Genomic DNA, 93,926 nt, shown 5'->3' on the forward strand with positions numbered 1-93,926 from the left:
TGGGGCGCTGTCGTCGTTGGTGCTGGCATGTTTTGTGCGATTCCAGTTCCAACTGGTGTATATCCCGCAATGATTGCTGGGCTTGTTGCTGCGTACCCCTCTTGTGGCGTGTAGACTGAATCATTTGTCACAGCGTCAGTGGAGACGTTCCACGTAATGGTTTGCGTGGTTGGTTCATGCAATACTTGATTGGTCGTTTGTTGTACGTAGTTCACTGTCTGCGTCGTTGTTACAGTGGAATACGTCACATTATGAACTAAATGAACTGTAATATTATCCGAATCATCAAGGGACAAGACATAAGGAATTTCACTATCCTGCCCACTAGCCAAAAGATAATTAGTCGGTGCTGTCGCAGTATAAGTCCCATGTGTATCAACGGTATTAGTAATCTTTGAAGGCGCACCAACGATTGCACCATCATTTGAATCATCCACGTAGGTAACTGTCAACGAAGCTTTCCCGTTAGTCAACTCATAAGTCACTGTATCATCATTGAAATAATACTGAACAACTTGCCCAAACGCAGCAAGTTCATTTGGATGACCATCATAATCACTAACGTCCGAATTTTTGATCGACATTATCAAACTGCCATCAGAATTGGTAGCAAGAACATACTTCGAAGGAATTAGCGCTGTATCATCGGCATTAAAATCAGTCGCAGTTGACGGGAAATCGGTAGTATTCATTGTGTCAACATTGTCGTTATAGGTTTTAGACAAATCTGCTAGCGGAATATAGACGTCTTGTCCGCTATCATCTACGTAATGGAATTGCGCCTTAACGGTTGAAACACCTGTAACGGCAATCGAAGCTGCTTTTTGTGAAACAGAAGGATTCGCATTGTTTGCATAATAAAGACTACCCAAATAGCCAATTTTTCCAGCATCTTCAATTAAATTGTCGACAGTTCCTTCAATCTGAATACGCCCGGTAGAGGTATTAACCGGGATACTACCCACTGAAATATAGACTGAACGAACATCTGACCATGAGTGACCCGAGGCTAATAATTCATCCTCAGTCATAAATGAAGTCGTATCCGGTGTAGTTGAAGTACTGGAACTGTCATAAGTCGATAGTCCGTACAACACTTGTGCGTCCGTTATTGCGGCACCGTTTCCTGCAGCATTTGTGAAATTAGTTGGCAAAGTAATTGGACCAGTAAGATTAAATGTATATGTTGATCCGGCCTCGTCACCAATAGTAGGCAAGTTCAAAATTTCTGAAGTGTTTGAAGTAGCTGTACTTAAAGAGTTCACCATGTTGGCGTAAAAATCCATTGTTGAGCTTCCAGAAACGTCAGAAGTCCCGGCCGAAACAGCATCAGTATCTTGATTACCTTGTGCAAAATTGAATGCGTTTGTAGAACTAACCGTTTTGATGGTCCAATCCCGTTCTCCATTAGTTGCTAATACGGCTCGACTGTCACCGTCCGCAAGGGACAAATCGGTATTAGGGCTTGTTCCTTGAAGCGTTGTCACCGGCGAATAGATTAAGAAATATGATGGATACGTGCCAGCCACTGTGTCAATTGGTGAATCATTCAGAGCCACACCATAAGTGCCGGTTCCTGCCCCTTCATTCATGTATAAGCCAGTGCCTGTATAATCAATTTTTACACCTGTAGCGCCTGAATCCGTCGTATAATAGCTGACTTGAACTCCGGCAGCAAGATCAGTCGCTGGTATTTTAATCTTCTTAACAGAACCATAGGTTGGCAGCACAAAGTAAAGAATTGGCTCATATATATAATTTGTGGTCTGCCCAAAATTCCCAGAATAGTTAGCAATGTACGAATCATGCCCCTGTCCTGGCGTTGTCTGAGAATTGTACGTTTGCAAATAAGCTCTGGCATCAGCAACCGGGTCTGCAACCGTTTCAGTATTTTTCCCAGTAAAAGGTGCTTTATCAGTTTCATTACTTGGAAAATCAACCGACTCATTAAAAACAATATTATCTCCGACAGCAACCGCGGTGCCGTCATCATAATTATTAGACAACGTACCAATTAAGTTAAATTCAAACTTTCCAGAACCGGGTGCTAAATAATTTGGCGTCAAAACAATCGTACGGATAGGACTAGAACTTGTGGAATTGAATGTCCCACCCGCTTTCACAGTACCAGTTTCTACAGTGCCATCAGCGTGTGTCACAGTATAACCATATTCGGTTGTACCAGTAGTGTATGCACCCTTATTGAGATTGGAATTGGTTGCTGGCACCGTAAAGCCAGTGCCATCTACGCCATCTGGGACGTTAATCGTGATTTTGGCATCTGTAATAACATATGCAGAATTGGTATCAACTGAAAAAGAGTTAATATACTTTGGCGAATCTGGTCCAGCGTTTAACATGAGTTTGGTTGGATTAGCAGTATTCGAGTTGCCACCACCGGAAATCGCTCCGGTGGTTGTTGTATCAGGTTCATCGACCGCTGCAATGGTTTCTGTCCACTTCGACCCATCAGCAGTGGTTGCTGTCAAAGTGCCGTTTGGCGCTATTTGGCTTATGGTCGCGCCACCGGCAGCTGTAAGTGTCTGTTGTGCACTCGTTTGCTCAATGTCATACGAGCCAGCCAGATAATAAGGATTCAAGTTATTACCACTCACACCGGTATTCGCAGGTACAGTGATAATAATGTCAGCACCTTCGCCTGTTTGAGTTATTGTTGTGGTGCTTGAAGTAAATCCATTGAGTTGGTTAGTTAAGTCCGAGTTCAACACAAATGAACTTGGCACTGGAATCGTAATAGTAGTACCGCCAGTGTTCATTGTTCTACGTACTTGTTGACTGGGCGCTGCCCAACCTTCAGAAGTAACGTTAATATAGTCAGGCGATTCAGAAAGCGCAAAGCTATATACATAATCGGTGTTTGGTAACACTGACTTGACCGCGTTCGTCCCGGTAGAAGTTGGATTACTTCTCGTTGGAGACGTTGGAATCGCAACAGTAGGATCATAGTACTGCGTGATGGTATAAGAATCATCAGCAACACCGTTGTAAGTACTGGTAATCTGTCCGGTCACACTTTGGCCAACCTGATCTGCCGACATGTTAAGATCCGCGTTATTGTTATAACTAGACAGTTTGGAAGTTTGGATATTAATGCCACTTGCATCAGCTGTAAACGTATCAGTGATTGTTGTAGTACCGTCCGCATTTGGCGTTACAGTGGTAGTTCCGACTCCGTTAACTAAAGTGCTATTCTCGACGTATTTGAGAAGATCCAAATTAGTTGGCAAGGTGTAAGTAATCACGTCCCCAGCCTTAACATTCGAGTACTTGACGGTAATGGTATAGTCTGTTGCACCACCACTGCCGTTCAGTGGCGTCGTACCATGTCCCAGCGAAGAGACTTCTGAAGTAATCACCAACTTATCAGCTGTCGTTGGCTCCCCCGCTACAAATTCAAGTTTTTGTGCTTGTCCGGTTGTAGCATACACAGCCGCGGCAGCAGTTTTAGCGGCCGAAATTTTATCCGCCGTTGGTGCTACCAATTTGGTAACTTTAACATTATCAACATCTGAGGCTACGGTATCGCTGTCACTGTCTGTGATTTGGGCGGCCTTGGTTTCAGTAGAGTTTGTGTCTGTTTGAGCACTTGTGCCAGCGTCTTCAACGGTTGTGGCAGTTTCATTGGTAGTCGAAGCATTCGACTCTTTAGTATTGACCACGGCTTTGGTCGCATTAGCCTGATTACTCTCAGTCGCTTTGCTCTGAGTGGCTGATTGTGCCACTGTCGATTCAGTGTCAGATTCCGTTTCAGCAGTATTTGACTGACTGTCAGAAGTATCCTGGCCAGACTGGTCGTCAACACTCCCGCTATTCGCCGTCGAACTTGACAAAACGACACTCGAACTGGCCGTCGACGTCCCACTTGTCGAGTCTGTACTCGTACTTGTGGTGTCCACGGCTGATGAATCAGTTTTTGCAAAAGTTGTCAGTCCAGCACTAAAGAATAGTACTGCCCCCATCGATAAGCTGGCGATACTGGCAAACACCCAGTGCCGACCAGCCTTATATGTTTTATAATGTTTCTTCAAATTTGCCTGCAATGTCTTTTGATGATTATTTCTTCCTACCATGTCGGTCCCCCCCGAAATAGATGCGCATCAATCTTCAGTGCAAGTTGACTATTAACTTTTTCAACTCCCGTTAACTACAGCTCCCCCCAGATTAAGTACACCTAACCTATCGTTGCAAAATATGATCTACTAGTCGGCCAAGATTTTTCAAATTACTCTTTATGAATACCAACTAATAAATGTCGTCAACTACCTAAATAATGACATATTTCCTTGAATTTGTATAGCGCTTTCATTAACTTTCCAAGGGTATCTTTTGCACGATATTGTGAAGCCTGTTTACGATTAACACGCGACTACATTATATTGGCATAACATGATATAACGATGTTTCATGTTACTAAAAACACTTATAGCCAACTACAATTGTGTGATAATAAACTTGTATCTTATTAATGAAAGGACTGTATTTTTCATGAAAATCAAGGCAGCTGTGGTTGAAAAGGTCAGGCCAGAAGTACCAAACTAAACCTGGCTACCACGTTGTCTTACCATTTTACGACTGTGCAATTGCGATAGTTACTTAAAGAATATTCCAAAACAATATGAGAATTATGCTGCAAATACTAACTAGCTAAAAAAGCTCTATAACAAAGAGTCAAAAAAACGATTGAAATGCCCCCCTGCATTTCAATCGTTTTTATTTATCATTTAACGTTCATCACGTCTCCCGATTATTTCCAGTAGGCGTAACGATAATTACCGTTCGTAATAAGTGTGTAGTTCAATCCGCCAACTTCCTTGCTAACAAGGTATGCTTTTGATTGTTGGTAAAGCGGTACTAAACCGGCATTTTCAGTCACATACTTATCAGCTTTTAACATCAAATTGTAACGTTCTTGCGTCGTGTACTTGGCGGTATCATTGATTTCTTTGATCATGTTTTGATACGTCTTGTCGTTCCACTTGGTGAAGTTAACTGGGTTACTCCCATCAGCCACTTGTAAGAAGTCCAATGGATCATGCCAGTTGGTTGTCCAACCATCTAGGTCAATGTCGTAATCGAGCTTTGCACCCAGTGAAATTTGTTGGGCCAGTGGTACTGACTTAAGGTCAATGGTTAAACCTGGCATATACTTTTGAGCTTGTTGCTGCAAGTATTGAGCCACGTGCTTTTCAACATCCGTATCGGCCGTAATCATCGTCAAAGTTGCCTTCTTGATACCTAATTCTTTCTTGGCCTTGTTCCATAAGCTAGTTGCTTGTTTAGGGTTATAACTGGTTAACTGACCTGCTTCTTTCGTAAAGTCTTCACCGGTCTTAGGGTTTGACAAGTCACCCTTTGGAATCAGACTTTCAGCGGGTTGAGAACCATCTTGTAAGACAGAAGTGGTCAATTGTTTACGGTTAACAACGTTGTTGAAGGCTAAACGAACGTTCTTGTTATGCGTAATTTTATGTTTATCGTTAAATTCAAGGAAACGCATGGACCCGTTTGGTGTCTTAACTAATTGCTTGTTGTTCTCGTTAGCCTTAACGTAAGTCCCAGTAATTTGAGTTTCTTGCAACTTACCTGACTTGAATAGGCTCTGTGCAGTACCTGGATCCTTCACAACTGATACTTTGATTTTATTGATCTTAACGTCATTTTTACCCCAGTAATGCGTGTTTTTCTTGTAATACCAAGTATCTGACGTACTGTTCCAATCACTCAAAGCGTATGGACCGTTGGTGACAGTTGTTTTAGAAGAAGTCCCAAACTTGTTGCCGTACTTCTTAAACGCTGCGGTGTTGATTGGATAGGCTTTGGCGGCCAAAATGTCACCAAACCATGGTTGTGGCTTAGAAAGCGTAATTTGAACCTTGGTTTTACTTAAAGCCTTGATACCAAAGGCACTTGGCTTCACCTTACCCGCCTGAACGGCAGCGAAGTTCTTCACGTATTTCAAATCACTGGCAACTTGTGATTTTGAAGTTGGGTCAACTTGATGATCAAATGAGGTCACAAAATCTTGCGCAGTAACTTGTTGACCGTTGGCCCACTTTGCATTCTTCTTCAGGTTGATGGTGTAAACCGTCCCGTTATTCGTTGGTTTAACGACCTTTTCAGCCACCCCGGCAACAACCTTCCCATTGTTGTCGTAACGGTATAACCCTTCCATCGTTTGTGCAATCATAGCGGAACTGTTCACGTCACCAGAGATGGCTGGGTCAGCCGTTGCTGGATTAGATTGTAACGTCACGTTTAAGACCTTGTTTTTGTTTGCTGAAGATGATGAACTTGACTGGCCACAGCCAGCTAATAGTAGGGCTAACACAACCCCTGCGATCCCAATTGATTTTTTCATACACGTTTCCTCCCAAATGAATAATATACAATATTTATACAATTTCGATAATTATTTTGAATACAAAAAGGCACCCTCGATTCGACTGAATCAAGGGCGCCATCCGCGCGTTACCACCTAGTTATCAAAGACTATTCACATAGCCTTCCTCATTGAGTTATTTAACTCAAGCAAGTTAACGGTTGCCAGCCGGTGCTTTAACGTCTCCAAGACCCGCTTCCCCATGATCACCGATCCGGCTTGCACTATCCCGGACTTGCTAGGCGTGTGATCAATAAGTACTCATCTTTTCGTTGACTTTTAATATTCAAGATTACGATTATTAATGTAATCCTTATTCATTTGGTTGTCAAGCAGAATTCAAACATAATTTAGTTTTCAATTATTTCAAAACAGATGCCTTTACCAATCCTTTACTTTTCCTTTACCAACTCACACGAAAAAGTTCACATTTTTATCACAATTTCTGGCTATTATGTAAACATAGTCAATTAAGCAATTGATTGACTATCCCCTTAAATAGATAACGATATTCCAATGTTTTTCCTCCCCCTAAACATTAGAGAACAACCTAAACTTAAACGTTATCCAACTCCCCCTCGCTCAACCGTACCCCCTAATACGGTTGAGCTTTTTTGTATTATCATTAAAAAGACGGTCAAATCAACATACTGATGATTTGACCGCTCTTTGGCTTGTTCAATTAAGCTTTAAAAATTTCTTTTGCCAGGCCAAACGCTGACCAGGCTTTTGGCCACCCGGTATAAAAGGCCAATTGGGTAATTAATTCGACCATCTCATCCTTTGTCACACCGTTTTGCTTCGCCATTTTCATATGGGCCTCAAGTTGTGGAAACAACCCCTGTGCCATCAACGCGGAACAGGTGATCAAGCTACGATCACGTGCTGACATCTGCGCTTCTCGCGACCAAACTTCACCAAACAATACGTCATCATTTAATTCAGCAAACTTTGGCGCAAATTCACCAAGGGCGTCACGCCCGGCCGTTTGTTTTTTAACCATTTTATTTAGCCTTCGTTTCGACTGCTGCGTATTCAGCGTCACTCACCGGTTCCAACCACTCTGGCGTGCCTGCAGTGATGGCGATGTGTGAAAACCAGCTATCCTTTGTAGCCCCATGCCAGTGTTTAACCCCATCATGAGTCACAACCACATCACCCGGTACCAGGTGCCGAGCAGGTTGGCCAGCCTCTTGATACCAACCCTCACCACCGGTAACCAACAGTAACTGGAAGCCATCGTGATGAATATGCCAGTTATTACGACAACCTGGTTCAAACGTCACGTTACCAACGCCAACGCTAATTTCAGGATCATTTACCAGTCCTTGTAGATAACTTTGACCCACGAAGTACTTGGCATAGGCATCATTTTTAGGTCCCATTTCAAAAATACCGTGCTTAACTTGTTCATTTTTAACCATAATCACTGCCTCCTAGGCTTGTTTTGTTGGATAAATTGTAAACTCATTCAAATTAACATCTTCAGGTTGATCGATTGCAAAATTCACAACGCGCGCAATCGCATCTGGTGTGATACCGACCGCTTCGTACAGTTGATTCATACCCGCTAAGGCTTCTTGATCGGTAATTGTGTGCAATAATTCGGTGTTGATTGCGGCTGGATAAAGCGTCGCAGTTCGAATATTAGTGCCTTCCTGCGCACTTTCCGTCCGAATGACTTCCATTAAATTGCGAACGGCAAACTTAGTGGCACCATATACGCCGGCTCCTGGGAACGACTTAATGCCCGCTACTGAGGAGGTCGTGATGATTTGGCCGTGTTTTTGAGAAGTGAAATCTGGCATTACTGCTGCTACGCCATTTAAAACACCCTTTAAATTAATATCAATCATGTCATTCCACTCAGCCGTCTTCAGTGCACTGATTGGCGACGTTGGCATGATTCCTGCATTGTTAAAAATCACGTCAATACCGCCAAATTCTGATTTAGCCAAAGCGACTAGCTGCATTAAATCATCCGGGTTCCTCACATCGGTCACCCGATAGGCGGCCTGCCCACCAGCTGCTTGAATCCGCGCAACAATTGTCTGTAATTTTTCGGCTCGTCGTGCGCCTAAAACGACCTTAGCGCCATTTTGCGCCAGTAAGGTGGCAGTTGCTTCGCCAATACCTGATGATGCCCCTGTGATTACGATTACTTTATCTTTAACTGTCATATATAAACACTCCTTTAATATTTTGACAAACCATTATCCGTACCCAGTTGATTGGGTTTCAACCTACGCTCTGTATTCCAAAGCCAACCCGCAATGGCGCGTTGCGCTTGCTTAACACGTGAACTTCGAATTGGCAGTCCGGGCAATACGATTGCACCAGGGCTGACTCGCTGCAGATCGGCAACACTGCGACCAAGGCCGCCACCTTCATGGGTACAAAATGGGTAAATCGACACGCCCTCAAGTGACTGCTGACTTAACCAGCTAAGCACCGGTGCAGGCGCCGTACCAAACCAATTTGGATAGCCCAGATAGATGACCCGATGAGTCGCCTCAAGTCGATGCGGTACCAAGTTAACCTCTGGCCGAGCACCCAAGTGACGTTCTGAATCGGCCCGCAAGAGCGTGGCGTTAAACTTGATATCATATGGCTCAACAGGTTGGATTTGATAGCAATCCGCTTGAAGTTGTGCGCTTAACTGCAAGGCAACCTGTTGCGTTAAGCCCACCTCAACTTGTTGCAACTGTCCGCCAACCAAGTTTTCACCTGAATGCGAGAAAGTGACAATTGCCACCAAATCATTCACCTGCTTTCTTGATAAGTTCATCTTACAAGCAATCTGGTCATTGGTAAAATGCCTAAAAAAATAAGGTTCATGCCTAACGGGCATGAACCTTATTTTTGGAAACTATTTTGAAAGTAATGGATAAATTCGTTAACAACAGGTGAAACAATCCGTTCACGCCGCCACACCAGTACACAATTCGTCTGAATGGTTGGCGATAACGGTAAAAATTTAACATCATCCGGCTGTCGGCCACTAATCGAACCCTCAATCATTAAAGCCGCCGCAACTTGATGTGCCACTAACGGGATAACGTTAAACGTTAAGTTGAAGTTACCCACCACGTTCAACTCATTGACGGGTACGCCCGCCCAGTCAGCCATTAAGTGTTGCACATCGGGTCGACCTGACATCATCAGTGGCACACCAATCATTTCTTGTGGTGTAATCTCTGATTGCCGCGCTAGAAACGAATCACTTGAAACGAGCAGCCCCCACTTTTCCGTTCGTGGTAACGTCACAGTCTTATACTTAGTTGTATTGACCGGCTCTAGCAAAATCGCCACATCAAGCAACCCCTTATCTAGACGTTCCATAATAATATCACTGGTCCCACTAAAGATTTCAAACGTCACTTGCGGATAATCGGCCACAAAATCTTCCAACATCATCGCTAACGTATCTGAATTATCGGCTTCTACACAGCCAATTGTGATATGGCCACTAAACAGTTGTTTTTTCCGATTTTCAAACTCAAGTGACGTTTGTTGTGAGAGGGCCAAAATTTCAGCCGCTCGATCCTTCAAAAATGTTCCGGCCTCCGTTAACACTAACCGTTGACGTTCTCGCCGAAACAATTCCGTACCTAGTTCATCTTCTAGATGCTTTAACTGACGACTCAACGTTGGTTGTGTGATATGGAGTACGTCTGCAGCCTTGGTAATATTTTCCTCTTCAGCAATCGTGTAAAAATAACGTAGTGTGCGCAGCTCCACAATTAGGACTCCTCTCAGTCATCTTGGTTTTTAGTTTAGCATGAAACGAAGTAGGACGATTGCCACAATCGACAATCGTCCTACTTTTATATTATGTAAGCGGCGAGGCCGCCGACCTTCTGAACGCACGAATGCGCCGATCATTGGTAACTCGCCATGGTTTGGCACCGTCAGCTAGTATCGCATGAACGTTCCCATCTTGTCAAGCTAAGCGCTATTGTTCGGGTGTATAGGCCACCGATGAAAATTTATTGTACGATTTCACAAACAACAGCTTAACCGTCCCACGAGGACCCGAACGGTTTTTTTCAATGATGACTTCAACTTCACCAACGTCTTGTACGCCATCGTCTCCGCCACCACCGTTATTGTCGTCACTGTCATCGCCATCTTCACGTTCGTAATAATCATCCCGATATAGGAAGGATACGATATCAGCATCTTGTTCAATCGAACCAGACTCACGAATATCAGATAGCACCGGTCGCTTATCTTGACGTTGTTCAACACCACGAGACAGTTGTGATAATGCAATTACTGGTACGTGCAATTCTTTAGCCAGCTTTTTGAGTTGACGAGAAATGGCTGAAACTTCTTGTTGCCGGTTTTCGGCGCCAGAACTTTCGATCAATTGTAGGTAGTCCACTAAAACTAGACCGAGGTTGCCGTTTTGTTCCTTATCCAACCGGCGGCATTTAGCGCGGATCTCAGACATCTTAATGCCAGCTGTATCATCGATGAAAATCTTGGCTTTTGAGAGACTCCCCATGGCTACGATCAGGTTCTGCCACTCGCCCTCTTCAAGCTGACCAGTTCGTAGATGGTTGGCGTTAATGCTACCTTCCGCACACAGCATCCGGTTAACCAACGATTCTGCACTCATTTCCAAACTGAAGATGGCAACTGCCTTGTCCGTCTTAGTGCCGACGTTTTGAGCAATATTTAACGCAAAGGCCGTTTTACCAACGGCTGGCCGAGCAGCTAGGATCATGAGTTCGTCATCGTGCAGGCCAGTAGTCATTTTATCCAGATCCGGATAACCCGTTGATAATCCGGTGATCGTGTCGCCTTGTTGTGACAGTCGATCAATTTCTTCAAAGGTATTATTCAAGACATCTTTGATGACCTTAAAGCCAGACTGATTACGTGATTCATTCACGTTCATGATGGCTTGTTCGGCTTGGTCCAACATCTCATCGACCGGCACGTCTTCCGTATAGCCGTCCGTCACGATCTTAGTCGCTGTTTGAATCAGACGGCGAATGACAGCTTTTTGTGAGACGATTTTAGCATAGTAAGACACGTTAGCCGCCGTTGGTACCGACGATGCTAATTCGGCAATGTAAGGCATACCACCGACGTCTTCCAGCTGGTTTAACCGTGTCAGTTCATCCGATACGGTCACCACATCAATGGCTTCATCTTGATCATTCAGGTTCACCATCGTCTGGAAAATCAACCCATGCGCACGACGATAGAAATCATCCGCAGTGATCTGTTCCATTGCATCAACTAAGGCATCGCCGTTTAAAAAGATTGCCCCTAACACCGCTTTTTCAGCCTCAATATTTTGAGGTGGCGTTTGATCTCTTAACCCTTCACTCATTTTGTACTCCTCATTAATCACTCCGCTGTAAACACGAAGGGGTCGTGGCAATTCACCTGCCTGCGACCCCTTGCCAAATAACTTACTTTTCTGAAACGTGAACCCGAATTCTGGCCGTCACGTCCTGGTGTAACTTAACGGGAACGTTGATGAAACCCATCATCTTAATTGGTTCGCGAAGTTCAATTTTACGTTTATCTAATTTAATACCATACTGCTTTTCAAGTGCTTGCGCAATTTGTTTGCTTGGAATTGACCCAAACAAGCGACCATCCGTGCCGGCCTTAGCAGTGAGTTGAACGATCGTCTCATCAGCTTCCAAAACTTGCTTCACTTTGACAGCTTCTTGACGTTCCTCTTCTTCACGCTTAGCCTCGGCTTTTTGTTGTCCCTTGAGCTGGCTCATTGCACCTGCTGTTGCTGCCTTAGCCTTGCCCTGTTTGATCAAAAAGTTTTGGGCGTAACCGTCAGGCACGTTTTTAACTTCGCCGCGCTTACCTTTACCGCGAACATCTTGTAGAAAGATAACCTTCACAATAAGTCCTCCTCTTAGATACCGTGGTGTTGACTGCACATCACGGTACAACTTATTCGACTCCCACACAGGGAGGTTCATTAACTAACTTTACCATACTTTTGTAACAGTGAAAACTACGCCGATGGTACTGATTCAGCCTCATCTTCACCGTTCAAAATTGCGACCAGTTGCGCTTTAACTTCAGACACTGTACTGTCAGCAATTTGAGTGGCACCACTTGATAAATGACCGCCGCCACCCATTTTTTCCATAATGACTTGTACGTTGATCTCGCCCATACTTCGAGCAGAAACCCCGATTCGGCCATCATCACGCTTAGTAATAACAAATGAAGCGTCGACACCAGACATATTCAGCAGATCGTCAGCTGCCTGTGCCGCAGTCACTGAATCGTACACCTCGTCTTCTTCACCAGCGATGACGGCAAGGTCTTCTTTAACGAAGCTAACCAATTCAATTAAGTGATTGCGTTGCAGATAACTATCAACATTTTCTTTCATAAACTGCTGCATTTGAACCGAATCGGCACCTGCTGAACGCAGGTAACTCGCCGCATCAAAGGTTCGTGAACCCGTCCGTAACGAGAAGGACTTGGTATCAATAAAGATCCCCGTCAACATTGCAGTTGCTTCAATCTTATTAATTGGTTCGCTTTCTTGAGACTGATACTCAAACATTTCGGTAATCAATTCACAAGTTGAACTAGCATACGGTTCAATGTACACCAGCATTGGATTTTCAGGGAATTCTTCGCCGCGTCGATGATGGTCAATGATCATGACGCGGTTTTCTAGACGTTCATACAGGGCTGGCGAAATTGAAAGCGACGGCTTTGAGTGGTCGACCATGACAAGCAGACTCTGTTTGGTCATCTTACTCAAGGCCTCTTCCGGCGTAATAATCGACTCGTAAATTTCCGGGTAATCTCGCAATGAATTCAATAATCGTTGCACGTCGCTGTGCACGTTTTCTTGATCTAAGACAATGTAACAGGTCTTTTGGTTCATCTGGGCGATCCGCCGAATCCCTAAGCAAGCGCCAATCGCATCCATATCAGGTTGCTGATGTCCTTGAACAAAGATTGGATCCGCCTGGTTCATCAATTCTTGGAGGGCTTGGGAAATCATTCTGGCACGAACTCGTGTCCGCTTTTCCATTGGGTTAGTCTTGCCACCGTAGAACCGGGCCTCTTCGTCTTGAGCCCGAACAACAACCTGGTCGCCGCCTCGACCAAGTGCTAAATCAAGGTTACTTTGCGCTTGGTCAGCTAACCGTGTCAGGTCAGCACCACCATAAGCAATCCCGATACTTAAGGTCAACGGGAAGTTTTGCTTTGAAGTACTTTCACGAATCGTATCTAAAATGCTGAATTTATCACTTTCAACTGCCCGCATGGCCTTCGCATACATAAACACCAGAAAATGATCATCATCAAGTCGCTTAAGGTACATCCCGAATCGCTGTGCCCAGGCTGACAGCTCGTTAGTCACGTAATTTCTCAAGTTGGAGATATCTTGGTCCGTCATAGACTGCGTGATTTCATCGTAGTTATCCAAGAACACTTGGCCAATCGCAATTCGTTCGTTTTCATACCGTTGTTCGATTTGAGTAAAGTGGGTCACTTCCATCAGGTAAACAGCCCGAAAATCCTTTTGGACTAAAAATGAGAACTGGCGGTCACGCCAGGTCACAGTTTGGGCACCCTCATCGTTAGCGTGCGATTCAATCAACTGCTCTAAGTCAGGATCGATATCACCCAATCGTTTACTCAAAACCGCTTCATCGCCAAAATAGCGTTGGAGGTAGGGGTTAACCCATTCAATTGCGTCGTTGTCGCCAAAAATCATAACCCCAACGGGCATATCAATGAGCGCCTCTTGTTCACCCCGGTTGATTCGGAATGACAGATCCGCAATGTAACGGTTCATGTCGGCACTAATTTCATTCATGGTATTAAAAGCAAACACTAAGCTAGTGACCACAGCAGCTAATGCCAAGACGCCGAGAATCCATGAGAATAAAAAGGCCAGCACAATTCCAGCGATAGACAGCACCATGATAAACAGTGCAATGCCGCGCAGTCGCTTATTTCTTAGAAATTCAGGTAAATTATCTCGTGAAAAAAAACCGTCCATCTGCAGACTCCCCTATTTTGTCGATGATAGTAGTTATATTTTAGCACAAAACGCCACGGGGTGTGGGGGCCTTCACCAACGATCATTTCAGGGATCTTTTTAGCAACCTTGTTGCCAAAAAATTTTCATATAACGCTACTATTTTATTGTTTCCAAGAAAAAACACTTACGAGAATCTGTTTTTTCTGGTAGTGTAACCAATTGTGAAAAAATATTTTTCAGAAAGTAGGGAAACAAAATAATGGAACAACAAGCAACGTTAAATGCCAGCAAGCCACGGGTGGTTGTCAAACACCCCGCACTCGCTATGGCTAGCATGTTAATTGGTGCTTTCGTGGGGATGTTTTCAGAAACGTCCCTCAACATCGCGTTACCAAAATTAATGGCCAGTTTAGGTGTCACAACCGCGACCGTCCAATGGTTGGTAACAGGCTATATGCTGGTGATTGGTGTCATTTTGCCACTCAACAGCTTAATTACAAAGTGGTTTACAACCCGACAAGTGGTGATTTTTGGCCTAATCGATTTTCTAGTGGGTGCGGTGATTGCCGCCCTTGCACCAAGTTTTGCAATTTTACTGATTGGTCGAATGATTCAAGGTATCGCTACCGGATTGATTTTACCGCTGATGTTCTCAGTGGCCATGCAGGTCTTTCCTCCGGCAAAATTAGGGACCGCTATGGGCGTTTGTGCCCTTGTGATTATGTTCGCCCCCGCTATTGGCCCAACGTTAACAGGGCTCATTTTAGCTAAGTTATCATGGCACTGGATTTTCTGGGCATTCGTCCCATTTTTGGTGATTGCCTTACTCTTCGCCTTAACATCACTTGAAAATGTCGGTGATCTTTCACGGCCAAAAGTAGACGTTTTATCAATTTTAACCAGTGTCATTGGCTTTGCCAGCCTAGTTACTGCGGTTAGTTTTGCCAGTTCTCGTGGCTGGGGCTCACCACTTGTCCTCGGCTTACTTGCATTAGGGATTATCGTGCTCGCAATTTACGCTTACCGTCAAGTTCACATTGCCGAACCAATCTTAAACCTGAAGATTTTTGCTAACCCCGCCTTTCGGGCAGGTGCTTTGATGGTCATGCTTGATTTCGGAATCATCTTATCCGCAATGTATATCTTACCAATGTACATGCAAAAGGGCTTATTACTGCCCGTTGCCATGACCGGGATCATCATGTTACCCGGTGGTATCGTCAACGCCTTAGTTTCAGCCGTTTCTGGTCGTTTATTCGATAGTGTTGGTGCCAAATGGCTTACCCGCCTCGGCTTCATCATTGCCTTAGTTGGCGCCATCATGTTGCTCACAACTGGCACCCATACTGCTGTTGCCTTTGTAATTGCCGCTCACGTTGTCTTAATGATCGGTTGTCCACTGGCCATGTCACCAGCTCAAACGCATGCTCTAAGTGCCTTAAATGGGCCAACTTCTGGTGATGGTAGTACGATTATGAACACCCTACAACAAATCATCGGTGCGATTTCGACTGCGTTAGCGACCAGCCTATTAGGTATTGGTGAAGTAGCTAGTCATGGAACAGCACCACAAGCCTTTACGGCAGGTGTTCACGTGGCTGTTTACTTACCAGTTGTCTTGGCCGTTGTGGCACTCATTATTGCCCTGACGACCCGTTCATTTAAACAACGCGACTAACATAGCGTTGTATCCAGGTATCACATTCAAATTAACTTAATTGAATTCGACAACAAAAAAGCTGTTATTTTTCATCCCGCGGGATGAAAAATAACAGCTTTTTTATGAATCACAATTAGTCTTCAACGACGAAAGGCATTAAGCCCATGATCCGTGAACGCTTGATTGCGATCGTTAACTTACGTTGGTTCTTGGCACTAGTACCAGTCACCCGACGAGGTAAGATCTTACCCCGTTCTGAAACGAAACGCTTCAATAAGTCAGTATCTTTGTAATCGATGTATTCGATGTGGTTTGCGGCGATGAAGTCGACTTTACGACGACGACGGCCACCTCTTCTTTGTTGAGCCATGGTTTTCCCTCCAATTCAGTCCGCTTAGAACGGTAAATCATCATCGGAAATATCAATTGAATCGCCATTATTTGCAAAGGGATCCGCTTGATTTTGTCCGTTGTTTTGATTATTGTTAGCCGCTCCATTGGTGTTTGGATCACCAAACGGATTAGTGTTTTGAGGAGCATTACCAGCAGGTGCATTAAAGTTGTTACCACCGCCGTTGTTGGCGTTCCCGGCATTATTATTCGCTGAACGCGGTTCTAATAATGCAAAGTTCTCAACAACCACTTCAGTAACGTAGACCCGCTGACCCTGTTGATTATCGTAGTTTCTGGTTTGGATTCGACCTTCAAGCCCAACTAACGACCCTTTATGAGTAAAGTTAGCAAAGTTTTCAGCCGACTTACGCCAAATAACGCAGTTAATAAAGTCAGCTTCACGTTCATTGTTTTGATTGGTAAATTGCCGATCAACAGCCAACGTAAAGTTTCCAACTGCCGCCCCGCTTGGGGTATACCGCAAATCAACATCTCTTGTCAAGCGTCCGGTAAGCACTGCCCGGTTGATCATACGACCCGCTCCTCTCAGTAGTTAAATGTCAAAAATTAGTCTTCGCGTTTTACGATCATGTGACGAAGAATATCGTCGCTGATCTTTGAAAGACGGTCGAATTCGTTTAATGCAGCGTCATCGCTAGCGTTAACATTGACGATGTGATAAACACCTTCAGTGTAGCCACCGATTTCATATGCGAAACGAAGCTTCTTCCAGTCTTTTGAATCAATTAGTTCTGCACCATTGTCAGTCAAGATCTTGTCGAAACGTTCAACCAATGCGGTCTTAGCGGCATCGTCAAGGTCTGGACGAATGATGTAGGTAATTTCATACTTCATGAAATTTGCACCTCCTTATGGACTTCAGGCCCTCTTCATTGAGTTTTAAGAGAGCAAGGAGAGTCTTCCGAATGGATTACTCACAGATTATTATTCTACCAAAGTTCATTCAAAAGTGCAAGGTAACTTCTAGCAATAATGCTAATCATTCACCTCCAACACCGTTTGGAACAGTCAGTGAAGTCACGCTGACTGCCCCCATGTATCCTTTCAACTAACCTGACAAGAGATATTGGTTATAGGCCTAACTACGCAAAAAAGAATGGCTAAGTTCGCCATTCTTTTTGCGTATCACTTATTTTTATAAGTCATCATCCGAGTCAGTATCCGATGCTGAGCCATCGTCGGCATCTTCATCGGTTGCCCGTTCAACTAACCGATCTAACGATGTATCGGTCACATCTGCATCAGTCGTTGTTGTCGTTGCTTCAGAAGCCGTCTCACCCTCAGGCGTTTCTTCTTCTGGCGCTTCCTTTTCAACGATTGCCATCGTTGCAACCTTCGCATCATCATCTAGACGAATCAGATGAACCCCTAACGTTGCACGACCCGTTTGAGAAACGTTTTCAACACCAAAGCGAATCATGACACCCTTGTCAGTGATCAACATGATGTCTTCTTCACCAGTAACCGTCGTCAAACCAGCAAGTGGCCCGTTTTTGGCGGTGACGTTTAAGGTCTTGATCCCTTTACCACCACGACCCTTAATCGCGTACTCGCTAGCCGGTGTTTGTTTACCGTACCCTTTTTCAGAGATTACAAACACGTTATCAGTTGGTGCCAACATTGCGGAACCAACAACGTAATCATCATCACGAAGCCGGACACCCCGAACACCAGTTGCTGAACGACCCATTGAACGGACGTCACTAGCTTTAAAACTGACCGCGTAGCCAGAGTGCGTCCCGATAATCATGGCTTGATCACTATCAACGATCGAAACGTTGATAAGCTGATCCTCATCCTTAAGGCTCAAGGCTTTTAACCCGTTACTGCGGATGTTAGCGAATTCACTGACTGGCGTCCGCTTAACGGTCCCATGCAACGTAGTGAAGAACAGGTACTTCTCTTGATCACCGGCCGCATCTGACACGTTGATAACAGCCTGAATCTTTTCACCAGCTTCAATGTTCAATAAGTTAATGACTGGAATACCCTTAGCTGAACGACCGTATTCAGGAATCTCGTAACCCTTCATGCGATAAACCTTACCAGCATTGGTAAAGAATAACAGCACGTCATGGGTCGACGTTGAGATCAAATGCTCAATGAAGTCATCATCATGAATCCCCATGCCCTGAATGCCACGACCACCACGGTTTTGCGCCTTAAATTCAGACGTTGGCAACCGCTTAATGTAGCCGTTATGGGTGAGTGAGACCATGACATTTTCTTCTTCAATCAGGTCTTCATCTTCAAGGCTCAAGACTTCGCCGACCATCAATTCAGTCCGACGTTCGTCACCAAACCGGTTTTGAATCTCAAGTAATTCCTCGTAGATAATCTGATTTTGTTTATCTTCACTGGCCAAAATCGCTTCGTATTCCGCAATTGATTTTTGGAGTTCAGCATATTCATTTTCGACCTTGTCGCGTTCCAAACCGGTCAGTCGAACAAGTCGCATATCCAAAATGGCTTGTGCTTGTTTTTCTGAGAGTGGGTAACGGCTGATCAACTCAGTTTTCGCAATTTCAGCAGTTTGTGAACTACGAATGATTGAGATGATTTCATCGATATGGTCAAGGGCAATCTGTAACCCTTCAAGAATATGTGCCCGAGCCTTAGCTTTTTTTAGCTCAAATTCAGTCCGACGACGGATCACTTCGAGTTGGTGAGCCAGGTAGTACTGCAAAATTTCTTTAAGGCTAAGCACGCGTGGCGACCCATTTACGATGGCTAACATGTTAAAGCCAAATGTCGTTTGCATCATGGTCATCTTATACAGGTTGTTTAAGATAACTTCGGCACTTGCATCGCGCCGAACATCAACCACGATCCGCATCCCTTCGCGGTCAGACTCATCGTTAACATCCGTGATGCCTTCGATTCGCTTATCACGAGCTAAATCAGCAATTCGCTCAATTAACTTGGCCTTATTGACCATGTAGGGAATTTCGGTGGCAACGATTCGTTGCTTGCCATTTTTGTCTTCTTCAATTTCGACTTTAGCGCGTAAAGTAATGGTCCCTTTACCGGTTTCGTAAGCCTTGCGGATGCCTGACTTACCCATCACAACCCCACCAGTTGGAAAATCAGGACCAGGTAAAGCTTCCATCAAATCTGCAGTCGTTGCATCAGGGTTTTTCATCAAAATATGAATTGCACTAATGACTTCAGCCAGATTATGCGTTGGAATGTTCGTTGCCATCCCAACGGCGATCCCAGAAGCACCGTTCACTAACAGGTTAGGAAAACGGGCCGGGAGCACAACGGGTTCTTTTTCAGAACCATCGTAGTTTGGTTGATAATCGATCGTGTCTTTATTAATGTCACGCAGCATCTCCATGCCGACCTTACTCATCCGAGCTTCGGTATAACGCATGGCGGCCGCGCCATCACCATCCACAGAACCAAAGTTCCCGTGGCCGTCAACTAACATGTAACGATAACTGAAATCTTGTGCCATCCGAACCATGGCTTCATAAATCGCAGAGTCACCATGAGGGTGGAACTTCCCCATAACGTCCCCAACGATTCTGGCAGACTTCTTGTATGGTTTATCCGGTGTCACACCCAGTTCACTCATCCCGTATAAAATACGACGGTGAACGGGCTTCAACCCATCACGAACGTCGGGCAGCGCACGAGCAACGATAACACTCATGGCGTAGTCCAAGAACGATGTCCGCATTGTTTTCGCTAAATCCACATCGGTGATGCGACTTGGCAATTCTTCATTCGCCAAAATAGTACCTCCCAGCTGATATGACAAAGACGCAATCATCAAGTGCAACTTATACGATTAAGCACGACGCATTCACTCACCGAAGTAGGTCTGCATCCCTTAGTCACCTTCAGTTAATTTGATATTACACAATGATTACTTTGTCTTATTCTTAACTAAACATCCAAGTTTTCAACGTACTTCGCATTTTGTTCGATAAAGTCACGTCTTGGTTCAACTTTGTCACCCATCAAGGTTGTGAAGACTTCGTTGGCTTCGGCTGCATCGCTTGGATCAACCCGAAGTAAACGACGCTTTTCAGGATCCATCGTTGTTTCCCACAATTGGCTGGCATCCATTTCACCAAGCCCTTTGTAACGTTGAATAACTGGTTTTGGCGAAGGTGGCAGTTGCCCCATAATGTTGTCCAATTCTTCGTCAGAATCGATGTAGCGACGCATCTTGCCTTGACGTACTTGGTACAGCGGTGGCTGTGCGATATACACAAAGCCGGCGTTAAGTAACGGCCGCATGTAACGGTAGATCAAGGTTAACAACAGCGTCCGAATGTGAGCGCCGTCAACATCGGCATCGGTCATGATGATCAACTTGTGATAGTTCACTTTCGAAACGTCAAAATCATCACCGAAGCCAGTCCCCATCGCTGTAAACAATGAGCGGATTTCTTCGTTAGCCAAGATTTTATCCATGGTGGCCTTTTCAACGTTCAAAATTTTCCCACGAATTGGCAATATAGCTTGTGTCAACCGAGAACGCCCCTGCTTAGCAGAACCACCGGCTGAATCACCCTCGACGATAAATAATTCAGAAATTGCGGGGTCTTTACTGGTGTTATCCGCCAATTTACCAGGCAAATTACTAATTTCAAGACCGCTCTTTTTCCGAGTCACTTCACGGGCGCGTTTAGCAGCGACCCGTGCTTTAGAAGCCAAGAGGCCCTTATCGACTACCTTGCGGGCAATCGTTGGGTTTTCCATCATGAACTTCATGAAGTGTTCACTAAACAAGTGATCCGTTGCAGTTCTCGCGTCTGAGTTGCCTAATTTGGTTTTTGTTTGACCTTCAAATTGTGGGTCCGGGTGCTTAACGGAAACAACGGCCGTTAAACCTTCACGAACATCTTCACCACTTAGATTGGGTTCGTTGTCCTTCATCAGGTTATTCTTACGCGCGTAGTCGTTCACGATTCGGGTTAAGGCCCGCTTAAAGCCTTCTTCGTGAGTCCCACCTTCATAGGTGTGAATGTTGTTCGTAAAGGTCAGCAGATTAGAATGAAAGTCATCCGTATACTGCATCGCCACTTCAACTGTGATGCCCTTTTCTTCACCTTCAACGTAGATGGGTTCCTCAAACAAAACATCCTTGTTTTTGTTCAAATACTCAACGTAGTGTTTGATTCCACCTTCGTACATGAAGGATTCTTTAGTCGGCTCTTCTGGGCGTTGGTCCGTAATCGTGATTCGTAGCCCCTTATTCAAAAAGGCTAGCTCACGAACTCGAGTCGTTAACGTTTTAATGTCAAAAACCGTCGTCTCACGGAAAATATCTGGATCTGGCAAGAAGTGTACGGTTGTCCCATGAACGTTGTCAGGCAAATCGGTATCAATCACCTTCATGCCCGTTTTAACGCGACCATAGGCGAAGTCCATGTAATAGCGCTTACCGTCACGAACCACTTTGACATCAAGTTCTGACGACAAGGCGTTAACGACGGATGCACCCACACCATGTAGACCACCGGAAACTTTATAGCCGCCACCGCCGAACTTACCACCGGCATGCAAAATGGTGAAGACTGTTTCGAGGGCGGACTTGCCCGTCTTCTTTTGAGTATCGACTGGAATCCCACGACCGTTATCCATAACAGTAATACTGTTATCTTTTTCAACGGTCACGTTAATGTGATCAGCAAAACCAGCTAAGGCTTCGTCAATCCCGTTATCCACGATTTCCCAAACCAAGTGATGCAGACCTTGTGAGCTCGTTGACCCGATATACATCCCTGGTCGCTTACGAACTGCTTCTAGCCCCTCAAGCACTTGAATCTGGCTCGCGTCATATTCTCTTGCCCGTTCTTTTTTGCTTTCTTGTTCTTCAGCCAAGTGTGTTCCTCCTCACTATTAACCCGTGAAACAACTACGCATCAGTCTGAATCTGACCGTTACTGATATTAAAAACGGTGGGTTGATGAATCAATTTTTGGGCGACACCACTTAAACTGGGTGTCGTTAAAAACGTCTGTACTTTATCTTGAATCGCCGTTAATAGGTGTGTCTGACGACTATCATCCAGTTCGGACAAGACGTCATCAAGCAATAGCACGGGATACTCACCCGTCTGCTCATACATCAGATTGATCTCAGCTAACTTGACGCTTAACGCCGTGGTTCGCTGCTGACCTTGAGAGCCAAAACTAGCAACGTCCTTACCGTTGACGATGAACTTCAAATCATCTCGGTGAGGACCGATCAAGGTTGTCCGCTGAAAAAGTTCCTTTTCGCGACGATCTTGATAGCCTTGTTTTAAAGCCTCGTAGATGTGTTGGGTATCACTTAAATCAGCCGCTTTAACGGCCGTCTCATAACGAAATACCAAGGTTTCTTTTTCTTGTGAGATCTCGTTATGAACCTGAGCGGCCCAGACTTCCAGGCGCTTGAGTAAATTCAAACGCGCGTTGATAATCGACGCGCCGTAATTAGCCAGCTGATCAGATAGCACATCTAACAACACCATATCGGACTGCTGTTTGTTGCCAAGTTCCTTCAGGTAACGGTTACGTTGTTTAAGAATCGTGCGGTACTGGGCAATATCATATAAGTACTTATGACTCATTTGCCCGAATTCCATGTCCATAAACCGTCGTCGTCCTTGCGGTGATCCCTTGACTAAGCTTAGATCCTCTGGCGCAAACAAAATGACGTTCAGCTGCCCAACGTAATCAGACAGCTTAGCCTGTTCCAAATGGTTCACTTTTGCTTTTTTGCCGTGTTTAGATAGCGTCAGCTCTAACGGGGTGTTGCCGCTATGCTTTAACACCCGGCCATAGACCTGCGCCGTATCAGCCTCCCAGCTAATCAACTCACGATCATTACTGGTTCGATGACTACGCGCTAAGGCCAAAAAATAAATGGCCTCTAGCAAATTAGTCTTCCCCTGTGCATTCTCACCGAGTAAGACATTTACGCCTGAGCCAAATGTAACGTCCAAGTCCTGGTAGTTGCGAAAGTGCTGCAACTTCAATTCTTCTAATTTCATAAGCCTATTCAGCCTGATTTAAGCGAATAAAAAACAGTCCGACTTCTTTAACGTCGACCGTATCTCCTGGATATAGTTTTCGTCCGCGCCGATCATCCGGTTCACCATTAACGTCAACCGCATGTTCTTTTAAATACCACTTAGCTTGACCACCAGAACCAACGATTGCTTCTTCTTTCAGCAACTGGCCCAAAGTGATAAACGGTGGTTCAATGAAAACTTCCTTTTTCACGGCTTCACCCACCTTCATTTTCTCTTATAATTATACGCTTTTAAGGGGTAAAAGTATAGTTTCACTTTCCATTTTTGGCCTATGAGCGGTTTTTTATATCAAAAGGGTCATCATACCATTTTGGTTCAAAATCGCTTAGAGGCCAAAAATGACGTTTTTGGGGTTTGAAATCGCTTTTTTAGACATAATGCAGCTTGACACCCACTTTTTTCCGGTTTTAATTCGGCTTAACCCACCTCATTGTTACGTTGACCACCCAAATAGTCGATCGGGTAACGCAACTGCTGATTAATGGCCGAATGATCCTGGGCAAATCTGATATTATTACCAAAGAATGCCAGTTTTGGATACCCCCTTCAGGTATCTAAAGACGTTATCTGACCGTGTAAACACCTGCGTATTTAAGAAAAAAACTCGCAACGTTATCTGTTTTGATAGATAACGTTGCGAGTTGATAGCCCTAAAATTCTAATTAAATTTTGTTTGAATCACACTGTTAGAACGTTCGAACTGGTGTGATCAGTTGAATAAAGTTTTCCTGGTCTTCAGTTGGAACCAAAGTAAATGGTCGCAATGGTGACGTAAAGGCAATTTTAATCACTGCGGCACCAAATGACCGGAGTGCATCCTTCATGTAATCAGGGTTAAATGAAATTTCGAGTGCTTCACCAACCATTTCACTTGGAGCCAATGCTTCTTCAACGTTACCAACGTCAGGTGAGTTTCCAAAAATGGTGGCCGATTCATTAGCTGGATCGAGCGTTAACTTAACGACGTTATTCCGCGATTCGTGAGATAACAGAGAGGCACGTTCAATGGCGGCTAACAGCACTTTGGCGTCAAATTCGGCACTGGTGGTTGATTCGTTGGGAATCAAACGTGATGTATCCGGATAATTGCCTTCCAGCAGCCGTGAATAAAATGACGTGTCGCCAATCGTAAACAAGACTTGGTTTTCTGATAGACGCATTTCGACATCTGGGTTGTCATCGCCAATCATCCGAGATAGTTCCGTTAAACTCTTACCAGGAATAATCACATCATACATGGCAGAAGCGGCCGTTGGTAAGTTAATTTTACGTTGACTTAACCGGTGACTGTCCGTTGCAACGGCTAAAAGTTGGTTATCGACCAACGTGAAATGAACCCCAGTTAAGATTGGGCGACTTTCTTGTGTCGAAACGGCAATAACGGTTTGGTTGATCAATTCACGGAATACGTTACCAGTTAATGAAATCGCGTCAGTTGCGTCGATTTCTGGCAGGCGAGGGTAATTATTGGCATCTAATCCATTGATGGTAAAAGATGCCGAGCCAGAAGTAATCTCGGTTTGGAAGCCTTCAGTAACATCTAACGTCATGTTGTCTTCAGGCAACCGCTTCACAATATCACTAAAGAAGCGAGCGGGGAGCACGATGGCACCTTCGCTTTGAATTGCCAGCTGGTTATCTGGGTTATCCGCGTGAATTAAGGTTTCAATCGAAATATCAGCATCTGAACCAGTTAGGGTTAAACCACTTTCATCAGCCACTAACTTGAGACCCGTTAAAATTGGAATGGTTGTTTTAGATGAAATTGCACGTTGAACATTGTTAAGTTCTTTAATGAACGCTGAACGGTTAATTGTAAACTTCATAGGTGGGCACTCCTTATTGTCTTTAGTATATATAAAAGAATAGTAGTAGTAGGGCGGTGGATACTGTGGATAAGTTTGAGAAACACGCACGGTATTTGAGTTATGCACATGTGGATAACTTGTGTATAACTTTTAAAGTTGTCCACAACGCCTATTTCCAAATCTTCTCCATCATAGCTTAATTAAGTGAGTAAAAAAAGTAGTCAATCTGAATTCTAAGTTCAAATCGATTACTTTTTTCGTGATCAACTTACCGCTCGATTTCAGTCTTCAGATTGTTGATTTCAGCTTGCAGGTCACTGTCCGTTTTAAGCGCATCGGCAATCTTGTCGTACGCATGAATAACAGTGGTATGATCCTTGCCGCCGAATTCATTACCAATCTTAGGTAGTGAACTATCAGTAAGCTCCCGTGACAGGTACATCGCGATTTGTCGTGGCATCACAATGGTCTTCAGACGTTTTTTACCCTTTAAGTCGGTTAGAGAGACGTGGTAGTACTTCGCAACTTTTTCTTGAATCAGTGGAATGGTGAGCTCACTTGAGCGCCGGTCTAACTTGAGGCTCTTAAGTGAGCTAGCGACTAATTCCGTTGTGATCGGTTGATTCACGAGCTTCGAATAGGCATGAACTCGGGCAAGTGCACCCTCTAGTTCACGCACGTTGGAATCAATGCGGCTCGCAATATAACTCAATGTTTCATCAGGAATCGCGATGTTGTCTGCGGTGGCTTTGTTACGTAAAATAGCAATCCGGGTTTCTAGGTCTGGAGGCGTGATATCAACTGATAAGCCCCACGCAAATCGAGAAACGAGACGGTCTTGCAACTTTGGAATCTCGCCAGGCAGTCGATCTGATGTCAATACAATTTGTTTTCCGTCGTCATGGAGCGCGTTAAAAGTATGGAAGAACTCTTCTTGCGTTCCTTCTTTATCAGCAAAAAATTGAATATCATCAACGAGGAGTAGGTCCACGTTGCGATATTCTTCTCGGAATTGATCTTGTGTCTTCGATTGAATGGCGGTGATGAAGTCGTTGGTGAAGGCTTCACTCGTAACGTATTTAATCTTAGTGCTCGGATCATCCGCCAGCATCTTGTTACCAATGGCGTGCATTAAATGTGTTTTGCCTAACCCAACACCCCCATAAAAGAACAGTGGGTTATACATGACACCAGGTTCCTCAGAGACAACTAGTGCAGCAGCGTGTGCCATTTGATTTCCCTTACCAATCACGAATGTATCAAAGGTATACTTGGGATTCAATTTAGCCGATGGACTAAAGCTTGTGGCCGTTGCAGGGTGGTCAAGTGTGGATACCTGAGAGTTGTCATCATCGTCAATCACAAAAACCGGCTGAATATCGACTTGCGCGAATTCATAAGCCAGTTCAACTAACGGTTGGGTTAGGTTGCGTTGCCAATAATCACGGTGCAGCTCTGATGGTAGCTTGATTGTTAGACGGTTATTCGATAACTTCACTGGAATAGCTGTTGAAATCCAAGTGTTAAAAGCTGTCGGGGCGACTTTTTGTTGAAAGCCATCTTTAATAGCGCCCCAAAGTGTGTCTAAATCAAGCACTTTACTTCCTCCCCATATTAAATTGATAAATTCAGTTTAGCATGCCGTAAAAAAGTTTTCCACAGCCTTTTCAACTTGTGGATAATTGTTTCACAGGCAGGTATAAAGTTTTCCACAGGGATGTTCATAACTTTTGGAATAAGTCTGTGAAACATTTTTATCCACAGGCTGTTGTGCAAAACAAATTCAGTAGTATCAAGTGTTTCACAAGTTCGTCCCCAGAATTAACAGGTATTTCATCTTGAGAATCAACAAGCTGTGGACTTGTGGATAAAGCCGTTGAAAACCCTTAAAATTAAATCCGGATTCCACAGGTTATCCACAGCCTAAATTCATGAAACAAATTTTAAATCAACGAAAAAAAGACGCTAATTTTAAATTAGGTCTTTGATGTTCGGCTTAGGTATGATATTATATTTTAGAAATGCATTTGAAGATGTAAATAATGGCTTCATGCCTGAGGATCAGGAGGTGTAATTTTATGAAGCGCACATACCAACCTAAGAAACGTCATCGCTCACGCGTGCACGGTTTCCGTAAGCGGATGAGCACGAGCAACGGCCGTAAGGTTTTAGCCCGTCGTCGTCAAAAGGGTAGAAAAGTTTTGTCTGCATAGACCACTGACCAATCAGTGGTCTTTTATTTTGAAATTTAAAAAACGTGTAACAGACGTTTTGGAGATGCAATATGCGAAAATCTTACCGCGTCAAAAAAGAAGCGGAATTTCAAGAGGTCTTTGAAGCACGCCAGTCGGTGGCAAATCGTCAATTTGTGGTTTACCGCATGGACCGTCCAGACCAACCCCATTTTCGGGTCGGCATATCGGTTGGTAAAAAGATTGGTAACGCCGTTCATCGTAATTGGGTCAAACGTCGAATCAGACAATCGTTGACTGAACTAAAGCCTCATCTTAAACAAGACGTGGACTTTTTGGTCATTGCGCGACCGTCTGCGTCTGAGATGCCCATGCCCGAAGTTAAGGCACACTTGATTCACGTTTTAAAGCTTGCAAAGTTACTCGATCAAGATTACAGCGAGGAAGACTAGTGAAAAAATTAAAACGGTTTTTAACGATGTTTGGGATCGTTGGTCTGGCAGTGTTGTTGACTGCGTGTGGCAATCAGCCAATTACTGAGCACAGCACGGGGTTATGGGATGGTGTTATCCTATTGAACTTCTCGCGGGCAATTATTTGGTTAGCACACGTATTCGGCGGGTACGGGATGGGGATCATCGTCTTTACGATTATCGTCCGGATCATTATCTTACCTTTAATGATCTTCCAAACTCGCAGCATGCGCAAAACCCAAGAAATTCAACCACAGTTAAAGGCACTACAAAAGAAGTATTCATCTCGTGACCAAGAAACCATGGCCAAGCTACGGGAAGAACAACAAAAGCTTTATAGTGAAGCTGGCGTTAACCCAGTAGCGGGATGTTTACCAATGTTAGTGCAACTACCTATTATTTGGGCATTGTACCAAGCCATTTGGCGGACTGACGTTTTGAAGTCAGGTCACTTCTTATGGTTGCAACTAGGGTCACGGGATCCATTCTTGATCCTGCCAATTCTAGCTGCTGTCTTCACCTTTTTAAGTTCATGGCTCATGATGAAAGGTCAACCAGAGTCTAATACCATGACAACTATGATGACGGTAACCACACCAGTGATTATCTTTATCACCGCGTTAAGCTTGCCAAGTGCTTTATCCCTTTACTGGGTAATCACGAACGCATTTCAAGTGGGTCAAACCTTGGTTATTCAAAACCCTTGGAAGATCCAACGTGAACGTGACGAAAAAGAACGTCAACAAAAACAACACGAACGACAAGTTAGAAAGGCTGTACGCCGCGCTAAACAAAGCAAGCGTAAATAGCCTAAAGCCATCAACGGTTTAATCGTTGGTGGCTTTTTACATATCAGGCGTTTTAGGTATTCGTGTGCATATTCTTAACTAAACGTACGTAGCGGAAAGGTCCGCCTTTGGCCGCCAGCCCGTTTTTGGGTGGGTAGCTGTGGGACCGACTTCAACCGCTTCGCGTTTTCCGTCTCGTTGCTGAGCCTCAAAACCCACGAGTCTCAGAAACGTCCAGTACCACTAAGCGCTGCGCGCAAAGTGGTACTATTCACTGCTACCCACCCAAAAACGGGCTTCTGGCACTGCGGCTTACATAGTGGGTGGCGTTTATCGCACCACGTCTTCTTGGAAATAGATTAATGCAGCAAGGGTGCGTATTAATAAACGCTCACATTTCAGTAACGAGAACGGAAAGTAGTGAGAGCAATGAGAGTTTGAACAGCATTGGAACACCCCCTGATTGGCGTTATAATAGCGTCATTTAATACATAGGAGGGTCTTTCGCGTGACATTTTATACGTATGAGTATTTAAAAAATCAGAATTTTACCGTGAGCTATATTCGACTGACTATTTTGACAGTACTGTTAATAGCAGCTTTCATTGTGTTTTTAAGGTATTTTCGTAATCGGACTGCCGTTAAATACCGTGATTTAACGGTGATTTTTTTAATTGCCAGCTTACTGATGATTGGGTTTCAATTTCAAAACTTTTCAGCGCTTAAAAGTACGCGCAATAATAGCAATAACGTTTTGGGAATTTTAACCAAGATTGGGAAACGCAACCACGTGTCGCCTGAAAATCTGCAAACCAATACAACGACGGCCAGTGACAGTATGTTGGTGCGGAATAGTAAAACACAGCAGTACTACCGGGTACTATACAATGATGATCAGTCGGGCTTCATTATTGAAAAAATTAACTTACAGTTAACGAATACGAAGGTTAAAGTCGTGGGGGGCAATTAGATGTTTGCATACAGTGATGTTTTGATTAAATTAGTGATTGGTTTCTTGTTTATTACCGTATTGATCAACCTAACTGGTAAAAGCAATCTGGCGCCGACTTCTGCGATGGACCAGATTCAAAATTACGTCTTAGGTGGCATCGTCGGTGGGGTGCTCTACAACACAAGTATTACGTTGATACAGTTTGTGTTAGTGCTACTCATTTGGTCGCTACTAATTTTGGTGATGCGCTACCTGACGATTCACAGTCAACACATCCAGAAGTTTTTAAATGGCGATCCCGTTACGGTGATTCGAAATGGTGAGATTCTGGTCGACAACTGTCTGAAAGCTAACATCTCAGCGAAGGATATTGCGTTAAAGCTACGGATGGCAGGTGTGGTTGATACGGCGCTTGTTAAACGTGCGATTCTTGAGCAAAATGGGCAACTAACCGTCATCAATCAAGGGGATACCAACGTGAAATTTCCGGTTATTACGGATGGTACGGTGGATCCCGACGTGTTGGATCTAATGGATAAAGATCAGGAATGGTTGGTGGAGGCGCTTAGACGTCAAGGTATAGAACGCGTTCAAGACGTGTACTTAGCGGAATTTCGGAATAATCAGTTGATCATCGCGAAGTATCATTAAAGCAGAACGGCAAACCTTGTAGGACAATTTTATACAGCCATAAAGCGGTCAGAATGGGTTTTGACAGTATTTTGAAACCGTTAATTGATCAAACGAATATTCCGAACGCGTATTTTGTAATATTACGATTTCTAAATCCCGCCATATAACGCGATTTGTCATGCTATACTAGACATAAGAGTTTTATCGAAGGGAGAAACAAGCATGACTTTATACACCAATGAAACTGTTGATGGTGCTATTCAAGATGCACTAAAACAGCTTCAACTTGATCAATCACAAGTGGAGGTGACCGTCTTAACCGAACCGAGACGGGGCTTCTTTGGCATTGGCGCACGTCAAGCACGGGTTGAAATTACACCGTTAGCAACTACTACCACGGCTGCAGTGTCAGTGGCGACTGAACCCGAACCCACCACAAAAAAGGAGGCAGTTGATGCGACGGCAACACCGGCGCCTATCAACACACCTGAACCTGAAACGACTGAGGCGCAACCGGTTGACCGACAAGCTGAGTATCAACAAGTTGCGGCTGAATTAAACGACTATTTGAGCGATATTGTGAACCAGCTTGGTATCGATGCAACAAGTGCCGTTTCAGTCGCGCATCGTCACGTCACGATTGAATTTGAGACGGAACAAGAGGGGCTTTTGATCGGAAAACATGGTCGCACGATCAACGCTTTGCAAAGTCTTGCACAAGTCTTTTTAAACCATAAGCGTTTTTCTAAGTTGGAAGTGACACTAGACGTAGCCAGTTACCGTGAACGCCGACTTGAGACACTGACCCGGTTAGCTGAAAACATGGCCCGGGAAGTGGTTGCCACCGGAAAACCAGTTTATCTGGATCCGATGCCATCATTTGAGCGTAAGCAGATTCACAGTGTTTTAGCGGATAATGAACACGTTATGACATATTCTGCCGGTACTGAGCCAAAACGAGCAGTGGTCATTACGTTGCGATAAATCGCAAAATTTTTAGTGGGTTGTACAGGCCTGTGACTTGACATCGCAGGTCGGCCAGTCTACTATATACAGTAATCATTCTTATCTTAAATAGATAAAGTAGTCAAAGTGCTTTATCCATGCTGTTAGGGGCATGGAGTGGGCACTTTTTTTGTGCGTGAATTTATGAACAAACCAATTATGGAGGGACTAACATGACAGCGACAAGTGAATTTGATACGATTGCGGCCGTTGCAACGCCACCTGGCGAAGGCGGCATTTCAATTATTCGGGTAAGTGGCGACCATGCTTTTGACATGGTTGAACCACTCTTTAAAGGTAAACGGTTGGCCAGTGTCAAAAGTCACACGATCAACTACGGCCACATCGTCGACCCCGAGACCGACTCTGAAGTCGATGAGGTGATGGTGTCGGTTATGCGGGCACCTAAAACGTATACGCGAGAAGATGTGCTAGAAATCAACTGTCATGGTGGTTTAATGGCCACTAATCAAATCTTGCAGCTGGTGATTAGCCAAGGTGCACGGTTGGCGGAGCCTGGTGAGTTTACGAAACGGGCTTTCTTGAATGGCCGAATTGACTTAAGCCAGGCCGAGGCGGTCATGGACCTGATTCGAGCTAAAACAGATCGTTCGATGAAGGTTGCTTTGAATCAATTAGACGGTAATTTGTCTCGCTTGATCAAGCACCTTCGTCAAGATATTTTGGAAGTACTAGCTCAAGTCGAGGTCAATATAGATTATCCTGAGTACGATGACGTTGAAACGATGACGACCAAACTGTTGCTTGAAAAAGCGCAGGAAGTTAAAGCTTCAATTCAACAATTATTGAAGACGGCAAAACAGGGTAAAGTGTTACGAGATGGTCTAGCAACCGCAATCGTTGGCCGTCCTAACGTTGGTAAATCGAGTTTGTTAAACGAGTTACTACATGAGGATAAGGCCATCGTAACCGACGTTGCCGGGACCACCCGTGATGTCATTGAAGAGTACGTGAATGTTGGTGGCGTGCCACTGAAGTTAGTGGACACGGCCGGAATCCATCACACCGATGATAAGGTCGAAAAAATTGGGGTGGAACGCTCAAAACAAGCGATTTCAGCAGCCGACCTAGTGGTGCTGGTACTGAATGCGAGCGAACCGTTAACACCTGAAGACCGCCAATTACTGACTGATACGGCAGCTGAAAAGCGGATCATCATTCTCAACAAGACTGATTTACCAGTTAAAATTGATTTGGCTGAATTACGCGACTTAGCGGGTGACACGAAGATGATCAAAACTTCGATGTTACAGAGTCAAGGTGTTGACCAACTTGAAGGCGAAATCAGTCATTTGTTCTTTGACGAAGGCATTGAGTCTGGTCGGGGCAACGTGATGGTGACTAACGCCCGCCACATTGGCTTGTTAAACCAAGCGAGTCAAGCACTGGATGATGTCATGAACGGGATTGCAGCCGGGATGCCGGTTGATTTAGTTCAAATTGATATGACCCGTTGCTGGAATAAGCTTGGTGAAATTACTGGTGACAGTTACCAAGATGAATTACTGGATCAATTGTTTAGCCAATTTTGTGTCGGTAAGTAATTGTTGAGTACGATGAATTGACTTTACCGTTTAAATTTTTTATTTTAGATAGCTGAAACGTGATAAAGCAGGATCTACCTGTTTTACACTCTTAAGGAGGAAACAACATGCCCGAGATTCAACCATACCGTGGCAAGGACTTCGACGTTATCGTCGTTGGTGCCGGCCACGCTGGTACGGAAGCAGCACTGGCAGCTGCTCGAATGGGGAATAAGACCCTGTTAATGACGATTAATTTAGATATGGTGGCGTTTATGCCATGTAACCCATCAGTTGGTGGGCCCGCAAAGGGAATCGTTGTGCGCGAAATTGACGCTCTTGGTGGCGAAATGGGACGTAATATCGACAAAACCTACGTTCAGATGCGGATGCTAAATACTGGTAAGGGACCAGCTGTCCGTGCCTTGCGGGCGCAAGCTGACAAGCATGCATACCACGCTGAGATGAAGCACACCCTGGAGAAAGAGCCTAACTTAACGCTGCGTCAGGGAATCGTTGACGATCTGATCGTTGAAGACGGTGTTTGTAAGGGTGTGATCACCAATACTGGTGCCAGATACAGCGCCAAGTCAGTCGTGATTGCGGCTGGTACTGCTGCTCGCGGTAAGATTATCATTGGTGAACTGATGTATTCGTCAGGCCCTAACAATTCCCAACCAGCCATGAAATTAACCAAAAATTTGGAAAAGTATGGGTTGGAGCTTAAGCGATTCAAGACTGGGACGCCACCTCGGGTGGATGGTAATACGATTCACTACGATGAAACTGAGGAACAACCGGGTGACGTTGAGCCAAACCACTTCAGTTTTGAGACACCGGATGAGAACTATTTATCACTTAAGAATCAACTCTCTTGCTGGTTAACCTACACCAACGAAACGACTCACAAAATCATTCGCGACAACCTTGACCGCGCGCCAATGTTTACGGGTGTGATCGAAGGGGTCGGGCCACGGTATTGTCCTTCAATTGAAGATAAGATCGTTCGATTCGCAGATAAGAGTCGTCACCAGTTGTTCTTGGAGCCTGAGGGTCGCAAGACGGATGAATGGTACGTTCAAGGTCTTTCAACCTCAATGCCTGAGGAAGTACAACAAAAAATCCTTCACTCTATTAAAGGCCTGGAAGATGCTGAACTTATGCGCCCAGGTTACGCCATTGAATACGACGTTGTGTCACCTTACCAACTACGCCCAACGCTTGAGACTAAGCTAGTAAAGAACCTTTACACAGCTGGCCAAACTAATGGGACTTCTGGTTACGAAGAGGCTGCTGGTCAAGGCATCATGGCTGGAATCAACGCTGGTTTACGTGCACTTGGCAAGGAACAGTTTGTTATGAAGCGCTCTGAAGGTTACATCGGTGTCATGATCGATGATTTGGTGACTAAGGGTACCAACGAACCTTACCGCTTACTCACGAGCCGTGCGGAGTACCGGTTAATTTTACGTCACGACAACGCCGATTTACGTCTAACACCTAAGGGTCATGAATTAGGGTTGATCTCAGATGAGCGTTATAACGCCTTCTTAGCCAAGCGCCAAGCCGTTGAGGATGAAATCGCACGGTTAAATACAGTTCGGGTTAAGCCTTCTGATGAAGTGAACGCCTACGTGGTATCACACAATGAGAAGCCACTCCAAGACGGTGTCTTAGCTGCTGAGTTTTTACGGCGCCCGCGGGTCACCTACGCTGACTTGCTCCGGTTTATTCCAAGCCCAGAGCAACCACTTGATCGCCGTGTGATTGAAGAAATTGAGATTCGAATCAAGTACGCTGGTTACATTAAAAAAGCCGAGGAAAACGTGGCGAAGATGAAGAAGATGGAAGCCAAGAAGATTCCTGACAACATCGACTTCGATGCGATTGATGGCCTTGCTACCGAGGCTCACCAAAAGCTCGATAAGATTCGACCAGAGACCATCGCACAAGCAACGCGGATCAGTGGGGTTAACCCAGCTGACATTGCGATTTTGAGTGTGTATATTGAACAAGGTAAAATCGCTAAGATTCATTAATTAAGAGTGAGTCAAACTTCGTTTAGGTCCCAGAGTATAAGTACAGAGACCCGTGAATTCCTGATCTTTTGGAATTCGCGGGTCTCTGTACTTATACGGCCGGGGCCTGAAGTTTAACTCACGTTTAGACTAGAGAACAGTTAGCATTCACCGAAAGTAATTTTTCATTTAGAAATAATTAAGCGGCCAAATTCCGGGATTGGAGTTTGGCCGCTTGTTGTTTTGAAGTTTAATGAGTCAGTTAGTAGGGGCCATTGGAATCGTCATGGTCACGCATCGCCCAGGAATCGACCCATCCTTGGTCATAGGCATCGTCGTAAGGATCATAGCTACTACTGGTTGAGGAACCGAGTGAATCTAACCAGAGACCAAAGCCAATTACCAAGATTGGGAGCAGCAGCATGCCACCAAGGTAGAGTAAAAAGAGTACCCAGTTACCAATGTATGGCCACAGCCAGTAACCCACTTTATAAACTAAGTAGATGGTGCCAATCGTGCTCAACCAACCCCACTTATGTTCGGCATGTTGGGTTCGAGTTCGCGTTTGAGGTTGGACTAAAGGGGTTGTTATTTTGGTAGATTGGAGGTGGTAAGTATAGTGGTCGGCCGCATGGTTAGAAACGTCAGCTAACTGATAGCCGGTGTTTTGGGTAATTTTGGCTGCGCGTGTTTCATCTGACATTTAGACCACCTCCTCAATTAACTTTATTATACCGCAATCAAAAAATGGTGCCATTTGTCGGGAAATCCACGACTTGGCACCATTTTTTGGTAGTGGTTAGTTTAAATTCAAGTGGCTGAATAGATCTTTTTGGTAAGCCCGGTCCTGTTTGCGTTCAACCAAGCGGTCTTGGTAACCCGCACAGATAAATTTTTCCTCATCTGATTCAGGCACGATAATTGGTAGTTCGGGGTTGGCTGGGTTAGCCATTACGACGAAGGTGACAAAGCAAGTGAAACCAACGAAGCGTTCGCCAGTCAACAGATGCTCGCCCAACCCTTTAACAAATACTTCCAGAGACCGGTTACTCGTACCCGTCACGTAAGATTCAATCACCATAGCGTCTTGCATCACGAAGGGGGCGATGAAGTTCATGTGATCCATTGTTGCGGTAACTTGAACTTGACGCACGGCACGTGAGGCCGCAATTGAACTGGTATTGTCGACCATGTATAAAATCTGGCCACCAAAAACGGTATCATGTTCGTTTAAGTCGGAACTAAAGACACGGTGATTGGTAATTGAAAGGGTATCTTGGCAAGTTAATTGACGTCTGCTCATGCTGTAACCTCCAGTGTTTTCATCTATTTTAGCATAGTTTTGGAGGCGATTTCATTTTCCAGCCAGAATCTTATTAATTGTATTTTACAGTGGTATCTTTCATAATGAAGCCAAAACTAAGGAAGAAGCGATGACTATGACCCGCTATTTAACGATTTCACCTGAAGCAATTGCGAAAATTAAGCCACACTTGAATGAGCATACAAGACTGCTATTAAGTTATGATGATGGCGTTGGACCATACTCACATCACGGTTTAGTGGCGTTACAAGTTTCATTTCAGTTAGTTTTGATCAACGACGATCAACCCTATAAAGACTATGACGAAGTCGTTGAGACGAATTTCGAGCCGGTGTATATCAAAGCCTACTCAGGTAAATTCTTGAGTGACCAAATGAAGTTAAAGCTACAACCAAAGTATCAGACGCTCGTACTTTCGGATGATAGTGAAGAAATTGACCAAAACGTTGAGATCGTGGACGAGCGGAAAACCGTTTAAAATGAAATGAATTCTGAAAGCATCGTTATTCTAAAGCGGATAACGGTGCTTTTTTATTGTAATTTTCTGAAAACGCGCGTTACATAATGAGTTATTTTATGATGTAACAATTGTGAAATAATGACTGAAATTAGTGAAATGATGACGTGCCTTTGACCGAGTGTATACTAAGAATAGTCAATATAATTGGTATGCTCCACACTATACATAATATTATTTTTGTATCAAATCATTCACAAGCCTTGTGAAAGTGGTATGAAAATGGTTTAATGTAAGCGTGTAAGCGGATACATCATTTATGATTTAATTTTGAGGAGGAAACGCGATGACTAGAATTGCAATTGTAACTGGTGGGGGACAAGGTATTGGTGAAGGCATTGCTAAACAGCTGACGGTTTAACTGTTGCTGTAGCTGATTTGAAGCAAGAAAATGCCGAGAAGGTGGCTGCTGAAATTGGTAACGGTGCGAAGGGCTACTTTGTCGACGTTGCTGATAAGCAAAGCGTTTTTGATTTAGTAGATGCAGTTGTTGCAGACTATGGTCAATTAGATGTCATGGTTAACAACGCAGGGATCGCTAAAATCGGCGCCGTGATCGATGCTGAAGAAAAAGACGTTGATCAAATTATGAATGTTAATATCAAGGGCGATATTTTCGGCATTCAAGCTGCAGCCAAGCAATTTAAGAAGCAGGGTAACGGTGGTAAGATTATCAACGCTTGTTCAATTGCCGGCCACGAAGGCTTTGAATTACTGGGCATCTACTCAGCAACCAAGTTCGCTGTTCGGGGTTTGACGCAAGCCGCTGCTAAGGAATTAGCCAAGGATAAGATTACGGTCAATGCTTACTGCCCAGGGATCGTGCTCACGCCAATGTGGGATCAAATTGACGCCGAAATGGCTAAAATTTACAACGTTCCGCTAGGTGATACCTTGCAAAAGTATATCGATGGAATTGCACTGGGTCGTGGCGAACAACCAGCCGATGTTGCCAACCTTGTATCCTTCTTAGCAGATAAGAAGTCCGATTACATCACTGGCCAATCAATTATGGTTGATGGTGGTATCAACTTCGCATAAAAGTATCTTAATTGAATGATTGAAAGTGAGTCTCCAAGCTTTTAGCGGTGACATCGATGAGGTGTTATTTGCTAATAACTTGGAGGCTTTTTAAGTCGTGTTACCACTGCGTAAATTCGGACCGTGATTTTTATGCTTAGTTATCATGCGCAAAATCTATCAGAAAAGCACAACATAACGTTGTTTCACGTGGAACAAAAACGTGAACAAATTAACTTACAAAAAGTAAGTGCAAATTCGTGACTTTGAATTTGAGCGCGCTATACTAGTCATCGTTAAGTGATTGAGATAAACCTAATTGAGTCTCAACCCAGCAACAAACTGATGAGGAGCGCGATTAAAATGACAAAAATGATGGCAGGACAAGCATTAGTTAAAGTTTTGGAAGAGTGGGACGTTGACCACATCTACGGTATTCCAGGCGGTTCAATTAACCACACTGTAGAAGGGTTGTATCTTGAACAGGACAAGATGAAGTACATTCAAGTCCGTCATGAAGAAGTTGGTGCGATTGCAGCTTCAGCTGACGCAAAGTTTACCGGTAAAATTGGGGTAGCCTTTGGTTCAGCCGGTCCTGGGGCCACTCACCTCTTTAACGGCTTATATGATGCCAAGATGGATCATGTACCCGTGCTCGCAATCGTCGGTCAAGTTGGTCAACCCGTTATGAACACCAACTTCTTCCAGGAAATGGACGAAACCCCAATGTTCGCTGATGTAGCGGTTTATAACCGAACCGTCACAACTGCGGAACAGATTCCATACGTCATTAACGAAGCGATTCGTGAAGCTTATCGTCAAAGTGGCGTTGCGGTGGTTGTTCTGCCCGAAGATCTGACAACTCAAGAAATTGATTACGTGCCTGCTAAGACACCAAAAGTAGTTGCGGATAACTTCAAACAAACGGTTGATCCTAAAGCCATTAAAGACAGCCTCGAAATGATTAAAGCAGCTAAACATCCATTGATTTACGCTGGTCGTGGATTGTTGGGTGCACGTCAAGAGCTGACTAAGTTCTCAGAACAATTCAACATCCCAGTTATGAATACGGTACCGGCAACCGGCGTGATTTCAACTGATCATCCAAACTTCATCGGGACGTTTGGCCGATTAGGCACCAAATCGGGGTTTGAGGCGCTTCAGCATGCTGATTTAATCATCTTCTTAGCCTCAGAATTTCCATTTGCAAACTTCTGGCCAAAGGACTTGAAGATTATTCAAGTTAACACCAATCCGTTTGATATCGGTAAAACAGTTGATGTTGATTACGCAGTGATTGCTGATGCCAAAGCTTACTTGACGGATATGATTGCAACCGGTGAAAGTCGGCCTGCTGATACTTGGCTAAAGACTAATCAAACTAACAAGGCAAACTGGGACAAGTGGCTTGACGAACAGGCGAATGATACCAAGGATGGTCTAAATGCGGAAGCAGTGACCAAGAAGATTGCTGAGTTGGCTGGTCCTAATGATACCTACGCCGTTGATACTGGGAACGTTTCTGAATGGGGTGTTCGTGGCTTACCAATGAATCAGAATCAACGATTTGCTATTTCTGGCTTATTTGCCACGATGGGCTTTGGCCTTCCTGGTGGTCTGGCTGGTGCGCTTAGTGTGCCAGATGCGCAAGCTTGGTCACTCTCTGGTGATGGTGGCTTTGCCATGGTTGCACCGGATATCATTACGGAAGCCCGTTACGAACTACCAGTCATCAACGTGGTCTTCTCAAACAGTCGGTTTGGGTTTATCTACTACGAACAAGCTGAAACTAAGCAGCACTTCTATGGTGTTGATTTGACGGATGCTGACTGGGCGAAGGTTGCTGAAGGTTTGGGTGGTATCGGCTTTACGGTTCGCAATCAAGCAGATCTTGACGACGTGTTCGCCAAGGTCAAAGAGTTGCAGGCTAACGGCAACAAGAAGCCAATCGTGATCAACGCGTACATTAAGCCAGACGATCCAATTGCAACGGCCTTCATGCCATTAGATGAAAAATTGTATGGTGCTGATACGGTTAAAGCCTACGCCGAAAAGTATCATATCGATCCAAAGACACAGCCATCACTTGGTGAACTTTTACGGGCACAGGGTGATGAGCAGTAATTAAATTTGATTTTTAATCGCGGCATTTAAAAATATCTGAACGCGCTAACTGACCAGATTTGGGTGAGTTGGCGCGTTTTTTTGATGATTGGAATAATACGGATGAAATTCAAACGTCACAGTTACGCGCAACAAGAGACCACATTTACCAGTATTAGATATATTTCTTATCTGCATATCAAAGTTTTCTGTTACAAATGGTGAAATTGGGTTAAAAAAAGGTGCGAATCTGGTATGATACGAGTAAAGACTTAACCGGAGGAGGATCTGAGATGGCAAAGTGGTTTAGTGGGGAACAACACCATTACATTGCGGGAAGCAACCTGCATGATCATGAACTGGACTATGGGGAGTTCTTTACGAATTATATTAAATCGAAGCAGAAGAATATGGACCGTCAAAGACGCCAAGTTCAGCAGGTGTCTGATCACATTAAAAAAGAACAGCAACGTAACCTTGAACAATAAGCACAAAAAATCGCCCGCATGTCTGATTGAAATTAACAATCAGACATGCGGGCGATTTTTAGTTTAATCAGACGCATTATTCATTATCGGCCTGTGCACGGACACAATTGCGGCCGTTTTGTTTGGCGGCGTAGAGGTTTCGGTCAGCCTTTTTATAAACGTCGTTAGCACTGTAATCACCAGCGCTAACGTGGGCTTGACCAATGGAGCAGGTGATGGTGAGGTTCGGATCAGCCTTTGGAAACCGTACCAGTTTTAAAAGCGTTAAGAAGCGTTCGCCAATTTGCATTGCTTGGGCGTGATTAAGCGGCGTTTGCGCAATAATCGCAAACTCTTCACCGCCCAAACGGTAAGCCGTTGCGGGAAAAGGTAAGGTATCGGCGAAAGCGTCCAGTTCTAAGGCCAGTTGTTTTAACACGATGTTACCGCTTGGATGACCATAGGTGTCGTTGATCTGTTTAAAGTGATCAAGGTCACCTTCGAACACGGAGTATGGAACGCCATTTTGTTGAAATTCGGCAAAGCGTTTGTCTAATTCTTTATTGAAGGTCCCAAAATTATGAACGCCGGTAAGTTCGTCAATACTGGCTAATTCATGAATTTCATCCGTTCGCTGTCTGGTTAAACGCATCAATTGATCAAATTCTAGGCAGAGAACGGCCATGATACTTAACGCAATCAGTTGACGGAACCAAAACCAGTTGTCAGTGGTTAGGTGCATTTGGGCGACCATCGTCAGGATAGCGGCTGCAAAGATTGCAAAGACAGTATACTTTAACAGGCGATTGTGGATTAACCGAGTAGCGTTTGCCTGCGTGATATAAAGTGTTACACAGGCAATCAGAGTGGCAATCCCACCAAGGATGGTCAGTGGCGCGCCAAACGTCAAATAGTAAACAACGATTAACCCCGCATCCACAATTGCCTGCCAGCGTAGGCCAAGTTGTAGATTAAGCAAGTAGATGGTTAAGATCATCATGTTGAGGTAAGTCCAGTGGTAGCCGGTCTGAAGGTGAGTGTAGTAGGCATGATTGAGCATCTGAGCAAATAAGAAGGCCATAAAGCCAAAACCAGTTATGAGCGTGAGCAGTCGGCGATGCGCGAACACAAATGGTGTCGCTGTGCTGGCATTGAGCCAATAGAAAAATGAAGTTGCGCCAACCATGACGATAAAATTAGTGATGAGTGATAAGGTAAATGAGGTAAAAATTTCGGTGAAGGGCATCATTTTCCTCCATTAAAAAGTATATGTACACAGTCAAATGATGACCGGGATGATTATCATTTGACCTAGCTTTGTTAAAATCGGTAACAGCAACCTTACAAGTTAGGCTGCCGTTACCGATTTAAAGTTGCTGATTAGTAACCCAAGCTATTGACGTTAGCGCGCTGAGTTTTCGTACCAGTCCACATTGGCACCTTAACGACCCCAGCAATTTTACTCTTCTTTACAAAGCCCCAGTAGCGACTGTCGTTTGAGACGCTACGGTGGTCACCTAAGACGAAGTACTCACCCTTAGGTACGACGGTGACGTGATTTCCCCAGCCATACTGCTTAGCCAGTGTCTGAAGCGTCCAGTTGTGTGACCCCGTCCCAGCAGTAGCCTCACTATTACTGATGAAGCTTTGGTTAACGACTTTATCGTTAACGTAGAGCTTGTTGTTGATGAAGGATACGGTATCACCTGGCAGACCAATGACTCGCTTAACGTAGTCAGTGCCGGCTGGTGCTTCGGGGTCTTCACCATGAGCGTCAAACACGATGACACTTAGGTGTTTGACTTTTGCTTGCTTAAACATCCAAATCCGTTCATTATTAGTAAGGTTGGGTTCCATTGAAGGGCCGTCCACCCGAACAGGCGAGAGGACGAAACTCTTGAGCAGGAACGCCAAAATCAAACCAATGACGACGGGGAGTATGATTTCTTTAACGAATTTCATATTGATATTTCCCTTCCCTCAACGTCACGTTGAGGTTTTTAATCTAATTAAAATACACCTTATCATACTCTCTTTAATCCACCGGTAGCAACAATTCACACGGATTTAGTGTAATTGTTATCGGCGTGTTAAATAACTTTCGGTAGTTTTTCAGAAAATTCCCGTATGATGAAAGCAAACTTAGCTTAGAAAGGACGACAATAATGTCTGAAACACATCATCGCCTCCGCTTCATTCTAATTTTGGGTACTTTAAGTGCTACTGGGCCATTATCTATTGACCTTTATTTACCAGCGTTACCGCAAATGATGCGGCAATTTCAAACCAACGCTTCCGCAATTCAACTGAGCTTAACGGCCTGCTTATTGGGTTTAGCGTTTGGTCAGTTGATTGCAGGGCCGTTGAGTGATCACTACGGTCGTAAGAAACCGTTGATGATCGGTTTTTTGGCTTTCGGCATTGCCTCATTTTTGATTGCGCTGACGCATTCAATCGTCATGTTGATCATACTACGCTTTATTCAGGGTTTGGCGGGTGCCAGCGGTCAGGTACTGTCACGAGCGGTCGCGCGGGATTTATTTAGCGGCCACGCACTGACGAACTTTTATGCCGTTTTAAACGCCGTTAACGGCTTATTTCCCATCTTAGCACCGATTATTGGTGGTTACATGATCAAGTTTGTCCCTTGGCAAGGGGTCTTCGTGTTACTAGGTATTATCGGTGTGCTTCTAGTGGGCTTGATTATCGTCGGTATTCCAGAAACGCTCGCAACCAAGGATCGATTAACGGGGCCCATTTTTAGTACGTTTAAGTCGTTTGGTGACCTCATGAAAGTGCCGGGCTTTACGCGCAATATCGCCATTACAGGTGTCGTTTACGGATCATTGTTTAGCTATATCTCGGCTTCAACGTTTATCTATCAGCAATTGTTCCATTTGTCAGCCCAATCATTCAGCCTCATCTATGCACTTAACGGATTAGGCATCGTGATTGGCAGCGGGTTACCGAGTCGCTTAAATAATGTACCAGAAAAAAAGCAATTACGAGTGGGCTTAATGCTCGTCATTATTGATAGTTTAGCGTTGTTGGCAGGTTCACTGACACACTTCTCATTGCTTGTCGTTGCAACCCTATTATGGTTGTTGGTGCTTTGCATCGGCATGTTGTTAACGTTGACGACGTCAATCATTATGAATCAAACGGCCAAAAACGCTGGTAGTGCCTCTGCCTTAGTTGGGCTATCACAAAATGCATTTGGCGGCATATCGTCACCACTCGTTGGGCTGTTTGGTACTGCAAGTTATGCGCCAATGGCTGGCTTAGTTTTAATTTATGGGTTATCTGCGCTAGGGCTTTCTCGTACCAAGTAGTAGGTAATCCTTGCGAAAGCCGAGTTGGTAGCATAAGCTTTAGCTATGCAAATCAACAGGAGGTAGCATATGACAAATAAACCTTTAAAACTGACACGAACGGATTTTGAAACCTATCATGAAGCGTTAGCCAAGCGGCCTGAAGCCGACGTCATCAGTCGGGCCGTCATGACAAATGGTGTTGATGCAGCGGCAACTGATCCGGCCGCTAAGGTGCGATTACACCGCGAGTTTTCGGTCGAATTACCCACTGATCAGGTCACAAACCAAAAGCAAAGTGGTCGTTGTTGGGAATTTTCTCTGCTGAACACACTACGGCACCAGTTTGAGCAGACCCACCACGTTAAAAATTTTGAACTGTCTCAAAATTACCTGTTCTTCTGGGATAAGGTTGAGCGCGCCAACATGTTTTATCAGCACATTATCGAAACAGCGGATAAGGGTCCCAATGACCGAGAAGTCGCCTTTTATTTGAAAATGGCTGGCGGAGATGGTGGTCAGTGGCCAATGGCAGCCGCATTAGTTCAAAAGTACGGTGTGATGCCAGCATACGCCATGCCTGAAACTTATAACAACGACCATACCAGTGCGTTTGCGTCGACCTTGGCACGTAAAATGCGTCACGATGCCGTAATTTTGCGGGATTTAGTGGCTCAGGGTGCGGATGAAGAGACGTTAACGGCCAAGCAGCGTGAAATGGTCGGGGAAGTTTATCGGATGGCGGCATATTCATTCGGTGAGCCACCGGCAACGTTTGACTTGGAATACCGTGATAATGATAAGAAGTTGCACTATCAAGCGGATGTTACACCACAGGATTTCTTTAAGGATGCCTTTTCAGTTGATTTAGATGATTACGTGGTGGTGACGAACTCACCAGATAAGCCTCTGAATGAGCTTTATCGCCTGGCAAGCCAAGAAAACATCGTGGGTGGCAAGCAGATTCAGTTTTTAAACGTCGAGATGCCGGTTCTGAAACAAACGGCGATTGCGCAACTACAAGATGGCGAGACGGTCTGGTTTGGTAACGACGTGTTGCAGCAGATGAGTCGCGAACAGGGCTTTTTAGATGCTAAGTTATACCGGCGAGCAGCGTTATTTGGTATCGACTTAGAGATGAGCAAGGCGCAACGGTTTGCCTACCACGAAGCTGAAGTGACGCATGCGATGACGTTAACGGGCGTTAACCTGGTGAACGGGCAACCAAATCGCTGGAAGGTTGAAAATTCCTGGGGTGAAAAGAACGGTGAAAAAGGGTACTTCGTGATGAGTGACGACTGGATGGACCAGTTTGTATACGAAGTAGTCGTTCACAAAAAGTACCTCACGGATGATCAGCGCGCTATTTTGGCCCATCAGCCAGTTGAATTGGCACCTTGGGATCCGTTGATGTAGATGGCCCGAAGTAGCGAGAGATTACGATTTTAGAAGCATACCAGCACCAAGCAATCTAAAAAGAAGGTCAATTCACGAATGAATTGACCTTCTTTTTGTAGATTCAGATATAAAATTACGTACTAATCAAAATGTAATTCAATACCCTTTTGACTATTCGTCACCTTTACGACGACGTTTTGCCAAACCTAGAATACCTAAAGCGCTTAGGAGACTCAAGCCCATAACGGCCATTGAGTTCTCATTAGCATCATTAGTTTGTGGCAATTTAGCCTTCGAGGTATTGGCATCAGTATGGTATTTGGCCATCCGAGTTGTTGCAGCGACGGCTTTAGCCTCTGATGAGGTGGTGGTGGTTTGTGCATTTACACGAGTGCCATCCGTTTCAGTACTGGTTGTTTCTGGTGCAACTGTTGTACCAGGTTCAGTCGTAGTTGTCTCACCAGGTTTAGGGGTAGTCGTTGTGGTGCCCGTTGACCCCGTGGTGTTATCGCCAGAAGTTGACGTCGACGTGCCACCGGTGGTTGAATCACCACTGGTTTCACCAGTAGTACCGCCCGTGGTATTGTCACCGGTAGTAGTACCACTGTTACCGTTATTACCACCGCCATTATCAGTTGATACAACTGTGTACTCGATGGTAGCAGTACTATTAGCTAATTGATCAGCACTTGTTGGTGCTGGGTTAGCGGCTGCAATACCGGTGCTAGTTGTGGTGTAGCCAGTGATAGTTGGTGCGGTAACTGCAGCATAACCATCTTGAGGAGTTGCAACCGTTTCACCAGTAACATCATCCGTAGAAACGTTCCAAGTAATCGTCTGGACAGTTGCCGGTTTCAAACTAGTTTGAGTGCCAGCAACTAGATAATTAATGGTCCGGGTAGTTGTTGCAGTGCTGTGTGTAATGTTGTGGGTCAAGTGGACCGTGATGGCTGAACCTGCTTCCGTAAACGTGTAGGCCACAGAACTTGCTTGATCAGCTGCCAACGTGTAACCCGTTGGTACTTTAACCGTGTAGGTCCCAGTTTCACCAATCGTACCAGTCAAGGTTTCAGCAGCACTGGCAATGGTCTTACCAGTAACATCATCGACGTAGCTAACTGGAATGCTCAATGCGTCGGCCGTGTAGTAGATAGCGGCACTGGTATCACTTGGTGCAGTTGTTGAAGCATCTGGGTTAACTGCAGCAACACTGGTAGTCGTTGGGGTGTAACCCGTAATAGAGGCAGCTTTGGTTGCGTTATAACCACCTTGTGGGGTGTAGATACTGTCACCAGTAACTGCATCGGTTGAAACGTTCCAAGTAAGTGATTGGGTCGTTGCTGGCGCTAAGGCAGTGGTCGTCCCTTTGAGGTAGTAGTTAACCGTTTGAGTCGTCGTAACCGTACTATGGTTAACAGCATGGGCAAGTTGAACGTTGATGACGTTCTTAGCAGCATCGGCGCTAAAGGTGTACGCAATGTCAGCAGCTTGGCCTTTAGCAAGAACGTAGCCTGCTGGCACGATGACGGTGATGCTACCTGATTCACCAGTCGCACCGTGAAGGGTAACTGAGGCGTTATTAACTTTTTCACTGTTAGTTGCATCGACATAGTTGATTGTGATGCTTTGCGGATCGGCAGTGTAGTAAATCGTCGCACTTGTGTCAGTTGGTGCGCTCGTTGATGCATCAGGTGTAACTGCTGCAACACTTGCGGTAGTTGGCGTGTAGCCAGCTACTGTAGCTGCAGTTGTCGCTGCATAGGCACCCTGTGGCGTGTAGACAGTCTGGTTAGTCACTTTGTCAGTAGCCGCTTTCCATGAAATGGTCTGCGTCGTGGCAGGTGCTAAAGCAGTTGTAGTGCCAGTCAGTTGGTAATTGACCGTTTGAGTTGTATCCACGGTGCTGTAGCTAATCGCGTGTGTTAAGTGAACGGTAATCACGTTCTGAGCGGCGTCAGCGCTGAAGGTATAGTCGACGGTTGAAGGTTGACCCGTCGCCAGTTCGTAATTCGTTGGGACCTTGACCGTGTAAGTACCGGTTTGATCTGTTGTACCGGTCAGAGTCGTGTTAGAACTGGCAATCGAATCACCGGTGACATCATCCACGTAGTTGACCTTAATAGTCTGATCGTTAGCCGTATAGTTCACCGTTAACGATTGTGGTGTTGGTGCAGTGGTTGAAGTGGCAAATGAGAAGCTGGACTCGTCTGGATCAGCTGTGTAACCAGCTACAGGTGGAATCGTTGCTGCCTCGCTGGTCGAAGCTGGTGTGTACGTGGTGATGCCAGTGACGTCATCAGTACTTGTCGTCCAGTTCATGGTCTGAGTATTATCGGTTAATGCCTTATCAGCTGGTAAGCCAGTGTAAGTCACTGTGTAAGTTGAACTAGCTGTACCAGCAGTTAGTGCGTGTACCAAGTGAATGGTGATTGTATCATTGTCATTGGCAGTAAACGTGTGCGTACCAGTAGCACTTTGACCGTTTGCTAAAGCATAGTTCGTAGGAGCTTTAGCTTGCCAGTTAGCGATGCTGCCAGTAACGCCAGAAAGCGTTTGGGTATCGCCGACTTGTGCACCACCATTATCATCGTCGACAAACTTCACATCAACTGTCTGGGCATCAGCAACATAGTTTACCGTGGCTGTTTGACTACCCGGATACGTCGTTGATGACGGTAGATTGAAGGAAGTTGACTCTTCTGTAGGAGTGTAACCGGCTACGGTAGGAGTATTAACAACTGAGTAGTCAGGAACGGTTGCGTAAGTGGTGATCCCAGTTACTTCATCGGTCGAAGCCGTCCAAGTCACATCTTGTGAGACAGAGTAAACGGTATTGCCGTTGGCATCAACGGTTGAACTAGTCCAAGTGCCAGTTGATGATGGTGTCGGTGTTGGTGTCACGCCAGCAGGTAAGCCGGTATAGTTCACGGTGTTAGGAATTGTGTATTCTTCAGTTGAAACGGCGTGATCTAGGTAAACCGTGTAGACCGGCGACGTACTATCAGTATCGCCGAAGGTCAGGTCATAGGTAGCTGGGGTGCCGGATTTCAAAGTGTAGCTAGTCGGTGCAGTAATAGCAACGGTTGTTGTATCACCAGGAGTGCCCTTCACCTTTTGAGTCAAGACGGTTGAGCCATCCGTGCTATCAACGTAAGCAATGGTATCAACTACTTTGCCATCAGTTAATTCATAAGTGATCGTATCGCCATCGAAGTAATAAGCAACGGTTTTGCCAAATGCAGCGGTGTCGTTCGGCATACCATCATAGTCACCGTGATCTGAGTTAAGAATTGAAACTTTGAGTGACCCATCAGCATTAGTGGCTAACCAGTACCCAGATGGAATTAGGTTGGTATCGGTGGCACTAAAGCCTGAGGCGCTGCTTGGATACGTTGACGCTGTTAAGGTATCAACGTTATCTTTGTAGGTCTTTTGCAAATCAGCTAATGAGATGTACTGATCATCGCCGTTGTCATCAACGTAGTGGAATTGCACGTTCACCGTTGAGGTCCCGGTGATAGCAATTGAAGCGGCTTTGTTGGTAACGGTTGGGGCTAGCCCATTAATATATAAAGCTGTTTGTAAGTAGCCGGTGTGGTTACCCTGAGCAGCAAAGTCTTTAGCCGTTCCGGAAATATCGATCCGGCCAGTAGAATTACTAGTTGGTAAATTACCGATGCTGATGTAAACGGAACGAATAGTGCTCCAATCAGTTACTTGGTCTTCAGTAACGTAATTACTTAAATCAGGAGTAGCTGTTGAATTGCTGGTATCGTACAGTTGGGTACTGTAGTAAACCGTACCAGACATGGTTGCACCATTATTACTTGAATTTGTGAAATTAGTTGGCAATGTAATTGGACCAGTCAATTCAAAATCATAAGTGGATCCTTGGCTGTCACCCACAGTTGGTAAATTGACGATGACACCCGTATTGGTATCAGTTACGTCAGTTGAATTGGTGACATTTGTGTAAAAGTCCATCTGTGAGGTGCCAGAGACATCTGAAGTACCTGCAGAAACAGCATCGTTGTTTGTATTACCTTGTGCAAACGAAGAGTTTGTCGTGGTAGAAGAAGTTGAAACGGTAAACATTTGAGCATCAATATAGATTGCATTGGTGTCACCGTCAACCAGGGTCTTGTCTGTAGGTTTGTTGGCTTGGCCACCCTTGTCTGTTAGTGCTGTGGTTAAAGAGGTCATGTACAGAGATGCTTTATATTGGCCATTAACAGCATCAGGTAGAATATTTCCTAACGTTACTTTGTAGGTATTAGTTGGTTCATTCAGGTTGACATATTCTCCAGTCCCGGTGTAGTCGATCTTAACGCCAGTTTGACCAGTGTCAGTGGTGTAATACGAGATTTGAGCGCCTGCCGCAAGATCGGCTGCTGGAATGGTAACAGGATCAGTAGCTGCAATTGCATGTGACGCAGGTAGGACAAAATAAATAATTGGTTCATAGACGTAGTCGGTAGTTTGAGTAAAATCGCCCTGGGAGATTGACATTACAGAACCTGCCCCCGTGCCAGGAGTTGTTTTATCCGCGTTCCATGCGTATAGGGCAGTTTTTGCTACACCAGCTGATACGGTTTGAACGTTAGTTGATGTAATTGTTTCGTTACCTTCACCTGGGAAACTAATTTCTGATTTAAAGGTCAATTCATCGTTATTTTTAACGGAAGTACCATCATCGTAGGTTGTTGAGAGTGTACCTATCGTACTGATGACGAGTTTACCCGCACCAGCGGCGATGTAATTGGGAGTGAGCACGATTTGCCGAATTGGTGATGGATTATCCGGTGAGTTGATTTTGCCACCCGCGGCAACCGTGCCAGTTGAGGTTGTACCATCCAGATAAGTAACTACGTATCCATAACTGGTGGTACCAGTGGTGTAGTTGAGCAATACGTCAGTGGTGTTGTTGACTAGCGTAGAACTAGTGGTTGGCACGTAAAAGCCAGTTGCATTAATACCACTTGGAATCGTCAAGGTAATGACACCGTCAGTGACGTTTGAGGCAGAGTTTAATGTAAAGGCCACCTGATTAATGTATTCTGGGTCATCAGAAGTGATGCTATCAAGTGTAATGGCTGATCCACTTTTACTGTTACCAGTACCTGTTACAGTGGCAGAGGTAGTTGTTGTATCAGCGGCGGCAATGGTTTCTGTCCAAACGGAGTTATCCGAAGTAGTTGCGGTGTAAGTGCCAGCGGCATTGATTTGGACGATTGATGCACCACTAGCTGCGGTTACAGTTTGAGCAGTATCGGTTTGAGTAATATCGTAAGAACCCGCTAAGTAATATGGGTATAACAGTGAACCAGTTGAACCCTTACCTGCTGGTACTGTAATGATAATATCTGCGCCAGTACCGGCCTGAGTAATAGTAGTGCCATCGTTAAAGTCATTCAAACTGGCCGTCAGATTACTGTTTAAGGTAAATGAGGCCGGCGTTGGAATAGTAATTACTGTACCACCAGCATTTAAACTTGAAGCAACACGAGTTGAGGCATAGTTGTTTCCATAGTTGTTCACATCATTAATTGAAAAAGTATAGATGTAATCAGTGTCAGCATTAACAGCCGGAGTCGTACTAGTGCTTGGTGTGAATCGAGTTGGTGATGTTGGAATCGTAACGGATGGTTCGTAGTACTGCGTTAAAGCAACACTTGCATCATCCTTACCATTTAGGGTTGTTGTGATGGCCCGAGTAACGGTTTGACCAGCTTGGTCGGCGGAAACAGCAGTACTACTAATATTACCAGCTTGGCTGATCGTCATTGCATTACTAAAATTGGTTCCGGGTGTTGAGGTGAAAGTATAGGTTACTGTAGTGGTACCATCAGCGTTCTGTGTAACTGTTTCGGTACCATATTGATTGGAGCCCATGTCGGTAATGCCACTGTTATTAGGTTCATACTTTAAGGTATCTAAGTCAGTTGGAATATTGACCGTCACAATATCACCGGCCACGATATTAGAGAATGAAACAGTGATAGTATATTTTGTCGTTGAATTAGTCGAGTTTGTCCCTGCACCCAACGTCGTCGTTGGCACCGAAATTGAAATCTTACCACTCGTAGCCGTTGCTAAGGTTGCGTTAACTGCTTGAGCTTGGCCTGTGAGGGCATACTGAGTTGCAGCCGCCGTTTTAGCATCTGCTAATTCGGCCGCTGTTGCATCTGTCAAAGTGACGGTATTAATAGTTGCAGCAGTTGGTGTGGTGACCGTTGTTGTCGTAGGGGTTGTTGCAGTTGCTTGAGTTGCATCTGTTGCAGCCGCCTGTGGTGTCGTTGAACTGCTGGTAATGGTCGGTGCACTATTAGTACTGCTGTCACTGGTTGTTGATTGTGCTTGTGCAGTACTGGTGTCGGCCGTTTTAGTGTTACTTGAAGTGCTTTTGCTTGGTTCACTAGCCGTGGTTTTAGTTGCCTGACTAGTGCTTGTGGTTGCAGTTTTAGCGACGTCAGTTTTAGAAGCATCGGTTGTAGCCGTGTCGTTAGTAGTCGTGTCAGAACTTGCCTGACTTTGACTAGCTGCTTGACTGCTACTGTCAGAGCTCGTATTGCTCGTTGAAGTGTCAGTACTTGATTGGCTGGTTGCTGAATCAGCACTATCCGAAGTTGCAGTCGATGCGCTGTCTGTGTTCGACGTATCAGTCGCCGTCGTGCTTGAACTGGTAGCACTAGAACTGTTGCTTGTGCTGTCATTTGCCACTTGAGTGGTCGTGACAGTGCTATCGGTTGCGGCGAAAGTGGTTAAGTTGCCACTGAAAAAGATTGCAGCGCCAAATGTTAAACTAGCGATACTAGCAAACACCCAGTGTTTACCAACCTTATATGCCTTATAGTGTGTAGAAAGGTTGTTTTGCGCAACCTTCTGATGGTTATTTTTTCCTACCATGTGAATATCCCCCTCTATATCTGTCAGCTAAAAGGTAGGTGAAACCTAATCCCAGCTCCATCTAGGATTAGCAAGCCTGCCATCTTAGTGGTAGTACAATACACGAAAATGCCAGTGTTACAAAAATTCATCAAGGTCGTCAACTATTACGTTTTGAAAAGACCTATTTGGTTAAATAATGACACAATACAGTCAAAATGTATAGGAAAAACGAGCAAAAAATGGCAAAAATAAAATGACTGACACAGCCACCTGAAAAGGCGACAGTATCAGTCATTTTAATGATTTAAAGAACTTTATAAGCGGATAAGAGTGAGATGGTTTCGACGTCATTTAACTGCGCTTTTAAGTCGTGCAGTTGTGCTTTTGACATCTCGTGCGTGATGATGACGACTCGGGCGCTTTGATCGTCGTTTTTAGTTTGAACGATTTGACTGAAACTAGCACCGATTTGAGTCATGATCTGAGTGAGTTTTAACATCTGACCCGGAACGTCTAACATCTTCAAGGAGAGGTAATAGGGGTAGATTACCTGTGCGGGATCCACTTTTCCAAGTTCGTCTCGGAAGTTGTTAAATGAGTTGCCGGTGGTGCCTAGGGCAATATTTTTGGTTACCGAAACAATGTCGCTCAACACGCTGTTAGCGGTCGGCAGACCACCAGCGCCGGGACCGTAGAAGAGTGTTTCGCCAACTGCTTCACCAGTCACCATGACAGCGTTGTTCTCATTATTGATGGTAGCGAGCGGATGATCTTTAGGCACCAAGACTGGGCCAACTTCCGCAAAGACGCCACCGTCGATTCGACGAGAAACGCCCAGTAACTTGATTGTGTAACCAAAGGCATCGGCCTGAGCCACATCCTCAAGTTGAATGGTAGAGATACCTTCAACGGCCATGTCCTCTAACTTAATGTGGGTACCGTATGAGAACTGGGTCAAGATGATCATCTTATATGCAGCATCGATACCTTCCACGTCGTTAGTCGGGTCGGATTCCGCAAAGCCAAGTTCTTGGGCTTTTTGCAGTGACTGGTCATAAGACCAATTCTGGCGTTGCATTTGGGTCAAAATGTAATTCGTAGTACCGTTGACGATGCCTTTAACTTCGGTAATGTGATCGGCCGCAAAGCTGGTGACGATGGTCCGCAAAATCGGAATACCACCCGCAACACTGGCTTCATACATGAGGTCGCAGTGATTTTGGCGTGCCAAGGCAGCTAGTTCTTCCCCGGCAGATGCGATTAAATCCTTGTTAGCGGTAACCACGTGTTTTTTGGCGTTGAGTAACTGCGTGATGACTTCCTTAGCCGGATGAACACCACCCATCACTTCAACCACGATTTTAATTTCGGGGTCATTAATGATTGCATTGAGATCCGTTGTCAATTGGATATCACTTGAAACGGCGTCTTGATGCTTTTTCACATTTCTGACAACCACCGTTTTCACACTTAATTGACGACCGGTAATGTTTTGGACTTTATCCTGATTTTCAGTGACCATTTTCAGTACGCTGCTTCCAACGGTACCAAGGCCAACTAAACCAATTTTAATGTCGTTCATAATTCACAGCTCCATTTATCGTTTAACTAGCAGTATAGCAAATAAAATGAGAAGTTTGTGAAAAAATAAAGGTTTTCTCATTAAAAGAGGTGACTAAAGAAGTGACCAACCTGTTTAAAGAAGTGGCCAAACCAATTTGTACCGCCCGTATTACTTTGCTGAGCAGACTGTTTTTTCACGGTTTTGGTAGCTGTTTCGCCTAAATTAGTCGTAGCTGGTAAACCGGTGTTTTCAAATGACGTCGTTGTGACCTGGCTACCTTTTTGAATCGGCAGCTTGGTGGCCGTCAATTGATTGGACACTTTAATCTTGCTAGCGTCTTGGCCCTTACGGTACCAGATTTTAGTCGTTGTCTCCGTGGGAGCGGCGGTTACTTTTTGATTCTTCACACGGTACGTTTTATTCGATTGTTTGACCGTTTTATTTAAGAGGGTTTTGTCTAAATGGGTAATCAAACCATTCATCGCCGTAAAGGTCGTGTCGCTGCCAAGAATGGTTGCAATAAGTTCACGACCATTGCGCCAATAAGTGACGGTTAGGCACAACCCAGCGGTTTCGGTATAGCCGGTTTTTAGGCCAGTCAGGTGGTTACTTGCCCGATAGTAAGTACCATCTTTGACCAGGGCGTTGGCATTGACCAAAGTCTGTCCGTCCAAGTCATAAGTCGCCTTACTGCTCCACTTGCTGATTTGAGGGAAAGCGGCCACGAGGTGCTGCGCAACAACGGAGATGGCCTTAGCGCTCACCATGTTTTGGGCGCTGGCACTCGTGTTGGGTAACCGGTAGCCATAGTGTTTGAGGTCAGTATTATCCAGACCGGAGCTGCTAATGAAGTGGGCAGCTATCCCCCAGTCCTTGGCCTGTTTATTCATCATGGCAATAAATTTTGCGTTGCTCCCACCAGCGACTGCATTGCCAAGTGCGATTGCGGCCGAATTAGAGGAGGCAATGAGTGCAGCTTGATAGAGTTGCTTAACGGTGTATTGCTTACTTCGCTTGATTTTAAAGGTACCTAAGCCGTAATTCTTACTCATTTTAATGAGGTTCTTGTCGACGGCGACTTTGTCAGACCAGTGGAGCTTGTGTTGGTTAATGGCTTCAGTTGTCAAATACAAGGTCATCATTTTTGATAAGCTTGCAATTGGTAAGGTTTTATCAGCTTTGTTTTCGTACAGTGTTTGACCGCTTTTGGCGTCCATAACGTAGGCTGCCTTAACTTTAGTGTAGTTAGACATCAGACCGTCTTTTTTGCTTTTAGCAAAGCCGGTGGTTGCTGGTGAAAACAACAATAAGAAACAGGTCAGTGCAACGAGGACACTGACCCAGCGTGATCGAGAATGGATGTTTAAAATGGCAGGTTGCCTCCCTAAAAAAGATGAATATAGTATAGCAAAAAAATAACACCAAAGCGGCAAAGAAAGGGTTAAGAAATCAAAAAACATAATCTAAACGATTATTTTTCAGTGAAGGCGGTAAAAATTAGCGGGAAAATGACCGGGATTTGACTAAACGAACGATGACAAAGTAATGCATAATTTATATACTATAAATTTGATAACTTAAAAATAATTGGTTGATAGAATACAAAAAAAACGATCGCCTGGGTGGACGATCGTTGATGGAAAACGTTCCATTTTTACCGAGGTCGCGGTAAAAATAGGGAACATAGATTGGTTATTAGGTTATTTGGTATGCCCATACTATACAGCAAAAAAAGAAGAAATGCACCATTTTTCCTAAAAAAGATTGGCCTTTTCAGTCGCTCAATTTTCGGCATTGTTGATATATTCGCCCAAAATAATTGTATTAATAACCTAAACGTCGCACAACTTTTATCGCGTGATTAATAATAGGGCGTTACCTTCAGAGAAATATATTCAAAAATGATATAATTTGATTTGTAAGAGGGGAGTGAGACCGTCGTGAAAATTAGAAAAATGACCTCAGCGGATGAACCGGCAGTGGCAGCCATCTATCTGAAAGACCGTCAATTATACTTTCCCTGGGTCGCCAAACCAGCACTCGCGGATTTTAATCATGATTCAAAGGGAGAGGCACTATTTGTAGCTGAAATAGATGGTCAAATTGCCGGGTTTGTTTCGTTATACCGCGTAATGGATTTTATCCACCTACTATTCATCGCACCGGAGTACCGTCGACAGGGTGTCGGCCATGCGTTACTGACTGTCATGCGACGTGAAGCCAGGGGACCACTCACTTTAAAGTGCGTCATGACCAACGAGGACGCGCTGAAGTTTTACGCATCGGAAGGCTTCGTCGTCAAGCGAGAGAATCGGTTGGCCGTTCCCGCTAACTATACTTTGATTGATGAGCGCACACAGCAAAATTGAATGCATAAGTCTGGCGTTGTACTCCAGAACCAAAAAACGATACCGTGAATCCCAGTATGTGGCGTTTACGGTATCGTTTTTGATTGGTTAGCACCCAATATTCTTAAATGAATAATGGGTAGCGAGACTAACACAAGGTAGCTTATACATACAGTAAGATTTGGTATCTCAATCAATTAAACATGAGCATCATAAGCCTTGCAGTTGTCACCAGAAACGGTTTCGAGAATATGTTAAAATATGCAAAAATGGAATAGGTTAGGAGTGAACGTGATTGGATATTATTAAGTTAACGGCCTTTGTTGATTTAGCGGAGACGCTCAGCTATACCAAAACGGCTGCCCGGCTATTTTCGACGCAGGCCACTATCTCTAAGCAAATTTTGGCGCTCGAAAAAGAACTCGACATTACGTTAGTGGACCGCACTCATCGTCAAATTGATTTGACTGAGGCCGTTCGGTTAGTTTTACCGTACGCCAAAACCATCGTAGCTGCTCAAGCTGAAATGATTTCAACGCTTAAGCATCAACGGCAAGTTCAGAGTATGACCCTCACGATTCACAGTATTCCATCGGTCTCACAGTACCGCGCTTTTAACCTAATCGCGGCTTTTGCACAGCAACATCCAGAAGTTGACTTACATTTCTCAGAAGCTGAAACGGATACGTTGTTACCGTCATTAAAAAATGGAACTAGTGACATCGTTTTTACCCGATTATTCGATGATCAGGCAGGTTCATATGAAACCCTCATTGAGGAATCTGACCGTTTTGTGGCAGTCTTGCCAAAGACTAATCCGCTGGCGCAGGCTAAACAATTACAGGTCACTCAGTTAAAAGATCAGCCGTTCTTACTATTAAATGAAGTTACTAATCTTTACACACCGGTCATGGCGATGTTAACTGATGCAGGGATCACACCGAAAGAACTTTATCGTGGTCAGCGAATCGATCTCATACTGGGAATGGTGAACCGTGGCATGGGTGTATCAGTTATGATGGCGAAATCACTGGATTTATCCGATTATCAGAATGTGACCACGGTGCCGCTAATGCCTGAATATGCGAGTCAGTTAGCGTTTTTACGCGTAAAGCAGGCTCGGACGCCAGCTAGTGACCTGTTTTGGCAGTTTGTGGCACAGCACGATCAATAAACAACATATGCCATTCCGGAATATGTTATCGACCATAACCGAATTGTTTAATCTGACGAAGACTTGCATAATAAAGTTATCAAGTTGAACGGAGGACGAGAACATGACAACGAACGAACCTTATGATTTACGTAAAGTGCTTGCTGAATTGAAAAACGAACCTGGTCAGTATCATGAAACTGACAAAGAAATCGATCCTAACGCTGATTTAGCAGGGGTTTACCGCTATATTGGCGCTGGTGGGACAGTTAAACGGCCAACCCAAGAGGGACCAGCAATGATGTTTAACAACGTCAAAGGCTTTCCGGGCAGTCGCGTTTTAATTGGCGCAATCGCATCACGTAAGCGTGTTGGGATGATTTTGCACCACGACTACAAGACGCTTGGTCACCTGCTTAATGACGCGGTTAATCACCCAGTGCAGCCCGTGACGGTCTCTAAAGATCAAGCACCTGCACAAGAAGTTGTTTTGAAGGCGACTGATCCCGATTTTGACATTCGTAAAATTTTAGCAGCGCCAACCAACACCGAACAAGATGCTGGTCCGTATATCACAATGGGCGTTGTCTATGGATCAAGTCCTGATAATAAGCAAAGTGACGTTACGATTCACCGGATGGTTTTAGAGGATAAGGACACCATTGGTATGTATATTATGCCAGGCGGCCGTCACTTGGGCGCCTTTTTGAAGGAATATGAGGCGATTAATGAACCAATGCCAATCACCATCAATATTGGGTTAGATCCAGCAATTGCGATTGGTGCAACCTTCGAGCCACCTACCACCCCACTTGGTTACAACGAACTGCAAGTGGCCGGTGCGTTACGTGATGAACCGGTTCAACTCGTTCAAGGTACGACGGTGAACCAACTTGGGATTGCCCGTTCAGAGTGGATCATCGAAGCCGAAATTTTGCCAAATACGCATATGCAAGAAGATATCAACACGAATACTGGGTTTGCCATGCCTGAATTTCCAGGGTACGATGGCCTAGCTAATCCGGCCGTTAACGTGGTTAAAATCAAAGCAGTGACACACCGTAAGGATAACCCAATTGTGCAAACCACGATTGGCCCATCAGAAGAACACGTTTCAATGGCCGGTATTCCAACTGAAGCATCCATTTTGAGCTTGGTTGATCGTGCCATTCCGGGTAAGGTTAAAAACGTCTACAATGCGCCTGCCGGTGGTGGTAAGTTAATGACGATCATGCAGATCCATAAGGAAGATGAAGCGGATGAAGGGATTCAACGTCAGGCTGCTTTACTCGCCTTTTCAGCCTTTAAGGAACTGAAGACCGTGATTTTGGTTGATGATGACGTGGATATCTTTGACTGGAACGATGTGATGTGGACTATTAACACTCGTTTCCAAGCTAGTCGTGACATCATGGTTCTGGAAGGCATGCGCAACCACCCACTCGATCCGTCTGAATTACCAGAATACGATCCAGCTCGAATTCGGATTCGCGGCATGAGTTCAAAACTTGTGCTCGACGGGACGGTGCCATTTGATATGAAGGATAAGTTTGAACGAGCACCATTTAAAGAAATGCCGAACTGGGAAGATTACCTCAAGTAAGCGGCGAAACAGAAAGGAAGTTATGATATGAAACGAATCGTGGTTGGCATTACCGGTGCGTCAGGTACAATTTACGGCTTGCGCTTGTTAGAAGCGCTCAAGGCAACACCGGACGTGGAAACCCACCTCGTCATGAGTAAATGGGCTAAGGAAAACTTGGCCGTTGAGCATACTGGCTATACACTGAAACAAGTTAATGCGTTGGCTGATGTGGTTTATGATGAACGGGATATGGGTGCCACGATTGCTAGCGGTTCGTTCATGCATGACGGAATGGTCATTGTGCCAGCCAGTATGAAGACGGTGGCCTCAATTGCAACCGGATTGGGCGATACTTTAATTGGTCGGGCAGCTGACGTCACCTTGAAAGAACGGCGACCACTGTTATTTGTGCCACGTGAATCACCATTTAATCAGATTCACCTCGAAAACATGCTGAAACTTGCTCAAATGGGCGTTGAGATCATTCCGCCAATTCCAGCTTTTTATAATAATCCTCAAACAATTGATGATTTGATCAATCATAATACGATGAAGTTGCTCGATCATTTGCATATTCAAAATGATTTTGGTGGTCGTTGGCCGGGGTTAAGTCAAGCCAAGGCTGCCTTAAAGGAGCGTGATCGTGGATGAGTCAAACCTTTGTTTTAACGCAAGCAGGTTTTAAATTAGAAGCGATAATTGAACGCCAAAATCAAGACGTGTTAATTCAGCTGATTGGTGGCGACGTGCCCCATTATGGTGTCGTGACGACCGTTGGCCCAACGACAGAACCGCAGACCATTGCGTTGCCGAGTCGTCCCGGCCATCACCATCAAGAGGGCGTTCTCACGGAGTTAATGGCGCGGTTACTAAAGCCGGTGCTGCAAAACAATGCGGTGATCGTCAGTGGTGTCCACGTGAACTGTATTCAACCTGAGCAAATGCAGGCAATGACAGGGATGGTGACCACACTGAGTCACGAAATTGGCAGTTGGTTGACAGCTCACCCGCGAGAAAAGGTGATTGAGCGGTTTGCAAAACGTTAAAAACAATCAACTTTAAATTTATAAAATAGGCGTACCCTGGATTCCTTGATGATTGGAATCTAGCGTACGCCTATTAATTTAGAATTTAGTAAACTGTGAGCTACCCCTTTTTCAGCAGTTGCTTTGGTACAGCTGGTGAAAAGTGTTGGTGTCCCTTGTGTTTGGGATGATTATGATGGTGACAGTGACCGTGGCCACTATGGGCCTTAATTGTTAATTGCTTTGTTTTTTCACGTTCGATTTGGAGTTTTTTCTTATAGATTGAAGCTTTAGCATGACCGTGAATCAACAGGGCTAATGGAATCATTTCGATTGCTAATCCAGCTGGAATCAACCAAGGATTGGCTTGGATGAATTCGATGCGTTGATCAGCGAAATCACGTAGTTGTGAGAGGTCAACAGTTGCCGTTTTCTTTGCCATAAAAACCACACTCCTTTTGAATTCATCATACCTTAAAGTGAGGCAGATTGCAGTAGGAAGCGCTAACAATTCGAAATATTTGACTATTTTTAAAGCAACCGTTTAGCGATAATCTTTTGCTAATTGACGATAGTACGCTAACGACTGTGGGTCAAGCCGAAGCCGTTCACTGAAGGCGGCATCACTTAATTCAGGGTGTTGGAGAAGATCATTAATCACAGCACTTTGAAATAAACGGGTTGGAATAAGGGGAAAGCCCAGTCGTTTTTCATCCGGCTTCAGATATTTATGTAGGCCAGCACTAGTTAGGTGAGGATCGCCACTTAGTCGCTGTTTTAAAAAGAGATCGTGACTGTGGTGACGTGCTTGAAGCGGTTGGATAAAACGCTGATAAGTTGCCCAAAATGTCCGTTCATCAGCATTGAAAGCTTGTGGTTGAAGTTGTTGGTAAAAATTAGGTGCTAAAAACTCTTTTGTGGTATAAAAATGGCTAATGAGAAGCAAAGTTAACCGTGTATAAACAGCCAGCTGCTGATCAGCTAATATATCGGGCATTAAGTGAAGCCATTTGGTTGAGGGCGTTTTTAAGTCATCGTGAGACTTGCCCTTTAAGGTGAGTGTAGGGTAGTGGGTGATGAGGTTGTGCGTAAACAAGTATTTGAAGTAAATGTTAATGTGTGACAGCATTTTATTGTAAGTACCATTGGTGACGTGACGTTGATTGATCAGCATCGCTAGGTATTGTTCAACGTCGCGGTCTAGCAGCGTTGAGACGCGGTGATCTTGCTGGTAACCAGCGTTAAAATTGCTGAGATAGTTGAAGAGGTCGGTCAACACTGAATCGTATTCGGCGATTGTGGCAGTCGCAAGTTCTTGTTGCTGCAGGTATAGCTTAAACGTGTCTTGATAGGGATAAGCGTTCGTGTGTGTCATGGTAAAACCTCCTCAATGGCACTATTATACTAAAAATCTGAGCGTCATAAAAAAACCGGAACAAATTTAATTGCGCCGGTCCCTTTATCAATCTATTAAATTAGCGTTAGTTAGCTTCAACAAAGACAGCATTCGTTTTGTCCATGTCAACGTCACGAACGGCTTGATAGCCACTCATGTGCAATTTAGTGGCTTTATTAGTACCCTTAGTCGTGTTTTTAACGGTCACGGTTTGGGTCATGTCGATTCCAGAAAGCTTACCTGACAGTTTAATGACGGTTTGATTTTTACTGTTCTTAGTGAAAGTGTACTTGACGGTACCTTCCTTGTTAAGTGCGTTCGCCTTTTTAGCGGCACTGTAAGTCTTATAGAATTTATTCACGTTATACATGGTTGCCTTGCCAGTATTCTTATTAAACGCGATAGCTTCAATTCCAGAATTACTTTTATGGTTGATTTTGCCAGCTAAATACCAGAAACCGTCGCCGGATAATACGGATGATTTGACATCTGCATGCTTCGTGGTCGTAGGTTCATTTTTAAAACTGGCTTGTTCATTCGATTTTGTTGATGACTTACTCCCACAAGCCGTTAAAAAAATCGCTAAAACCGCAACAAGACTGAGTAACAGCGCCTTGGTCCGAGTTTTTTTCATTTCTAATCACCTCATTAATTTGTGTGTCGAGTATAGCACACTGCAGCAAGTCGGCAAAGCCGTTGCACAGAACCTTAATATTTTGTTCAAATGATGTAATATACAGATCAGCAGAATTTTTTAAATTTCACCTTTTCTATAAATAAGCCCTATACGATCGCTGGAATTATGTATAATAAGGCTAAAGGGTTAATGAGGGAACCCTGTTTGCAACACGGAAATGAGTTATTTTGGCATAAAGGTATAAGGAGGGGCGTGCGATGGGGCATTTTATTGATTTAACTGGCCAGCGATTTGGTCGGTTATTAGTCATGGAACGGGCTAAAACTGTGGCTAAAAACGGTAATCTTTGTTGGTTGTGCCACTGCGATTGTGGCAAACACGTCGTTGTTGAAGGTTACGCACTAAGAAGTGGTGTTACCAGGAGTTGTGGCTGTCTAAGGCGTGATGTTTCTAGACGCAACGCTAAGTGCAACCAACGATTTATTGCGGCACAGGGTAGTAAATTGGTGGATGAAAATGGTATTGGGTTTTCATCTTTCATTAAATCTAAGCGTAATCAGTCCGGTGTGATTGGGGTGTCATTTGACAAGAAATCAGGTCATTACGTCGCCAGGTTAATGTATCATGGACACTATGTTTTGAATCACACCACCGAAACGTTTGAAGAGGCTGTGGCCTTGCGAAAACAAGCAGAGCAGCATTATTTTAAGCACATAGATGAACAATAAGCTAATCGGTTACCTCAAAGGATGACCGCTAGGCAACAGGCACCCTGCTAACTAATTGGTTAACGGGGTGCCTGTTAAGTTCATCGTTAATAGTTGAATTGACTACTAGACCGAACGTATGTTTCTTGATAAAATTAACGTATTCGCATACGGGAGGAATAGTCATGCCAAGAAGGCGTCGTCGGAGCAATAATTCATTTTTTACTTGGCTGGTGATTGCGGTTGCATTGATTGTTGGTATTTCGTCAACAATGAACGATCAATCCTCATCGACCAAGCATTCGGTCAGTTCAGCAAGTAGCCAAACGACTTTACAAGAGAAGGCCAGTTCGGTCATTCACTCGTTTACCGGTCAATCCAATTCAAACACAACGCATTCGAGTGAGACTGGTAAAACCAGTGCAACAAGCACAGCGGGATTGGCAAAGCTGACGTACAGTGGTCAACAAATTGTGAAAGTTAACGATAACGTGCCAACGTTTACGAAGGCCCAGCTCAGTACGGCCAATGGTGCGTGGCAACAATACCATAATTTAGATCAATATAACCGGGTGACTGGTGCTGACGCGCTACTTGCTAAGTCGTTGATGCCTAAGACGGAACGTGAACCGCTTTACGTAACGCCAACGGGTTGGCACAATAAGCGAATTACGTATCAAGGTAAAACAGACTGGTTATACAATCGAAGTCATCTCATTGGGTATCAGTTGACGGGACAGAATAATAACCCTAAGAATTTAATGACGGGTACTCGTTCGCTGAATGCGCCCGGAATGGAAAACTATGAGAGTGAAGTGGCGAGTTATTTAAAATCGCACCCCAGCGACTATGTCCGATACCAAATTACCCCGGTTTTTCGGGGCAGTGAACTGTTAGCGCGTGGCGTCCAGATGCAAGCTGAGTCAATTGGTAGCCAATCAATTCGGTTTAATATTTATATTTTTAACGTTCAGGCCGGTGCACAAATCGACTACGCAACGGGAAGGTCAACGGTTTCTAGTCGGTAACGAAAAACCTAGGTTATACTGGTTAATTACTTATCCGTTATAGCTTCAAGGGCATTCACGGTATAAAATAAGGTATCACGTTGAATGAATGGAGAACGAAACAATGCAGTTAGGCAGTATTGAAGCTGGCGGCACTAAGTTTGTGTGTGCCGTTGGTAGTGAACAGTATGAAGTGATTGAACAGACACAGTTTCCAACTACAACCCCGACGGAAACGCTAGAGCGAACGGTTAACTTTTTTAAACGATTCCCTAATCTAGATGCGATTAGCATTTCGTCTTTTGGACCAATTGAAATTCGTAAGACGGCACCTAAGTATGGCTTTATTACCAATACACCTAAGCCTAATTGGCCTGATACGGATTTCCTGGGTTATATTAAAGCGGCTTTCGATGTGCCAGTCGTTTGGACAACGGATGTGAACGGGTCAGCTTATGGTGAGTATATTTCTTTACCCGTTGCTAAACGGCCAAATTCGCTGGTGTACTTTACGATTGGGACTGGTGTCGGTGCCGGTGAACTCGTGAACGGACACTTTTTGGGTGAGCTTGGACATCCAGAGGTCGGGCATGTGCGCTTAAAACGACACCCAGATGATCTTGATTTTGCTGGTATCTGTCCATACCACGGCGACTGTTTAGAAGGTTTAGTTGCTGGACCGACCTTTGAGGCTCGGACTGGTAAAAAGGGACAGGATGTACCCTTGACCGATCACGTCTGGGATATCATGGCTTACTATATTGCGCAGGCTGCCGTTCAAGAGACCTTGATGTTACGACCGGATAAGATCGTCTTTGGTGGTGGTGTGATGAGTCCAGCATTTTTAACTAAGATTCGTGAACAGTTCAAGTTGTTGATGAACGGTTACGCGGACGTGGGCGAGTTAACCGACTACATGACGATGCCAGTCGTACCGCATAATGGATCTGCAACTGTGGGAAATTTTGCGCTGGCTAAGGCGCAGGTTAAGCGTTAATTAATTTTAGATTGAGATAAACCTGAATAAGGGCTCATTTTAGGCGAAGTTATTCTGCTTAAAATGAGCCTTTTTTGCATCCGTTAGTCATGATTTTCGACTTATTGCGTCAAAGTGGGTGGTGAGCCAGATTCAGCTAAAATTATTAAGTATTTCTTAAGAAAGTATTGAAGCTTTCAGGTACTTTGCACTATGATAGTACTTAATGAAAACAAACTCGAATAACTGTAACAAGGGGAGTGGAAGTATTGAAACGAGTTATGATTGGCCTAGTAAGCTTACTTGCCTGTCTAGCGCTCGGACAGCCGGTTGGGGCGGCTGCTTCGGTTAAGGTCTACCATCAACGGTCATCAGCGTTGACGTATCATCGGAGTTGGATGCGCAAGGTGCACGATACTAAAGTGCGGTACGTCAAAGTACCTAAGAGCTACGCACATATGAAAACAAAATCAAAAGTGAATACGGTTAAGTCAATTGCTGGCACGAAGGTCACTTTTAAGACCCGGCTATTTTTACCGTTACCTGGGAAGAACGGTCAGCGCTGGGGTAACCCGCAGTCGATTGCGGTGTCAAAGAGCGGGTATATGTATGTCGTATACTGCCCAACCAACGTTAAAAACCGCGGTCGAATCGTCCGGTTTAATATGAAACGGCTTGAGCAGCTTGGTGTTTACCGAAATCCGAAACTACTGAAGTCGACCTATGTCAAACATGCCGGTAAGTATAGTGCAACGCAAAAGAACCTCCAAAAAGCAATCAAAGTTGGTGGTATGTTTGATACGGGGCATGGGCAGTCATTGGCCTATAATTTAAAATCACATGCGTTATACATGTGGCGGGATAACGAAAAAGCAGCTCGGGTACCGACTACCAAAACAGGGTACATTCAACACATCAGTACCAGTTCACTGAAGCCAGATCGCGCTATCAGCTTCCACTTGTCAACTCGTGGTATGAGTGTTCCGGGTGGCCACACGTTGGCCTTTGACAAACATGGTAACGCCTATTTCTGGAGTAATCCTGGGTTTGGTGGCTATGTTTATAAGGGGAAAATTTCAGCGCATCACGTTAAATTCCGGTTAACCAGTCAGATTTTAAGCAAAATTCCAGGTACCCGAATTCAGAGTATGGGCTATAACGCTAAGAATGGTCGGCTATACTTAGTTTCGGATGATTCCATTGCCAGTTTTCCTGCTAAGCGCTTAAAGGGGCGGGGCTCACTGACTAACGGATCTTTCAAATGGTCTGGTTTATCACCAAAACGCGAGATGGAAGGCCTGACTTTTGATGCTTCAGGTCACGGTTATCTGTTGTGTAATCACAATCCAGAAGTGCTAATGTCAACGCATGCTTATTAGGTGAATGAACGAGGAGGGTGCGAGTGCCCAAGTGGGTAACTCACGTCCTCCTCATTTCAATTAGTCATAATTAGCGCCGTTGATTGTAGCGGTACAGTGCGTATAAGACGATTGCAAGTAGGAAGCCGAAACCAATCATTGGGTTTTCGCGGAATAACCAGTGAAAAATACGGACAGTACCTAAACCGTGAATACCGTGGAATGCGGTGATGAATAGTGAGGTCATGTTGTACCTTCTTTCTGTCGATTCAAAAAATTCATGTGCTATAATTTGCAAATAAATAGGCGAAATACGGGGGTTAGACGATGGTAATGACACTGACATTGCTTGGTGAAGTCATTTATGCAATTAACGTCATTTTAGCAATAATTATTATCTTTAGGCAACGGCGAGATATTGCTGCCATCTGGGCTTGGCTGTTAGTGTTGCTGTTTTTGCCCGTCGTTGGATTTTTAATCTACGCTTTTTTGGGTCGTCAGCTACCAAAGGGCAAGTTATTCAAAGTAAAAAGTGATGTCCAACTACAGTTAGACGAACTCCTAGTTCGGCAGCGAGCACAATTTGGCAACGAAGATTTACCTGCCGACCTTGTTTCTAATTCAGTACAATCACTGGTAAAGATGTTTGTCACCGCCAATCATGCTTTTTTAGCAAGAAAAAATCGAGTTCGCATTTTAACGGACGGCAAAAAGCTATTTCACGAAATGATTGAGGATATGGAGCGAGCACAAAGCAGCATCCATATTGAATTTTACACCTTTTATAACGACCAAATTGGACAAAAAATCCGCGATTTACTAGTTCGTAAGGCTCAAGCCGGTGTGGAAGTTCGGGTATTGTATGATCCGTTTGGCTCGTTGGGGACTTACCGCTCGTTTTTTAAGCCGTTATTGGCGGCTGGCGGTCATGCCGAAGCGTTTTTGGCTCGTTCCGCGATTTTTGATTTTCGGTTGAACTTCCGTGATCACCGTAAAATTGTGGTGGTTGATGGTAAAGTGGGTTACGTTGGTGGTTTTAACGTAGGTAATCAGTACCTCGGTCGTAAGGAAAAATTTGGTTATTGGCGGGATACGCATCTTCGGGTAACTGGTTCTGCTGTCTTCGGTTTGCAAGGTCGGTTCATTCTTGATTGGAACGCGACCGCTAAGTCGGGGTTATTACCAGCTGACCGAATTGAACCGCAGTATTTTCCAATTACCCGGGTTAAGGGTGATACCAACATGCAAATTGTCAGCAGCGGGCCCGATTCTGAACTGCAGCAAATTAAAATGGGTTACATTAAGTTGATCCAAACAGCTAAACAACGGGTTTGGATTCAAACGCCCTACTTGATTCCTGACGATAGCGTTATGGATGCCTTGCGCATTGCGGTGATGTCAGGCGTTGATGTGCGGATTATGATTCCTAACATGCCAGACCACCCGTTTGTGTACCGTGCGACGCAGTATTATGCCCATGAATTAGCCAAAATCGGCGTTAAAATCTACTATTATGAACACGGCTTTATGCACGCCAAAACAATGGTTGTCGATGACCGATTTGCATCCGTGGGGTCGGCTAATCTCGATTATCGAAGTTTCAAGTTGAACTTTGAAGTGAACGCGTTTTTATATGACGAAAAAATCGCGTTGCAGTTAGCCCGATATTTTGAAGAAGACCAGCGCGTGAGTCGTTTAGTTACAGCAGAAATGTTTGCCCAGCAGTCATTTGTATTGCGGTTCAAACAGAGTTTCAGCCGGCTGTTATCTCCCATTTTGTGAGTTGAATATTCGCGATAATATGGTGAGTCATATTACTTGTAATCGGTTACAATTCGGGTTATTATAATGTTGGAAGGTTAGATAAGACCAATTAGCTTTGAGAGTAGTATCGTTGCTGTGAAGCAACAACAATCCGAGTATTAGTGATGCTAGACCAATCGGATTGGTAGTAGAAACAGATGAGTATTAGGCGGTTTCCTTAGTTGGTTGCATCATGTTAGTGAGGCATCAAGCAACAGGAGATGGAATCGGTGTTTGATGGTAACCCTCAAGCCGACAAGCGTACGAAGCTCAGTGGTTAAGATCCAAGATTTACAATTGGTCGATAGCCTTCTACAGGTACGAAAGGGTCGCGCAGTATGCGACCGGTTTAGATACAAAGGTCGTTTTCCTGATAACGATATCGGGAGAACGATCTTTTTTTGCATTAAAAACGGTAATGAAGCTGGAATGCAACATATTTTAGAACAATGTAACAGGGTAGTTGCTCGTATGAAACGCCAGCACTTGCTAAGCTGATGTTGTGATTAAGAAAGGAATGTAGAAAATGACACTTGGTTTTGGTAACAAAATTCAACAACAGCGACAAACGTTGCACTTAACGCAACAAGCACTTGCATCGAAACTGCATGTAACGCGCCAAACAGTTTCACGGTGGGAAAATGAGAGTACCTACCCTAACTTGGACCTTTTAATTGCCTTGAGTGATGAGCTACATCTTTCTTTAGATGATTTGTTGCGGGCCGATGATGAGCCAGCGATTGTCACCAATTTGAGTCGAGAAGTTCGACGGACGCGCAAATATCGCCGGTGGTTATGGTTGATTGGCATTGTAATTGTTTTAGGAATCGGCTACTTAGGATTATTAAGTTGGGGGCGGTACACCCAAAATGTCTTGATAGACCGTACCAACCCATTCTTACCGACTGTGAGAGGCTTTGCTGTCTTGCCGGAGCAGACACCCACAAAGCGAGTTCGATTGACAGTGACCGAAAATGGCAAAACGACAAAGCAATGGCGAAATGAACCACAACCGGTGAAGGCCTACGTTATCAATGATGTCTTTCAAACCGGTGAGTGGTTAGACTTTGAAGTCGGTGAGATTCCCGAAAAAGGTATGAATTACGCCTATGTGCAACATAAAGGATCGTATGTTAGTCAGGTTCGACTGATCCATAAGAAGGATGCACCGAAATTAATTCAGACACAATTGTGGTCATACATCCCATATAATGCGAAGATTGGCGATAACCGGCGGACCTTGTCACCATTCAACTGAGTCAATCGTTCAGTGACCAAGCGACCGATTATCGGGCGCTTTTCATTTCCTGGGAAATATTTCCAAGATTTGATTGACGACCTGTTGCACTTTGCGTATAGTTAGGTGCGTTCAAATAATGGGCAACATCGGTAGGGAACTGAGGAGGGATACGTTTGGCGTTTTTAGAGTTGCATGATATTCATAAATCGTACTATTTGGGAAAAGAAGAATTTCCCGTTTTAAACGGCATTGATCTTGATTTTGAACGGGGCGAACTCGTTTCGATTTTAGGTGAATCCGGTGGTGGGAAATCGACCTTGATGAACATCATTGGCGGCCTTGACCGTAACTTTACGGGATCGGTGGTTATCAATGGTCAGCAGTTGGATCATACGAAAGAAAAACAGCTCGATAACTATCGTCGGGGTATGATTGGGTACATTTACCAGTCCTACAACCTAATCAGTCACTTAAACATTGTGGATAATGTGTTGGTATCACTGGATATGACTGATTTGAGTGGTGCTGATCGTAAAAAACGCGCCATTGAACTCTTACAAAAGGTTGGCTTGGGTGATCAACTCAAGAAGCATCCTAACCAACTATCTGGTGGTCAAAAGCAACGGGTAGCCATCGCGCGAGCACTTGCCAGCGATCCACAAATTATCATTGCGGATGAACCAACGGGTGCCCTTGATTCCGTAAATACGGCAGAGGTTCTTAGTCTACTCAGTGAGATTGCCCAGGATGGTAAGTTAGTGATTGCCGTGACCCACTCCCAAGATGTGGCTGAACACGGGACGCGGATCGTGCATTTGGCTGATGGGAAAATTGATGGTGATGAACGAATCAAGCCAGCGTATCCATTACCCGAAAAACAAGCACTGATGAAGCCTAAGGTGCTTTCAGCAGGCGCCAGTTACCGCAATGCCTTTAAGCATTTTTCGTTTAATTTCTGGCGAAATCTGATCATTATGATTGGGACGGCCATTGGGTTATTTGCTGTACTGCTGTTCAGCGGGCTTGGAAACGGGGTTAACGCCTTTATCCAAGATCAAATTAGCTCGATGGTCAATCCTAACTCAGTGACGGTCATGAAAAACCCAACTGGTAAAAAGATCAGTATGGCTAAAATGCAGGCCGAGATGAGTAACTATGCCAATGACCCACAAAAAATGATGATTAGTGATTCGTTAGTCAACAAGCTTGATCAGTTAAAAAACGTCAACAAAGTAGAACCAGGGTATCAAATCTCGGCTTACACCTTGTCTTATAAGAAGAAAAATAAAACCGATTCAGGTCTTCAGACTTGGACGAAGGCCTACGCAAGTAATACGATCAAGCAGGGGCATGCACCTAAGAATAACCAAATCGTGATTGATAAATCACAGGCGACCATGTTGATCAGCCAGAGTCACTACAAAGATATTATCGGCAAAAAAGTGACCTTGACCTTTAACACCGTGACCAATCAAAATCGACCAGTTCAGGTGACTAAAAAACTGACGGTGGTCGGGTTAAGTAATGGTGGTCAAGCGGGTGCCATTGCCGGTACGAACTATCAAACCATGCGACAGATGTTAAAGAGCGCAAAGGCTTCAACTAAGGCTAACTTTGTTTCGGTGAACGTGACCGATACCAAAAAGGTTAAAACGGTAGCCAACGCAATCAAAAACGTCAAGGATAGTCATGGTAAGTACGCCTTTGGTGCCATTACCGTTGGTGATATCTTGAATACCGTGAACCAGTATGTATCGATTGCCTCGATTCTGCTATCAGCCATTGCGGGTATTTCATTAGTTGTGTCAGCGCTGATGATTATCGTGACGATGTACATGTCTGTCTCGGAACGAACCAAGGAAATCGGCATTCTGCGGGCACTTGGTGAACGTAAGAAGGATATCCGCCGGTTATTTACGGCTGAGTCACTGTTTATCGGGGTTTTCTCGGCAGTCATTGCATTGGTATTAGCTTATGCTGGTAGTATTTGGTTAAATCATGTGCTTTACGGTATCGTGAAGTTTAACATGGTCCAAATTACACCAGGAAACATCGTAACGACGTTTGTCTTAGCCATCGTGATTTCGTTTGTTGCAGCGTTATTACCGGCAAGACGCGCATCACGACTGAATCCAATTGATGCATTATCAGCTGATTAAGGACGACCAAAAATAAAAGGAGCAACTAATCCAAACGTTGGATTGGTTGCTCCTTTATTGTAGGACGAAATAATCGTTGTCCAAGTTAATCTAACAGATGATGTAAATCGATTTTCAGGTTCATGAGGTAAAGGATAATCGCACCGATTGCTAGTGAAATAAATTCGCCAATCGCAATCGTCCCCCAGTTGATCCAAAAAGTTGGCCAAAAGGCAGTATTGCCTAACCAGGCTAGTTCTAACGCGATCGTAAACATTGAGAAGGTTACGATGAGTACGCCGGCAACTAACTTGGAAATAAAATTAGGCAGCCTTTTAGCGACGTAGTAGAACACTAGCATGGTAGCAAAAGTTGATAAACTGCCCCAGACGATGTCGACCACGCCATACGGCGATGATAGGTTAGCCAATGCCACACCGATTGGTACGGCGAGAACGTAACGTTTATTGTAGATGGCCAGTAAGTTCAGCATTTCGGCGAGTCGAACCTGTACAGGTCCAAAACTGAAAGCTGCCAAGACCATCGTAATTACGACATAGAGTGCAGCGATGACGGCGACTCGAGCTATATCATAGACCGAATCAACGCCAAAGTAAGACGTCTTAGAATTCATAATGCAATTCCTCTTTCGTTTTGGTTTTAATGCGCACAAGATATGTGACGCATCAGACAGTGTTATACATTACCCCATTTAAGCAGAAATGACAAGCTAGTTCTCTTGTTCAAACCGGTGCTTGAGCTTGTTTTCACCATATTGGAAGACTTCGGCAGGATCTAAGTCATATTTACTACAGAGAATCAGAGTCTGGTCGAAGACGTCGCATAGCTCTTCTTTCAGGTGGTTGCGCAACTCGTCTTCTGTCGCGTGGTGCTCGCCTGGGTGATCACGGCCGAGTTCAATTGTACGGACGACTTGGGACAGCTCACCCATTTCTTCAGTGAGAAAATTCATGCGAATCAGTGGATTAAAATGGTACCAGTTGCGACCTTCGTAGAATGATTTCACCCATGCTTGATGTTCTTGAATTGTCATAAGTAACCTCTTTCGTTAAATAATAATTACCCGGGAAATAATAAGACCCTACACCTATTTTAACGGGTGGAGGGTCAAAGTGAGCTTTAAATTGATAAAAAGTGGCCTAACCTTGTTGTAAAATCCAAAGGAAGATAATGAACACAACGGCTAAACCGTACATGATTGGACTAACTTCTTTGCCACGCTTAGCAGCAATCATTGAGAGTGGGTACGTGATGAAGCCTAATGCGATCCCATCAGAGATACTGTAGGTGAGGGGCATACCAACCAGAATTAAGAAAGCTGGTGCAGCGACTTCGAATTTTTCCCAGTGAATGTTCTTAAGTGATTGCGCCATTAAAGTCCCGACGATGATTAGGGCAGGTGCGGTAACTTGACTGGTGATCACGGTCAATAATGGCGAGAAGAACGAACCGAGGAGGAAGAAAATCCCAACAACCACGGCTGTGAAGCCAGAACGACCACCAACTGCGATACCGGCAGATGATTCAACGAAAGCGCCCATTGGTGAAGTACCAAGTAATGATCCGACAACCATTGTCGTTGAATCAGCGGCAAGTGCGCGACCGATTCTTGGAATCTTGTTGTCTTTAACCATACCAGCTTGTTCAGTCAAGCCAACTAACGTCCCGGTAGTATCAAAGAAGGTGACCAGTAAGAAAGTAAGGACGACCACGGCCAACTGCATCGTGTTGATGTTACCGACGTGGCCTAGCGCAACGCCAAAAGTAGAGTGAAGACTCGGAACGCCGGCCACCCAAGCAGATGGTGCGTGAATGAGGCCAGTTGCAAGTCCGATGATCACGTTAATGACCATCCCAATGAAGATGGCACCAGGCACCTTGGCACTCATTAAGATAATCGTTAAAATAAGTCCGATGATGGTGAGCCAAGTTGAGCCAACGTGAAGAGAACCGAGTGCAACAATGGTTGATTTGTTGGCGCTCACTAAACCACCATCACTCAGACCAATAAAGGCAATAAATAAACCGATACCTGCGCTGATCGCCATTTTTAAGTCACGTGGAATTGCATCAACAACCATTTCACGAATCTTAAAGGCAGTGAGGATCATGAATAAGATTGAGGCAACGAAAACGCCAGCTAAAGCGGTCTGCCACGGAATTTTCATACCCAAAACAACGGTGTATGAGAAAAAGGCGTTGATCCCTAAACTAGCTGAAATGGCGATTGGGTAACGGGCAACGATTCCCATTAAGAAACAGCCAAAGGCACTCGCCAACGCGGTTGCTGTAAAAACCGCACCCTTATCCATCCCGGAAACACCCAGGACGTTGGGGTTAACAAACAAAATGTAAACCATTGAGATAAACGTGGTTAAACCGGCTAGAAATTCTTTCTTATAAGAAGTCCCTAGCTCCTCAAATTGAAAATACGACGCAATTTTTTGACCCATAGCAATTTAGTCCCCTTATTAAATATAATAGCAATAATGTTCGTGTTTTGCTTAATAAACAACAGTAACTATCGTAACATTGATTTATATCATTTGCAATATACGAATGTTGTCTTTACCTTGAATGAAAACGTGCTCATTAAAATTGTAACTGACGCTCAGCACATCGATTTAATTTAGTGTAGAGTAGGAACATAATCAAAACGATACGGAGGCATCTTATGCAACGGTGTTTAATCTTAGGAATTGACCAACCAGTCGCGCAACTCGTCGCGGCCCAGTTGACGAATATGGAAGTGATTGGCTTCTCGGGAAAACCAACGCCAGCACTACCATTCAAGCAATTTAATGGGGATGCGAGAAAGGCGGCCAGTTATTTAGACGCAGTCGAAGGCATCGACTTAATTTATTCAGACTATGTCGGGATGGATGTTGATTGGAAGCTAGAAGCGGTTTTTGAAGCCCTTCGTCAACAGCAACAACAAGTTCGAACGGTGATGCGCGCCGTTGCTGGAATTGATCAAGAAGTGACGACACCACTAGAATATCCAGGCATTGATGACGTGACGGAGTACTTGAAGCAACAGCGGTATGCCGTCAAAATTATCGACGAGGCGGAAATGCCTTATACGATATTACGGCCGATTGTGGCTAAACAAGGGACAGACGCGGTCCAGTTAATTAATGAAGGTTTACTGGTACCCAATCAACCGATAGATGAGCAGGCGCTCGCAAATGTTGCGGTTGATGAATTGGTTAACGGTCGTCATATTAATCAATCGATCGCTGTTGTGGGTCAATCATAACGATAAAAGGAGTAAGTCAGGCTAATTTAGCTTGGCTTACTCTTTTTGGTTGTTGCGATATATGTGTTGTATTTTGTGGAGAAATCTATGTGTTGGAGCTATGTGTCGCCCAGGAGGTGGCGTTTGGAAGAATTATGTGTTCGATGTTAGGAGAATTTATGTTGGCTATTAATAGGAAGAAAGTTATTTCTTTTCTAAGCTAGTAGCGGGTGATAAGTTGAAGAATTTAGTGATGGCCCAGCTACCGAGAATCCCAATCAACATGAATGGGAAGAAGTCCAAACCTTGATTGAACAACGGAATGGCGTTACCAGCCCATGCGTTGATCGCTTTGAAGAATGACATGTTAGCAAAGAATGGTGGCAAGGTGTGGATCGCATCTAGGAAGGCTGGAATGAACGTCAAGATGATCGTAGTCTTGTAGATAAATGGATTCTTGCCCATGAATGGGTGAAGTAAACCTAAGAAGATGAGTGACATTGCCAGTGGGTAGATAAAGCTCAGCAATGGAGTTGAGTAGGTAATGATTTGATCCAAACCGAAGTTAGCGATAATGAAGGCGCCAATGGAGCTCAATGAAAGGAAGAAGTGGTAACCAAGTTTTGGAAAACGGTGACCCCAGTCTTCTGAAAGAGCTGCCATCAAACCAATACATGAGGTCATGCAGGCTAAGAAAGTAACGGCACCCAGAATGGCTGTGCCGGCCATACCAGTGTAGTGGGCCATGATGGCGGTAAAGGCAGTACCACCGTCAGCGCTTAACTTGAGATAACTTAGGCTGGAAGCGCCAAGTGCGATTAAGAAGATGTAGATGATGGCTTCAAGGCCCATGCTGATGGCGCCAACTTTAGCAACGGCCTTAGAACGATCCTTAGTGTCAGTCATACCGAAGTATTTTAAGGCGGTGATGATCGTAACACCAAAGCCTAAGCCAGCCAAAGCGTCCATCGTGTTGTACCCTTGTAAGAAACCGTTGATGAGGTTGCTACCAGCACCGGTACCTTGTGGGAAGATTGAGATTTGACGAATATCGCCCTTGATGATGAAAGCCATAAAGAAGATGAAAGCAAGTAGGGCAAGTAAAATTGGGTTGAGTAACTTACCAACGTAGTCCGTGATCTTACTTTGATTCCAAGAGAGGAGCAGTGAGATGCCGAAGAATAAGAAGGAGAAGATGAGTAAGCCCATTTGATCCCAGGCCTTTGGCAAGAAGGGCTGAATCCCAATTGCGAAAGTAGTTGTGGCGGTCCGTGGTGAGGCAACTAAGATACCGAGGGTAGCGTGAATCATAATCAGAAAGAAGAGCGCGAACCCTTTACCGGCCGGTTTGGCCAAATCATAAGCACTGCTACTACGGGTGAGGCTAATGGCTAAAATTGAAAGTAGTGGTAAAACAATGGCAGTTAATAGAAAACCAATGGTTGCAGGTCCCCAGTTACCGGCAGAGAGCTGACCTAAATGAATTGGGAAGATCAAGTTACCTGCACCGAAGAATAAACCGAATAATAACGAGCCTAAAATGGTATATTGACGTTTCGTTAACGTTGTTTTCATAATAAATTCCTCCTGTGTGTTGGTGGTAATAAAAAACGCCCTTAGCTATGTTAGCTAAGGACGTGTTATCGACGTGTTACCACCTTAATTTTCAACCACTTCACAGTGATTGACTTAGAAAGTACGGCCAGCCGATGCGCAGTCGGTTAACGATACTTCATTGCTGTAATGGGCGCATTCCCAGTGACCACTTCGATTAATCGTCGCGGTCACGACTTGTAGATTACTTTCATCAGTAAGGTCAACTGCCTCGTCTCACTATTCAAGGCTCCCTGAGAGTTTTCCAAACGACTACTCTTCTACGCATAGTCTTTGATCAAAAATATTTAGATATGTGATGTAACTTGTTTATGTGGACTATCATAATCGATTTAAATTAAAAGTCAAGGGGAAAGTTAAAACTTTTTAATTTAATATCGCGTTTATCTCATGTGTTTTTCATGGGCATATATGGTAGAATACGAACACATTAAGTTGTCAAAAACTGAAAAATAAGCAATAATGATGGGTAATGAATTAATGGTGATTTGATTAGATTTTGAAAACGGACAGAAGGATGGGAACGAATATGGGAACGCAGCTCAATCAACGAAATCTCGATGTAAAACGCCTCGTCGTTAAAGTTGGGACCAGTACACTCGTTTACCCGAGTGGGGGGCTTAACCTCAGCGCAATTGATCAATTGGCATTTGCCATTAGTACGTTGTGTGGTCAGGGTAAAGAAGTGATCTTGGTGTCGTCAGGTGCAATTGGTGTTGGCCTGAATGCACTTCGCTTGAGTGAGCGACCCAAGGCGATCAGTGAGCAACAAGCACTGGCATCAATCGGACAGAGCAAGCTCATTACTTTGTTTAATCAACGGTTTGCGCATTATAACCAGATGATTGGTCAGCTGCTCTTAACCCACGACGTCTTTGATTTCCCGGCAAGCAATCAACACGTTATGGATACCTTCAACACGTTGTTGAGCAAACACATTGTGCCAATCGTGAATGAAAATGACTCGATTGCGGTTGATGAAATGGATCACCGGACCAAGTTTGGCGATAACGATCAGTTGTCAGCGATTGTCGCAACGCATACGGACGCTGATTTACTCATTATGTTATCCGATATCGAAGGCTTCTATGATGCTAATCCACTGAAGCACGATGATGCCCAACTAATTCCAACGATTCACCAAATTGATGATGAAACCTATGCAGTCGCCGGTGGTAAGGGCAGTCGGTATGGTACGGGCGGTATGGTTACTAAACTAACGGCTGCCGAAATTATGCTGGCTGATCAACGCCAGATGATTTTGGCAAGCGGAGCCGACCCGGCAATTATTCTTGATATCTTAGCTGGTAAATCAATTGGTACGTGGTTTACCCCAGAAGGAAAAGGAGCGGTTCAACATGGCTAGTGAAACGATCAAAACCAGTCAACTTGAGATGATGGGACAGTTAGCTAAAACGGCAGAAACCCAGTTATCGCAGCTTTCTAATCAAGTTCGTAATCAGGGCTTGAAGGTAATGGCTGAAGCGTTAATGACGCATACAGAAGATATTTTAAAAGCGAATCAGATTGATTTGGATAACGCCACTGATTTAAAGGCCAGCTTCGTGGATCGGTTAACGTTGACTGTTGATCGAATCAAAGCAATGGCTGAAGGGATGCAACAGGTGGCCCAATTACCAGACCCAATTGGTAGCGTGGACAAAATGTGGCAAAACGATGCTGGGTTAATGATTGGCAAGCAACGGGTACCACTTGGCGTCATCGGAATCATTTTTGAGGCCCGGCCTAATGTAACCGCCGATGCTTCAGCGTTGGCCTTCAAAAGTGGCAACGCCGTGTTGTTACGAGGTGGCAAGGAAGCCATAAAGACCAATATTGCCATTAGTGATGTGTTACGCGAAGCTTTGGCGTCAATTGACGTTGATGAAAATGCGATTCAGTTAGTTCACGATACGTCGCACGAAACGGCTAACGAAATGATGGCCTTAACGGGATACTTAGACGTGTTAATTCCACGTGGTGGTCGTGGGTTGATTCAACGCGTGGTTACAACGGCTAAGGTTCCAGTCATCGAGACGGGGGCCGGTAACTGTCATATCTATGTCGACCAGTACGCCGAACTTCAAATGGCGGTTGATATTACCGTCAACGCCAAGGTTCAACGGCCATCAGTCTGCAACGCGGCTGAGAAACTAGTCATCCATAGCGCAGTAGCTGATGATTATTTACCTGTAATTGCGGCTGCTTTGGCTGACCAGGGTGTCCAACTACGTGGAGATGAACGAGCTCGCGCAATTGTGCCAAGCATGGTAGCAGCGACTGATGCTGACTGGGATGAAGAATATAATGATTTGATTATGGCCGTTAAGGTGGTCGATTCTGAAGATGAGGCGATTGCACACATCAATGCCCACAATACGAAGCATTCAGAAGCCATTATTACGGACAATTATCAAAATGGTCAGCAATTCCTGAAGCAAATTGATGCTGCTTGTGTTTACATCAATGCTTCAACCCGGTTTACCGATGGTTTTGAATTTGGCTTTGGTGCTGAAATTGGTATCAGTACCCAAAAATTACACGCTCGTGGACCAATGGGATTGCACGAACTGACGTCAACAAAGTACATCATTTATGGTGAAGGTCAGGTTCGGCAGTAAACAGGCCAAGATCATGGTCGGCACGAAATAGGCCACTGATTTATTAGAGAATCATAAAAACACTAAAAAACTATAAATCTATGCATTTCACCTCGTTCCAGTGACTATTTTTTGGTAAACTGTAATCAAAGAGGTGACGTGCCGTGACAATCAAGACTAATCCGGAACAGTTGGATCTACTAAAATCACAAATGGATGAAGCAAATCGAACATCACACTTCGTGATTTTTGAGTCAATTGAGCTTGCCAGCGGTGATCATTTGCGCTTAATTACGGATTACGAGAGCTTTCGAGAAATTCGTAAAACGCACTATGATGAGGCGCGGATGCACATTTTACAAGATATCGTGCCAATTACGGACAACCTTGCAAAGTGGGCAATTGCGGAAAGCCAGGCAACTCACGAATCAGATAATCCAGAAGTGCTTGCGGATCTCGAGTTATATACGAATGAAGTTTTAAAAGAGAATTTTATTGAAATTAATTAGTGTAAGATCAGAGATTCAAATTCGTCAATGCGATGAATAGTGTTCAATTCAGCAGATAAAATAACGTCGTGAGTCTCAGGCAACTGGGACTTGCGACGTTATTTTGTCTACTGATAGCTGTTTAGAATGTACGGATAAAATTGTGAACTAGAAATACCGCAGTATTTGTTTCACGTGAAACTTTTTGAAACACCTTTTGTATTTTTGGTAGCTTGCTTTATAGTTCAAACGAATATCTGTGGTATAGACTCACGTTAAATTAGGCCTGAAATGGATCTTAAAATAACGCAATAAATTTCCAAAAGTCGGTACACGAACATACGTTCAAGTGTGCTATGATTAACTTACAAAACACGTCGCCAAATAACTTTGGCAGAAAGGTGCAACGAATATGACACTACAATTTGTGACTGGCAAAGCGAGTGTAGATCATCAAGCCAGCTTACTTGAATCGTTAGCGCAAACGTATCAGGAACATCCAACGGATCAATTCTATTACTTGGTGCCGAACCACGTTAAATTTGAATCTGAGGTCCAAGTATTATCGCGGCTAGCAACGTTAACGGGTAATCATGATGAGGCCTACGCACAGTCGGCCGTTCAGGTATTGTCGTTGACTCGATTGGCGTGGTTCTTTATGAAAAACGAACCGGCCTATCAGCTACCGAGAATTTCACAGGCCGGCATGAATATGCTGGTCTATCAAGCAATATTGGATCATCAAGATGAGTTAAAGTTATTTGGTGGTGAGGCTGACCGACCAGGATTTATTAGTTTGCTGACACGGCAACTTTTAGAATTAAAAACTGGTCAGGTTAGTGTACTTGACTTACAACAGGTCGCAGAACAATTAACAGATTCGAGTGCGGATCTAGACGCGAAGCTACACGACTTAGTTTTAATTTACGATAGTTTTGAAACCGCGATGCTTGGCAAATACGTGGCAAACACTGATTTATTGAATCAGCTCAGTGATTATTTGGCGAATGTTGATTTAAGCCATGCACACTTTTACTTTGATGGATTTTCTCAGACGCAGTTTTCGGCCCAGGAAGCTAAATTACTGACAACGTTGATGCAACGGGCAGCATCGGTGAAAGTTGCCTTGATTCTTGATCAGGGAACGTCCACACCGGCCGATATCAACGAACAGAGTCTGTTTTACCAACCAGCACGAACTTATCTCCGCCTTTACCAGATTGCCAAGGCCAATTCGATCACCGTTTTGCCAGATGTTCACGCAACGGCGAGCCGTGTTGCACCAGCTTTGACGCAATTGGAACAGTATTGGCAGGCATCAGCAACTGGGCTCGTCAGTCAAAGAACTGAGACGCTTGCCGATACTCAGGCTGTTCAACTTATTGAAGCCGATAATCGCTACACTGAAGTTGCACGAGTAGCAGCAATTATTCGAAAATTAGTGGCTGAAGATGGTTACCAATACCGCGATTTTCTGATTTTAACGCGACATTTAGATCAATATGCGACGGTTATTCCACCGATTATGACGATGCAAGCAATTCCTTATTTTAGTGATGTGTCTCAATCGATGGTGGATCATCCGCTCGTCGAGTTGATCACGGCTTTATTTGAGATCAAACGCAAGCATTTTCAGTACGCTGACATTATGCGGTTATTAAAAACCGAGTTAATGTTACCTAAAACGGATGATGGTCAGTATCTTTCAATTGATGCGTTTCGTGATGCACTCTTTAAAACTGAAAATTGGGTCCTCAAAATGGGTTATCAGGGTCAGCGCTGGCTACAAAAAGAAGATTGGCCATACGCACGGCTTCAAAGCGATGATCTGGGCACGATGACGAGTGCCGACCAGCACACTTATGACCAAATCAACGGGATTCGGCGATTTGTTCGCGATACGTTAATGCCATTTTATCGGCAATTGGATCGGGTCAATAACGGTCGCGAGGCAGCTAAGGTCTTGGTGACCTTTTTAACGAATTGTGGCGTGACTGATCAGTTACTGGTATGGCGTGATCGAGCCATTGAAGCAGGTGATCTTAGTCAAGCTAGTCAACCGGAACAGACGTGGCAAACATTTTGTAACTTGTTAGATGAATACGTGACGATCCTCGGTGATCGTGTATTCAACGCACCCGACTTTTTAGCACTGTTACAAGCTGGGTTTGAAGGTGCCAATTATTCCCAGATTCCATCAACACTCGATCAGGTCACCATTTCTGAAAGTGGAATTATTCAGATGAATAACCGTAAGATCACTTTCATGATTGGTGCAACGGATAAATCAATGCCAGACACAACATTACCAAGCCATTTGCTGAATGATAAAGATCGTCAGAAGTTAGTGCTACCGGAGGGTGAATACCTGGGTGATGATGGTATTTTAACGTTACAAGGCGAGCCGTATCTAAATTACATGGCGTTTATGACGCCATCAGAGCGCTTGATTTTTAGCTATCCAATCAATGCGGGTGACGATGCCCAAAACCAACTGAGTCCATATGTTGCCAGGATTCAAAAGCATTTTAACCTTGAAAAGCAAGTGCATCATGCGACACCGAAAGCTGAAGAAACGGATGTTACGACCTATGTTGGCACCAAACGGGCAACGTTGCGGCACTTAGTTCAGGCCAGCAACGATAGTCGTGAGCGCTCGGTAAGCCTCAGTCCATCGTGGCAATACGTTTACCAGTCACTAACTAAGAGTGAGTTAGGCCCATTGACTGAAAAATTGCTGGGTAGTGTGGCTTATCGAAATGTGCCAACGCCACTTGATCAAGAAATTGTGACTGGGCTTTATGGCACGATGATCAATAGTTCGATTTCTAAACTAGAAGAGTTTTACCGTAATCAGTACGCCTATTTCCTCAAGTATGGGTTAAAACTGCGTGAACGCGATGAATTCGAACTTTCACCGGCCAACACCGGCGAATTCTTTCACGCAGCAATGGATTTCTTAATGAAGCGTGTTAATCAAGAACACATTGATTTAGCCAATTTAGATGACCAGCAGTTAACGCAATTGGTTGAAGAAGTGACGAGTGTCATTTTGAATGATCCGAAAAATTTGCAGTACGCGATTTTGAATAGTAGCGAGCGGATGAAGTTTATTAAGGGGCAATTGATTGGTGTTGTCCGGCATATGGCGAAAATGTTTCATAAACAAAATCAATATACGCCGATGCGAGCTCGTCGAACCGAGGTCCTTTTTGGGCATATTGGGGCCGAAAATGGCTTGCCGCCATTGGCATTTGATCTTGAAAATGATAAAAAAATCAGGGTGCGGGGTAAAATTGACCGAATCGATACGCTCAAACTACCAGACAATGAATACATTGGTATCGTCGATTACAAATCAAGTGAGCGGACGGTGAAGTTCAATGACATCTATGAAGGCATCGCGATGCAAATGATGACTTATCTAGATGTGGTGCAACAAAACATGTCGCTTTTGACCGATGATCCAGATGCACAATTAGCCGGCGCCTTATATTTACACCTTCAAAATCCGCGGCTAAAGCCAAGTGATATCAAGCAAGATATTGAGCGGGCGTTACTAGCAAAGGGTCGCTATGAAGGCGTGCTAGTGTCAGATGACCAGTTGATCCACTCATTGGAGCCACAATTACAGGTCAGTGAAGCTGCTAAAGTCTTTCCATTCAAATTAAAGAAGGACGGTTCAGCTGCCAAGTCGAACTCAATTATCACGATGGACCAGCTGCAGAGTTTATTGCAATTTACCGAGCTGAAAATTAAGGCAGCTGGTAATGCAATTTTTGACGGTCAGATTCAGTTGAACCCGTACAAGCCACTGTCTGGCAATTCTGCCATGACGCATTCACCATACACTGCCATCATGCAGTTCGACCCGATGTTACCAGAAAACAATTATCGATTACAAACAGCGTTATCCAAAAATGACGAGATTATTAAACGAATTCAAGAGGAGGTCAACAATCATGGAATACACTAAGAGTCAGCAACGCGTCTTAGATACGCATCAAACTAATCTACTTGTTTCAGCGTCGGCTGGATCTGGTAAGACCCGTGTGCTAGTTGACCGTGTGATCAACATGATTTTAGCGCATGAAAGCCTTGAAAACCTGTTGATTGTGACCTTTACTCGAGCGGCTGCTAAGGAAATGAAGGAACGTATCGAACGGTCATTGCGAGAGAAAATTAGTCAGATAAATGCCGAGGAACAACGGTACTTATCCCGTGAATTGGCGATTTTACCAGTTGCAGATATTAGTACGTTGGATGCTTTTTGTCAGCGGATCGTTGAACGGTATTATTACCTCATCGATTTAGATCCCGTCTTTCGAATTTTAGGTGACCAAACTGAGAGTGCACTGTTACAAGAAGAAGTGTGGAACGATGTTCGTGAACAGTTTTATCAAAATGATGAGGACGGTCGCTTTAAGCAACTCGTGACAAATTTCTCCAATGATCGTAGTGATGATGGCTTCACGGATCTTGTCTTTCGAGTATTTCAATTTATGGGTGCCAAGCCGGATCCAGAAGGTTGGTTGAAAACCCTGGCTGCGCCTTATCAAGTCACTGGCAATTTGATGGCGTCTACCATTGTTCAGGAACAACTATTACCCATCATCATGCAGCAGTTAACGGATGCGCGGACCGAACTTGAAGCTGCCAAAGAACTGGCGAGTGATCAGCAGATTGAAAAGGCCGTGACTTATATTGACAGTCTGCTGACGCCATTGAATCAGATTAAGCCGCAACAGCTTAGCTGGAACGATTTACGGGACCAATTAATGGCCTTTTCGTGGGGACGACTGCCTTCAATTCGCAAGAGTGCGTCTGAATATGACGACTATCAATTAATTAAGGAACGCTACGTTGCCCACCGTGATAATGCTAGTGACGCAGTTGAAGCAGCAACTAAACTGATGCCGTTACCAGAAGCAGAGACGGTAAGTGCGATGACGCATAGTTATAGTCTGGTCGAAAAACTAGCTGAAGTTGTCCAGGCCTTCGCTGAAGCCTATGATGCTGAGAAGCAACGGCGACACGTTTGGGAGTTTAGTGACATTGAACACTTTGCCTTGAAAATTTTACAGGCTTCGTCGACGGAAGCAAACGCCGTGCGTGAACAGCTCTCAGCGAACTACCACGAAATTATGGTGGACGAGTATCAGGATACCAATGAACTACAGGAAGCCATTGTTACAACGTTGGCGCATACGAACCCTGGTAATTTATTTATGGTGGGCGATATTAAGCAGTCAATTTATCGTTTTCGACTAGCTGAACCTAAGCTGTTCATTGATAAGTTTAACCGCTATCAATCGGACCCAACTGCTGGTACCGAAATTACACTGGCAGAAAACTTCCGTTCCATGAAGAACGTGGACGATTTTACCAATCTGATCTTCACCCAAATCATGGATGAAAAACTCGGTCAAATTTCATACGCTGGTCCGGCAAAGTTGGTCTATGGTGCCAATTACCCGACAGAATTGCCGAATGTTGCGTCCTTGTTAATTTACGATACCGATGCGCCCAGTGAACAGACTGGAAATGATAAACCTGACGGCTCAGAAGGCCAAGTGATGTTAATTGCCCAGACCATCCACGAATTAATACTAAAAGAAACCCAGATATTGGATCGAAAAACTGGCGTAACGCGACCATTAAAGTACCAAGATATTGCGATTATTTCCGCCACTAAGAAAAACAACCTGAACATTCAGGACCAATTTGGTCGTGCGGAAATTCCGGTTCAAATTAACGATGCGCAAAGTTACTTTAAAACGACTGAAGTTCAAATTATGATGTCGCTACTGAAGATTATTGATAATCCTTATCAAGACATTGCCTTGGTAGCTGTGTTACGCTCGCCAATTGTTGGGTTAAATGAAAACGAACTGTCCTACCTTAGAATTACGGATAAGACGGACGATTACTACTCAGCCCTGCAACACTTCTATCAACATTATGATGAACAGTATGCCGGTAACGCATACGCCGATGGGTTATATCCCAAAATTCAGCTATTTTTGTCACAATTAACGACGTTTCAGACGGTTGCGCGGCAAGAACACCTGGCAACGCTGATTTGGGAAATTTATCAAACGACCGGTTTTTTGGACTACGTGGCCGGCATGCCAGCTGGACCGCAGCGTCAGGCAAACTTACACGCTTTATACGAACGGGCAGCTGATTATGAGCAAAACGGGTTTAAGGGGCTGTTTCAGTTTGTTCGCTTTATTGAACGGATGCAGCGTAACGAACACGATTTGGCGGAGGCTAAAACTAAAGCAACGGATAACGCTGTTCAAGTGACGACTATCCATGGTAGTAAGGGATTGGAATATCCAGTCGTCTTCTTGTTAGACGCTTCAAAGAAGTTTAATATGCAGGATTTAACAAGTCGGGCAGTTTTAAATAACCAATTGGGAATCGGTATCGATTACTTGGATGAACAACAGCGACTCGCAGCGCCAACACTCCCTAAACTTGTGATTCAAAACGAAACGCGGAAAGAGGCTTTAGCCGAGGAAATGCGGAAACTTTACGTTGCCTTAACCCGTGCGGAGCAACGACTCTACATCGTTGGTGAATGCAAGGGACAAGAGAGTTTGATTAAAGGTTGGTCTGCCGCTAACCAGGATCAAAATTTAGTGTTGAACGCAGGGCTACGAGAGCGGATGCACACCTACCTTGACTGGATTGGATTGGCACTGATGAGGCACCCTAAATTCACGCTGAACCCGGACCACCAGGTACTGCCGGCATTACAGGCGGATGAAACTGAGTTTGACGTAACCTTTTATTCAGCCGATGATTTGGCCGGTATGGGGCCACGACAAGGTGTTGAAACTGGTGAAAAGTGGCTGTGTGCACTTAAACAGCAAAGTGCAGCAACCGATTATTCCGTGATTGATGTAGATCACATTGATCGACTAATGGGCTATCAATACGATCAGCAAGCCGAAACTGAAACGACTGCTTACCAATCCGTGTCAGAAATTAAACGCTTGTTTGAAGATCCCGATATGACTCAGTTGGGTGATTTCCAACCAGATTGGCAACAACCGAAAGCGCAACACCGGTTTGTGACGCATGAACTGGCAACCCCACAATTTATGCAGATGGTGACCGCACCAAGTGGCGCAGAGATTGGAACGGCAACTCACTTGGTATTGCAGGAGCTTAACTTAAATCAGCCCGTTGACTTGGCTGCCGTTCAATCTGTGATTGATCGATTGGTTGCTAGTCAGGTTATGACCAGTGCCGTAGCCAAACAAATTAAGCAAACTCAGATTACGACCTTTTTCAAAAGCGACTTGGGCCAGAGTATTTTAGCTAACGTGTCCCAGCTACACAGGGAAACGCCGTTCTCACTGTTGCTACCAGCAAAGGATGCCTTTGTAGAGGTTCAGGATGAACAGGCCAAAATCTTAGTCCACGGAATCATTGATGGTTACTTTATTAACGACGACGGCATTACACTGTTTGATTACAAGACGGACTACGTGCAACCTAATGAAGCAGGACTTGGCAAAATCAAACAGCGTTATGAAGGTCAATTAAAGTTGTACGCCTTGGCGTTAACTAAAATGCTGAATTTACCGGTTGTTCACAGATATTTATATCTGTTGTCGGTTGATCAAATCGTGAGCGTTTAGTTGTTGGTAACGTGAGCAATTAACGCGTAGAAGTGTTGAAGATACTGAACTTGATAAAATCTTAAACTTTATTAAGAATAGTCGAAATGACAAATATTTTTTAGACGATTAGTTAAATACTATATACCCTAATAAACCTAGTTTTAAGCGGTGATTAGTCATTCTAAAACACACTAAAATTAAGCTAAAACTAATCATGATAATGGAATTGAGTAAATAATTTTGGAACTTGATAACGACAATCTTGCTGTAATGACAGCAGTTAGTTTGTTTTCCCAGTTGTACTCATGGCATAATGATGGCAGTTAATTTTAGAGAGTTGGAGAGATTTACCGTGAAAAAAATCTATGAAAAATTTCCTGTGTGGCTAGTGTATACAGTTGCATTTGCTTTCATCGTGCTTTGTTCGTTTGGTGCATTGCGTTTTCTTGGCCAAACCACGATTTGGAATGTGGATGGGATCTCTCAACATTACCCAATTTTAGAAGAGTTTTATCGAATTTTACGTGGAACAGCCCATCAGTCATTATTTGGCTGGTCATGGAATCTAGGGCTTGGCGCAGACCAGATGACGACGTTCGCCTACTATGTGGTTGGTGATCCGTTTAGTTATCTAATTGCGTTATTTCCTGCTGATAAACTCGAATTGGGATATCAAGTGCTGACCATTTTGCGGTTATACGCCGTAGGTCTAGCGTTCTTAGTTTTTGCTAAGCAAATGCGGTTAAAACGCAGCGGTTCTTTAGTTGGTGCGCTTATTTACACCTTTGGGAGCTACTCGTTTTACGTGAGTTATCACCATCCCTTTTTCTTGCTACCATTGATCTTTTTCCCATTGCTCTGTGTGGCAATCGATCGAATCTACCACGGCCAGTCATTCCTTTGGTTAGTGGCCATTACAGCTGTTGTTTTGATTAGTAACGTTTATTTTGCGTATGTACTCGCCATTGGGTCACTATTCTTTGCTGTGTTTAGATATGTTGATTTAAAGCAGAAGGGGGAACTAGTTCGGCCATTGCCGCGCTCCCTTGGCTACTTTGCGTTAACAGTAGTTATGGCGCTGATGATTGCTGCCATGATATTACTGCCAAATCTCTTATCAATGTTGAGTTCTTCGCGTTCTGGTTCAGCCATTTTTGCGAACGGCCTTAAGTTCTATCCGGCAATCTATTACATGAAGCTCCCCAATGCGATTTTAAATGCGAGTGGTCAGATGTATTACTGGGTTGTCATGGGGACGAGTGGTCTGACGTTAATTGCCATGATTTGGTCGTTCCGTCATTTCAAAAAGTACCTGATGCTAAACATCTTGATTCTGTTAATTGCGGTGGGCTTGTTATTTCCAGAGGTAGCTGCCGTGATGAACGTCATGAGTACCCCATCTAATCGTTGGCTATTGCTGGCACAGTTAGCCTTCGGGTTAGTGGCTGGACGTTTTGTTGATCACCTTGATGAATTGGTACCGGCCGACTTTAAGTGGTTTCTTTATGGTACGTTACTGCTGTTCGCCGCAATTTGGGTCAGCAACGGGTTTATTTTCAGACTACAGGCTCACCACTTAATGATCTATGGCATTTATCTGGTGATGTTGTTGGTGATTGCTTACGCCTTGATTGGTGATTTTAAGGGTCCGCGGTTGCGATTCTCGATTTTAGCGTTAGTGATTATTAACGCTGCCAGCACAGGCTTAGGTTTTTATAGCAGTAACTATAGTCATTCACAAGGTGATGAGTTAAGTCGTGGCGTGGCGTCACACTGGACAACGGCTTTCTATGATTATGCCAATCGTTACCTCGCTAAACACGACAAATCATTTTACCGGACAGCAACAACGTCAGATTACTATTCACTACGTTCTGCTGGTAACAACATTCCGATGTTGCTTAATATGCATTCAATCAGTTCCTACTTTTCAATCCAAAGTGGTGCTGTGAACGACTTCAACAAAGCGCTCATGAATAGTGAGAACACCATGAATAATCCGACGCGAAACGTCGATAATCGAACGACGATGACGTCACTCTTAAACGTGAAGTATCTATTCGCACGTCAGGATGAAGTTGGGCAATCCAAGATTCCTTACGGGTTCAAAATTGTTAAGAATCGCAAGGGTAAGACCTTACTGTTTAGAGACCAACCCGTATACAGTTTGGGTAACGGTACTGGTACCGTTATTTATCAAAACAAATATGCGACACCGCTTGCGTATACACAAACGCAACAACTTAGCAGCAGTTCGTACAATAAGTTAACGGCTGCTGATAAGGAACAAGCACTGTTAAGCGGTGCTCAAACTAGCAAAAAGATGAGCGGCGTTAAAACGGTCAAGGCAACGACAACCGCTGAGTCAGTACCATATAAGGTCACCACAACTAGCATTCCAATCACAACGGTTGCCCAAGCAATTAACTACCGACTCACCCATAATACGAACCGGTCGTTATCTGCTAATGTTAATGGTGATTTGAGTACGGCAGATGCTAAAAAATACGCGGCTTCAACTGGTCTGGCCAAACCTTCCAGTGCCATTCAGTCTTTAATTGCCCAGAATAAGGCGATTGTTCAACGAAATACCACGAAGAATCAAAATGGCTTAACTGAAATGACGAGTGATACGTTAGGCCAAAATGCAACTTATCGTCTGACCTTGAAAAATCCAAATGCCTATAAGAACAGTGAGCTTTACATTGAGTTTGATGGTATTAAGGCTAGTTTCCCGTCAACAACAGCGCGCCTGAACTATTCGGCTCGCCGGGCATTGATGGCCAATGTACCGTTCTCGTATGGTACCAAGCTGAATTATTGGCGCAATATTATGAATAATCAGTACTTTGATTCCTACGGGATGAAGATTACGACCCAAAACAAGGATACGTCGATTCGTCAATTGGGCATTAATAATATGTCTGATTACGAAAAGAAGGGGAGCGTACTACTCAATTTAGGCTACTCAACTAGCGCCCGTAAAACCATTGATCTGTCATTTTATGAAGCCAATAACATTAGCTTTAAAAATGTTCGGATCATCGCGGTGCCATTTGGTAAGACCTATCAGCAAAAGGCTAAACAGTTACAAAAACAAAGTCTCAAGCAACTGAAAGTAACGAATAACCAAGTTTCTGGCACCACTGATAACCAGCAGGCAAGTGTGTTGACGACCTCAATTCCGTATTCAACTGGCTGGCAACTTACCGTTGATGGTAAGAAGACGGCTACTCAAAAGGTTAATACTGGGTTTGTGGGGGCTAAGTTACCTGCAGGGCAGCATCAAATTAAGTTGGTTTACCAGACCCCAGGGCTCAAGGCGGGTCGGTTATTATCGATCGTAGGGCTCCTTGTATTCGTGATTGGCTTTGGTTGGCAATTCGTCGTGAAACGGCGGCATGATTAAGTAGATCGATAATCGAGTATGTTACTCAAAAAATAAAGCGCAGTGATTCCGTTGATTGGAATCACTGCGTTTTATTTTATCTGAGTGTTTAATATGAAAAAAAGTTAATTGAATCAGTTTTAAAGTCATTTTATAGCAGGGCTAAATTAAACAATACCCCAGCCATAAATAAAGCTACTAAGATCAGAGGTAGTGTGGTTTTTAAATCAATTCGGTGGTCCTGACGATAATGGCGGATGATAAATGTTAATAATGTTATTAGGCCAACGGTAAAGAGAATCAGGAGCTTGATTTGTACCGCAATATCAGCGTGAGTCATTGATGGTCACCTCAATTATTTAATGAGCAGTTGGTAAGCGTAGCGTAGGGCCTGACTATCATGCATGTAGACGGTGCCACGGTGTTCGAATCCGTTGCTCGTAATCACGTGTTGCATGCCCAAGTTATCTGGATGAGTATCGATTCTAACGTCTTTGTAACCAAGTAGACTCGAAATCGTGATTAAACCACTTACTAATTTGCCAGATAAATGTTGACCACGGAAATGGCTTGAAACGGCAATTCGATGAATAGCAGTGTAGCGGGCATCGATACCGTTTAGCCAGCTACCATCTTCAATTTTAAGGTAGTTAATATCGATTCCCTGGTGCAGTGCGGCAGTGCCGGCGATTTCACCATCGACCACTAAAACAAAGGTAATACCGTCTTCGATATCTTGTTTTAAATCACTGGCAGCTGGATAACCATCCTGCCACTGGTTGATGTTTTGCTGTTTCAAAAAGGCTTTGGCATCTGTGATAATAGCGGTGATGTCGTTTAGATCCGCTTGGGTTGCACGTCGTAAATAAGTTGCTGACATAAAGGTCCTCCTTATAAAGCGAATGTATTGTGATACACCGCGTAATCTATTTGCATTTTACGCCATCGCCTGCCTAAAAAAAAGAGAGTATGGCATAATGGACCTGGAGGTGTTGAGGTTGAAGTATGAAGCAATTCGACTCGCAACGTTTATTGACCGGCCTAACCGATTCGTTGCGCACTGTGAATTAGCAGGTGAGACAGTGACGGTGCACGTTAAGAATACTGGTCGCGGTAAGGAGCTACTGATTGCGGGTACCCAAGTTGCCCTTAACTATCAGCCTAAACCAAATCGAAAGACTGAATATGATTTAGTGTCAGTGAAGAAGGGTGATCATTGGGTAAATATCGATAGCCAGTTACCGAACCGACTCGTGAAAGAAGCACAGGCGGATGGTCAGTTAACGCTGCCGGGGATGCCAACACTCACTGCTTTTCGGCCGGAAAAAGTCTACCATGAGTCCCGGATTGATTTTTGGGGCAAAACGGTTACGGACCACAACTTATGGATCGAGGTCAAAGGGGTCACTTTAGAAAACCAAGGTGTGGCAGCTTTCCCGGATGCGCCGACAGAGCGTGCCGTCAAACACGTTCATGAATTGATACGGACGGTACATGAAGGTGACGTTGCCTACTTGCTTTTCGTCGTTCAGTTAGATTTTGCCCACGTGATGACGATTTATCGGCAACGCGCACCAAAACTGGCTGCTGCCATTGAAGAGGCGCAGCGAGTTGGTGTAAAAGTGGTTGCAATTGATTGTGAGGTAACTGCGGAAACAGTCAGGTTAAGACGTGCAGTTCCATTTGAGTTGGACGCCCCATTTCATGAAGCAGAAGTAGATTGAAGTTAATCATTACGTTGTTGCAAGATTAGCGTACAAAATAGGCCGGTTATCAGCCATTTCTACATTGAAATGGCTGGTAATCGGCCTAGATGATTTAAAAAAGTGATTCATTGGTCATAACTTAGCATTAACGATGAACTGAGAGCGCAATGCCCATACCACCACCGATACAAATGGTGGCAATACCAGTTGTTAGCTGCTCGCGCTCAAGGTCGTGAACCAGAGTGGTCAATATCCGAGCGCCGGAAGCGCCAACTGGATGACCAAGGGCAATCGCACCGCCGTTAACGTTTAATCGGTCGTCAGGAATGTGAAGATCTCTTGAAACAGCAACCGATTGTGCCGCAAAGGCTTCATTAAGCTCATAACGATCAACGTCTGTCACGACGCGATTTTGTTTTTCTAATAGTTTTGAAACAGCGTGATAAGGTGCGTAGCCCATGATAGCAGGATCAATACCAACCTCTTGGTATCCGTCAATCACCGCTAAGTAGGATAATCCAGCGCTGTCAGCGGCATCCTTTGACATCAGTACAAGCATGCTGGCGCCGTCGTTTAAGCCTGCTGAATTGCCAGCAGTAACCGTTCCATTTGCTTTAAAAGCTGGTTTTAGTTTACCCAAGGCCGCCATAGAAGTGTCAGGGCGAATTGGTTCATCTTTAGTAATGGTCGTGTTAACCTTGCCAATAACGGTGACCGGCACGATCTCGGCTTCGAAGTGACCGTTAGTCGTGGCAGTGAGTGCCCGTTGGTGAGAGCGAAGCGAAAAAGCGTCCTGAGCTTCCTTTGTGACGTGAAATTGTTCAGCGACATTTTCAGCGGTAATTCCCATTAAGTCTTGCGAGAAGGCATCACGTAGGCCATCATGTTCAAGACCATCGAGTACCTTGGTCTCACCATAACCAGTGCCACGACGCATGTCGGGTAATAGGTATGGTACATTTGACATACTTTCAGTGCCACCGACAAGAACTGCGGTTGCATCACCCATCGCAATAGCGGCTTGACCTAAGCGGATGGCTTTAATACCAGAACCACATACTTGGTTGATCGTCATGGCGGTACTTGTCACGGGTAAGCCGCTCTTGATTGCAATTTGGCGTGCAACGTTTTGACCTGCGCCCGCTTGTAGGACGTTGCCAATAATGGCCTGATTAATTTGATCAGCAGGAATTTGAGCTTGATCAATCGCAGCTTTCGCAGCAATTGTTCCTAGTTCAACCGAAGTAAGTTGGGAGAATTGACGTCCCATTTTCCCGATTGGTGTGCGAACTGCACTTAATATCACAACTTCTTGCATGTTCTTAACCCCTTTAATTCAGTATACAAACGATAAGGATACACGATTGATGGGAATATGTCTTTAAATTTGGTTGTGATTTAGGATAATTAAAAGGTTTGCAATTAGATAACGGGTTGCCTAGAATGGAAAAATGCAAGGAGGTAGACGGATGCAAAGTTTTGATGAAGAATTAGATCAGTGGTTAGATGCAATAATGGCAGTTCCCAAGTTTGCGAGCATGACTGCAGGAGCACAGGAGCAAGTTGAGATTATTGTGACTGTTAGTGCACAGGTATTAGTAATCGGCTATCAAAAGCAACCAAAGGAGTGGACTACTGTGCTACTTGAAGACCTATTTTTTAATCGATTTGTGCCTATGCTGGATGTATCAGAGAAGCGCGAGGAGTTATTTGACCTGTTGCCAGAAACGCTGCTGACTTGGTTTGATGTTTTAGAGAAGAATGGCCAGTTGAATCAGGCAGATCAATTACGGGCTTGGGTCAAGCAGCATGTCACGCAGTTGACAGCACTGTATGATCCTGTGGCCGACAAGTTCTACGCACAATTAATGTCTGCAATGAAAACGGCGGGTGTCAATCTGACAGATACGTCGGCAGTTAGTCAGTTTACTAAAAACTACCTTGAACAACACCCGGATGAAGGACAAGCATTATTTACGAAGAAACAATAGGAAGTAATTTAAAAGCTTTCATTTTAATTTCCATTTTTTAAAAATTAATTGAAAATAACGATTGACCGATTCATGATCTCTTGGTATGATAGTTTCTGTTGTCGCGAGCAAGAGATGCAATGTGTACCAATTACTGATTAAGTAATTTCGATGTTGACATTGTTCACTCAAGATGATATATTTAATAAGTTGTCTCAGAGACAAATGAAAATCATTAAAACGTTGATATAAAAACTTTTGGTTGACTTTCAAATGGCAATGAGATATAATTAAAAAGCTGATTTAGAAATAAATTAACAGGTAGACCTTTGAAAACTGAACAAAGTTTCGTTTCACAAATGTGCAGGGTATAT

72 protein-coding genes and 1 pseudogene are annotated in these 93,926 nt (G+C 44.4%); 36 read left to right on the plus strand and 37 right to left on the minus strand.

Going from position 1 to position 93,926, the window contains the following annotated elements; translation table 11 throughout:
* The 10 genes from FD04_RS00865 to FD04_RS00910 form a co-directional block, all read right to left on the minus strand.
* Positions 1-4,091: KxYKxGKxW signal peptide domain-containing protein (locus tag FD04_RS00865; RefSeq protein WP_156660372.1), on the minus strand; the 4,091-nt coding region annotated here is incomplete at its 3' end.
* Positions 4,092-4,765: 674 nt separating this feature from the next.
* Positions 4,766-6,379, minus strand: coding sequence for a peptide ABC transporter substrate-binding protein (locus tag FD04_RS00870; protein ID WP_056946347.1), 1,614 nt, complete (start codon positions 6,377-6,379; stop codon positions 4,766-4,768).
* Positions 6,380-7,082: 703 nt separating this feature from the next.
* Positions 7,083-7,403 (minus strand): carboxymuconolactone decarboxylase family protein, encoded by a 321-nt coding sequence (locus FD04_RS00875; protein ID WP_056946348.1) that lies wholly within the window; start codon positions 7,401-7,403, stop codon positions 7,083-7,085.
* Between the two features lies 1 nt (position 7,404).
* Complete coding sequence (locus tag FD04_RS00880; protein WP_054702240.1) at positions 7,405-7,824, minus strand: cupin domain-containing protein; 420 nt, start codon at positions 7,822-7,824, stop codon at positions 7,405-7,407.
* Between the two features lie 12 nt (positions 7,825-7,836).
* Positions 7,837-8,580 carry an SDR family oxidoreductase gene (locus tag FD04_RS00885; RefSeq protein WP_054702243.1) on the minus strand — a complete coding sequence of 248 codons (744 nt, stop codon included), beginning with the start codon at positions 8,578-8,580 and terminating at the stop codon, positions 7,837-7,839.
* Positions 8,581-8,594: 14 nt separating this feature from the next.
* Positions 8,595-9,188, minus strand: a complete 594-nt coding sequence (locus FD04_RS00890) for a flavodoxin (RefSeq protein WP_162255740.1) — start codon at positions 9,186-9,188, stop codon at positions 8,595-8,597.
* Between the two features lie 68 nt (positions 9,189-9,256).
* Positions 9,257-10,141, minus strand: coding sequence for a LysR family transcriptional regulator (locus FD04_RS00895; protein ID WP_056946350.1), 885 nt, complete (start codon positions 10,139-10,141; stop codon positions 9,257-9,259).
* A gap of 214 nt (positions 10,142-10,355) precedes the next feature.
* The gene (dnaB, locus tag FD04_RS00900; RefSeq protein WP_056946351.1) at positions 10,356-11,747 is read right to left on the minus strand and encodes a replicative DNA helicase; all 1,392 of its coding nucleotides are present in this window, start codon (positions 11,745-11,747) and stop codon (positions 10,356-10,358) included.
* Between the two features lie 82 nt (positions 11,748-11,829).
* Positions 11,830-12,282, minus strand: coding sequence for a 50S ribosomal protein L9 (gene rplI / locus FD04_RS00905; RefSeq protein WP_054702249.1), 453 nt, complete (start codon positions 12,280-12,282; stop codon positions 11,830-11,832).
* 116 nt (positions 12,283-12,398) lie between these two features.
* Positions 12,399-14,420: a DHH family phosphoesterase gene (locus FD04_RS00910; protein ID WP_082603074.1), complete on the minus strand. Its 2,022-nt coding sequence runs from the start codon at positions 14,418-14,420 to the stop codon at positions 12,399-12,401.
* A 241-nt stretch (positions 14,421-14,661) separates the two neighbouring features.
* Here FD04_RS00910 and FD04_RS00915 point away from each other — a divergent pair, with 241 nt between their 5' ends.
* Positions 14,662-16,080, plus strand: coding sequence for a DHA2 family efflux MFS transporter permease subunit (locus FD04_RS00915; RefSeq protein ID WP_056946352.1), 1,419 nt, complete (start codon positions 14,662-14,664; stop codon positions 16,078-16,080).
* A 115-nt stretch (positions 16,081-16,195) separates the two neighbouring features.
* Here the strand turns inward: FD04_RS00915 and rpsR are convergent, their stop codons facing one another.
* From rpsR to dnaA, 9 genes are all read right to left on the minus strand, one after another.
* A complete protein-coding gene (gene rpsR / locus FD04_RS00920) occupies positions 16,196-16,432 on the minus strand; it encodes a 30S ribosomal protein S18 (RefSeq protein WP_054702251.1) in 237 nt (78 codons plus the stop codon).
* A 24-nt stretch (positions 16,433-16,456) separates the two neighbouring features.
* Positions 16,457-16,987, minus strand: coding sequence for a single-stranded DNA-binding protein (gene ssb / locus FD04_RS00925; protein WP_054702254.1), 531 nt, complete (start codon positions 16,985-16,987; stop codon positions 16,457-16,459).
* A 35-nt stretch (positions 16,988-17,022) separates the two neighbouring features.
* A complete protein-coding gene (gene rpsF / locus FD04_RS00930) occupies positions 17,023-17,310 on the minus strand; it encodes a 30S ribosomal protein S6 (RefSeq protein WP_054702256.1) in 288 nt (95 codons plus the stop codon).
* A 301-nt stretch (positions 17,311-17,611) separates the two neighbouring features.
* Complete coding sequence (gyrA, locus tag FD04_RS00935) at positions 17,612-20,254, minus strand: DNA gyrase subunit A (protein WP_056946353.1); 2,643 nt, start codon at positions 20,252-20,254, stop codon at positions 17,612-17,614.
* Between the two features lie 116 nt (positions 20,255-20,370).
* Entirely contained in the window at positions 20,371-22,317 is a 1,947-nt protein-coding gene (gene gyrB, locus FD04_RS00940) for a DNA topoisomerase (ATP-hydrolyzing) subunit B (protein ID WP_056946355.1), read from the minus strand.
* 34 nt (positions 22,318-22,351) lie between these two features.
* The gene (gene recF, locus FD04_RS00945) at positions 22,352-23,470 is read right to left on the minus strand and encodes a DNA replication/repair protein RecF (RefSeq protein WP_056946356.1); all 1,119 of its coding nucleotides are present in this window, start codon (positions 23,468-23,470) and stop codon (positions 22,352-22,354) included.
* A gap of 4 nt (positions 23,471-23,474) precedes the next feature.
* Complete coding sequence (gene yaaA / locus FD04_RS00950; protein ID WP_156660374.1) at positions 23,475-23,720, minus strand: S4 domain-containing protein YaaA; 246 nt, start codon at positions 23,718-23,720, stop codon at positions 23,475-23,477.
* A gap of 478 nt (positions 23,721-24,198) precedes the next feature.
* Positions 24,199-25,338 (minus strand): DNA polymerase III subunit beta, encoded by a 1,140-nt coding sequence (dnaN, locus tag FD04_RS00955; protein ID WP_056946357.1) that lies wholly within the window; start codon positions 25,336-25,338, stop codon positions 24,199-24,201.
* Between the two features lie 250 nt (positions 25,339-25,588).
* Complete coding sequence (gene dnaA, locus FD04_RS00960) at positions 25,589-26,917, minus strand: chromosomal replication initiator protein DnaA (RefSeq protein WP_054702259.1); 1,329 nt, start codon at positions 26,915-26,917, stop codon at positions 25,589-25,591.
* A gap of 481 nt (positions 26,918-27,398) precedes the next feature.
* Here dnaA and rpmH point away from each other — a divergent pair, with 481 nt between their 5' ends.
* The 8 genes from rpmH (at position 27,399) to mnmG (ending at position 34,946) form a co-directional block, all read left to right on the plus strand.
* Positions 27,399-27,533, plus strand: a complete 135-nt coding sequence (gene rpmH / locus FD04_RS00965; RefSeq protein ID WP_054702263.1) for a 50S ribosomal protein L34 — start codon at positions 27,399-27,401, stop codon at positions 27,531-27,533.
* Positions 27,534-27,604: 71 nt separating this feature from the next.
* Entirely contained in the window at positions 27,605-27,964 is a 360-nt protein-coding gene (gene rnpA / locus FD04_RS00970; protein WP_056946358.1) for a ribonuclease P protein component, read from the plus strand.
* A 26-nt stretch (positions 27,965-27,990) separates the two neighbouring features.
* Positions 27,991-28,794 (plus strand): membrane protein insertase YidC, encoded by an 804-nt coding sequence (gene yidC, locus FD04_RS00975; RefSeq protein ID WP_056946401.1) that lies wholly within the window; start codon positions 27,991-27,993, stop codon positions 28,792-28,794.
* A 487-nt stretch (positions 28,795-29,281) separates the two neighbouring features.
* Positions 29,282-29,743, plus strand: a complete 462-nt coding sequence (locus FD04_RS00980) for a DUF3290 family protein (protein WP_056946359.1) — start codon at positions 29,282-29,284, stop codon at positions 29,741-29,743.
* Positions 29,744-30,376, plus strand: coding sequence for a DUF421 domain-containing protein (locus FD04_RS00985; protein ID WP_054702269.1), 633 nt, complete (start codon positions 29,744-29,746; stop codon positions 30,374-30,376). It abuts the gene before it with no gap.
* Between the two features lie 204 nt (positions 30,377-30,580).
* On the plus strand, positions 30,581-31,342 hold the full coding sequence (gene jag / locus FD04_RS00990) for an RNA-binding cell elongation regulator Jag/EloR (protein WP_056946361.1): 762 nt from the start codon (positions 30,581-30,583) through the stop codon (positions 31,340-31,342).
* Between the two features lie 194 nt (positions 31,343-31,536).
* Positions 31,537-32,928 carry a tRNA uridine-5-carboxymethylaminomethyl(34) synthesis GTPase MnmE gene (gene mnmE / locus FD04_RS00995; protein ID WP_056946362.1) on the plus strand — a complete coding sequence of 464 codons (1,392 nt, stop codon included), beginning with the start codon at positions 31,537-31,539 and terminating at the stop codon, positions 32,926-32,928.
* Between the two features lie 107 nt (positions 32,929-33,035).
* Positions 33,036-34,946 carry a tRNA uridine-5-carboxymethylaminomethyl(34) synthesis enzyme MnmG gene (gene mnmG, locus FD04_RS01000; RefSeq protein ID WP_056946363.1) on the plus strand — a complete coding sequence of 637 codons (1,911 nt, stop codon included), beginning with the start codon at positions 33,036-33,038 and terminating at the stop codon, positions 34,944-34,946.
* 241 nt (positions 34,947-35,187) lie between these two features.
* On the opposite strand, the gene FD04_RS01005 is transcribed toward mnmG, so the two are convergent.
* Together FD04_RS01005 and FD04_RS01010 are read right to left on the minus strand one after the other, a co-directional pair.
* A complete protein-coding gene (locus FD04_RS01005) occupies positions 35,188-35,628 on the minus strand; it encodes a hypothetical protein (RefSeq protein WP_054702276.1) in 441 nt (146 codons plus the stop codon).
* Positions 35,629-35,724: 96 nt separating this feature from the next.
* A complete protein-coding gene (locus FD04_RS01010; protein WP_054702279.1) occupies positions 35,725-36,228 on the minus strand; it encodes an acyl-CoA thioesterase in 504 nt (167 codons plus the stop codon).
* Positions 36,229-36,364: 136 nt separating this feature from the next.
* Between FD04_RS01010 and FD04_RS01015 the strand changes: the two genes are divergently transcribed.
* The 4 genes and pseudogenes from FD04_RS01015 (at position 36,365) to FD04_RS01030 (ending at position 40,377) form a co-directional block, all read left to right on the plus strand.
* Positions 36,365-36,727 carry an iron-sulfur cluster biosynthesis family protein gene (locus FD04_RS01015; protein WP_056946403.1) on the plus strand — a complete coding sequence of 121 codons (363 nt, stop codon included), beginning with the start codon at positions 36,365-36,367 and terminating at the stop codon, positions 36,725-36,727.
* Between the two features lie 325 nt (positions 36,728-37,052).
* Positions 37,053-37,807, plus strand: a pseudogene (locus tag FD04_RS01020) (acetoin reductase).
* 342 nt (positions 37,808-38,149) lie between these two features.
* Complete coding sequence (spxB, locus tag FD04_RS01025) at positions 38,150-39,910, plus strand: pyruvate oxidase (protein ID WP_056946364.1); 1,761 nt, start codon at positions 38,150-38,152, stop codon at positions 39,908-39,910.
* 272 nt (positions 39,911-40,182) lie between these two features.
* The gene (locus tag FD04_RS01030; RefSeq protein WP_056946367.1) at positions 40,183-40,377 is read left to right on the plus strand and encodes a hypothetical protein; all 195 of its coding nucleotides are present in this window, start codon (positions 40,183-40,185) and stop codon (positions 40,375-40,377) included.
* A gap of 76 nt (positions 40,378-40,453) precedes the next feature.
* Here the strand turns inward: FD04_RS01030 and FD04_RS01035 are convergent, their stop codons facing one another.
* Both FD04_RS01035 and lepB read right to left on the minus strand, forming a co-directional pair.
* On the minus strand, positions 40,454-41,602 hold the full coding sequence (locus FD04_RS01035) for a GGDEF domain-containing protein (RefSeq protein WP_054702288.1): 1,149 nt from the start codon (positions 41,600-41,602) through the stop codon (positions 40,454-40,456).
* A gap of 134 nt (positions 41,603-41,736) precedes the next feature.
* Positions 41,737-42,318, minus strand: a complete 582-nt coding sequence (gene lepB, locus FD04_RS01040) for a signal peptidase I (protein ID WP_054702290.1) — start codon at positions 42,316-42,318, stop codon at positions 41,737-41,739.
* A gap of 203 nt (positions 42,319-42,521) precedes the next feature.
* Between lepB and FD04_RS01045 the strand changes: the two genes are divergently transcribed.
* Positions 42,522-43,688, plus strand: coding sequence for a multidrug effflux MFS transporter (locus FD04_RS01045; protein ID WP_056946369.1), 1,167 nt, complete (start codon positions 42,522-42,524; stop codon positions 43,686-43,688).
* 69 nt (positions 43,689-43,757) lie between these two features.
* Complete coding sequence (locus FD04_RS01050) at positions 43,758-45,083, plus strand: C1 family peptidase (protein ID WP_056946371.1); 1,326 nt, start codon at positions 43,758-43,760, stop codon at positions 45,081-45,083.
* A gap of 153 nt (positions 45,084-45,236) precedes the next feature.
* Here the strand turns inward: FD04_RS01050 and FD04_RS01055 are convergent, their stop codons facing one another.
* The 3 genes from FD04_RS01055 to FD04_RS01065 form a co-directional block, all read right to left on the minus strand.
* On the minus strand, positions 45,237-51,971 hold the full coding sequence (locus tag FD04_RS01055) for a mucin-binding protein (protein WP_056946373.1): 6,735 nt from the start codon (positions 51,969-51,971) through the stop codon (positions 45,237-45,239).
* Between the two features lie 286 nt (positions 51,972-52,257).
* Entirely contained in the window at positions 52,258-53,535 is a 1,278-nt protein-coding gene (locus FD04_RS01060) for a homoserine dehydrogenase (RefSeq protein WP_056946375.1), read from the minus strand.
* An 80-nt stretch (positions 53,536-53,615) separates the two neighbouring features.
* Positions 53,616-54,821 (minus strand): D-alanyl-D-alanine carboxypeptidase family protein, encoded by a 1,206-nt coding sequence (locus FD04_RS01065; RefSeq protein ID WP_235805621.1) that lies wholly within the window; start codon positions 54,819-54,821, stop codon positions 53,616-53,618.
* A gap of 636 nt (positions 54,822-55,457) precedes the next feature.
* Here FD04_RS01065 and FD04_RS01070 point away from each other — a divergent pair.
* From FD04_RS01070 to lpdD, 5 genes are all read left to right on the plus strand, one after another.
* Positions 55,458-55,886 carry a GNAT family N-acetyltransferase gene (locus FD04_RS01070; protein WP_235805622.1) on the plus strand — a complete coding sequence of 143 codons (429 nt, stop codon included), beginning with the start codon at positions 55,458-55,460 and terminating at the stop codon, positions 55,884-55,886.
* Positions 55,887-56,160: 274 nt separating this feature from the next.
* Complete coding sequence (locus tag FD04_RS01075; protein WP_056946377.1) at positions 56,161-57,039, plus strand: LysR family transcriptional regulator; 879 nt, start codon at positions 56,161-56,163, stop codon at positions 57,037-57,039.
* Between the two features lie 103 nt (positions 57,040-57,142).
* Positions 57,143-58,621 carry a UbiD family decarboxylase gene (locus tag FD04_RS01080; protein ID WP_054702314.1) on the plus strand — a complete coding sequence of 493 codons (1,479 nt, stop codon included), beginning with the start codon at positions 57,143-57,145 and terminating at the stop codon, positions 58,619-58,621.
* Between the two features lie 84 nt (positions 58,622-58,705).
* A complete protein-coding gene (locus FD04_RS01085; protein ID WP_420806508.1) occupies positions 58,706-59,254 on the plus strand; it encodes a UbiX family flavin prenyltransferase in 549 nt (182 codons plus the stop codon).
* A complete protein-coding gene (gene lpdD / locus FD04_RS01090; protein ID WP_054702321.1) occupies positions 59,251-59,649 on the plus strand; it encodes a prenylated flavin chaperone LpdD in 399 nt (132 codons plus the stop codon). The genes FD04_RS01085 and lpdD overlap by 4 nt, the downstream gene beginning before the upstream one ends.
* Before the next feature lie 100 nt (positions 59,650-59,749).
* Here the strand turns inward: lpdD and FD04_RS01095 are convergent, their stop codons facing one another.
* The 3 genes from FD04_RS01095 to FD04_RS01105 form a co-directional block, all read right to left on the minus strand.
* The gene (locus FD04_RS01095; protein WP_056946379.1) at positions 59,750-60,070 is read right to left on the minus strand and encodes a hypothetical protein; all 321 of its coding nucleotides are present in this window, start codon (positions 60,068-60,070) and stop codon (positions 59,750-59,752) included.
* A gap of 102 nt (positions 60,071-60,172) precedes the next feature.
* On the minus strand, positions 60,173-61,003 hold the full coding sequence (locus FD04_RS01100) for a phage integrase N-terminal SAM-like domain-containing protein (RefSeq protein ID WP_054702328.1): 831 nt from the start codon (positions 61,001-61,003) through the stop codon (positions 60,173-60,175).
* A 106-nt stretch (positions 61,004-61,109) separates the two neighbouring features.
* Complete coding sequence (locus tag FD04_RS01105; protein ID WP_056946381.1) at positions 61,110-61,658, minus strand: hypothetical protein; 549 nt, start codon at positions 61,656-61,658, stop codon at positions 61,110-61,112.
* A 260-nt stretch (positions 61,659-61,918) separates the two neighbouring features.
* On the opposite strand from FD04_RS01105, the gene FD04_RS01110 reads away from it, so the two are divergent.
* From FD04_RS01110 to FD04_RS01125, 4 genes are all read left to right on the plus strand, one after another.
* Entirely contained in the window at positions 61,919-62,389 is a 471-nt protein-coding gene (locus tag FD04_RS01110) for a hypothetical protein (RefSeq protein WP_054702331.1), read from the plus strand.
* 164 nt (positions 62,390-62,553) lie between these two features.
* The gene (locus tag FD04_RS01115; protein WP_054702334.1) at positions 62,554-63,396 is read left to right on the plus strand and encodes a DNA/RNA non-specific endonuclease; all 843 of its coding nucleotides are present in this window, start codon (positions 62,554-62,556) and stop codon (positions 63,394-63,396) included.
* 103 nt (positions 63,397-63,499) lie between these two features.
* Positions 63,500-64,372 carry a fructokinase ScrK gene (gene scrK, locus FD04_RS01120; protein ID WP_056946384.1) on the plus strand — a complete coding sequence of 291 codons (873 nt, stop codon included), beginning with the start codon at positions 63,500-63,502 and terminating at the stop codon, positions 64,370-64,372.
* A gap of 239 nt (positions 64,373-64,611) precedes the next feature.
* Positions 64,612-65,730: an SdiA-regulated/phytase-like domain-containing protein gene (locus FD04_RS01125; RefSeq protein WP_056946385.1), complete on the plus strand. Its 1,119-nt coding sequence runs from the start codon at positions 64,612-64,614 to the stop codon at positions 65,728-65,730.
* A gap of 70 nt (positions 65,731-65,800) precedes the next feature.
* Here the strand turns inward: FD04_RS01125 and FD04_RS12665 are convergent, their stop codons facing one another.
* Positions 65,801-65,956: a hypothetical protein gene (locus FD04_RS12665; RefSeq protein ID WP_169790165.1), complete on the minus strand. Its 156-nt coding sequence runs from the start codon at positions 65,954-65,956 to the stop codon at positions 65,801-65,803.
* A gap of 80 nt (positions 65,957-66,036) precedes the next feature.
* Between FD04_RS12665 and cls the strand changes: the two genes are divergently transcribed.
* From cls to FD04_RS01145, 3 genes are all read left to right on the plus strand, one after another.
* Positions 66,037-67,491 carry a cardiolipin synthase gene (gene cls / locus FD04_RS01130; protein ID WP_056946387.1) on the plus strand — a complete coding sequence of 485 codons (1,455 nt, stop codon included), beginning with the start codon at positions 66,037-66,039 and terminating at the stop codon, positions 67,489-67,491.
* A 547-nt stretch (positions 67,492-68,038) separates the two neighbouring features.
* The gene (locus FD04_RS01140; protein WP_054702340.1) at positions 68,039-68,770 is read left to right on the plus strand and encodes a helix-turn-helix domain-containing protein; all 732 of its coding nucleotides are present in this window, start codon (positions 68,039-68,041) and stop codon (positions 68,768-68,770) included.
* A gap of 155 nt (positions 68,771-68,925) precedes the next feature.
* Positions 68,926-70,911: an ABC transporter ATP-binding protein/permease gene (locus FD04_RS01145; protein ID WP_056946388.1), complete on the plus strand. Its 1,986-nt coding sequence runs from the start codon at positions 68,926-68,928 to the stop codon at positions 70,909-70,911.
* An 85-nt stretch (positions 70,912-70,996) separates the two neighbouring features.
* Here the strand turns inward: FD04_RS01145 and FD04_RS01150 are convergent, their stop codons facing one another.
* From FD04_RS01150 to FD04_RS01160, 3 genes are all read right to left on the minus strand, one after another.
* Positions 70,997-71,524, minus strand: coding sequence for a QueT transporter family protein (locus FD04_RS01150; RefSeq protein ID WP_056946389.1), 528 nt, complete (start codon positions 71,522-71,524; stop codon positions 70,997-70,999).
* 96 nt (positions 71,525-71,620) lie between these two features.
* Positions 71,621-71,944: a MazG nucleotide pyrophosphohydrolase domain-containing protein gene (locus tag FD04_RS01155; RefSeq protein ID WP_054702343.1), complete on the minus strand. Its 324-nt coding sequence runs from the start codon at positions 71,942-71,944 to the stop codon at positions 71,621-71,623.
* Between the two features lie 106 nt (positions 71,945-72,050).
* Positions 72,051-73,364, minus strand: a complete 1,314-nt coding sequence (locus FD04_RS01160; RefSeq protein ID WP_056946390.1) for an NCS2 family permease — start codon at positions 73,362-73,364, stop codon at positions 72,051-72,053.
* Positions 73,365-73,585: 221 nt separating this feature from the next.
* Between FD04_RS01160 and FD04_RS01165 the strand changes: the two genes are divergently transcribed.
* Positions 73,586-74,170: an NAD(P)H-binding protein gene (locus tag FD04_RS01165; RefSeq protein ID WP_056946392.1), complete on the plus strand. Its 585-nt coding sequence runs from the start codon at positions 73,586-73,588 to the stop codon at positions 74,168-74,170.
* A 183-nt stretch (positions 74,171-74,353) separates the two neighbouring features.
* Here FD04_RS01165 and brnQ read toward each other — a convergent pair whose 3' ends face one another.
* A complete protein-coding gene (brnQ, locus tag FD04_RS01170) occupies positions 74,354-75,724 on the minus strand; it encodes a branched-chain amino acid transport system II carrier protein (RefSeq protein ID WP_056946394.1) in 1,371 nt (456 codons plus the stop codon).
* Positions 75,725-76,292: 568 nt separating this feature from the next.
* On the opposite strand from brnQ, the gene proB reads away from it, so the two are divergent.
* The 6 genes from proB to FD04_RS01200 all read left to right on the plus strand — a co-directional run bounded on the left by proB (position 76,293) and on the right by FD04_RS01200 (position 89,897).
* Positions 76,293-77,129 (plus strand): glutamate 5-kinase, encoded by an 837-nt coding sequence (gene proB / locus FD04_RS01175; RefSeq protein WP_054702348.1) that lies wholly within the window; start codon positions 76,293-76,295, stop codon positions 77,127-77,129.
* On the plus strand, positions 77,122-78,384 hold the full coding sequence (locus tag FD04_RS01180) for a glutamate-5-semialdehyde dehydrogenase (RefSeq protein ID WP_054702351.1): 1,263 nt from the start codon (positions 77,122-77,124) through the stop codon (positions 78,382-78,384). Before proB ends, FD04_RS01180 begins: the two co-directional genes overlap by 8 nt.
* A gap of 143 nt (positions 78,385-78,527) precedes the next feature.
* Positions 78,528-78,872 (plus strand): hypothetical protein, encoded by a 345-nt coding sequence (locus tag FD04_RS01185; protein WP_054702354.1) that lies wholly within the window; start codon positions 78,528-78,530, stop codon positions 78,870-78,872.
* 391 nt (positions 78,873-79,263) lie between these two features.
* Positions 79,264-82,827 carry a PD-(D/E)XK nuclease family protein gene (locus FD04_RS01190; RefSeq protein WP_056946396.1) on the plus strand — a complete coding sequence of 1,188 codons (3,564 nt, stop codon included), beginning with the start codon at positions 79,264-79,266 and terminating at the stop codon, positions 82,825-82,827.
* Positions 82,814-86,506, plus strand: a complete 3,693-nt coding sequence (gene addA / locus FD04_RS01195; protein ID WP_156660375.1) for a helicase-exonuclease AddAB subunit AddA — start codon at positions 82,814-82,816, stop codon at positions 86,504-86,506. Before FD04_RS01190 ends, addA begins: the two co-directional genes overlap by 14 nt.
* 334 nt (positions 86,507-86,840) lie before the next feature.
* The gene (locus FD04_RS01200) at positions 86,841-89,897 is read left to right on the plus strand and encodes a YfhO family protein (RefSeq protein WP_056946397.1); all 3,057 of its coding nucleotides are present in this window, start codon (positions 86,841-86,843) and stop codon (positions 89,895-89,897) included.
* 130 nt (positions 89,898-90,027) lie between these two features.
* Here FD04_RS01200 and FD04_RS12540 read toward each other — a convergent pair whose 3' ends face one another.
* Together FD04_RS12540 and FD04_RS01210 are read right to left on the minus strand one after the other, a co-directional pair.
* Positions 90,028-90,216, minus strand: coding sequence for a hypothetical protein (locus tag FD04_RS12540; protein ID WP_054702366.1), 189 nt, complete (start codon positions 90,214-90,216; stop codon positions 90,028-90,030).
* A gap of 15 nt (positions 90,217-90,231) precedes the next feature.
* On the minus strand, positions 90,232-90,756 hold the full coding sequence (locus tag FD04_RS01210; protein ID WP_054702369.1) for a GNAT family N-acetyltransferase: 525 nt from the start codon (positions 90,754-90,756) through the stop codon (positions 90,232-90,234).
* 118 nt (positions 90,757-90,874) lie between these two features.
* Here FD04_RS01210 and sfsA point away from each other — a divergent pair, with 118 nt between their 5' ends.
* Complete coding sequence (sfsA, locus tag FD04_RS01215; protein ID WP_054702371.1) at positions 90,875-91,600, plus strand: DNA/RNA nuclease SfsA; 726 nt, start codon at positions 90,875-90,877, stop codon at positions 91,598-91,600.
* A 127-nt stretch (positions 91,601-91,727) separates the two neighbouring features.
* On the opposite strand, the gene FD04_RS01220 is transcribed toward sfsA, so the two are convergent.
* Positions 91,728-92,900 (minus strand): thiolase family protein, encoded by a 1,173-nt coding sequence (locus tag FD04_RS01220; protein WP_056946398.1) that lies wholly within the window; start codon positions 92,898-92,900, stop codon positions 91,728-91,730.
* 151 nt (positions 92,901-93,051) lie between these two features.
* Between FD04_RS01220 and FD04_RS01225 the strand changes: the two genes are divergently transcribed.
* Positions 93,052-93,573 (plus strand): hypothetical protein, encoded by a 522-nt coding sequence (locus FD04_RS01225; RefSeq protein ID WP_056946399.1) that lies wholly within the window; start codon positions 93,052-93,054, stop codon positions 93,571-93,573.
* Positions 93,574-93,926 lie beyond the last annotated feature (353 nt).

Source organism: Secundilactobacillus odoratitofui DSM 19909 = JCM 15043 (assembly GCF_001434895.1).
Lineage (GTDB): Bacteria > Bacillota > Bacilli > Lactobacillales > Lactobacillaceae > Secundilactobacillus > Secundilactobacillus odoratitofui.

Excerpts from the sequence above, each read along its gene's own strand:
- FD04_RS00870 (WP_056946347.1), bottom strand. The coding sequence starts at position 6,379 with ATGAAAAAATCAATTGGGATCGCAGGGGTTGTGTTAGCCCTACTATTA.
- FD04_RS00875 (WP_056946348.1), bottom strand. The coding sequence starts at position 7,403 with ATGGTTAAAAAACAAACGGCCGGGCGTGACGCCCTTGGTGAATTTGCG.
- FD04_RS00880 (WP_054702240.1), bottom strand. The coding sequence starts at position 7,824 with ATGGTTAAAAATGAACAAGTTAAGCACGGTATTTTTGAAATGGGACCT.
- FD04_RS00885 (WP_054702243.1), bottom strand. The coding sequence starts at position 8,580 with ATGACAGTTAAAGATAAAGTAATCGTAATCACAGGGGCATCATCAGGT.
- FD04_RS00890 (WP_162255740.1), bottom strand. The coding sequence starts at position 9,188 with ATGAACTTATCAAGAAAGCAGGTGAATGATTTGGTGGCAATTGTCACT.
- dnaB (WP_056946351.1), bottom strand. The coding sequence starts at position 11,747 with ATGAGTGAAGGGTTAAGAGATCAAACGCCACCTCAAAATATTGAGGCT.
- FD04_RS00910 (WP_082603074.1), bottom strand. The coding sequence starts at position 14,420 with ATGGACGGTTTTTTTTCACGAGATAATTTACCTGAATTTCTAAGAAAT.
- FD04_RS00915 (WP_056946352.1), top strand. The coding sequence starts at position 14,662 with ATGGAACAACAAGCAACGTTAAATGCCAGCAAGCCACGGGTGGTTGTC.
- rpsR (WP_054702251.1), bottom strand. The coding sequence starts at position 16,432 with ATGGCTCAACAAAGAAGAGGTGGCCGTCGTCGTCGTAAAGTCGACTTC.
- ssb (WP_054702254.1), bottom strand. The coding sequence starts at position 16,987 with ATGATCAACCGGGCAGTGCTTACCGGACGCTTGACAAGAGATGTTGAT.
- rpsF (WP_054702256.1), bottom strand. The coding sequence starts at position 17,310 with ATGAAGTATGAAATTACCTACATCATTCGTCCAGACCTTGACGATGCC.
- gyrA (WP_056946353.1), bottom strand. The coding sequence starts at position 20,254 with ATGATTGCGTCTTTGTCATATCAGCTGGGAGGTACTATTTTGGCGAAT.
- recF (WP_056946356.1), bottom strand. The coding sequence starts at position 23,470 with ATGAAATTAGAAGAATTGAAGTTGCAGCACTTTCGCAACTACCAGGAC.
- yaaA (WP_156660374.1), bottom strand. The coding sequence starts at position 23,720 with ATGAAGGTGGGTGAAGCCGTGAAAAAGGAAGTTTTCATTGAACCACCG.
- dnaN (WP_056946357.1), bottom strand. The coding sequence starts at position 25,338 with ATGAAGTTTACAATTAACCGTTCAGCGTTCATTAAAGAACTTAACAAT.
- rpmH (WP_054702263.1), top strand. The coding sequence starts at position 27,399 with ATGAAGCGCACATACCAACCTAAGAAACGTCATCGCTCACGCGTGCAC.
- rnpA (WP_056946358.1), top strand. The coding sequence starts at position 27,605 with ATGCGAAAATCTTACCGCGTCAAAAAAGAAGCGGAATTTCAAGAGGTC.
- yidC (WP_056946401.1), top strand. The coding sequence starts at position 27,991 with ATGTTTGGGATCGTTGGTCTGGCAGTGTTGTTGACTGCGTGTGGCAAT.
- FD04_RS00985 (WP_054702269.1), top strand. The coding sequence starts at position 29,744 with ATGTTTGCATACAGTGATGTTTTGATTAAATTAGTGATTGGTTTCTTG.
- jag (WP_056946361.1), top strand. The coding sequence starts at position 30,581 with ATGACTTTATACACCAATGAAACTGTTGATGGTGCTATTCAAGATGCA.
- mnmE (WP_056946362.1), top strand. The coding sequence starts at position 31,537 with ATGACAGCGACAAGTGAATTTGATACGATTGCGGCCGTTGCAACGCCA.
- mnmG (WP_056946363.1), top strand. The coding sequence starts at position 33,036 with ATGCCCGAGATTCAACCATACCGTGGCAAGGACTTCGACGTTATCGTC.
- FD04_RS01005 (WP_054702276.1), bottom strand. The coding sequence starts at position 35,628 with ATGTCAGATGAAACACGCGCAGCCAAAATTACCCAAAACACCGGCTAT.
- FD04_RS01010 (WP_054702279.1), bottom strand. The coding sequence starts at position 36,228 with ATGAGCAGACGTCAATTAACTTGCCAAGATACCCTTTCAATTACCAAT.
- FD04_RS01015 (WP_056946403.1), top strand. The coding sequence starts at position 36,365 with ATGACCCGCTATTTAACGATTTCACCTGAAGCAATTGCGAAAATTAAG.
- spxB (WP_056946364.1), top strand. The coding sequence starts at position 38,150 with ATGACAAAAATGATGGCAGGACAAGCATTAGTTAAAGTTTTGGAAGAG.
- FD04_RS01030 (WP_056946367.1), top strand. The coding sequence starts at position 40,183 with ATGGCAAAGTGGTTTAGTGGGGAACAACACCATTACATTGCGGGAAGC.
- FD04_RS01035 (WP_054702288.1), bottom strand. The coding sequence starts at position 41,602 with ATGCCCTTCACCGAAATTTTTACCTCATTTACCTTATCACTCATCACT.
- lepB (WP_054702290.1), bottom strand. The coding sequence starts at position 42,318 with ATGAAATTCGTTAAAGAAATCATACTCCCCGTCGTCATTGGTTTGATT.
- FD04_RS01045 (WP_056946369.1), top strand. The coding sequence starts at position 42,522 with ATGTCTGAAACACATCATCGCCTCCGCTTCATTCTAATTTTGGGTACT.
- FD04_RS01050 (WP_056946371.1), top strand. The coding sequence starts at position 43,758 with ATGACAAATAAACCTTTAAAACTGACACGAACGGATTTTGAAACCTAT.
- FD04_RS01055 (WP_056946373.1), bottom strand. The coding sequence starts at position 51,971 with ATGGTAGGAAAAAATAACCATCAGAAGGTTGCGCAAAACAACCTTTCT.
- FD04_RS01060 (WP_056946375.1), bottom strand. The coding sequence starts at position 53,535 with ATGAACGACATTAAAATTGGTTTAGTTGGCCTTGGTACCGTTGGAAGC.
- FD04_RS01080 (WP_054702314.1), top strand. The coding sequence starts at position 57,143 with ATGACAACGAACGAACCTTATGATTTACGTAAAGTGCTTGCTGAATTG.
- lpdD (WP_054702321.1), top strand. The coding sequence starts at position 59,251 with ATGAGTCAAACCTTTGTTTTAACGCAAGCAGGTTTTAAATTAGAAGCG.
- FD04_RS01095 (WP_056946379.1), bottom strand. The coding sequence starts at position 60,070 with ATGGCAAAGAAAACGGCAACTGTTGACCTCTCACAACTACGTGATTTC.
- FD04_RS01100 (WP_054702328.1), bottom strand. The coding sequence starts at position 61,003 with ATGACACACACGAACGCTTATCCCTATCAAGACACGTTTAAGCTATAC.
- FD04_RS01105 (WP_056946381.1), bottom strand. The coding sequence starts at position 61,658 with ATGAAAAAAACTCGGACCAAGGCGCTGTTACTCAGTCTTGTTGCGGTT.
- FD04_RS01110 (WP_054702331.1), top strand. The coding sequence starts at position 61,919 with ATGGGGCATTTTATTGATTTAACTGGCCAGCGATTTGGTCGGTTATTA.
- FD04_RS01115 (WP_054702334.1), top strand. The coding sequence starts at position 62,554 with ATGCCAAGAAGGCGTCGTCGGAGCAATAATTCATTTTTTACTTGGCTG.
- scrK (WP_056946384.1), top strand. The coding sequence starts at position 63,500 with ATGCAGTTAGGCAGTATTGAAGCTGGCGGCACTAAGTTTGTGTGTGCC.
- FD04_RS12665 (WP_169790165.1), bottom strand. The coding sequence starts at position 65,956 with ATGACCTCACTATTCATCACCGCATTCCACGGTATTCACGGTTTAGGT.
- cls (WP_056946387.1), top strand. The coding sequence starts at position 66,037 with ATGGTAATGACACTGACATTGCTTGGTGAAGTCATTTATGCAATTAAC.
- FD04_RS01140 (WP_054702340.1), top strand. The coding sequence starts at position 68,039 with ATGACACTTGGTTTTGGTAACAAAATTCAACAACAGCGACAAACGTTG.
- FD04_RS01150 (WP_056946389.1), bottom strand. The coding sequence starts at position 71,524 with ATGAATTCTAAGACGTCTTACTTTGGCGTTGATTCGGTCTATGATATA.
- FD04_RS01155 (WP_054702343.1), bottom strand. The coding sequence starts at position 71,944 with ATGACAATTCAAGAACATCAAGCATGGGTGAAATCATTCTACGAAGGT.
- FD04_RS01160 (WP_056946390.1), bottom strand. The coding sequence starts at position 73,364 with ATGGGTCAAAAAATTGCGTCGTATTTTCAATTTGAGGAGCTAGGGACT.
- FD04_RS01165 (WP_056946392.1), top strand. The coding sequence starts at position 73,586 with ATGCAACGGTGTTTAATCTTAGGAATTGACCAACCAGTCGCGCAACTC.
- brnQ (WP_056946394.1), bottom strand. The coding sequence starts at position 75,724 with ATGAAAACAACGTTAACGAAACGTCAATATACCATTTTAGGCTCGTTA.
- proB (WP_054702348.1), top strand. The coding sequence starts at position 76,293 with ATGGGAACGCAGCTCAATCAACGAAATCTCGATGTAAAACGCCTCGTC.
- FD04_RS01180 (WP_054702351.1), top strand. The coding sequence starts at position 77,122 with ATGGCTAGTGAAACGATCAAAACCAGTCAACTTGAGATGATGGGACAG.
- FD04_RS01190 (WP_056946396.1), top strand. The coding sequence starts at position 79,264 with ATGACACTACAATTTGTGACTGGCAAAGCGAGTGTAGATCATCAAGCC.
- addA (WP_156660375.1), top strand. The coding sequence starts at position 82,814 with ATGGAATACACTAAGAGTCAGCAACGCGTCTTAGATACGCATCAAACT.
- FD04_RS12540 (WP_054702366.1), bottom strand. The coding sequence starts at position 90,216 with ATGACTCACGCTGATATTGCGGTACAAATCAAGCTCCTGATTCTCTTT.
- FD04_RS01210 (WP_054702369.1), bottom strand. The coding sequence starts at position 90,756 with ATGTCAGCAACTTATTTACGACGTGCAACCCAAGCGGATCTAAACGAC.
- FD04_RS01220 (WP_056946398.1), bottom strand. The coding sequence starts at position 92,900 with ATGCAAGAAGTTGTGATATTAAGTGCAGTTCGCACACCAATCGGGAAA.
- FD04_RS01225 (WP_056946399.1), top strand. The coding sequence starts at position 93,052 with ATGCAAAGTTTTGATGAAGAATTAGATCAGTGGTTAGATGCAATAATG.